Consider the following 115,343-nt stretch of genomic DNA (forward strand, 5'->3'; position numbering starts at 1 on the left):
CGCCGAACTAAATTGCCCCAACCCCCCCTCACACAGGGGAAAAGGGAAATTAGTTCGGCAGAATCGGACTATTTACCATTTTTCAGCAGGAATCCTCGGTTTAATTCGGAGAAATCGGACTAACACAGCCTCACCTCACAATTCACACCACTTGCCAAAAATGACTAGATAAACGAAAAAGGCAGTCCTTACTTCACAGTAGGGCTGCCCTTTTTCATCAATGTTTCCATCTGATGCTCTTCACTCACCCGGTTCATGAACGCATGAAGGTCCCCCTCTGTTTCACATACGGCAGCATGTTCCAACCAAATAAAGAATTTCTTCTTAAGAATGGCTGATGCATGCAGAGGGTATGTGTCCCGTGACTTGATAATATACAATCCTGAGGAAACTTCATTCCACGGTGAACTGAAAATCGTGCGGATCGATAATCGAGTCCGAGTCTCCCAATCCTGCTTTTTTTGCTGGTTTCTTATCGACTCATACATTCTTATAACGATCTGATGATCGGATACTGGGGTCCATTTTGATACTCCGGTTTGGATAACGTTGTGAGTGATCTCGGACTCTTCTTTAGTAAACCAGTACCCAACAATAATAGGGAAACGATTATCTTCTTCTAGCCATAAGACACCGAACCATTCGTAATCTAAATCAATCGGATTCAACAAATGTGGTAGTATCCCTAAATAATATCGGGGGGAGGAAGTCATGGCAGTTCTCCTTTTTGACGTAATCTCAGAAGTCAGTAGTGAATGAATATATGACATAATTGTATGTTTGAGCCATATAAAAAGGGGATAAAGAATGAATAACAAACGTATAAAAATACAATAAAAATGAAATTCCTTTCGTTTTCTCAATGTCGTTGGGGCATTGGGGTATGCCTGAAAAGTAGCAAAAACGGGAGTAAGTCGAAGTATTTCTATTGAAAATGCATGCAATTTATCATTGGGCGCGCTTTCATAAACGATAGATGCCACAGATTGCGAAATAAGAATCTCCAGAACATTTTACATTCATGATCAATCGGCGTAACATTCGGTTCAACAACAGATCATGTTAAGCAAAACGCTGAGTTCCCGTAAGGGAAACGGGGGAACCAACCGGAACCGAAGGGATGTAGAATCGGTTTCTCGGGGTGAATCTAAAGCAAGCATAGCTTGCAAAGGTAGGGCACTTCCAAGTCCGAATCCGACAGCTAACCTCGTAAGCGCATTGGGAGAGAACCGCCTTCTTTTCGTGCCTTCCACAGTTCGTGTATTCACGCTGTTCCGAAGCTCGAGAGTAGAGATTCTCTGCTCTTTGGCTTCTTTTTGTTGTTCACAAATTGAGGAGAGTGAATCTATTATGTATCCCGAACCCCTGACTCTAGTAAGAGAGTCTGATGTATGTACGAAGGAATGCAAGATTACCCGCATTGAATGTTTTCAATTCGATTGCGAGCTATCAGATAAGCTGCTGCCTGGGCATGGTACGGACTGTCATTGCGGTTTACTGACGATTTCTACGAATCTCGGAACATGTGGTTTAGGGCAATTCGTGATTCCATGCGGCAACCTGAAAGGGGATTTTGTTCAATGGGCGTCAGTTTTCCAGAAGCTCAAAGGTCTAACCCTTAAGGATGGTTTGCAGTACGTTCATCAGAAACAAGAGGCATGGGGAGAAATACGATCTCATTTAATTGCATCTGCACTAACGAATTTATCTGAAAAGTTAGAGAACTTATCAACTGCAAGTGAGCAAGAACTAATTTTCTTATCTAATCGCACTTATTTATTTGAGCATTCTGGGGCGTATATCTCTTTCTAGTGTCCCGAATATTGTAAAAAAGCACCTTCAACCACTGTCTTTTGAGTGGGGAGGTGCTTTTTTTTTGGCTTCCGTATATCCAATTTTTATACTTTTTTTATACGGACCACACAGATTCTTTACCCCCTTTTTATACAGATCGGCGTTACAATGTTTCAGGAAAGGGGGCAGTGATCATCATGTTTAACGATGTAACTATTATTTTATTATTTGCAGTAACCTTTCTAGGATTTTGGGGATTTGCGAAATATTGTGAGAAGGCGTAAGCGTATGCTTTCAAAAGTCGTTTTTCAAGCAAAACGTTAGGAGGCAATCATATGATTGTTATTGGATTAATTGGATGTGCCATCATGGTATATCTTGGTTTTGTTTTAGTTAAACCAGAGAAATTTTAATTGTAGATTATGAGCTTACGTAAGCAGGGGGAGAGCCTACTATGGGTATGGGATTGTTACAAGTCGTCGTTACACTAGGGATTATCATGCTTTTGGTAAAGCCCGTGGGCAGCTACTTGGTTAAAGTATTTGGCTACGAAAAGAGTGGCCTTGATCGTGTTTTTGGTCCGTTCGAGCGTGTATCTTATCGCATCATGGGCGTTAAAGAAGACGAAGCCATGGGGTGGAAAAAGTATGTAGGAGCTGTCCTGTTAGTTAACTTTGTCATGATGCTTCTTATGTATGCTGTGTTTCGGCTTCAAAAATACTTACCACTTAATCCTGATGGCATAGGTAATATGCCTCCGGCACTCGCTTTCAATACAGCTGTTTCTTTCATTACGAATACGAACTGGCAAGCTTACAGTGGTGAAAATGCCATGTCCTATTTGTCACAAATGGTGGGACTTACGTTCCCGATGTTTACTTCGGCAGCAACTGGATTTGCTATTGCCGTTGCCTTCACACGAGGTTTAGTTGGCCGTCAAGATAATCTCGGGAATTTCTATGTGGATATAACGAGGGCGATTACACGCGTATTCCTGCCACTTAGCTTCATTGTTGCTTTGATCCTAGTTTTTCAAGGTGTTCCACAAACCCTACTAGGTGCCGTACAAGCTACAACCATTGAAGGTGCTGGGCAAACCATTACTCGTGGTTTAGTTGCTTCTTTTGAATCTATTAAACACATAGGCACCAACGGTGGTGGGTGGTTCGGTACGAATGCCGCGCATCCATTTGAAAATCCAACGCCTGTTGCGAATTTAATTCACATTATTTGTATGATGCTCCTGCCTACATCGCTGGTGTACGCATTCGGACTCATGATCAAGAACAAAAAGCAAGGTTGGACGATCTTTGCTGCTATGGGGATCATCTTCATCGTGATGTTATCCACGGTTTTTTACGCCGAATATAAAGGAATTACGGCAATTGATGCGATGGGTGTCCATAGCAATATGGAAGGCAAAGAAGTCCGATTCGGACCTTCCCAATCTGCTTTATTTACAGCCGTTACCACAGCTGCAACAACAGGCAGTGTAAACAATATGCATGAGTCACTTACACCGCTTGGAAGCATTGTACCTTTTGCAGAAATGATGTTGAACAATGTGTTCGGTGGTAAAGGTGTAGGCTTGTTAAATGGCTTGCTTTACTTGATTTTATCCGTGTTTATCTGCGGGTTAATGGTAGGGCGTACGCCAGAGTTTTTAGGGAAAAAGATTGAAGGCAAAGAGATTAAGCTTGCGGCCATCGCGATTCTTACCCATCCGCTCATCATTCTTGCACCGACAGCCTGGGCGCTTATTCGACCTGAATCGATTACTTCCATAGCCAACCAGGGCACGCATGGTCTCTCAGAAGTACTGTATGCCTTCACATCGGGTGCAGCCAATAATGGATCGGCCTTTGGTGGCCTGACCGCGAACACGAACTTCTACAACTTGGGCATTGGGTTGGTGATGCTGTTCGGCCGTTACATTTCGATCGTCGCGATGCTAGCCATTGCGGGTTCACTTGCGACGAAGCGAGTCGTTCCTGTTACGACGGGGACACTGCGAACGAATACGCCTTTATTTATGGGAATTATGATTATGATTATTTTAGTTATTGGTGCTCTAACGTTCTTCCCGGCGCTGGCATTGGGGCCGATTGCTGAACATTTGGCGGCGCGTTAAAAGGTAGACGTAATAGAGATGGAGGATTGATTGGACTGTGGAACGTAAAAAAACATTAACGAAAGACATTATGAATCAAGCAATTGTTGATTCGTTCAAAAAATTAAATCCTTGGATTATGATCAAGAATCCGGTTATGTTCGTTGTTGAAATCGGTACGCTGATTACACTACTGCTTTCCTTAGCACCAGAGTTATTCGGCAGCTCAGAAGTAGGGCGTGGTTATAATATCGCGGTATTCCTGATCTTGCTGTTCACCTTGCTATTCGCTAACTTCGCTGAGGCGTTGGCGGAAGGTCGAGGTAAGGCTCAGGCTGATTCCTTGCGGAAGACGAAATCCGATACGATGGCTCGCTTGGTTCAAAAGGATGGCTCTTATAAGCAAGTATCGTCGACTTTACTCCGTAAGGGAGATGTGGTCCGCATTGAAATTGGCGAGCTGATCCCTTCAGATGGCGAAATCATTGAAGGCTTAGCCTCTATTGATGAGTCTGCGATTACAGGTGAATCCGCTCCGGTCATTAAGGAAGCAGGCGGCGATTTCTCATCTGTGACAGGCGGTACACGGGTAGCTTCGGACTATATCGTTGTCAAAGTATTGACGGATCCCGGCGAATCATTCTTGGATCGCATGATCGCACTCGTCGAAGGTGCCAAACGGCAGAAAACGCCGAACGAAATTGCGTTAACGACGCTGCTTGCTGTATTGACGCTGATCTTTTTAATCGTCATTATGACCATGGTTCCGATGGCATCGTATTTAAACGTGAAATTAGAAATTTCCACGTTGATTGCACTGCTGGTATGTCTCATTCCGACGACAATTGGGGGACTCTTGTCAGCGATCGGTATCGCCGGCATGGACAGAGTGACGCAGTTTAACGTGCTGGCGATGTCTGGTAAGGCGGTTGAAGCAGCTGGCGATATCGATACCATGATTCTGGATAAAACGGGGACGATTACCTTCGGTAATCGGATGGCTTCCGAGTTTGTGCCCGTGGGTGGTAAATCCGCGAAAGACATTACCTTTGCAGCTCTGCAAGCGTCTGTGAAGGATGAAACACCAGAAGGACGCTCCATTGTGGAACTTGCGAATAAACTTGGCGAGTCTTGGCAAGCTGATCACTACTCGGATGCTGAAGTGGTGGAGTTCACCGCAGAAACGCGGATGTCCGGGCTGGATTTAGCAGACGGTATCAAATTCCGTAAAGGTGCGGTAGATGCGATCAAAAAATATGTAACTACGCTTGGCGGGAAAATTCCAGATGACCTAGAAATGATTACGAACAGAATCGCGAAAGCCGGAGGTACACCGTTGGCTGTCACGATTAACGAGCGGATCTATGGTGTTATTTACCTCAAAGATACGGTAAAACCGGGCTTGAAGGAACGATTTGCGGAGCTTCGCGCCATGGGTATCAAAACCGTCATGTGTACAGGGGATAACCCACTTACGGCTGCAACGATTGCACTCGAGGCCGGTGTGGATGAGTTTATTGCTGAAGCGAAGCCAGAAGATAAAATTGCGGCGATCAAGAAAGAGCAGCAAGAAGGTAAGCTTGTTGCGATGACAGGCGACGGCACAAATGACGCGCCTGCGCTTGCGCAAGCGGATGTAGGACTCGCGATGAATTCAGGGACGATGGCGGCCAAAGAGGCGGCTAACATGATCGATCTGGATTCTGATCCGACCAAGCTGCTATCTGTCATCTCCATTGGTAAACAGCTGTTGATCACTCGTGGAGCTTTGACGACGTTCTCAATCGCCAACGACATTGCTAAATACTTCGCGATCATTCCTGCGATGTTCATTCTAGCTATGCCGCAGCTGCAGTCCTTGAATATTATGAATCTGGCGTCGCCAGAATCGGCTATTTTATCCGCTTTAATTTTCAATGCCATCATCATTCCGCTGCTGATTCCCATTGCGATGAAGGGTGTGAAATACCGCGCAATGTCAGCAGATCGATTGTTGTCTCGCAATATTTTGATCTATGGTATCGGTGGTGTGGTTGTGCCATTTATCGGTATTAAAATCATTGATATGGTGCTTCACGGCTTAAATATTGTATAGAGAGAAAGAGAAACGAGGAGATCACGTTATGAAATCGGTTATGATAGCTGTTCGTGTGTCGTTATTGTTCATGATCGTCTGTGGACTCATTTATCCACTTGCTACGACAGGAGTGGCTCAAGTTTTATTTTCCAAACAAGCAAACGGGAGTCTCATAGAATCAGAAGGTGTCGTGATTGGATCTGAATTACTAGCGCAATCGTTCGAGTCCCCGAAGCTATTTCATCCAAGAGCTTCTGCAGCCAAGTATGATCCTACAGCATCATCTGGCTCTAATACAGTGGTAGCTTCCAGCGATTATGCAGCGGCGATGGCAGAAAAAATTGCGGCCTGGAAGTTAGAAAATCCGAAACTAACGGATATCCCAGCGGATATCGTCACTGTTTCCGGATCTGGATTCGATCCAGATTTGTCTCCAGAAGGAGCGAAAGCCCAGGTCCCAAGAATTAGTAAGGAAACGGGGATCACCGCAAACGTGCTCAATGATTTAATTGACCACATGTCAAAAAAGAGACAGCTAGGCATTTTCGGTGAACCTAGAGTCAATGTAACTGAATTGAATATGGAACTGCTCAAACAAGTGAAATTGTGAGAAATTCTTTATCGAGCAGGCAACCACTCTCGTTTTTTTGAGAGTGGTTTCTGCACTTTTTAGAGACAGGGGAAGAGGTTGCAAGTATGGATGGTTTCAAAAGAAAAACACCAGAAGAGATCCTATTATCCATCTCCAAACTGCACCGCGGCAGCTTGAAAATTTATATCGGGGCGGTCAGCGGATCTGGTAAAACCTATCATATGCTACGAGAGGGACATAATCTCAAAGGGCAAGGGATCGATGTGGTGATATGTGCGGTTTCGACTCTCCAACGACCGGAAACTGTGGAACAATTAGGGGATTTGGAGCGGGTACCCAGCATTCATTGGATGAAAGACGGCGTGGAACAAAAGGATCTGAATTTGGATGCCTTACTCGAAAGAAATCCTGAAGTTGTTCTCGTTGATGGTCTTGCTCATCACAACCGGGATGGCGCGCAATTTCCAACTAGGCTCGAAGATATTAAATATTTACTCTCGCATGATATTAGCGTGATCAGCACGGTGAATGTCTATGAGTTGGAAGGGGCGATGGAGGTTGCTCATAAACTGACTGGCATAGAAGTTGGCCACTGCGTCCCCTCTGATACATTAGAGCTAGCTGATGAGGTGAGACTCATTGATGCAACGCCGGAAACGATTTTAACTCGGCTAGGAGAGGGGCATTTAAAGGGGAACAGAGATGCGGCCTTATTTAAACGCGGTAATTTAGGTGTGCTCCGAGAATTGGCCCTGCGACTTGTTGCCGAAGATGTGAACGATTCTTTGGAGGCACATCGTGAACAAATGGGGTTCCAGGGGCCGTCAGGAGCGACGGAACGTATTCTGGTTACAACCCAATATCACTGGAATGGATCCATTTATGTACGCCGAGGTCAACAAATCGCGAAGCGATTGAATGGTGATCTGCATGTCGTCACGCTGCGTAAAAAGGGCAAAACGCTTACCAAAGAAGCGGCTGCATTTCGAAGGTCAATTATGAAGCTTGTAGAGAAAGTAGACGGGAAATTTGAAGAGCTCCCGATTTCTTTTCGCCGCTGCATCCCTCAGATTTTAGTTGACTATGCGAATGCCAATCATGTTACACGTATTATATTAGGGCATTCCAAACAAACGAAATGGCAAACTTTTCTGCAAGGCTCGGTTATCAATGGGGTGTTAAGAAGAACAAAACATATCGATGTATTTCTGGTGGCCGATCGAGCTTCTCAGGAGGGAGAGCGCATTCTGCCTGCTCATATTCACACGCCCAAGGAGCCTTACAAATTTAGACGTCTGAGCAAGCAGGAAGTGGAAGCGAAAATTGAAAAAATAAAACGCGGCAGATTCAAGGTTTATATTGGCGCTGCGCCTGGTGTCGGTAAAACGTACACGATGCTGCGGGAAGGTAATGATCTGCTCAAAAAGGGGATCGATGTGAAGATAGGTTTGCTTGAAACCCATGGAAGAATAGAGACGACCCAGCAAGTGGGTGATCTTGACATTGTGCCGCGAGCTGTAAACCAATATCAAGGTATTAACTTGATGGAGATGGATACAGAAGCGATCATTCGTCTGCGACCTGAGGTGGTTCTGGTTGATGAACTTGCGCATTCCAATGTACCAGGAAGTAAGAATAAGAAACGCTATGAAGATGTGCTGGAGATTCTAGAAGCAGGCATTTCGGTTATCTCGACTGTCAACGTTCAGCATTTGGAAAGCCTGAATGATGCAGTTGAGCATATAACGGGTATTCGCGTGCGGGAAACGGTTCCAGATAGTATTTTACGTGCTGCAGATGAAGTACAGTTAATTGATGTTGCTCCAGAAGCGCTGCAGCTTCGAATGAGAGACGGCAAGATTTATGCGATGGTCAAGGTGGATCAGGCGCTGAACAACTTTTTTAAAACAGGGAATCTGATCGCCTTACGTGAATTAGCGCTGCGTGAAATCGCGGATGATGTTGATGAACGATTGGAATCCATGGAGCGTAAGAGCTCTCTGCGTGGTCCGTGGCGGCGGAAAGAAGTCATTTACGTCTGTGTGACGGAAATTTCGCAGGCCGATCGCTTAATTCGGAGAGGGTTTCGCATTGCGCATCGGCTTAAAGCAGTATGGCATGTAAGCTTTATTGTGGCTCGGCATACGCATGATGAGTGGAAGACAAAGCTAGAGACGCTAGAGAAGCTAACCATTCGCTTGGGAGGCGAATTTTCGTACCAAGAGGTAGTGAATCGCAACCAAATTCCACGTGATTTTGCAGCAAAAGCAAAGAATGCCGGAGCTACGCAAATCATCGTTTGGAAAGACGCTATCGTCAAAAAGCTTATACCGCATGCAAGCACAATGGATGTGCTTATTGTTGCGGGTTATGACTCGTGGCAAACTTCCCGAAATAGGGTAAAATAAGCCTATGGAAACTCAAAAAAATGAACATGCAAACTGGCAATCGTATGGTGTGACTGCACTTTTTATCGTCTTGTTGACGATATTTTTACAAGGATTTGAACTATTCTTTGATCTTGTCAATATCGCGCTTCTCTATTTATTTCCGGTTTTGTTTAGTGCTGTTCGATGGGGAAGGGGGCCCTCTTTCTTTGCTGCGGGACTAGGGGTGTTAGCTTTTGATTTCTTATTTGTTCCACCCACTCTCAGTCTAACCGTTGCTGATTTACGTTATGTCCTAACCTTTGTTGTGTTCTTGTGTGTGGCTGGCCTAACGTCAAGCCTTGCTTCAAAGCTTAGAAAGCAATTCCAACAAGCGCAGCAGAAAGAGGCGAATACCGCTGCCTTGTATGCGTTAAGTCGCAAGATTACAGCCATTTCGGATTTAGACATTTTGCTGGAGCAGATTGTTCAACATGTTTCCGATACGCTTAATGCGAAGGCTGCGATCATTTTGCCAAACCCAGAAGGTGAACAGCAGGTAGAAGCTTTTTCGAAGGATAGTGGAGAATGGGCGGGCGAGGAAGCCCACCTATCTATCGCCAAATGGGTGAGCAGCAACAATACGATTGCGGGTCGAGGGACTCGCACATTGAGTGAATCATCGGATCTGCATGTCCCCTTAGCGACAGACCAGCAGGTACATGGTGTGCTTGCTGTCCAAGTTAGCGAACGATTAATGTCCGATATGCCAGAGCTTATTCGGATCATTGAAGCGCTCTCGGATCTTGTGGCCGTTGCAATTTCCCGGGTTAAGCTTGCGGATGAGGCCAAAGTGGCACAATTGACTGCCGAGTCGGAGAAGCTACGTACGGCCTTGCTGGATTCGCTCTCCCATGAATTGCGCACGCCGCTGGCTACAATTATTGGCTCTGTTACGGGATTACTCGAGGGGGAGGACGTCTTTGGCCCAGAAGATCGGCGAGAATTATTGTTAACGACGCGCGAGGGAGCTACTCGCATGAATCGACTTGTGGGGAATTTGCTCGGTATGGTTCGGATTGAAAGCGGAATGTTACGCTTAAATAAAATGTGGTGCGGGATCGAGGATGTTGTCGGTGTTGCCTTAACACAGTTGAAGGATGCCCTGCAGTATAGATTCGTTCAGATCGTGCTGGATCCGGATCTGCCATCCGTTCCGCTAGATGAAGTTCTTATGGAACAAGTGCTGATTAATGTGATCAGCAATGCCATTAAGTATTCGCCTGAAGGCAGCGAAATCCGTCTTGAAGCTGAGAAGGATGGCGATTGGTTGCGCCTGACCATTACAGATGAAGGAGCGGGCATTCTCCCATCTGATAGGGAACGGATATTCGAGAAATTTTATCGGGGAAGTCGTACTAAGCATATTCCTGGTACAGGGCTTGGACTTGCGATCTGTAAGAGCATCGTGGAAGCGCATGGTGGTTTGATAAGCGCTGGTGCGAGGGGCGACGGCAGTCAAGGCACTGTTATCCAACTACAATTACCTTTATCTCCGTAATCGCTTGTATCACAATTCGCTAAGAGGGACGGAATGAAATATGACAGCCACAGGGGCGAAAATTTTAGTCATTGATGATGAGGCACAAATACGAAAGTTATTGCGGGTCACCTTGACCGCGCACGGTTTCGAAACGGCAGAAGCTGCAACAGGTCAGGATGGTTTGCTGCAGGCGGCGATGTTCCGTCCGGATCTCATCGTACTAGATTTGGGCCTGCCGGATCTGACTGGCATGGAGGTGCTGGACGGCATTCGTGAGTGGTCGAATGTGCCCATCATTATTTTAACGGCGCAGGATCAAGAGCCAGACAAGGTTGCTGCCTTGGATCGCGGCGCAGACGATTATGTGACGAAGCCATTCGGCATGGGCGAATTCATGGCCCGCATGCGCGTGGCTCTTAGGCATATCGCCAAAGCGCCGGATGAGCCTGTGCTGAAGCTCGGCCAGCTTGTTATTGATTTGGCCAAGCGCAGCGTAGAGCTGCATGGTGAGAAGCTGAAGCTAACGCCAACCGAGTATGATTTGCTCAAGGTGCTTGGCGTAAACGCTGGACGTGTCATGACACATAAGCAGCTGCTTAAGCAAGTGTGGGGTGGTCAGCAATATGAATCTGACAGCCAATACCTACGCGTATATGTAGGACATTTGAGAAAGAAGATCGAAACAGATCCTGCGAGACCTCAATATATATTGACGGAGCCAGGGATTGGGTATCGGTTTGCTTGGCAAGAGAATTAACGAAGTGGAGCTCAACGATAAGAGCTTCTAACAGGCAAGGACAAAGCTTCTACTCCCACGATGGCGCGGGGGAGGAAGCTTTTTTAGCTCTTTGAGGCTGTGGGTTAAGCGAAGTTTCCCACAGATTAATAGGTCGCAATAATGCTGGTTGTGAGTAGAGTGGGGTTGGTCGAGAGGAAGTAGTGTGCTGCGTGTTCATTTGAGTAGCTAGTTTTCAAATAAATGTAAAAAATACAGCTAAAATCGCCGTATCTCCTGAGATTTATCGAATAGATGGAAAAAGTACAGCTAATATGAGCGAGATCGGCTGAATGGTGGATTATTGTGAAAATTAACTGTAGGAAATCCATCTAATGCTCCCAAAAGGTGAGAATCAGTAAAATTAGCTTCATAAAATCCATTTAATTTGTTTAGTGGGCGTTGGAGACAGGCTGGATGGTCGGAGCGGCATATGGAGTAGAAGTAGGAGTAGTGTGCTGCGTGTTCATTTGAGTAGCTAGTTTTCAAATAAATGTAAAAAACACAGCTAAAATCGCCGTATCTCCTGAGATTTAGCGAATAGATGTAAAAAGTACAGCTAATATGAGCGAGATCGGCTGAATGGTGGATTATTGTGAAAATTAACTGTAGGAAATCCATCTAATGCTCCCAATAGGTGAGAATCAGTAAAATTAGCTTCATAAAATCCATTTAATTTGTTTAGTGGGCGTTGGAGACAGGCTGGATGGTCGGAGCGGCATATGGAGTAGAAGTAGAAGTAGCAAAAAAACCAGTTAACATCGCTAAACTCGATGTTAACTGGTTTAATTTGTCTTGAAGAATTAACAAGTAAAGGAGTCAATAAAGCGCAAATCAATCCCAAAGAACATCCAAGAGAATCCGGTCCAGCGGAAGCCAGAAATGGATGTCCTTCCAACGAACACTGGGAAATACCAGTATTGTTGTCCGTTGCTTTGCCAGATATATGTGAATCTGAACAAGCAGCGGGAGATACCGCCTGGATCTACGGCGTAAACACCAGGTGCTTTAAGCGGCTTAGTGGGAATCTGGGATGGGGGCGCAGAGGTTGGTGGTTGATATCCACCTTGACCTGTTCCAGGTCCTGGAGGTGGAAATCCTGGTCCGGGTCCACCTGGGAAACCGCCAGGTCCGCCAGGGAATCCTCCTGGTCCACCGGGGAAACCGCCAGGTCCACCCGGGAACCCTGGTCCACCTGGGAATCCACCTGGTCCACCGAAGCCGCCTTGCCCACCTGGGAAGCCTGGCATCATGCCGCCAGTCCCTGGGAAGCCCGGTCCACCGAAGCCACCTAGTCCGCGCGGATCATAGGCAGGTACCCAGCCGTAGTATTGAGGTACGGGATAGCCGTAAGGGTATGGCGTATCTTGTGGATAATAAGCAGTTGGATAGTTTGATTCCGGTGCTGCGCTTTGTGAAATCTCCGTATCAAGCTCTACGTCACGCAGTTCTTGTTTTTTGTTCGAAGCCATTCGTGAAGTCCTCCTTAGGTAAAAGCGGATTGTCGATACTTACTATATGCAGGGGGATAGACGGATGTCACGGATAGCAAATAACAAAAGTAAAGGATCGCTAGTCCTATATGGAATGGTATAATAGAAGTAACTGGGAAAATTAACCTAGATAATTTTGTCGAAATATAGGTTATTTCTCCCATATATGCGAAGGCACATGTCGTATATAATAGAAATTGGTATGATTTTGAAATTAATGGAGCGGGATTTCTTGAGAGACCTATTGGGTGAAAGATTAAGATATGATGTGACAACAAGCTATGGGCTAGTCTTAGTTCCTATCCATACCGTTCTCAATCAAGAGCATTTGGACTTATTTAAGCAGCATCGCATTGATACGATGGATATCGTAACCACGACTATGCCTGATGGCCAGACGCAAGCTACACCTGCTCATGACGCAAACCGTCTTGTTCAAAAAGCGACGGAATATGCCAAAGACTTATTCGAACGTATTCAGACGCAAAAGAAAATACCACTGCTTGAGATTAAGTCAGAATTAATTCCTATCGTCCAGCAAGCGGCAGATAATCCGGATCTCTTTCAATTATTTCAAGCTGTCAAAGCGAAGGATGAATACACCCATCAACACAATATTGGTGTGGGCATTCTTTCGACACTCATTGGCAAATGGATGGAGCTCGCAGATACAGAAGTGGCGCTTTTATCTTTAGCAGCGACCATGCATGATGTGGGTAAAATCAAAATTTCACAAGAAATTCTAATGAAGCCAGGCAAATTAACGACAGAAGAATATGAAGAAATTAAAAAGCACACCATTCTAGGCTATAATATGCTGCGTGAAACGGTAGGCATTAACTATCGTGTAGCTCTGGTTGCCCTGCAGCATCATGAGCGAGCAGATGGGACGGGATATCCCCTGCAGCTGCAAGATAGTCAATTGGATAAAATGAGCCGTATTGTAGCTGTTGCAGATGTGTTCCATGCGATGTCATCGAAGAGGCCCTATCATGAAATGATGCCCTTTCATGAGGTTGTCAGTCGCTTAAGGAAAGGTTTCTTTGGCGAATTAGATCCGCATATTGTTTCCGTATTTTTGCAAAATATCATCTGCAATCTTGTCGGCAGGCAAGTGCTTCTCACAGATGGCCGTTGGGGCGAAGTCGTCTATATTAATCCAACGGATGATACGAAACCGCTCGTGAAAATCGAAAATACCTTTCTTGATCTCAGTCGAGAAAGACACATTCATATAAAGGAAGTTGTCATATGAAGCCAATGATCTCAGAAAAGTCAGACGTTTTACTTCAATTTTATTCCAACTATGGTCTAACTCAACGTGAAACCGAAATCCTTTCTTTACTTGCTACATATGGGTATACCAACAAAGAAATTGCCGAAAATTGCTGTATTAGTGAGAAAACAGTGAAAATTCACCTTGCCAATATTATGGGTAAAATCGGTATTGGCTCCATGCGGAAGCTGCTAGCATTATTGTTGCAGCAAGCTCTGCTAGTTTCAAGATTAGGCGCGGGTGAATCCGTCCGCGTAGCATCGATGGGAATGAGATAATCAGGGAGTTTTACCTAGTAAAAGCAGCCTATCCTCTAGGGGGAAAGTGCTGCTTTTTGCATTCTACAGCTTGCTTAAATTTGATACGATTTGGAACTATAAATTGATAATATTGTGTTGACATGATACGAAAAGTATCTTAAAGTAAGAGTAACAATTAAGATACAAATAGTATCATAGCAAACCGAAATAGACTTCTATTGGAGGGGAATTATGGAAATTAATTTCAAGGAATATCTGATGGTTATAAAGAAGCGATGGTGGCTTATCGTTATTGTCGTTTTTATTTGTACCTTCCTCACAAGTATGTATACAACTTCGAATTATGTTCCGATCTATCAGGCATCAACGAAATTAATCGTGAATAAAACATTTGAGCAAGATCAACTGGGAACGGAGCAGATCGATTATGGTGCGATCGGTGTGAATATGGCACTGATCAATACCTACAAAGAAATCATTAAAACACCAGCTATTATGGACAAAGTCGTCCAACGTTACCCTGATTTACGAGTATCGACAGATCAATTAATTTCCATCGTCAACGTGACCAATTTAAATGATACGCAAGTTATGTCGATTGTCGTCAGACATTTCTCACATGAAAGAGCTGTTGGTATCGCTAACGCTGTCTCCGATGTGTTCCAAACAGAAATCCCTCATATCATGAAGGTTGATAATATTACGATTCTGAATCGAGCCAAAGTTCAGGACAATCCTACCCCAGTGAATCAAAAATCGAATCAATACATGATCTTAAGCTTTTTTGCTTCCTTGGCTGCTACAATTGGTATCATTCTGCTATTGGATGCGTTAGATGATACGTTGAAAACAGACGCGGATATCCGAGAAGTATTCGAACTTTCAACCTTGGCCCACATACCGAAAGCTAAGTACGGAAAGTTGAAAGTGAAACGGAAAAATAAATTAAGTAAAAAAGCAGAGGATATTCCATATGCGAAAACTATCTACTAATTCGACAACAGTCGCCTTGAAGCAAATTATACATAACTCCACGACCTCAGAAGCATATCGTTCATTGAGATTTAACATTGAATGCTCCGTATTCGGTCGAGAGGCCAAGACCATTACGATCACTTCGGCAAGTCGGGGTGAAGGCAAGACAACAACTGCGGTTCAATTAGCTGTCGCCTATGCTCAGATTGGAAGTAAGGTCATGCTGCTTGATGCGGATCTACGAAATCCATCGATTCACTCGGTATTTGGTGTTGAACCTAGTCATGGGTTAACGAACTATCTGGAAGGGCAAATTTCCATTAATGAAATCGTACGAGAAACGATCGTAGAGAATCTCGAATTAATCCCGTCGGGATCGAGGACGCAGAATCCTTCGGGATTGTTAGCCTCTAAGTTAATGGATACCCTACTCGCATCGCTGAAAGAGAACTACGATATTGTCATTATTGACTCCTCCTCGTTACTGACAATTACGGATGCGAAAATTATGGGATCCAAGAGTGATGGTGTCCTGCTTATTGTTGAACATGGCAAACTCAAACGTGACATTGCGAAGAAAGTGAAAGAAGAGCTCATGTTAACGAATATGAAGTTGATTGGCGTTGTACTTAATGAAGTGAAAGACCATCAGGCAGATGCTTATCTCTAATCAATTCTTTTGAAAAAATAAAGTAAGGGGAGAGAGTTTATAGCGAATGAGACAAAAAAGAAGAAAGCCACAGTCGCGAACTGTAAGAATTGCTTCTATTTTAACGCTCAGTATTGGAATTTTGGCGGGATGTTCGGATACCGCGATTGTGAATACAGACGCAAATTCAGTCTACACGGATCAATCGCAACAACCGGTTAGAGTGTTCAAAGTGATTAAACAAAAAATTGGAGACTCGCCAGAGCGCGTCGCAGAAGTACAATTTTCTGCTCAATTTAAAATAATGTCTAAAGCTACCGGTGAAATTGAGCAAGTTATGAAGAAGCGCGGCGATATGGTTCAAGAGGGCGATGTCATTCTGAAGTTGAAATCCAGTGAAATTCTTGCAGGGCGGGAAGCAGCTGCTGCAACCGTTCAATCGCTGCAGGACGCGATTGGAAAAGCGAGAGTAAGAGGACAGAAGGAAACGGAGAATCAGAAATCTGAATTAAGTAATAGCATTCAAAAAATGGAACTGGGGATGACCTCGCTCGTCCGCAGCTACAATAAAATGAAGAATGACTTTGATATTGGACTCGCAACCAAGGCTCAGCTATACCAAATGGAAACGCAGATGATGAATGCTCGGATGGATCTAGATCAAATGAAGGTTAAATTACAAACATTTGACCCCATTGATATGACATCGGAAATGGATTCGCAACTAAAAGCTGCTAAGCTTACCTTGCAGCAGGTTGAGCAATCGATCCAGAATCTTGAAGTAAAGGCTACTGTCAGCGGTCTTATGACGGAGATGCCATTTGAAGCCGGAATGGGCATTCAGGCAGGAGCACAGATTGCGATGATTCAAAGGTTGGATCCTATCAAAATTAAGTCTCAGCTATCAGATGAAGAGATGAAGCTAGCCAGTGGGAAGACAGAGATGTCGTACTTACTTCCTAACAACAAAACCAAGTATCAAGGGGCTATTAGCTATCTCTCGAAAGTCATCGATCCTGAAACGAAAGCCTATGAAATTAATCTTGAAGTACCTAACAAGGATCTTAGCTTAAAGCCAGGTACGAAGTTGAAGCTGCAACTGTCGGAGGAAAAGGATCTTATTGTGTTGACGGTACCGACCTATAGCATTGTTAGAGAAGGCGATAATGCTTATGTATATGTTGTTTCGGGAGATACCGTCGAGAAACGAAATATTCAACTTGGCAGATTAAACGAACCTAAGCAAGAGGTGCTTTCTGGTCTTAAGGAAGGCGAGATGGTTGTGAAATCTAATCCTAGCGCTTTAACGGATAAAGCGAAAGTTCAAGTAGCGGCAGTTGAAGAGCAATAAATAAAAATGGAGTGACTTTATTTGAAAATACATTGGAAAAAAACAACGATAATGTTCATCCTAGCCGTTTCTCTGGTCATTCCATCGGCATCCTTCCATGTTGCTGCTGATGAGAAGTATTCACAATCCTACACGCTTAGTCGTTACCAACTGACGGAATCTCTACAAGTTGATGTTAAAAGCGTATTAAATGAACCTACTTCAGAGGGAACCAGAATCGGCGCTGTTGTTCGTTACTATAACGCTGGTGAGCGCTTAGTCGGTGTCCCTGAGTATGAAGTTCGTGTCAAAACGAACGAGGGTTTGGAATACATTATGCGTCCTAGTCAAGCAAATGCGAGGAATATTCAACCGAAGGAAACCATCGAGCTCAGCTATTTCAATGTCGTAGATCGATATGACGTATTTGCCTTAGATGAGCTATCATGGTCGGATGTGGATGAATTCGTCTATCCGAAGGTGGAAAAGCGAATTATCTCACTGCCTATCGCGGATCTGGAGTGGAAAGGGGATAAAGCGAACCTTTCAGACCCAGCTCAAATCAAGCAGTGGCAGGATACATTCACCATCCCTATGCTTACGGACAAAATCCAATATCAACCTGTGAGTTTGAATGAACAGAATACGGCCAATGGGATCAAAACAGTCGTCGGATTCCTTGCAACCAACATTGGAGACAAGCCCATCACCGTACCTGATTTTCGAATAAATGGGAAGTCAGGGAATAAAGTATTTATTGGTGAAAGACTAGAGCACGATGAACTTATACTTGATCCTGGTGAGAAGAATTATGTGCACTACGCCATACCGGTCAAGAGCCGAGCGGAGTTGAAAAACCTAACGGTGCTAACGCCGGAGGATTTTGTAGCAGATGATAAAACGCATATCTCTTACACGATTGGTAGATTGATGATCAATCTAGTAGGTGCAACCAATTCAACTACATTACTAAATCCATTAGGGTCCTATGAGTTGAATAAGCCGATTCAGTTCGATCCCATCAGTCAATTGATTCGATCGGATATTGAGGTATCCATGGTTGACCTGAATATGAGCGAGAGCGCAGGCGGCGGTTTCAAAGCCGTGGTTGCCAAGTTTAAATTACTGAATAAAAGTGGCGATTCCGTCCCAGTTCCTTCCTTCCAAACGGTGCTGACAATTGCTAACGGTAAAAAGTTCTCAGGTACTAGGCAGGATACGAAGGTAGATTTGCTGATCCCCAATATTAGCTACGTTATCTACTATACGTACATTGTGCCAAACTCAGAGACGGGTGAGCGTCTAACGATGGAGATTCTTGATGGCAAAAAGGTTGAGCCCTATAACTTCACCATCGCTGCGTTCAAGACGAAAGTTATGGATACAACAGACAGCACCCTAGCTTTCTATCCATTTCAGGTTAAAATAAATGACACGTCATTGCAAAGAAGCTTCAATCTAGGAAACGGACCTAATTATTCCTATAAGTTAGGTGTGGCCTTTGATATTAAACTGCAGGATGAGATTGTCGTGGATCAGAGCTTTTCCAAGCTGAGATTAGAGGTAGCGGATGCCTCAAACCGAATTATGACATCGAAAGTATATTCGTTCGTGGGCGAGAAAAAGCTGGTGACCGGTACAGAAATCCTGACCTTCGATGCTGATACTTTAGAAGCTACGTTAACCCTTCGTTTCTATGAAGTGATAGATACCCCATTCGGAGAAGTAAGAAAACTAGTTCAAACGTTGAAAGAATAGGAGAGAAGAAAAGATGGAAAATGAGGATATGAAACAAAAAGTGTATTCTCCACCCATGGTGTTAAGCCAGCAACCAGTCAGGTTTGAAACAGCCCAGAGTTGGAATAAGGGTCATGGTAATATAAAGCATCCCGGAAACGGTAATGGTGGTATTAACTATCCGAATCCTCCCTACACAGGGCCGCATAATGGAAAGGGTAATGGAAAGCACTAGAAAAAGCTATTCTGTGGAGGTCAATGAGATGCTATATGGAGCAAGTTGGCCTCCTCTATTAATGAAGTTTCGAGGGGTAGAAGCATGGAACACATATATACGATAATTGGTGAGCATTGTATTCAAGTGCAGAGTCAGTCGAAGAAGATCATAGATTGGATCCGGAGAAATTTCGCAATTATACCCGCGTCACCGTCTTCCCCTCATCTAAGGGTTAGGCTTCATGAAGGATATGGTGTTCCGTTTGTAAATTATGAGGTATCCATCAAACAGGAAGAGAACAATCAAATTGTCTATCGAAGGTCTGATTACCTCATCGTGGTTGATAGTGATTATCGTGAAGCATCGATCTCTGTGCACAATGAATTAGCATTAAAGCATGCGTTCATGAATCTTTACAGCTCATTTCTCGTGCATACGCAGTGGGGACTACTCATTCATTCGTCTTGCGTGATCGAGAATGATAAGGCTTATTTGTTCGCTGGTCACTCTGGCGCTGGCAAATCAACCGCAGCGAAATTGTCTGATCCTCGTGAGCTCCTCTCCGATGAAGCTACGATTGTCAAAATTACACCAGGGACCATAACGGTGTTTGATTCACCTTTTCGAAGCGAATTATCTAGATCAGGTTGTATGGAAAAGAGTTCACTAGCAGGTATCTATTTATTGAATCAAGCGACCTCTAATCACAAGGTAGCACTTAGCAAGTCAGATGGTTTTCTACAACTCGTTGATAAAGTGTTTTACTGGGCACATAGCCTAGAAGAAACGGTTAATATTTTACATATGTTACTGGTATTGGCCAAAGCAGTCACGATTAGTGAATTGCATTTTCAGAAAAATGATACTTTTTGGGAGTTGATCTCGTAATGACGCAATATGTACGAATGAATAATTATGAGTCTATTGAGCTGGATATGGAATGGATTATTCTCAATACGGATGAGTATACGTTAACGAAGCTGAATGGTGTGGGTGGATTTTGCTGGTCTCTTCTCGGCACGGCACAGTCTATAGACACAATTGCTGATGCGGTACGTAATGAATTTCAGTCGGTTCATAGCGATGTTGAAACAGATGTCGAAGTGTTTTTGCATGATATGATGAATCGGGGTCTTGTTCAGCTTGCTGGATCATAAGGACATCGATCAGGTCATTGCACAAACCATGGAGAAACGAGGTTGGATTGATCTGCCTGCGCAGGGTATGAGCATGTATCCTTTTATTAAGAAGGGGGATATTTGTAGATTTGTGCGCGTAGAAGCATCACATATGAAAAAAGGGGATATTCTCTTATTTCGCGCCCGAGACGGTCATTTGATCGCCCATCGGTTGTCCCGTATCGTGATGAACAATCAACAACCACAATATCTGTGCAAAGGTGATACGAATGTAACGTATGACGAATGGATTGGACAGGATCAGATCATCGGAAGAATGATTTGGAAAAACCGCAATGGCCGGCGTATTCAAATTACGAATCTAGCTTCAAGTACATGGGGCTGGGCTATACTTACACTCCCTCAGTTATCGCGATTAGTTCAATTCTATTTGGTTCGAAGCAAACTGGCGAAATCGTAGAATGAGTAATGGAGTGTCGATGACATGAACAGTTTATTGAAAATGAAAGAAACTCGCAGAACGTATAACGTTTTGAAGCCCTACATCAAGAAACATCGCAGACCTTACATAGGTCTCCTCCTCTTACTCTTCGTTGAAATTATGCTAACTATTGGATTCTCATGGTTTTTTGGTTCGATTACAGATGCAGCAATTCATAGTAACATCTCACGGATGAAATGGTTAGTACCTCTTGGTATCGCACTTGTTCTACTTAGTATTACCTCCACTTATCTGAATACCCTTTGGGAGACGATTGCCACCAATGCTGTTAAAAGGGACTTCTCCGAGCACCTATTCAAACACATTTTACAATTACCAGGCAAACAAGTAGATCGTATTCATTCTGGCGATTTATTAGCTCATTTCACGAATGATATTCATAACTTAGATGGCATTATTGGCAGCAGCCTAATAAATTTGATTAAGTTACCTTTTACTTATGGTGCTGTTCTCATTTATTTACTGCACATCAATTGGAAACTAGCGCTTATATGTGCATGTGTAGCACCAGTGGCCATGGTTTCTGGGGTTATCTTTGGCATATTACTGCGAAATAATAATCGGCGAATTCAGAATTTGGTTGTTCAATTTAATGTGCTGTTAAATGAAACATTTCAAGGCTTTTTCGTTATTCGCTCCTTTCTTATGGAGAAAGCCGTATTTACGAAATATGCGATTAAAAATAAGAAGCTCTATGCGTTGGAACTGAACAATGCCAGGCTGCGTGGATGGTTTTATGTAGGGAGTCAAGCTGCCGCTTCACTAACATTTCTAGTCAGCTTATGTTTGGGTTCCTATTATATCTCCATGGGTCTGTTATCTGTAGGAGCTTTACTAACTTTTATCAACCTCGTCAATCATTTGGTGTATCCATTAACCGAGTTCGCCGGACAATGGGCTGGCTTGCAGAAATCGATGACTGCAATGGAGCGAATATTTAAAGTATTGGAGATCCAAGCGGAATCAGATGATTTCCCAGCAGCGATGAAAGTAGAACCCTTTGTGTCCTCCATTGCCTTCCACGATATTACGTTCCAGTATGAGGGGCAAGCCACTTTATTTGAACATCTGAATTTACACATTCCAGCTGGGAAAATCGTTGCCATCGTAGGATTAAGCGGAGCTGGGAAGACCACTTTGTTCAATTTGCTCCAGGGTTTCTATAAACCGCAGGCGGGTGAGATTTCAATTAATGGACGCCAAATTTCATGCCTGTCGCTTTCTGAGCGAAGAAGTCTGTTCGCTCATGTTTCTCAGGAAACGATGCTGTTCAGCGGTACAATAAGAGATAATTTGCTAGTTGCGCGGCCTGATATTACCGATAGGCAAATGATCGAAGCGACTAAAATGGCGGGAATTCATGCCTATATTTCATCGCTTCCTCAGGGCTATGATACAGAAATTGGCGAAAACGGGATGAAGTTTTCGGGTGGACAACGACAACGGTTGGCGATCGCAAGAGCGATTTTGAAAGATGCACCTATACTTTTATTAGATGAGGGCACGTCAGCCCTAGATAGTGAGACGGAATACCATGTGAAAGCGGCATTGGATCGCCTCATGCATAATCGGACCACGCTCATTATTACACATCGCCTAGCTTCCATTCACAAAGCAGATTACATTATCGTGATGGACAAAGGGGAAATTGTGCAAATGGGACGACATGAGGAGATGATGCAAAAGGAAGGGATATATCGTCGTTTACATGGTATGGAATCAAAGAGGGGGGAGTGGGACTATGCTGATGCCTTTCATCAAAGCGTTGTATGATCCCCAAGCTTCTCTTCCGCAGGAGTCGATGTTGTATGAGAAGGCACTCGAGGAAATCAAACGATATTCCATTGGCTCACAAATGCATGCTTTAATCCATCAGCAGGGAAAATGGGCCCAGGTTCCTACTTTTTTTCAGGAACGTTTAAAGCAGTTTTCTGATGAGACGCGTTGTCTTAATTTTTTTATCAAAAATCAACTTGACCAAATCCTTCGACAGTTTGAGACATCGCATATTTCCATTATTCCGTTAAAAGGTGTTCGATTTGCTGAAAAGTATTTCGGTCATTTTGGCGCTAGAGCGACTTCGGATATTGATGTATTAATCCAGAAGTCCGATTTGGATATCGCGATTCGATGTCTAAAATCTCTCGGGTTCGACATTGAGGAGCTGAGGTCTCCAGCTCATTTCCATTGGAGTTTCTCCAAACGATTGCCGTCTAGTCCGATTCCATTGACCGTTGAGCTGCATTGGAATGTACTTGTGGAACAAACATCCAATATCAATATGAGTGAATTCTGGGAGCATGCGACGCCATTCGCATCGTATCAAAATGTGAAGGAACTATCCGTCTATCATACGTTCTATATGATTTGCTTGCACGGTTGGAGTCATTACATGGACTCGCCTAAATATTATATGGACATTATGCAAATGCTCCATCGGCATCCTGATGACATTAACTTTGAAGTGCTCTTTAAAGATGCTGCTTCTCATCAAACATTAAGAAGAATACACCGAACCTTAGTGAACGTGTACGGCCATTTCCCTCATCTAGGGGATATTAAAGAGCTGCCTGTCTCTTATAAGAAGGCAAGTAGTACGTCTGGCAGCCGTTATTGGGTGGCTTTAGCGAATAAGATTCATAACAAATTCTTTAACTTTGATTCGGCTTCGCATACCTGCGCTGCGCTGATCCATGCCTTCTATAACTTGGGAAATTCAAGGTTTTCTAGCAGAATAAAAAAGTTTTAATAAGCAGTTGACAGTGAAGATAGAAGATGATATTCTGAGATTGTTCTTGATAAAGAACGATATGAGAGCAGATAGAGAACGCACAGAGAACGACAAGAGATTGCTCAAGCGAGCTCCATTCTTAAAAAACTCACCAGTAAATGTTCTCTAATAAGAATATTTACCAAGAATATGAACTTTGAGATTTGGCTATGTGGAGGGAAAGTATGAGTGCAATAACGGGGATCTATCACTTCAGTCAAGAGCATATAAGTACTGAGCATGGCCAAAGATTAATGCAAGGATTACAGAAGTATCCATCTGATGATGTTCGGACATGGTATGAACAGAACGTTTTCCTTGGCTGCCATTCGCAATGGATTACACCAGAATCAGTGGGAGAACGCAATCCATATTATGATTCAGCAAGACGATTAGTGGTAGCCGCTGATGCGATTATTGATAATCGTGATGAATTGTTCCAGCTATTACATGTAGAAGCAAGTAGGCAGAAATCGATGACTGATAGCGAGTTGATTTTACTAACTTATAGCAAATGGGGCGAGGATGCGCCTAAGTATTTGATTGGTGACTTCGCTTTTATGATATGGGATGAGAGAAATCAGCTGTTGTTTGGTGCAAGAGATTTCTCGGGTAGTCGCACGCTCTACTATCATTGTAACAAGGAACGTTTCGCATTCTGTACGGTTATTCAGCCTTTGCTAAGTTTATCCCAAGTGGATAGAAGTATAAATGAACATTGGATCGCAGAATACTTGGCAAATCCAGGTGTGATCGAATGCGTTGACGACACGTCAACTGTGTTTAGAGACATTCAACAGTTGCCTCCATCTCATTCCATATCGATCACTAGTGAGAGAGTGACTGTATCGAGATATTGCAAAATCACGCAGCAGGAAGAACGATTGAAACTGAAGTCAGATAAAGAGTATGAAGAGGCGTTCCTGGATGTGTTTCAACAATCTATCCAATCTAGGCTACGAACGCATCGTCAAGTTGGAGCCTTCTTAAGCGGTGGACTTGACTCGGGCACAATCGTCAGCTTAGCGGCCAAAGAATTAAATAGGAAAAATAGTAAATTACATACGTATAGTTATATTCCAGTTGAAGATTACATCGATTGGACACCTAAAAGTGAAGTAGCGGACGAAAGACCGTATATCCATTCGACGGTTAATCATGTTGGGAACATTACCGATAACTATTTAGATTTTAAAGGGAAAAGTGCATTAACCGAGGTAGATGATTGGCTCGAGATGTTGGAAATGCCCTATAAAATTTTCGAAAATTCCTACTGGATCAATGGCATATATGAAAAAGCGCAAAAGCAAGGTGTAGGGGTACTCCTAAGTGGGGCCAGAGGAAACAATACAATCTCATGGGGACCTGCCTTGTCCCATTATGCTTCTCTATTGAAAGAAATGAAATGGATTCGCCTCTTTAGAGAAATGGAAATGTATAGCGCCAATAATGGCGTGAAAAAAACCAGGTTCATGAAGGCTGTCGCTCAAAAGGCATATCCCTTCATGAGTCGTAGGAATGGTCAGCAAGATGCGTATCACTTCCCTACGCTGATCCATCCTGATCTTGCGGAACGAACAGATGTTTACAGGAAGCTACAAGCATACGATATATACTCAAATGGGTTTACTAGTCCATCCAATATCTTCGAGACTAGAAAAAAACATTTTGAACAAACGTTTGTATGGAATCTAAATGGTACTTGTGGTACGAAATCATCGCTACGCTATTCCGTTTGGAACCGAGATCCAACGAATGATTTGCGAGTGATTAAGTTCTGTCTCTCTGTTCCAGAGAACCAAACAGTGAAGGATGGTATGGATCGTGCTTTGATCAGGAGATCAATGAAAGGATTACTACCTGATCAAGTGAGATTAAACCAACGAATTCGAGGTATTCAAGGGGCCGATGGTATTCAGCGCATGGTACCAGCCTGGGATTCATTCATTCAGGAATTGCAGCAGCTTGTTGAAGATCCTCAGATCTCGTCGTACATTAACATTCCGATTGTCAAGGAAGCGATAGCCAAATTCCAGGGTACCTCGCGGCCGAGTAATCCATTCGACGCAGATTATAGCATTCTAATGCGAAGTTTAATTATGTACCGATTCTTACAAAAAAATGCTTGAAGGGAGGTGAGTATATGAACAAAACATGGGAAAAACCAGAATTAGAAGTACTTGATGTGAAAATGACAATGACAGGATTTCCGGATCAAAAACGGGATTTCTTAGACACAAATCAAACAGAACACCTTATGGGGCCTAGCTAGGTTCAGGTTATCTAATACTTATAATTCCTGTGTTAAAAGCCCTTATACTGGAAAGTATGAGGGCTCGTTTTTTACTACGTCCTACAAGAAAAAGCTTGGAGTGAGTAATAATGCTAAGTACTTTAAAAGACATGTATTATCAAGCGTTTGGATTTACCGTGGTAAGTGCGATTCACTTGCCAGAGCTAGTACAATTACATGACATTCAGGGATCCCCTGATATTACCATTGAGATTGCTGATCTATCAAAATTATGGGTTAGTATGGAAGCGGAGCTTGGGAAATATACAGTGCGTGAGGAAAGAGTAATCTTCCAAATCCCTCATTTAGGTATATTTTGCATTGAATATGGAAACAAAATTCTCATTTCACCCGCCATTGGCTCAGACAAGGATGAAATCAGGCTTTATATATTAGGATCTTGTATGGGGGCTTTATTGCTCCAAAGAAGGATTCTTCCTTTACACGGCAGTGCAGTGGTTATTGAGGGAAATGCCTATGCTATTGTTGGAGATTCAGGAGCTGGCAAATCGACGCTTGCATCCGCCATTATGAAGGAAGGATATCCATTATTAAGCGATGATGTCATTGCAATTTCCTTCTCATCAGATCAACAAACGGCTTATGTGACACCTTCTTATCCGCAGCAGAAATTGTGGCAAGAAAGCATGGCACACTTTGGGATGGAAACAGCTGGCTATCAACCGTTATTTAAAAGGGAAACCAAATTTTCAATTCCTGTTGCTTCCAATTATGAGTCAAAGCCTGTACCGATTGCTGGAATTTTTGAATTAGTCAAATCAGATGGGGAGCAAGTTGCGATTCAGCGGATTCCTAATTTAGAGAGTTTATCGATGTTATACCATCACACATTTCGTAATTTCCTAGTTCATCGATTGAACCTGTCATCCTGGCATTTTAACATGACGGCTAAGCTCGTTAATAAGCTGAGTCTATATCGATTAGAGCGTCCTGTATCTAAATTTACTGCACCTGAACTCGTATCTACGATAATTACAACGATTAATAGGAGGAATATATCATGATATCCAATCAAACCATTGAGATGACACAAAAAGTTGTTCAGAAGGACGGTCATATCGTAAGCGATATGGGTGGAGAAAAGGTCATGTTAAGCATTGAGAATGGTAAATATTACAACTTAGGGTCTATGGGTGGGATCATTTGGGACATGATTCAAGAACCTATGCATGTAGAGCACCTCATTAATAAATTAATGGAAGAATATGATGTTGAGCGATCCGTATGCGAGGGGCATGTAGTATCCTTTTTAGAGCATATGGCTAAAGAAGGCCTAATTCTTCGTATAGAAACAGGGGATGTACGTTGAAAGCCATTATTTATTGGACAAAAAGGTTGTATGTCAATACAGGGAAAAAGTTGTATGTAAGTCTTCTTGGTATGATCCTCATTAGTCTATTAGAAGGAATTGGTATCATTATGCTGATTCCAATGCTGAATATGAGTGGAATCTTTGACTTAAATGTTACGCATATTCCGATATCCGCTACCTTTGATTTTTTACGAGAATTGCCACGTATCTGGGGATTAACCATTATTTTGGGGATTTATATTCTACTTGTACTCGGTCAAGGCGTGATGAAATGGATGATTACCGAAGGAAATACGAAGATTCATCAGGGTTTCATGCATCATGTTCGACTGGATACCTTCAGCTCATTGTTGCAGGCGAAATGGGACTTTCATTTGAAACGAAGAAAATCAGATTATGTAAATTCATTGACTGCCGAAATAGCTGGTGTCAGTGGTGGGATAAATGCCCTATTACAGCTGGTTACTTCACTCATTTTTACCTTGCTTCAAATTGGTCTAGCCTTCTGGTTATCTGCAAAGTTAGCCATTTTTGTCTTGATTTGCGGGTTGGCTGTAGCCATTCTCTTCAGAAAATTCGTCCATAAATCGCAAGTAATCGGTCAGCATACCATGGAACTGGGGAAATCTTATCTCGCAGGTATAACTGATCAATTGAACGGGATAAAGGACATTAAGAGTAATATGCTAGAGCATTCCCGGATGAACTGGATGAAAAAGCTCGATAGCCAAATACAGCAAGAGCAGCTCGCGCACGTTAGATTGAAGAACACATCTCAATTCGTGTATCAGACGGCAGCGGCAGTTTTTATTGCACTGTTTATATTCCTTTCAGTGGGTATCTTTCAATCACAGTTAGAGCAGCTATTATTAATTATTCTCATCTTTTCTAGGTTGTGGCCTCGTTTGAATGGGATTCAATCGAATATGGAGGGCATAGCCGCATCGGTTCCTGCTTTCACAGCACTGAAATTGCTTCATGATGAGTGTAAAGAATCGCAAGAATTCACCATGCAAGAGGCTGGTACTGCGATCCAATCTATTCTTTTAAAAGAAAGTATAGAATGTCGGCAAGTTTATTTCCGTTATAACCGAAAACAATCCGCATACGCACTCAATGACATCAACTTGCAAATCCCAGTTAATCGAATGACTGCTATAGTAGGGCGCTCGGGAGCAGGGAAAAGTACATTGATTGACATTCTAATGGGTCTTATGCTACCAGAAGAAGGGCAAGTTTTGGTGGATGGCGTACCCTTAACGCAAGAACTCTTATTATCTTTTCGTGCATCCATTAGCTATGTATCTCAGGATCCCTTCCTTTTCAATGCAAGTATAAGGGAGAATTTGTTGTTGGTTAAACCAGACGCTACCGAAGACGAAATCCATGAGGCGCTTGTGTTCTCTGCATCAGCCGAATTTGTTGCGAAACTCCCTCAAGGCCTGGATACAACAATCGGTGATCGTGGGGTTCGATTGTCCGGAGGCGAGCGTCAACGACTTGTATTAGCTAGAGCTATACTTCGCAAACCATCCATTCTTGTATTAGATGAAGCGACGAGTGCATTAGATACGGACAATGAGACGAAAATTCAAGAAGCGTTAGATTTATTAAAGGGTAAAATGACAATTATCGTGATTGCCCATCGCTTATCAACGATTCGGAATGCAGATCAAGTTCTTGTCATTGATCAAGGGGCCATTGTTCAGAGGGGGATTTTCAGTCAACTTGCCAATGAAAAGAGGAGTTTGCTGAATCATCTAGTTGATGGACAGAATGTGACAAGAAAGAATGGCTAGTTGGAATCCTAATGATTATTCGGATGGAGTCAATGATAGGAATGATAACCATAATGCGAAAGTTCTTCTCCTTAAATAGCAAGACGATGTTTCTATTTATAGAGGCATTTGTTTATTTGGCTTGGGCTAGAATGCTCATATCGGTTCCCTTTGCCAAGATAGCACCTTCGTTAGGTAAAGCTATGGAGGAATCTGCGCAAGATCAGCCTAATATCCGGAAAATAGAACTCATTCAGATCCATGATGCGATTCTGATCATAAGTCGACATACATTATGGGATAGTAAGTGTTTAGTCAGGGCGATAGCAGCTATGAAAATGTTAAAGAGGCGCGAAATTTCCAGTACGCTTTATATGGGAACGCGTAAAGATGAAACGGGTAAAATGATTGCGCATGCCTGGCTTCGAAGTGGTCCGTTCTTTATTACCGGCGCGGAGGGGAAGGATGGGTATATTGTTGTTGGGAAATTTGCAAATCATTGTAACAAGTAGAATGAGGTTGGGAGGATCGAAATGAGTATCAGTTCGCAAGCGGCATCAACATTATTTTCAAAAGAATTGAAATTGCTGCTATCACTTATGAATATGCCATCAGGTGAAAAGCGGATCAATATTTGTAATGAAAACCTCAAAGACATCGATTGGGACGAGTTGCTTGTGCTGACTAGACATCACCGTGTATATCCGAATGTATATGAAAAGCTTAGGCAAACAGATGATGAGCGCATTCCGTCGTATGTAATCAGGCAGATGCAGAAGGACTATCAACGTAATACGTTCTCCATGTTGCATTTAAGCTCGGAGATGGGGAGCATTGCCAAACAATTCGATGAAACAGGCATTCGTGTCTTAGTTCTAAAGGGGCCTGTGCTGGCAGATGATTTGTATGGTGATGTGTCACTTCGAACATGCAGTGATTTAGATATCCTTATTCCTATTGATAACCTGATGCAGGTAGAAGAAATGCTTATTGAACTAGGTTATGTGAAAGAGGAAGTCTACAAAACGATTCTTGGTGATTGGAAATGGCGGCATCATCACATCACGTATAAGCACCCTCAGAAGGGAATTAAACTTGAAATTCATTGGAGATTAGGACCAGGCCCAGGGAAAGAACCTACTTTCAATGAACTTTGGGAAAGTAAGCGAATGTGTTCCATTACCAAACATCCTGTCTATTATTTAGGAAGAGAGGATTTATTTATCTTTCTTGCTACTCATGGCGCTCGCCACGGCTGGTCACGATTACGCTGGTTAGTGGATATCGACCGGATCCTTAGACAGGATTTGGCGCACGATAGGCTTACGTATCAACTGAAGAAATATAATCAGACGCATATTGCTGCACAAGCAATCATACTAGCTGTTAAGCTGCTTCAAACACCGCTTACCAGTGAACTTGAGTCTTTAACAATGGCTAAACGAGGGGAACATCTCGCTGAAGATGCTTATTTCTATATTTATCAAAAAGTAAATCTCCACACGGATCCTGTGCCAGATCATATTTCGAAATATCATAAGCGTCATCTTTTTTCCCTAATGACGTACCGGCAAAAAGTATTGTTTATTTTAAGCTTTCTATATCCGTATCCTGAGGATGCAGAGACATTAAAATTACCTCAGCCACTACATATACTCTACTTTCCATTACGTCCCCTCCTGTGGACATGGAGGAAAACGAAAAAACATGTGTTGTCATAGGCAAACTATGGCAATGGAAAGTCATATGTAAACGTTCTCTATGAAGTACAATTGTATTGACATGTTCTTTATAAAGAACTATACTTGAGATAAGTAAAGGTTCTTTATTAAGAACTTTTTATTGTTTCTCGAATTAGGAGAGAGGTTAACCATGACAATTCCTAAGATTATTCACTATTGTTGGTTTGGACATAATGAGAAGCCAGATATCGTGAAACGATGTATTCAAAGCTGGCATCTTCAACTACGTGGATATCAATTCATAGAGTGGAACGATAGTAATTTTGACCTGAACAGCAATCCCTATGTAAAAGAAGCTTACGAAGCAGGCAAATACGCGTTTGTTAGTGATTATGTGAGAGTGTACGCGCTTTATCATCATGGTGGCATATATGTAGATACCGATGTAGAAGTATTCAAAGCATTTGATGATTTATTGCATCATGACTCCTTTTGGGGATTTGAACAAGAAAATTTTATTGCCACTTCCACGATCGGAGCGGCCCCGCAAAACAAGTTAATCCAAGTCTTCTTGGATTCTTATACGAACAAAAATTTCAAGCGTGCAGATGGTACCTATGATTCACTAACCAATGTGGCCTTGATTACAGAAATACTTAGCGACTGGGGAGTTATTCCCAATGGTCAATATCAAGAGTTAGAAGGTATTGCGACTTTTTATCCCCAGACCTATTTCTCTCCCTATGACTACATCAATTGCAGGAATTATATCACGAGTGATACCTATGCCATGCACCATTTCTACAAGAGTTGGCTGCCGTTGAAGGCAAGATGGAAGGGTCAAATCAAGATGCAGCTGGCGAAAGTGATTGGTGGAGATAATATAGCTAGGTTGCGCAAGCTGCTTAGTTAAACTGATTATTGAGGAGAATAGGCATGCTGAACGTAGCTAAAAAAGTACTGATTACACTCATTAATGATGGTCGCGGCAGGGGTTTCTACTACATGTTTATCATGAATTTATCGCATGCCATGGGAATTCTGAGAGCCTACTTCAATAAGCTTCTCTACTATAGGAACATTAAGTCATCCATCTTCTCTTTGCAGACGAACAGTAGAATTGATGTATTTAGCAAACATGCCAGGATCTATATTGGCAAATTCGTATTTATTAGAAAGAACGCAAGTATAAGAGTGGATCATTACGGAGAATTGATTATTGCGGAGAAGGTTTTTATCAATGATCATTGCAACATCAATTGTGTCTACAGAATAACAATTGGCAAAAACACTAAAATTGCACCTCATGTAAGTATCAATGATCATGATCATAACTTTCGTGGAAGTACGGGCGAACACCTAATAAAGGGAGAGATTATTATTGGTGAAAATGTGTGGGTAGGTTCGAATGTTGTAATCCTTCGAGATACGGTTATTGGTGATAATGCTGTTATTGCCGCTGGAAGTGTTGTAAAAGGGAACGTGCCTGCGAATACCATATTCTTAAATAAAAGGGAAAAGAGCTACATTCAATATGCGTAAAATTCTTATTACTGTGTATGACATGGAAATTGGTGGCATCGAGAGAAGTTTGATCAACATGCTGGAGAGTTTCGATTACAGTAAATATGAAGTAGATCTATTCATTTGTAAACATTCAGGAGATTTCTTGAGTTTGATTCCTGATCAAGTAAATCTTTTGCCCCAGATAGGTAACTATACGGTATTTCGAGAATCGATGATGGATTGCTTAAAGAAAGGGCATCTCCTAGCTTTGAGCATTAGAGTGTTGAGTAAAATGATTTCGAATTGGAAGGCAAGGGTTAGGAAGTTAAGAGAAGGCTCTGGGTACATCCAGATGCAGCTTGTTCTAAAATATACAACGTATTTCTTACCGAAGATAGGGAAGCAATATGATTTAGCCATTAGCTATGCATGGCCACATGATATTGTTGCGAGCAAAGTGAGCGCGGTGAAGAAGATTGCATGGATTCATACGGATTACAGTGAATTAGAAATTGATAATAAAATAGACTTGGCCGTTTGGCGTAAGTACGATGCAATAGCTTCCATATCCGAGGCGTGTACAGAAGCATTCATCAAGACATACCCCTCCTTAGAAGAGAAGATTCGATTAATAGAGAACATTACATCTCCAGAGTTTATAAGAAAAATGGCAGATGATCACATTCACCTAGAAGCTGAGCATCAGGATAGTTTTAACATCGTATCCGTCGGCAGATTGTCTTACGTTAAAGGATTTGATATGGCAGTTAAAGCTTTGAGGTTACTTCATGATAAAGGATTAACTTCCATCAAGTGGTACGTTGTAGGGTATGGGGGATATGAGGAACAGCTTAAGCAGTTAATTGTGGAGAATAGCTTAACGGATAGCTTCGTTTTAGTTGGTAAGCAAATGAACCCATATCCGTATATAAAACTTTGTGACTTATATGTACAACCATCTCGCTATGAGGGAAAAGCAGTGACAGTAACTGAGGCCAAAATCTTAGGTAAACCCATTATAATTACCAACTATCCAACTGCGAGCAGTCAGATTGAAGATGGTGTGGATGGTATGATCTGTGAACTAAGTGTAGAGGGTATTGCGGAAGGAATTGAACGGATGTATACACGAAGTGAACTCAGAACAGACTTCATGAACAATAATGTAGGGCGAGATTATAGTAACACTTGGGAATTAAATAAGTTATACGGAGTGATATAGACATGAGTACGAAAGTAAGTGTAATTATCCCTGTCTATAATGCAGAGAAATACTTAGTACCATGCATAGAATCACTTAGTAGTCAGACGTTAGACGAATGTGAATTCATTTTCATTAACGATGGATCGCAAGATGGGAGCGCAGGCATAATAGAGCAGTTTGCGAAACTGGATGCGAGAATCCGACTCGTACATCAAGAGAATCAAGGTGTAAGCATGGCGCGGAATCATGGAATAAGGTTAGCGATTGGTGAGTATGTAGGTTTTGTTGATGCGGATGATTATGTGGAGAAGGATATGTTTGAAACGCTTTATCTTACGGCTAAAGAAGAAGATTATGATGCAGTTATTTCTATTTTTGAAACAGAGCTTGCAGGTCGTAAGGTTACCACTACATATCCGTTTCCGATGGATACCAAATTAGCAAGAGGTTTCATTGAACAAGAGATTATTACTTATTTATTAAAATCAGACCAAATGAATACAGTATGGAACAAACTGTATAAACGAAGTTCAATTATTGATCATGAAGTTGAATTTCCTAAGAATATGCCATTAGGTGAAGATGGGTATTTTAATATGAGCTTTTTCAGCCATGCGCAGCTTGTTATTTCGAAGAATTATATGGGATACCATTATCGAGAAGTAGCCGGCAGTGCAACTAGAAATATTTTGGAGAAGGATTACTTCAAACGTGCCTTAGAAGTATATCTCCAGGATACTCCCCAAATAGATACCCTGATTAAGGACCATTATAAGGTTAAACAATTAAAATCAACGAAATTAATGAGAAGTGTCATGGCTAATATTCATGTATATCTGAATCCTACCCATAAGATTAGTTTCCATCAAAGGTTTCGTTATGTCACAAAGATGGTAAATCACCCAATCGTATCTGAAGCTTTACCGCTCTTTTACGAGCAAGAATACGATAACTTAGGCAGATACGAGAAGTTTATTACCTATTTAATTCAGAAAAAATCAATAGCCGGTCTATACTTTTGCACGAGATACAGCAAGTTAAGAAGTAAATCTATTTGAAGGGGATTATACAAATGAAAATTATGATGTTTGCTCATGATGGTAGCTTAAATAGAGGATGTGAGGCAATCGTAAGATCCTCAACACATATTATTAAGGAACGCATTCGTGGATCCAAAGTGTATCTTGCCTCAGGTAAACCAGAGACTGATCGTTTGATCACTAAACTAGATGGTATTTATGATGGATCGACTCGGGAGTTAAAAAAGTATTCTTACGACTGGTTACTTTCGTCTCTGCAATACAAAGTATTTAGAGACGACTCGTACGCGCTAGGGAAGATACATGATAACATTGTCAAACTTATTCCTAAAATGGATGTGTATCTCTCCATTGGTGGTGATAACTATTGTTATGGTGAACAACCTGGCTGGTATGAAATTAATAAAAGAGTGAAAGCTGGCGGAAAAAAGTTAGTCCTATGGGGCTGCTCAATTGGACAAGAAGATATGTCTGAGCGGAAATTGGAAGATCTAAAATTATTCGATCTGATTCTGGCTCGAGAAACGCTAACGTATAACATGCTCAAGAGTAAAGGATTAACGAATGTTGAATTGTGTGCGGATGCAGCATTCACGATGGAGAAGGAAGAATTAGAGCTTCCAGACGGTTGGCAAGAAGGAAATACGCTTGGATTAAATTTCAGTCCTTTAGTAATGAAGCGAAATGTGAATTCTCAAATAGCAGTTAGGGAGTTAATTTCACATATTCTTGAAAAGACAGATATGACTATTGCACTAACCCCCCATGTTATCCAGGCAGGCAATAATGACTATGTAATTCTTGAGAATTATTTCGAGGAATTTAAACATACGGGTAGAGTGATCTTGTTACCAAATAACTTAAACGCGATTCAATATAAAGGGTATATTTCAAGAATGAGGTTCTTTATTGGAGCTAGGACTCATGCAACCATTGCGGCATATTCCAATTATGTTCCAACCATGGTACTAGGATATAGTGTGAAGTCCAAAGGGATTGCTCAAGATATTTTTGGGGAAGAGAAACTTGTGCTGGGAATTGAAGAAATTTCTGATGGCAGCAAGCTAAAGTCTAAATTTGATGAAATGTTTGCAGAGGAAGATGAAATAAAGCAAACACTGCAAGCAGCTATTCCACGAATTAAAAAAATGTCCTACAGGGCTGTTGAGTTACTTCATCAATTAGTTTAATGAATGAGGTGGATTTTGGTGAAAAAACTTATCTTTATCATGCCTAGTTTAACTTCTGGTGGAGGAGAAAAGAGTCTAGTTACCTTACTTAATAAACTTGATTTTAACAAGTACAGTGTGGATTTATTTTTATTATCACATGAAGGATTATTTATGGAGTTTGTACCCAAGGAAGTACGAATATTACCTTTACCTAAGAACTTTACGATATTTAGTTTACCTTTATTGAAATCTATTTGTAAATTCTTACTAAAAGGTAGTGTGATTTTAGCATACAACCGGGCTATGTTTACATTTAGAAATAGAAACCTAAAAAATGTAGCTTTAAGAGAACAATATAATTGGAAATATATTTCCAAATCATTGGGACTGATTGAGGGGCCATATGATGCTGCTATTGGATTTTTAGAAAAAACATCCACATATATTTGTATAGATAAAGTCGATTCAGCTACTAGAAAAATAGGTTGGGTACATATTGATTATGATCAATTAGGAATGGATCCTTCGTTTGATCAATCCTATTTTAGTAAATTAGATCAAATTGTCACGGTATCAGAAGAGTGTGCGAATATTTTGGAAAGCAGATTTCCAGAGCAAAGAGATAAGGTAAAGGTCATTTATAATATCGTGTCACCTTCGATCATTAATAAAATGGCTGAACAAGGTCAAGAAGAATTGTTTGGTAAAAAAGAGAATCAGATTGTTATTGTCTCAATTGGACGATTACATTATCAAAAGAATTTCGTTATGGCTATTGAGTCTTGTAGAATACTGATCGATCGAGGATATAACATTTTGTGGAATATTATTGGAGATGGTGAAGAAAAACAAAAGCTCATGGAATTAATAAAAGAATATGGGTTAGAAGAAAATTTTAAGTTGTTGGGACTTAAGTCAAATCCGTATCCCTATGTCAAACAAGCCGACATTTATTCACAGACATCAAGGTTTGAAGGTAAATCAATCGCAATTGATGAAGCTAAGATTTTGAATAAACCCATTATCGTGACTAATTTCACTACTGCGAAAGATCAGATTAATCAAGGAGTAGATGGCATTATCTCAGAAATGAATGCGGATGATCTTGCAAATGAAATTGAAATACTAATTAATGATGTAGATTTAAGGAAACGCTTATCGGATACACTAGCCAAACAAAAATTGGGAACTGAAGATGAAATAGAGAAATTTTATGAGTTGATTGGATAGGAGGAAGCAATGAAAAAAAAGGTGCTTTTTATTATGAATAGTTTAACCTGTGGCGGAGCAGAGAAAGCTCTGATCTCCCTTTTGGAGACGTTGGATTATTCAAAATACGACGTTGATTTATTTTTACTCAAACATGAGGGGATATTTTTCAATAAAATACCAAGTGAAGTCAACTTGTTAAGAGAACCTCAGAATTATAAATATTTTGAAATGCCAATGGGAGCAGCCGTACTGGACTGTCTTCGTAAAGGGAGGCTTGGAGTAGCTGTTGCAAGAGTGATAGCTGGGTTCATTTATAAAAGTGAGAAAAACTCGGCTAGATCTGAGCAGAGAGCTTGGAAGTATTTATACAAAGCATTGCCTGATATCAATACGAAATATGACGCGGCTGTCGGATATCTCGAGAAGAATCCGATTTATTTTTGTATTGATAAAGTGAGGGCAACTAAAAAATTAGGATTTATCCATAGTGATTATAACAAAATGGGCATGGACGCAAAGTTGGACAATGGATATTTTAGGAAGTTAGATCACATTGTGACCGTCTCGGAAGAATGTCAGCACATATTAAAAAAGATATTCCCAAAGTATATACAAAGAATTGAAGTCATGCATAATATCGTATCCCCAGCAGCTATACGTAAGCTTTCACTAGAGGAAATTCATTTAGGTGGTCAAGAGCTGAAAATTGTTTCCGTAGGTAGACTAAATTATCATAAAGGATTTGAGCTAGCCATTGAGTCTTGTAAGGAACTTGTAAACACTGGATATCAGGTGAAATGGTACATTATCGGAGAAGGCGAAGAACGCAAAAACCTAGAGAGAATAATCGATCACAACAAATTGAACGATACGATTAAGCTTGTTGGTATAAAGGAGAATCCTTATCCTTACATCAAAGCTGCTGATATTTACGTTCAGCCTTCTAGATTTGAAGGGAAATCAATCGCTATCGACGAGGCCAAAATACTATATAAGCCGATTGTCGTAACTGACTTTGATACAGCAAAAGATCAAATCACAGATCAAGTGAATGGATTAATTGTTGGAATGAATCCGAAATCGTTATCCGCAGGCATTGCTAGTTTAATAGATAATCCGTCCCTTAGGAAGCAATTCTCGCAGAATCTCTCGACTGAAAACTTAGGAACGGAAGATGAAATACATAAACTATATGCGATGTTCAATTAAATGAGAGAGGTTAACTAGTATGATAATTCAGCTCATAGGTTATACATTATTAATTCTCATTGCCATCATTATTCTTATTGATCTTCTTCCGATATTCAAGGATTGGCTAAGCAGGATTCATATCGGAAGATACGACAATCAACAAATATGGAACAAATCAATTACAAAGCTGGGGCTCAAGTGGCTGCATGCCACGCCGAAAATAAAAGTGACTGATCATACCAGGTTAGTATTTATTGATATGTTGAAGGGTAACTATACAAAAGCGGCCATTCAACATTGGCAAGAAGCAGCGTTGCTTTTAGGAATGTCAGAATATTTAAAACAGAATGATGACAGCGATGTAAAGCAACAACTGGGTAAATTCATGGCTCAGAAATTTAATGAACAAGGTCAATGGAAACATACACCTAAATATGTTGATGCGGCTATTCTTGCGTACGCAGTTATGAAGTTAGATTTTATTGAAACAGACAAGTATAAACCAGCCCTGGATGCTGTATGGGAAATGATTAGAGGACATATTGGTCAGGATGGTACGGTGCAATATCGTAGTTTTATGAAGGAGTACCGTTATGTGGACACGATCGGTTTCATTTGTCCTTTTTTAGTGGCATATGGCCTACGATACCACAAAGAAGAGTGCGTGGAGTTGGCTGTGAAACAGATTACAACGTATGAAGACAAAGGTATGCTAGAGGGACACCATATCCCAAGTCACGCTTATGCGATTACGGAGAAATTACCACTAGGATTGTATGGTTGGGGAAGAGGACTTGGATGGTATGCTATAGGACTTATTGATGCATGGGGTGAATTACCTAACGATCATCCCAATAAATCGATGCTGACAGATAGTGTTAGACGATTTGCTGAAGCAGCCGTATTATTCCAGCAGGATCAAGGAAATTGGAATTGGACCGTGACTAGAGGAGAAAGTCGGCCAGACTCATCTACGACAGCTACACTAGGATGGTTCATGTTAAATGCCTCGCAAATTGAGGGAATCTCAGAATCGTGTCTAAACAGCGCGAACCGAGCAGCAGCCTATCTCATGAAGGTTACTAGAAGAAACGGCGCTGTTGATTTCTCGCAAGGAGATACCAAAGATATAGGTGTATATTCAACATTGTTTAATATTTTGCCATTTACACAGGGCTTCTGTATTCGAATGATGAATTTCAATCACGGTTATAAGGTTGTGAAGAGATGATTTACACCGTATGGATTATGTATCAAGAACTCTCAAATGAAATTGGTTTTGTTCTATGAGAACAAAAAGTTCAATCATTAATATTTCAGTCGGATTAGGTAATCAGTTAATTATTACTTTCTTAAGTTTCTTCTCAAGAACCGTCTTCATTCAAACACTAGGCATCGATTATTTAGGTGTAAATGGATTATTTACGAATATACTTGCCATGCTCTCCCTTGCGGAGGCAGGTATAGGATCCAGTATTATCTATAATCTCTATAAACCAGTTGCTGAAAATGACAAAGAAAAAATGATCATGCTTATGAAATTGTATAAGAAGGCATACTTAGTCATTGCGCTAGTCGTCTTGGTGTTAGGACTTTCTATTATGCCTTTTCTAAATTATTTTGTGAAAGATACGAATGTAGCACATATCCATCTTATTTATTTTGTATTTCTAGTGAATACTGTTACACCGTATTTGTTTCAATACAAGAGTTCTTTTCTGAATGTAAGTCAGAAGGGATATATTGTTACGGGGATGTTCTCAATTTCTTCGATTGTTTCAACTTCTTTAAAAATAGTTATTCTGTATACGACTCAAAACTATGTGGTGTATTTAATTATTGACAGCTTGATCACGTTAATTAATAGTTTCATTCTGTCGTTGATTGTCGATCGATTATATCCGTTTCTAAAAGAGAAAATAACGAAACAAATTGATCATTTAACAAAGAGTAACTTAGTTAAGAATATAAAAGCAATCATCTTGCAGAATGTAGGAACTTACTTAATATTTGGAACTGACAATATTATTATTTCCTACTATGTAAGTGTGGCAGCTGTTGGGCTATATTCAAATTATTTCATGCTAATCGACATATGTCGAACCTTTGTAAATCAAATCTTTAATAATATTTACCACAGTATCGGTAATCTAGTAGCCAAGGAAAGTAAAGAAAAAATATATCGTGTGTATAGAGTGACTATGTTTCTTAATTTCTGGTTGTACTCGCTGCTTGCGATTGGTTTATTTATCATGATCGAACCATTTATTAGACTCTGGATAGGGCCAACATTCCTAATGGACAAACTAGTACTGATTGTATTAGTCGTTACGTTCTATGAAAGAGGTATGAGGAACTCGATTAGTACGGTTAAAACAACCGCAGGTATCTTTCATGAGGATAGATTTGTACCACTATGCCAGGCCGCGGTGAATCTGGTATTATCGATTATTTTAGTACAATATATAGGAATTGCTGGTGTATTTATTGGAACATTGATAAGCGCAATTGTTGTTCCATTTTGGACAACACCTTATTTTGTGTATAAGAAAGTGTTTCATAAGTCGATCTTCCGCTATTTTTTACGCTATTTTTACTATGCGGCTGTAGGATTAGGAACTTGCTTAATAACTTCATATATAACCAATTTAGTTGTTGTCGAGAATATTGTTTCATTAGGGCTGAAAGCACTTCTTTGTTTGTTTATTCCTAATCTTATTTATATACTCTTGTTTCGTAAGACTGATGAGTATAAGTATTTATTGGGGATTGCGAAAGGGATGTTGACTAGAGTCCAGAGGAAAGTTACACCGAAAGGAAGTTCAGAATCTTTTTGATTCACAGGTGTTCTTAATTGGGAACAATAAAGGAGTTTGAATTGTGATGGATATGATCCCATGTAACCCAGAAACCATAGCGTTTCTATTGCAAAAACGTGCGAGAACGTGTGCCAAAGATGTTGCATACAGCTTTCCGGAAATAGAGCAGCACTATACATGGGGAAAGCTATGGAATGAAGTTCAACTTATAGCCAAGGGCTATTTAGAACTTGGCATACAGAAGGGTGATTCCATTGCATTTCTTATGACAGGAAGAATGGAATTGATCATTTCCATGTTTGCGGCCGCCTGTATTGGCGCAGTTAGCGTACCATTGAATACGTATTCGAAGAAAGCGGAAATTCGCGAGTTTCTGAAGGGCGCGAGTCCAAAAGCTATGATTATTGGAAAAGAAGGACATCAGCAACAATATCCTTCCATGCTGATCGATATATTCCGTGATTATGAGTATAGTGATAGCCGCCCTGCTTGGTTACCAGCCCATATCTTCATCGTTGAAGGGGATGACTTAGAAGTTCAATCTCCTATGCGACCATATTCAGACCTATACACGATTGGAGCACAATCGAATGATGATGCTCTTCTTCGTGCATGTTTATTGACATCCATCAACGATCCGTTAATTTTGTTGTATACTTCCGGTACGACTGGTTCACCTAAAGGTGTGGTTCGATCAACGGCTTCATTCCTTGCAACTGCTCCTAAGTATACGAGTAAGAAGGAAGCTAATCCTATATTGCAAAAAATGACAGATGTGATCGCTAGGCGTTTTTCTGTAATTAGCTTGTTACCGTTGTACCATCTTGGGGGATTTGGCGTTATTTTTACAAATTTGAGGGTTTGTAATGTAAGAATGGTATTGCTTAGTCATTATCATCCATTAACTGCAATAGCGGTTGTTAAGAAGGAATCATGTCGTGTATTAATTGGCACACCTTACATGGTCCAGCGTATGATGTCTGTTTCGCAAGGTAATTATGCAGCACTCTCCTCTCTCATTGGTATTTCGTTTACTTCTGCTGCAGTTAGTAGTTCATTACTTCACAGGGTAAAAAGTGAGCTTAAGCTCCTATTTTTTATGGTTACCTACGGTTCTACGGAGGCTGGATCCATAGCGAATGGCACCTGTTTCACAGGAGGGGAGAGGAATTTGATACTTTCCATACTTTTTAGACTAATGAGAAGAGCTAACTTATTGAGCGGGGCTGTTGAGTACAAACATTTCGAGCAGAATAGTTACAGTCTTGCTGGGAAAGTTGACAGAGGCGTAGAGATAAGAATTCGCGATGTGGTTACGGGAAATGATCAATCAGTTCTTGAACAAGGTGAAATTGTAGTTCGCAGCCATCGTGTCATGAGTATGCTCAATAATCAGTCTACTTATTTGGAAGAGGATGGTTGGTTTAGAACGGGAGATCTTGGTTTTATAGATAGTCATCACAATTTAACAATATCGGGAAGGGTTCATCGATTAATATCACGTGGCGGAGAGAAAATATCACCACTTGAGATTGAGGGAGTATTATTGATGAACGAAGATATAGAAGACGCCTTCGTATTAGGTGTACCGGATGCCCTCTATGGTGAAAAGCTTTGTGCTTGCGTTGTAGCAAGGAAAGGCTCGAATCTTTCAGCTGAAGTATTAATAAGTAGCCTTGCTAATCAAATATCGGCTTTTAAGGTACCTGAACATATTGTATTTCTCCCAGAATTGCCTTTATCACCTACTGGAAAAATTTCAGTTGTTGAAATTCGCGCCATTGTTATGAATGGGTTAAGTCGGGAGATACGCTATGCGTAGATATTATCCTGGCATTACAATCTTTAAACTTGTCGGTTGCCTATTGGTTTTATTTGCCCATTTAGTTATTAATCGTTATATGGTCTCATTACCGAATCATCAACTGCGGTTTATCTCGCTGCCACTTGGTGTGATCGTTACTTGCTTTTATGTTGTTGCAGGGTTCCTAGCCTATAAGGGATGGACAAATGCGAGCGATTCACATCACTATATCAAAAGGTATGTAAACCGGATATTGATGATGTATGTGCCATTTTGTTTGCTTTTTATGTTCGAATTTATCGCACCTGAATTGTTTCGCGGCGGGTTTTCATTTGCCAATCTCGGGCTTCAAGCTAAGATTCTTACTGCAGCTGTCATCTTGAATGGACCATCGGTCCAGTTATGGTTTATTCCTCCATTAATTTTCAGTCTTTGTGTTTGTTATTGGCTTGTTGAGAAAAGAGGCGTACGCTTCGCTCTTCTAGCAGGGATGATCGGTTTTCTAATGAGTTTACTGATATCGGGCAGCTTGCGCTCTTTAATGGTTGATCATTTAGAAAGCTATCTATCAGGAGGCTCGATTCTAGTCTATATAAAATTGTTCGTGTATAGGTACTTGGGACTTGGTTTCACATTCGTACTAATTGGAGTTTTGCTAGCTAGATATGAAGAAGAATTCAATCGTGCAAAGGTTTGGCCAATACTTGGAGCAGCACTCGTGGTTTCGGCATTAGAATTTGTTTATTTATGGCGATACATCGAGTGGAATATGGAATATAAGATCACATTGAGTATTATTCCTAATACCATACTTGTCTTTTATGGGATACTTAGAGTGAAGAGCCAGATCATCCAAAAGTATCATAGCTTCATCAATTTGTTTAGCATTGTGACTTTCTGTGGACACATTTTGTTTATGAGACTTAACCTTTTGTTGCTCAACTGGGAAATAACGGAGCTAAGCAATCTACAAAATATCGTCTATGTAGCGTCCACAGGTATTGAATGTATCCTTGTAAGTATTGTTTTGTATAAATGGAAATCAATTTTTTCGAGTATGACTTTTAATAGGTTTAAGAGAATGAGTAGAAGTACTGAACGATAGTAGGGATGACTTCCCGTAGAAATGAAAGGATTGATATTTGTTCATGTCTAAATTGGTTTTACTTATTTATGTCTTGATTCTCTCCTTGTTGCCAACGTGGTCTAGTAGTACAAGCTCAAGTTCAAGTTCCAGTCCGAGCCTCAGTCCAAGCCCAATTGTTACTGCTAGCCCTAATACTAATCCTCCTTCTACTTCCACTAATCCAACAACAGTCCCAATCGATGTACCCAAAGATAAGATTTATGAACTCAATTTGTCACAGTGGCATATTTACAATGATAATTCACATGCCCAAGAAACAACAGACGGATTGAATAATGCTCTTATTTGGGCACGTGATGCGGGCTTCACCGTGTTTAAGGTACCAGCTGGAACGTATCTCATTGCCAAAGGGACCGATGGAACATGGGATTCACGTGGCCGGATTAATATGGTTAGCGATATGACCTTCTGGCTTGATGATAAAGCGATTATTCAAAAAGAAACGAATGGCTACGAGGGTTATTCAACTTTATTTATTGGAGTAGGCGTCCAGAATGTCCAAATCATTGGAGGTACTTATCGCGGGGACAGAGAGACACATGATTACTCAAGTGGGGGCACCCATGAAAGTGGATACGGCATTTTAGCAAAAGGTGCATTCAATGTCACGATTGACGGAGTTAAAGCATTAAATTTCACTGGAGACGGGCTTTGTGTTGGAGGTGGAAATGGGACTATGCAGGATTTATACGAAAAAAGTTTTGAATCAGGAAGCATTGATGACAATGGAAATCAAGTTACTAGTGCATCTAAAATTAGAACCAAAACGAGTTGGCAACTTACTCATCCATCATATAACTTGACTAATACTCTAATAATCGATAATGGTCAACATCTCCCAGCAGAATATGATATTTATTTCTATAAAGCTGACGGTTCATTCCTTACTAAACTGAAGCAACAAGGACAAGGTAAATACATTTCCATTCCTGAAGGAGGACATTCTATTCGATTAGTGTTTAATAGCACATTGTTAAAAGATCAATATCTTGAAATATGGAACAGAGTTCAGTCTACAAATATTGTCGTTCAGAACTCAGAATCTTCCTTTAATCGCAGGCAAGGATTAACAATCAATGGCGGAAAAAACGTAACCGTACAAAATAGTATTTTTCATGACATAGGTGGCAAAAAAGGCACTGCACCAATGGCAGGAATTGACGTTGAAGGCGGTGCTGGTGAAAATGGATACATTAATGAGAATATCTCAATCAAAAATAATAAATTCTACAATAACAGTAGATATGACGTTATTTTCTACGATGGTCATAATGGTATTTTGGAAAATAACCATTTAGCTTCACGTGGAGTGATTGGTCTAGCTGTGTCAGAACCATTTACAGGAGCAGTAATAAAAAATAATAATTTCGAAGGAACTAGTATATATGCTTATCATGATGTTACATTCCTAGACAATCAGATGAGTGATTCAATCACACACCTCGAGGGTCCCAATATTAATATTAAGGGTATGACATTTACAAACGCTAAATTTCTGATAAGCAGCTCCACCCCCTTTGGGGTGACTGCTTCTGATATAACAATTAATTTAACCAACTCGAATGTAGACGGAGGCCTAGCGATTTGGAATAACCCTGTACATTTGACTAATGTAACAATTAATGGAGCACCTGCTTTGAGGGCTATAACAGGTGGCAATGTGGAAGGAAATATTTTTGATAATCTGACTGTAACTGGTTACAACTCAACTTACGGACTTGATCTGCCATTAGGTACATATAACAATTGTGTATTTAAGGGACCAAGCGATGAAGGCAAAATGGGGCCGGGAGCTGGAAAATCAGGTAAGTATATTTTTAATAAATGTTCATTTACAGGAAATACCGGACTAAGTTCTGGAAATGTTAATTTGGATCTTACAATCACCGATTCTACCTTTAATATTCTAGGTAATATGTCTGCAATTTCTGTGGATTCAGCTAGAATGGTGGACATTAAGAACAACATATTAGTTATGAGTGGTATTACGAAAGGAACTACAGAAATTATCAAATTAAACGACTATTGGCAAAGAAATGATCCTAATGACATTTTAAATGCATCAATAAGTAATAATACCATTACTTCAAACATCGATTCAGTAGGTATTTCTACAATTTATGTAGGACCAGGATCGAGAGCTTTTTCAATTACAAATAATGTATTAAATAAAGCAAAGCTTAGATTAAAGTCAAATGATATAACAAGTAACAATAAAGAGTTATAAGATACTCGGTTTAATTTTGAATAATTTGAAGAGGACTGATTATTATGAGCAAAGTGAGTGTAGTTGTCCCCATATATAATCCCGGTAATAAACTCCGTAAATGTATAAGCTCAATATTAAATCAATCATTTAATGATTTTGAATTAATTTTAGTTAATGATGGTTCTACTGATGATAGTTTAAATGTTTGCATGAAATACCAAAAGGAAGATAATCGAGTAATAGTAATAAATAAGTTAAACGAAGGCAGTGTTAAGTCTAGAAATAGGGGGATAGCACGTTCCAAGTCTGATTACATTATGTTTGTAGATGCTGATGACTGGATTGACAAAAACTATATTGAACTACTTTACAATGAATCAATTAGAAATAGCGTAGATGTTACAGTTTGCAACATATATAAAGTAATAGGCAGTGGTATTATTAAAAAGAGAAATGTATCAAGTTATTTTAACGATGATAGGATCTATAGGGATGAGGAAGTGAAGAATGAAATAGTCACTTCTTACCTTCATGGACATTCATTTCCATCATCTCTGTGTGCAAAGATGTACAAAAGAGAAGTGCTAGTAAACTCAGGAAAGTATTTGGAGAGAATTCACTACTTAGGTGATGACTTGTTTTATAACATGGAGATATTTTTAAATGCCAATAGTGTAAAAATGCTGAATAAACCACTCTATTATTATAGAGTGGGTGGTTTCACTAGTAAATATATGCCTTTTCTATTCGATGATATGGTTAATGGATATGAAATACAAAAAGAAGTAATCGAACAGTTCTTCAGTGACAACCGTGAAAGACAATATTATGGTATTAGTTTGATGCTCCTAAACACATTTAAAACTTGTTTAAAGAATTTGTTTTTTAGCGAGTTAAACCAGATTGAGATAAAAAAAAATATTGAAATTTACCTTTCGAATCGATATGTAATTGAATGTTTAGATAATGAAGGTAGCAAGAAATATTTCTCAAATGATTATTTAAATGCAATTAGATTTAAAGATGTAGAATATCTGTTTCAATTAGGTCAATCATTATATAAAAGAAGCCTACCGCGTAGGTATTTGACAAATTTTTTGTCCCTAGTATAGATTTAATATTATTCCGAAAAAAGAATAAAAAACAAAACCTGTAATTACCTCGATTACAGGTTTTGCTTTTGTAAATTCTTATTATTGTTTTGCTATAAGCTGAGGTTTTCAATCATTCTTGTATTTGTGTTTATATCTGCAGTTACATTGTTGAATGTACATCTTGATATGGTCATTGATTTTTCACGGGTTAACCAACGTAAATTAATTTTTGTATTTTCTAAATAGCTATTGTTGATTAAAGAAATATTAGCATTGTCAGTTTTTCCGATTAAAGAATTAATGAATGTACTCCTATTATTAATAACGTTTCCATTGAAATTAATCCCCACATTTTGAAATATACAATTATCGACTATTGCTTTTCTTGTATAACGTATGTCATTTGAACCAAATGAAATATCACCGCCAAGTATTCCAGTTTTTATTCTAATAAAGGAACTATTGCTTAAATTACAAGATTCAAAAGCAGCTCCACCTTCAATTATTGCTATCCCATCAATAGTTGTCGGTCTTCCTGCATAATTGGCTGGTGTTCGGATTTCCAGTTCATAGTTCTTAACGATAATATTCTTAATAACACCACCTGTGAGAAGTAGTTGGAAATTTGGTGTAAGCGCATTATCAGCCCGCCAATCCCGTTCAACCGTAACATCGGAGATGTAGCATCTACCGTAATTAAACCGACTAAGATTAAATCCAGAAATGCCAGCATCGGTAATCTTTACTGCAGCGCCATTGAGACTCTCAGAAACTTGAAAACTGTTGGGTTTGACATTAATGATATAGTACAGCTTATCAATACTAATCCCCGCAGGTACCCTTCCAATCCATTGCTCGAATGCAACCTTGGCTCCGTTTCCTGCACCATGAGCTGCAGCAAAAGTGAAAGTACCACTTGCAATATCGACAGTAGGCGTTCCCCAGTAACCGTAAACACTTGAGCCATAGAATAGGCCATTGGTAATCTTACAATTGTTAATCACGGCTCCGGTCACATCTGCAATTTTGATGTTTCCATTGTTGCAGATCGCCCCGTTAACGAAATTATCACCTTTCACAATAAGTTCACAATTAATCATCGTGTTATTAAGATAATTGACATACATATTATTGGGATACGAACTAATCGCTCCAACATTGTATCCCTCAAATTTGTTGTTTTCTAATGTGACATGAATCGCATCTGCATTAACAAAATGCCCGCGGCTATTGGTATAAATGTAGTTTTGAGCAATATAAATACGTGTGTTTAATTCCAAGCCAGCTTGATTCAGTTCAGGTCGCCAAGTAGGGATATTTGATTCTGACCACATAGATTCCAAGTCAATACCAAACATGGGAGCCGTTCCGTCTTCTGTTGTTCCGTCATCAGCCCGACCAATATGATGTATTTTATTGTTAATAATACTTACATCATTCGGCCCTGCAATCGAAATTCCCTGTCTCCTACAATGGTGAAGATTACAGTTGTGAATCGTAATATAGGACCCCATCTGTTCTTGTGTATAATCAGCTGCGTTTGCTTTGTACTCAAGCCAAGATGCGAAGACAGCATCTCCTGTACAGTTACTGATGTCCACATTTTCTATACGAAAGTTGTTGACACCTAAGAGATTAATCCCATGCCCCCACTCATGCGTGTAGTTCTGAGCATCTACTTTAGCAGTAATTTGGGCAATCTGAGCATCCGTTAGAGGAGAAGTCGTAATGTCGATGGCGAAAATCATTTTATTGGCGTTGGCGATATCAGCGAACCAGCCACGTCCAGTTGGTGCTGCGGGCGCAAATTGCCCATTCGTTCTTGAACCGGCCAATGTCGAGTTAGAAATCGTGTCTTTGTACTGGAAAAAACTATAATTCGTGTTTGTTATTCCATTAATCGTCCATAATCGGAACAATTGAAGTAACCCTGGATTACTGTACCGATCAATGACTTCACTACGGATCCAATTAGGATTCGTATTTAGCGAACCATCAGGATTAACCCCACCACGTACAAATTTTACACCTAACTGATAAATATGTGTTTTCTTATCACCAATAACGGTTCCACCTGAAATTGCTGCGTCCGAGACACCCTTTAAATAAAAAATGCTGTACCAAGGAGAAGAATTCGCTTCCAATTGTAGGATGCAACCATCGACCATTTCGAAATGCATATTGCTTTGCATGGTAATACAGGAGTAAATGGTGTTGTCGATTTTTAATGCATAGGTGCCTTTGGGCAATATGCAATGTGTAATGCCTTGTGATTTAGCCCAAGCGATTGAATCATTGATGCCCTTCGTTGTTGCCGCGGAATTCGTTCCATCGTTCTTAATCGACCATTTGACTAAGTCAATCACGTAGGAAGCTGAGGAGTTAGAGTTCGAACTAACGGGAGCTTTAGGAACCCAACGTGCTTGTGTACTGTCATAAGTCAGAACATCATTTGTAGCTGGGAGCTTGGTTGTTACATTAATATCATCTAAATCACCCAGATTTGCATGAATCATACAATCTCACCTTCTTTCTATTTATTTTGTCGCATATATTAGTTTATGAATTACTAGTTAAATACGATAAGGATGAAAGACTAGGAGCCAATAGTTTATTTTGTTATTGACACGTTCTTTATAAAGAACTACAATGAAAGTAATTTAAAAAAACATTTTCGAAGTCTATTTTTTTTAATCTAAATGTTCTTTATAAAGAATATTTATCAATAAAACGTTCTCTATACAAATTAGTAAGCAGAGACGTCACTTGTCGTTCTTTATAAAGAACTTCAATGGTCATATATCTCTCTCGGTAATGCCTCCTTACCGTTATCAACGGAGGTACTCGATCATGCTGTGGGTTTGTTTGTAGGACCTTAGACGCAAGTCGTCAAGAGTGTGGTGCGAGGAGGGGTTAGATGCCCTATTGATTAAAGGGTTTAATTATAAGGTCTTTTCCAAAGGCCCTATACTTAAGAACTTTAAAGAAAGGGTGGATTTATTTGTCATATAGCCAACGGTTATCACTTTTAATTATAGCGGACTCCTTTATTGTATTAACCTCTATTTTCTTTAGTCGATTGTTATTGAGCGCAGATCTACGGGTTATCACTTTGCCATTAGTTGTAAGTGCGATCGCTTTGTTAGTGAGTCATCATGTGTTTTCACTCCGGTATAAACTTTATAAGAAGGCATGGGAATACGCGAGTGTAGGCGAGTTGCTTATTGTTTTTAAGTCTGTTTCGTTCTCTATTATTGCTGCTGCGTGTGTTCAACAGATTGTTGTTCATGATATTTACTTTCGGTTACTCGCTGTTACATGGATGCTGCATATTCTGTTAATCGGCGGCTCGCGCTTCTGTTGGAGATTACTACGCGGTACTTTGATAAAGAAGACGGACAACAAGAAGCGGACATTGATAATTGGTGCCGGATCCGCCGGTACGATGGTAGCTAGACAGCTAATAAAAAATAGCGATACCGAGTTGCTGCCAGTCGCATTTATTGATGATAACGTGCGTATCCACAATCTAGATATTATGGGGATTCCGGTTGTTGGAGGGATAAGTCGGATTGAGAAGACCGTTTCTGAACTGGGTATTGATAGCATCATCATTGCAATTCCTTCCTTAGGACGGAAAGAGCTGAATACGATTTTCCAAGAATGCGCCAAAACAACAGCCAAAACACAAACCCTGCCCATGTTAGAGGATCTTGTTACAGGGAAGCTTTCGGTCAATCAATTCATGGATGTTCACGTTGAAGATCTACTGGGTAGGGAACCAATCGAGCTTGATATCGCAAGTATATCGGAGTTTGTTACCCACAAAGTGGTATTAGTAACCGGTGCGGGAGGGTCGATTGGCTCTGAAATCTGCCGTCAGGTTTCTAAATTCCAGCCTAGCAAGCTCATCTTGCTTGGGCACGGCGAGAACAGTATTTATTCCATCGAAATGGAATTGAAGGACATTTGTGAGTACGACCAAACGGAATTCATTACCGAAATTGCTGATATTCAGGACTCACGCAAAATGATGGCCGTAATGAATCGACATCGCCCTGATGTCGTGTACCATGCGGCAGCCCATAAGCATGTACCGTTGATGGAACGCAATCCGGAAGAAGCGGTTAAGAACAACGTGATTGGTACGATGAATGTGGCGATTGCAGCAAGCAAGTATGAAGTGAATACCTTCGTCATGATCTCCACGGATAAAGCGGTGAATCCAACGAGTGTCATGGGGGCCACGAAACGAATGGCCGAAATGATTATTCAAGACATGGATAGAAGCAGTAGTACGAAGTTCGTAGCCGTCCGATTCGGCAATGTCTTGGGAAGCAGAGGCAGTGTCATTCCAAGGTTCAAGCATCAAATTGAAAAAGGCGGTCCTGTATCGGTCACCCATCCGGATATGATCCGCTACTTTATGACGATCCCAGAAGCCTCTCGGCTCGTTATGCAAGCTGGCGCATTAGCCAAGGGTGGAGAAATTTTTGTCCTCGATATGGGGGAACCTGTAAAAATTGTTGATCTAGCTAGAAATCTAATTAAGCTTTCAGGCAACTCTGTGGAAGATATCGGTATTGAATTTACCGGAATGCGGCCGGGAGAGAAGCTGTATGAAGAGCTTCTGAAAGCTGATGAAATCGAAGAACAGCAAGTATATCCGAAGATTTATATCGGAAAGACTGCGGATTTATTCATGGATGAAATCAAAGAAACTATTTCCATGTACAACACATTAGATAAGGATAGCTTGAGAGAGCATTTGCTTAATATTGGGAACAGCAATGTTCTTCTTTTATCCAAGAAACTATCATCTGTAGGCTAAAAAGGAGCAATCATTTATGAAAGTTAGAAAAGCCATTATTCCAGCTGCAGGTCTCGGGACAAGATTCCTACCAGCAACGAAAGCGATGCCGAAGGAAATGCTGCCCATTGTTGATAAACCGACCATTCAATATATTGTTGAGGAAGCTATCGAATCGGGCATCGAGGATATTATTATTGTCACGGGTAAAGGGAAAAGAGCCATCGAAGATCACTTTGATAACTCCTTCGAGCTTGAGCAGAACTTATTAGAAAAGCAGAAGTTCGAGCTGCTATCGGAAGTGAAAAAGTCTTCAAATGTAGATATTCATTACATTCGCCAGAAGGAGCCTAAGGGCTTAGGGCATGCGATCTGGTGTGCACGTAAATTTATTGGCAATGAGCCATTCGCCGTATTGCTTGGGGATGACATTGTTCGAGCGGATAAGCCATGCTTGCAGCAATTGATGGAACAATATGAGTACCACGACGCATCCATCATAGGCGTGAAGCACGTACCAGACGAAGAGGTGTCCAGATACGGGATTGTGGATGGTTTTGAGCTGGAGAACCGACTGCATAGCGTCAATCATCTTGTTGAGAAACCGCTTAAAGAATTAGCGCCCTCCAATTTAGCAATCATGGGGCGATATATTTTAACGCCCAAAATTTTTGAGATTCTCAACAATCAGCAACCAGGCGCTGGAGGCGAAATCCAGTTAACGGATGCGATCGCACAACTCAATCGGATTGAATCGGTGTATGCATACGAATTCGAAGGTACCCGTTATGATGTTGGGGAGAAAATGGGATTCATTCAAACGACGATCGAATATGCGTTGCAGCGTAAAGAGTTAAGATACGGTCTATTGAAATATCTTTCCGAACTTATGGAGAAAGAATTAATTAAATAGGTGATGCCACGATGTCTAGAAAAGTATTGTTTTGCGCAACGGTTGATTATCACTTTAGTGCTTTTCACCTGCCTTACTTGAAATGGTTCAAGGAGCAGGGCTTCGAGGTCCATGTTGCTGCGAGTGGGAATATTGAGCTTCCCTATGTCGATATGAAGTTTGAAATCCCGATTCAGAGATCACCTCTCCACCGTAAGAATCTGGATGCTTATGCCGCACTGAAGTCCATCCTTGCTGCGAACAAGTATGATATTATCCATTGCCATACCCCAATGGGAGGTGTGCTGGCTCGTTTAGCTGCACGGTCTGCCCGCAAGCAGGGGACGAAGGTAATTTATACCGCGCATGGCTTTCATTTTTGCCAAGGTGCCCCATTGTTCCATTGGCTAGCCTATTATCCATTAGAGAAATTCTTATCATATTTTACGGATTGTTTAATCACAATTAATGAAGAAGATTACCTGCTTGCTAGGAAACGTGGATTCCCGGCGAATCAGATCGAACATGTGCATGGCGTTGGCGTTAATACAACACGGTTTCAACAGATCGACGAACTGCATAGAGCTGAAAGAAAAGTATCCATGGGTTATCAACCAGCGGATATTCTTTTATTTTATGCGGCAGAATTTAATCAGAATAAGAATCAGCAGCAGCTCATACGAGCATTAGCTCATATTCGAAACGAAGCGCCTCATGTCAAACTGTTGCTTGCTGGAGAAGGAGCACTACAAGTGCAATGTCAAGAGCTTGCTAAGGAGCTGCAGGTTGCTCAGCAAGTGGATTTCCTTGGTTATCGCAAGGATATAGATCACGTGCTTCCTATGTGTGATATTGCTGTTGCATCCAGTCTGCGTGAAGGATTGCCCGTGAATATGATGGAAGCGATGGCCTGCGGACTCCCTATCGTTGCAAGTGATAACAGGGGTCACAGAGAACTTGTGCATGACGGCAACAACGGTTGGCTGACTTCTCCTCATGATCATATAGGAATGGCAGAGAAGCTTCTGCTCTTAGCTGGTGATAAAGAATTGCGAACCCAGTTAGGCTCGAATGGGAGACAAATCGTTGAAGCCAAATACGCCATTGAGCAAGTATTACATCAGAAAAGTGCAATCTATTCTCGATTTATGGACGAAAAGGTGGAGGTCATGTGGGCGATGCAATAAGAATTCTGCATGTCGTTGTCAATATGAATAGGGGGGGAGCCGAGACCCTTCTTATGAATTTATACCGAAATGTGGATCGTACGAAAATTCAATTCGACTTTCTAACTTGCAAACCAGGAGCCTATGATTCGGAGATTACCGAGATGGGAGGGATTATTCATAGAATCCCCTACGTGTCGGATAGTGGACACGCGAAATATATCCAAGCCTTAGATCAATTCTTCGTTCATCATGCAAATTACAGGATTGTTCATGCTCATATGGATAAAATGAGTGGTTTTGTATTACGTTCAGCCAAGAAGGCTGATATCCCCATTCGCATTGCACATAGTCACAATACAAGCAGTGAAGGCGGCGTAGCGGCTAAAGCTTATAAATGGTTTGCAGGTACATTCATCGCTTCCTGTGCCACTCATTTTCTGGCTTGCTCGAATATGGCAGCACAGTGGCTATTCGCTAGACAGCGGAGCAAAGTGATGTTGATGAAGAATGGGATCGAGAGTGAGCAATTTGCATATTCACCAGTGGTAAGAGAGCAAATAAGAGGTGAGCTGCAGCTTCCTCCGGAGTCGTTCGTACTCGGGCATGTTGGCAGATTCAACCATCAGAAGAATCACACCTTTCTCATCGACGTATTTGCCCAATTGAATCAAGAGAAACCCAATACAATGCTTGTACTTGCAGGGGATGGACCACTCCGAGAAGAGATGGAGAGAAAAGTGAAGTCTCTTGATTTGCAGCATAAAGTCAAATTCCTTGGTGTACGAAGTGATATTGCACATTTACTTCAAGGATTAGATATGTTTGTATTTCCCTCTTTACATGAAGGCTTGCCGGTGACGCTTATTGAGGCACAAGGTGCAGGATTGCCCTGCATGATCTCGGATGAGATTACGCAGGAAGTGGATATGGGTATTCGGTTGGTAGAGCGATTGCCGCTGGCTGATAAAGAGATATGGGTTCATCAAATGAAGGTTGGGATGGCCAGAAATAAATCTAGGCGCATACCTGCTTCATCCTTATCCAACCAGGGGTATGATATCCGCAACACGGCGGCTTGGACCGAAGGTTTTTATCTAGGTATTTCGAGGTGATGAGATGACCAAGCTTACTGTTTTTACACCAACATATAATCGTGCGTATTGTCTTCCGATTTGTTATGAGAATTTGAAAAAGCAAACCTCTAAAAATTTCGTATGGCTCATCATTGACGATGGCTCTACAGATGATACAGAGCAGGTAGTAGCTGGCTGGATCGCAGAAAATGCAATTCAGATCCGATACCACCGGCAGAATAATCAAGGAATGCATGGTGCGCACAATACAGCCTATCAATTGATCGATACAGAACTGAATGTATGTATTGATTCGGATGACTATATGCCACCGAGTGCGGTAGAACACATTCTCACTTTCTGGAAGGAACACGGCAGCGAGCAGGTTAGCGGTATGATCGGGCTGGATTCCTTTACAGATGGTCGAATTATTGGCACGAAACTGCCAGAGTCACTCAAGCGATCAACGCTTTTTGAACTGTATAGTAAGCACGGCGTGACAGGTGATAAGAAGCTGGTGTATCGAAGCGAGTTAACGCGAGCTTATCCGTATCCCATTTTCGAAAATGAGAAATATGTGGGTCTAGCTTACAAGTATTATAAATTGGATCAACAGTATGAAATGCTCCTCTTGAACGAAGTTCTCTGCTGTGTGGAATATTTACCTGATGGCTCTTCATTAAACATGTTGAAGCAGTATTCCAAGAATCCCAAAGGCTTTGCCTTCTATCGGAAAGAGCTCATGAAGCTGCCATTTGCCTCTTTGTCCTTTAAGTTCAAGCAGTGTATTCATTATGTGTCTAGCAGTATCATTTGCGGCAATCGTAGATTTATGAAAGAAACACCTGCTAAACTCCTTACATTCCTTGCGATCCCACTGGGCTGCATGCTCTATTGGTATGTAAGTAGAAAATCAAGAATCTCTTAAGCTATCTGGAAGGGACTTAATATGGCTATATTATGGCTTAACTTGGTCGTTGTTTATATTGCCTCCTATTTCTCTAGGCAAATAGCAAAACCTGTGACTGTGAGCTCAGGTCAGTTATGGATGAAGCCTAATCAGTGGCTGACGGCTATTGTGATGGTGACATTCGTAATCATTGCTGGATTGCGCAACAACATAGGAGATACTTTCTTCTATATGTATTCCTATAAGTTAAGTGACTTTACTTGGGAAGAAGTGAAGGCAGAGAAAGATATTGGCTTCGGTATCCTACAAATGATATTGAAATCATTCACGAATGATCCTCAGTTATTAATTTTTATAACAGCCTTAGTGACCAATGTGCTCATCGTCTATGTGCTGTACAAATATTCCAAATTATTTGAACTAAGTATCTTCATATATATCACTTCAGGTCTGTACATTGTATCCATGAATGGAGTTAGGCAATTTCTTGCTTCGGCCATTGTTTTCGCAGCTACGAAATTTTTATTTGAGGGGAATTGGAAGAAGTATTTTCTTGTAGTTGCCTTTGGTTCCTTATTTCATGGTAGTGCTCTAATTCTTATCCCCATCTATTTCATAGTGAGAAGAAAAGCTTGGACATCCTCTACAATTGTCCTTTTAACGCTTGCAGTCATTTTGATACTTGGTTATAGCGTCATATCAGACGCCATTTTCACAGCTATTGCAGATACCCATTATAGTGAGTACCAGAATTTTCAAGAGGGTGGAGCAAGTGTAATTCGAGTGATAATTGGGGCAGTTCCTTTAGTATTTGCCTTTATAGGAAGAGATAAGCTCCGGGAAATATTCCCCTATGGTGACTATGTCGTTAACATGTCGTTGTTGAATTTTGTTGTCATGGCTGTAGCTACACAGAATTGGATTTTCGCGAGGTTTACCATCTATTTTGGTTTATACAACGTTATCCTCATGTCGTGGGTGATTAGCTTATTTGCTAAGAGACAACAGAAATTTATGTATTATATCATTTTGGGATTTTACCTCGTTTATTTTTACTTTGAAAATGTGGTTACGTTAAACATTATTTATAAAAGCGATTATTTAAAATTTTGAATGAATGATAGGGGGATATCACGATGGCAATTCTCGTGACTGGCGGAGCGGGCTACATTGGAAGTCACACATGTGTGGAGTTATTGAATGCGGGGTATGACATCGTCGTCGTTGATAATCTAAGTAACAGTAGTGCAGAATCCTTGCTGCGAGTAACGGAACTCACGGGCAAAGAATTCGAGTTCTATCCCATCAGTTTAAACAATCGACCGGATATGGAGGGCATTTTTCGAAACCATAAGATTGAAGCCGTGATTCATCTAGCAGGGCTTAAGGCAGTTGGCGAATCTGTTTCTGTCCCTCTACGCTACTATCATAATAATATCTCTGGCTCCATTGTCTTATTCGAAATTATGCAAGAATTTGCAGTGAAAAAGATTGTGTTTAGTTCTTCTGCAACAGTTTACGGAACAACGGAACAAGTGCCAATTACTGAGAATACGCCGCTTGGGGCAACCAATGCTTATGGTCGAACGAAGCTCATGATTGAAGAAATAATGAGAGATCTGCATGTATCTGACCCGACATGGAGTATTGCCCTATTGCGCTATTTTAACCCAATAGGGGCTCATGAGAGTGGTAGATTAGGAGAAGATCCGAATGGGATTCCTAACAATCTAATGCCGTATATTACACAAGTAGCCGTTGGTGGGCTGAAGGAACTGCAGGTATATGGCAATGATTATGCTACGACAGATGGTACAGGTGTAAGAGATTATATCCATGTGGTAGATCTAGCACAAGGACACTTGAAGGCGCTTGAGAAGGTTATGGAAACAACTGGCGTTGAAGCTTACAATCTGGGAACGGGCCAAGGTTACAGTGTGTTGGAAATGGTTCGGACTTTCGAACGTGTAACGGGCAGGAGTGTCCCCTATAAGATAACTTCACGCAGGGCTGGTGATATCGGGGTATGCTACTCAGATCCAACTAAAGCTGAACGAGAATTGGGATGGATCGCGCTGAAGGGTATTGATGAAATGTGCCTCGATTCGTGGCGTTGGCAAACCGGCAACCCGCGTGGCTATTTAGTAGAAAACGAAATGCTTGCAAATATATGAGGAGGAATTAATCTGTCAATCATTCGTGCAATGGACTTTAGAAGATTTCGGAATTGGTATGCGCTGTTGCGGAATGGAATGATTGTATCGTTGTGGTCGATTACAGTATTCGTTTCAGAAGGTTTTATTGCTACTGAACCTCATAAACAGAAGTTGGAAATACCAAGCCTTCAAGCATCCGATATTACGGATGTACCTGCTGAGTTTGTTGCTGATCCCTTCATCATGCAGCATAACGGAGAATTTCTCCTCTTCTTTGAGATTCTTAATAAAGCATCGGGCAAAGGGGAAATTGGTGTAGCAACCAGTTCCAATGGGATCCAATGGCATTATCGGCAGGTCGTGCTGCGTGAGAAGTTTCACTTGTCTTATCCGCAAGTGTTTGTCCATAATAATGAGATTTACATGTTGCCGGAAACGGCGGAATCGAACCGTATTCTTCTATACAAAGCCACGAATTTCCCCTATGACTGGCAAGTAACGGCGGAACTCATGGAAGGTAATTATCTGGATCCTTCCATTGTGAACATGCATGATAAATGGTGGATGTTTACAGGGACGAGTGTGGGGAATCTTCATATCTTCTATGCAGATCAGCTGGAGGGGCCTTGGTTGGAGCATTCACAAAGTCCCATCATCTCAAACAATCATACAATAAGTCGTCCTGGCGGGAGACTTATTGTTTCTGAAGGTGTGCTGTACAGATACACACAAGCTGATTATCCACATTACGGAGACTCCGTCAGAATGTTTAAAGTAAATACGCTCTCAGCAGATACGTATGAAGAAGAGGAAGTTTCTCTTGTCTTAAGTGGTTCTAAGGAAGAGTTGGATTGGAGAAAAGATGGGATGCATCATATAGACCAGCTAAAGTTGGATGAGAATCAGTGGCTGGTAGCTGTTGATGGACATGAGTTTAAAAAAGTGAATTATGTTACATGGAAGTTTGACCGATTGAAGTCAAGTTTCCTAGCAAAGCTGAGTGGGAGTAGATCAATTATGAAAAGAGTATTTGATTTCAGTGTTGCCATATTATTACTACTGCTATTTCTACCGATAATCGGTATCGTTGCCCTTCTAATTAAGTTGAAGCTTGGATCGCCGGTCATCTTTAAGCAACAGAGACCAGGTTTACATGAAAAGCCAATCAACATATTAAAGCTGCGATCCATGACGGATGCCAGGGACAGTGAGGGTAATCTATTACCGGATTCAATGAGATTAACTCCTTTTGGCAGTTTTCTTAGGAAATTCAGTCTGGATGAATTGTTACAATTGATCAATGTGATCAAAGGCGATTTGAGCCTAGTCGGGCCAAGGCCGCTATTAATGGATTATTTATCCCTGTATTCCGAAGAACAATCGAAACGTCACCTTGTCCGACCTGGGATTACGGGGTGGGCGCAAGTCCACGGTAGAAATGCGATTTCGTGGGAAGAGAAATTCAAACTCGATATTTGGTATGTCGAGAATAGAAGCTTTATGTTGGATCTCAAAATATTGGTATTAACGGTTGGCAAAGTCTTGAAATCAGAAGGTGTTAGTCATGGGAATCATGTAACGATGGAGAAATTCTCGGGGTCAAATTTGTCATGAAGCGATGTGGACTCCTGTGAATATTGTTGTGATTGGCGAGGGTGGTCATAGCAAGGTTATCAAGGAAATTATTCGATCCAAGCAAGCAAATCAAATCGTAGCTATGCTAGATGATAAGTACACGGCACTCATGTACAAAGATGGCTTGTATAAGGGGCCAATCTCCTCAGCTCATCACTTGATTGAACTCGGTCATGAATTGAAATGGGTGATAGCCATTGGCAATAACGAACGAAGAAAATCTATTTTTACGAAAATAGGCTTACCTCATGAGGACTACGCCACCCTGATCCATGAGACAGCCGTCATTAGTCCGAGTGCATCGCTAGGTCATGGTTCCGTCATTATGGCTAATACAGTTATTAATGCAGATGCCCAGATTGGTCACCATACCATTATTAATACAGGATCAATCGTTGAGCATGACTGTCAGATTGCAGACTATGTTCATCTTGCACCTAAGGCGACGTTGACAGGTGCTGTTGTGATTAGAGAAGGAAGCATGATAGGGGCAGGAGCGACAATAATCCCAGGGAAACAGGTTGGCGAATGGGCCACAGTAGGAGCGGGAGCTACGGTTATCCATGATATTCCCTCATGTCGAACAGCAATTGGGACCCCAGCAATACTTATTCAAAAAAAGAGTGAATGAAAGGTGTGGATGAATGTATGTTTACCAACAAAAAAAGAATCTATCTTTCTCCCCCACATATGAGTGGTAATGAAATGGCGTTTATCCAGGAGGCTTTTGATACAAATTGGATCGCTCCGTTAGGTCCTCATGTCGATGCCTTTGAAAAAGAGATAGCAAGTCATGTCGGCCTTGTTGATGCGGCAGCAGTTAGTTCGGGTACAGCGGCCATACACTTAGCATTGCGACTATTGAATGTTGCTGAAGGGGATACCGTCTTTTGTTCAAGTCTAACGTTTGTAGCTAGCGCTAATCCAATTGTTTACTTGGGAGCAACACCTGTATTCATTGATTCAGAGCCAGAAACATGGAACATGTCTCCACAAGCACTAGAACGTGCATTCTATGAAGCCGCGCTTAATGGTAAATTGCCCAAAGCGATCATTGTCGTTAATCTATATGGTCAAAGTGCTAAAATGGACGAAATCGTGGCCTTGTGTAAATTATTTCATGTCCCCATTATTGAAGACGCGGCAGAATCTTTAGGATCAACCTATAAAGGAAGAGCAAGCGGTTCGTTTGGAAAGTTTGGCGTCTATTCCTTCAATGGGAATAAGATCATTTCTACATCAGGCGGAGGCATGTTGGTGTCGAACGATGTGGATGGGCTGAATAAAGCACGCTTTCTAGCTACGCAAGCACGAGATTATGCCCTGCATTATCAGCATAGTCAGATGGGTTACAACTATCGAATGAGTAATATATTGGCGGGAGTTGGCCGTGCTCAGCTTGCGGTTTTGGAAGAAAGAGTGGTCGCTAGACGCGTTGTATTTGAACGCTATTATCACAAATTATCCCATTTGCCAGGCATTCAATTTATGCCGGAGCTACCGAATACGCGATCGAATCGATGGTTAACAGCATTGACAGTCGATGCCAAAGAAGCCGGCGTCTCCGTGGAGACGTTAATAGAACTCTTGGCGGAAGAGAACATCGAGGCTCGTCTCGTTTGGAAGCCGCTGCATATGCAGCCGCTATTCGAAGGGATTGCCTATTATCCGCATAGTGATAATGACAATGTGTCAGAGCGGTTATTCCAATCAGGTTTATGCCTGCCTTCGGGCTCTAGTATGACAGAAGAAGAGCAAGATCGGGTCATTACCTGTATTCAGAAATCCATCCTTAAAGCCAAGAGTATCAGTGCGTAACAAGAGTAGGCCTAGGAATTTTCGTCCATTTTCGTACGATGATGGATCATTTTCTGGAATAAAGTTATTTTCATAGAGATATCGAGACAGTCGTGATAGAGGATATAGGTGTAGTCATGCATGAATTTATGGTACCTACGTATCACTTTTCTCCATACGTTTATCCAAAATGAAGTCATGGCATGAATTCCTCCCTTCTGTACAAACGTATGAATAAATAGACAAATCTATTCAATTATTCCTAAATATTGCCTTGTTGTTCTTTATTGAGAATTGAGATTGGGGAGGTATGCGAATGTGCGGAATTGTGGGATATATCGGCAGTCAGGACGCGAAGGAAATATTGGTTAAAGGTTTAGAAAAGCTAGAATATCGAGGGTATGATTCTTCAGGTATCGCTATTTTAAACGACAGTGGCCTACATTTGTATAAAGAAAAAGGTAGAATTGCTGCGCTCCGAGAAGTGATTGATCCGGAGCAAGGGGCGCGGATGGGAATCGGTCACACGAGGTGGGCGACGCATGGCAAACCAAGTAAACGCAATGCACATCCGCATCAAAGTCACAAAGGTAGATTCACGGTCGTACATAATGGTGTGATTGAGAACTATCAAGAGCTGAAAGAGAAGTCCCTTGCTCATATTCCATTCTCCAGTGATACGGACACTGAGGTCATTGTACAAAAGATGGAGCAGCTCGTAGAAAGCGGATTATCTGTCGAGGAGGCTTTCCGGCAGTTACTACTAGCCATTAAAGGTTCATACGCTGTTGCTGTATTAGATAGTCAGGATACGGAAACCATTTATGTTGGCAAAAATAAAAGTCCTTTGCTCATCGGGCTTGGAGCCGATTTCCATGTGATTGCGAGCGATGCGATGGCGATGCTGCAACTTACGAATCAATTCGTCGAATTGATGGATGAAGAGATGGTGATCCTTCGCCAGCATACCAAAATAATTAAAAACTTAGATGGTGAAACGATTCAAAGAAGACCTTTTCAAGTAAAACTGGATGCCGGCGATATCGAGAAAGGGTTATACCCGCACTATATGCTCAAGGAGATTGACGAGCAGCCAGTGGTTATTCGCAAAGTAATCTCCAAATATCAGGATGGCCAAGGAGGGATCTTGATTGACCCGCAGTTGCGTGAACGCGTGACAATGGCGGATCGCATCTATGTCATTGCCTGTGGAACCAGTTATCACGCTGGATTAGTTGGCAAACAACTGATCGAGAAGATTGCGAATATCCCAGTTGAAGCACATATTGCCAGTGAGTTTCTGTATAACAGGCCTATTCTGTCCGCAAAACCGCTGTTTATCTTTATTTCGCAGAGTGGTGAGACGGCAGATAGCCGAGGCGTATTGGTTGCGATTAAACAGATGGGTTACCCTACCGTCACGATAACGAACGTACCAGGCTCGACGTTATCTCGAGAAGCCGATTATACGTTATTGACGCATGCAGGACCAGAGATCGCTGTAGCTTCAACGAAAGCGTACACGGCACAAATTGCTGTATTAGCGTTGCTAGCCTTCGATAGTGTGAGAGAGAAAAGCATGGAGCAGTTACATGGTATAAATCCTTTCCATGAACTGAGTATCGCCGCGAACGCGATGGAAATTATGATTAATAAGAAGGAGATGATGGAAGAGGTCGTTTGGCAATATCTCACTTCCTCACGAAATTGCTTTTTCATCGGCCGAGGGGTAGATTATTACGTTGCATTAGAGGGCGCGCTAAAGCTGAAGGAGATTTCCTACATCCAAGCCGAAGGGTTCGCAGGCGGGGAACTCAAGCATGGCACCATTGCCTTAGTTGAGGAGGGGACACCTGCCATTGCTCTCATTACACAGGCACATATTCGTGCGAATGTTCGAAGCAATGTGCAAGAAATCATGGCACGAGGTGCCCATGTGTGCATGATTACCATGGAAGGATCCGAGGAGAGAGGCGATCAGATTGTGCTGCCTGCCGTTCATGAGCTGCTAACCCCACTGGTGTCAGTGATTCCATTGCAATTAATTTCTTATTATGCAGCTAAATATCGGGGCTGTGATATTGATAAGCCCAGAAATCTTGCCAAAAGTGTCACTGTGGAGTGATGATAACGATGATTGGTCACAATATATCGAGCATTCGTAAGCAAAGGGGGTATACATTGTCCGAGCTTTCGGAACGGACAGGTATTTCCAAGTCGTATTTAAGCAACATTGAGCGAAATTTGAAACAGAATCCTTCCATTCATGTCATCGAGAAAATTGCTTTGGTTCTCAAGGTTGATCTGAAAATACTTCTGAAAATTGCTGTAGAAGTAGAAACCAATCAGCAACTTGATCAGGAATGGATGGATTTTATTGCGGACTTAAAAAAGTCAGGAATTAAAAAGGAACGGATCCATGAGCTGAAAATATTGATCGAATTTATGAAATGGCATAATGACAAAATAACGAGTGTGTGATGAGATTGTAGGAACTTATTCATGATAGATAAGCCAACACTAGCCCCTAAGGGGGTTAGTGTTGTTCTTTATTGGGAACAATATTTGTTCTTTAATAGGAATTCTGTTATACTAATAGGAGCAACTATTCCATTTTAAAGGGAAGATCTAATATGATTGGTAAACGCGTACAACAATTAAGGAAAGAAAAGGGCCTGTCCCTCACAGAATTAGCTGAGCGGGCAGGTGTGGCCAAATCGTATATTAGCAGCCTAGAGCGTGACATCCAAAAGAATCCTTCTATCCAGTTTTTAGAGAAGATTGCAGCTGTATTAAAAGTGCCTGTCGACCGGCTTATTGATGATCAAGAAGAGACTGTTGTAGGTGAGCGAGAGTTAGATGAGGAATGGTATGAAATCATTAAAGAAGCAATGACCTCTGGTGTAGATAAGCAGCAATTTCGGGAGTTTTTGGATTTCAATAAATGGAGAATGAAACGGCCTAACGATGAATAGCTAGCTTTGCTATGTGAACTTATGGGGACATACAAGGATCATTTTCATTTGTGTTTTGTGTTAGTTTCTTGGGTTGGAAGGGGCTTCTTAAGAATGCGCGGATATCTTCCATAGTAAGTCCCATCTTACGAGCGCTCATAATAAGATTGATCCACTCTGCATCATACTCTTCTATATCCATTTGCTTTAGCATATTCACAACCGACCCCTCCAAAACTTTCTGCGTAAGATACGCTTTGTATCGTTATATGTATTATCGCATGTTTTTTCTCCGAAATCAATCCCGTTAACATTAAAATTATACAAACTGTATCATTAATTGAGAAGAAGATTATGTATTAATTTGTATGTGATACAAGTCTTTAGACCTAGTTAGGAGGCGGACGCAGCATGGACGATACCCCCTTAAGTCGCAGGTCATTCCTCAAGCATAGTCTATTGGCGGTTGGTTCTCTAGGGATATTAGCGGGAATGAGCGGTGCATATGGTATTTTCGGTGAGCCGAATTGGATCCAGACAACGACGGTCAAACTATCATACAAGCGTTATCCAGCTTCGTTCGCGGGTATGCGAATTGTACAATTCAGCGATACCCATATTAGCAAGTATTATGGTTTAGCTCATTTAACTAGATTGGTCCAGCTGCTGCAGCGTCAAGAGCCTGACATCCTTGTTTTTACTGGCGATTTATTTGATTCCAGACAAGGCGAAATATCGGATGACGTGATTCCAGTTCTATCTCAGCTTCATGCGGCGTATGGGAAATTTGCGGTACTAGGGAATCATGATCTGCGTATGGATGCGGCGCGAATAACGGAGGTATTGGAGCAATCTGGTTTTAAAGTACTCGTCAATGAAAGCCAAAGAATAAGCCGTGGAGATGAAAGTATTCATATCGTCGGTGTGGATGAGATGTTCCATGGTAACCCTAATCTACCACTCGCCCTAAAAGGGATAGACCAAGATGAATTCGTCCTCTTGCTCGCACATGAGCCCGATTTTGCCGACTTGGCTTCGAGTTATCCAGTTGATTTACAACTTTCCGGCCACAGTCACGGTGGGCAGATTCGTATTCCTTTCTATGGAAGTGTATTCACACCAGACCTGGGCCAGAAGTACTCGATAGGTTTGTATAACTTCGACGGAACGGAGTTCCATGTGTACACCAATCGCGGTATTGGTACGACTTTACTACCGATTCGATTTAATTGCCGACCTGAGATCACTGTATTCGTCCTCGAGACGAATTCCATATAAACGCAAAAACTCCGCGGCACAATGGATGCAGCGGAGTTTTCTATCAATAGCAGAACCACTTTTTCCAGATATTATAGGAGTCTTCGCATTCAATATCTTCGAAATCGAAATCATCCCAACAATCATCCCAATTATAATCGTCCCAGTCGTTATTGTTGTTGTTGTTGTTGTTGTTGTTGTTGTTGTTGTTGTTGTTGTTGTTGTTGCCCTTATCTTTATCCTTATCTTTATCCTTATCTTTATCTTTATCCTTATCTTTATTCTTGTCTTTGTCGTTGTTGTTTTGATTGTTGTTATTATTGTTGTTATTATTGTTGCTATTGCTGTTGTTATTGCTGTTGTTATTGCTGTTCGTGTTGCCATATGTATTTGAATTGAATATTTTACTTAAATTATTCATGAATTGAGATAGTAGAGTATTCTTCTGTGAATTTCCGTTATCATAGCCTGAAGCAAAGGCTGATGCAGGGAATAGAATGGTAGTCAAGAGTATGACAATAAGAGGTATTCTTAGCATTTTTTTGAACATAGATGGCGCGACCTCCTTTCTTAATAGTATACTAGTGTAGTAATATAGTATTGTTCTTTATTAAGAATTATACATTAAATTTTCGGGTTTGAGAACAGCGAAAGGCATAGATCATTTCTTAAATTTATGATACAATATGTAACATAATAGATGAAAAGGGAGTGGTATGCCAATAAAATGATAGCTTCACATATCAATAGATACATATCGTAACATATCCTATGAAACTAATTAAGGTCATGTGAGGTGCTACTCATGCAAGTTGTTCAACCAATTAGAGAACAAGAGAAGATTGAGCAAATCCAGGAAGTGTTGAAAGAACAATCGGTTCGTGACTGGCTGCTTTTCACAATTGGAATTAATTCAGGGCTCCATCTTAGTGATATTCTCTATTTAAAAGTAAAAGATGTAACCGATCGAAATATTGTGAGTGTAAGAGAGGAGAAAACGGGGAAAGTAAAGACATTCCAGCTTTCTTCGCAGCTGAAGGCTTATATTAAGGAATATGTCCAATATATGGATGAAGACAATTACTTATTTCCTTCTCAGCGTACGGGTCACCCTATTAAGCGAATTCGTGTTTATCGGATTCTTAATCAGGCTGCAAAGCAGGTAGGCTTAACAGATATAGGTACGCATACCCTTCGTAAGACCTATGGCTATCATTACTACCTCAAAACGAGAAATGTCTCTGTACTTAGAGATTTGTTTAATCAGTCAGCACCATCCGTGACTTTAAAGTATATAGGTGTCAATAACTAATGGAAGGCTGAGCGTTGAGAGCAGCTACTAATTACTCTAATGAACGCTCAGCCCTAACAAAAGCAATAAATCTTCTTGCTTCTTCGGCAGATAATCGTTTTCCATCCACTGTTAATGAAAACTTCTGTAATATACCCTCGTCTGTTAAATCGAGATTTTCGACAAAGTCTCGCACTTCTTCGTCCAAGACCGTTTGTTGATGGTTCGTGCGGCCTAGTAAATAATCAATAGAAACATTGAAAAAATTTGCAATCTTATTAATAGTTTCATAATCAGGTTCCCGGCGATTGGTCTCATAGTGAGACAGGGATGCTCGGGAAATACCTATTTTGACGGATAAATCCTCTTGGGTTAGTCCTCTTTTTTCACGTAAAAGTGCAATTCGATCTCCGTATTTCAGCTTGATCAGTCCTCACTGTTCATAATCATTCACTTATTATATCCACTATCATTAACGAAATATACCAGAAGATAATTATAACAAAGCAGAGATTCATTTGACTAGATACAAAATGTATTTGAAATAATTAATAACCTCTTGATAAGTTACGAAATGTATCATATAATGAATATTATATACATATTGTAACAGGTTACGACATTTAGTCATACATTAAGGGGTGGGAATAGATGATAAATTATGAAAAAGTATTTTGTGTCGAATGCAATGCCATGATGGATAAGTGCTATGCCAAAAAGATTTTTAAGACGGGCTACTACCATACAACAATTCCATTGGCTCATTGTATGAAGTGCGAGACTATGCAACCTATTTACTTTCCGAGCTATGTTGATGGAATGGCTGTTGCGAGTTGGATTTGATTGGATAAGGCGGGAGCAACATGAGAGACATGAAATGGACTTGTGATCACCAATAAGCCACGTTCTCTTAGTTGCATAAGAGACGTGGCTTATTATTTGTTTTCTATCTTGTATTTCTATGATCTCGATGATACAATACGTATCTAATAAATAGATAAGTTAAAGGAGTGACTACATGCGTCGTTGGGTAGTGTACACTGCAGGCTGTCTTTTTGTTGGAATCATCGGGGGGGGATTAGGTGTTTATTGGAAATATGAGCCCGTTCATCACTTTGAGCAACTAGACGTGCCAGTTTTAAGTCGGCCATCGATTCCTGTTGAGGAAGGAGTGACGGCCATTAAGTCTAAAGCTGCTGTAGAGCCAACGCCTCAAGTCACACAGCAAGTACCTGCTAAACCGATAAAATCATTCAATGTGCTTCTTCTTGGGACGGACGCAAGAGGTGATGAGAATTCTAGATCGGATGTTGTTATCGTTATGCACATTATTCCCAGCACACGTAAAATCAATATGATTTCCATCCCCAGAGACAGTCGCGTCTACATAGATGGTGTGGGGTACACCAAAATAAACCATGCTCATATCCTTGGTGAGATGCGGGGAGGTAACGAGGAGGGGACGAAAGAAGCTCTTCAAACCGTATCCAATTTTCTAGATGTACCGATCAATTATTACATGAAGACTAATTTTAAAGGGTTTGAGGATTTCATCGATACTATTGGCGGGGTGAATGTAGAGGTTAATAACGATATTTATTTACTTCATTCTGGGGTGACACTACCTCAAGGCAAGCAGCATATTGATGGCAAATTGGCGCTGAGTCTGGCAAGGGAACGATATGCTTTTGCGAATGGAGATTTCGACAGGCAGAGCGAGCAAACACAGCTACTAAAAACGATTGCTACAGAAATTTTGAGACCAGAGCATATTGGAGAAATCGCAGGTTTGCTCACAAAGGTCAAGAAAGATATCGTGGATACGAATTTCCAAGATAGCGATATCATTAGCTTAGCCTGGCTATTCAAAGGAATGACTGCGGAAGATTTTACAACCAAGCAAGTACCTGGCCAAAGTGGCTATGAGATGGATCCGTTAGTACAATCACGGCTATATTATTGGATTCCGGACATGGTGAAGGTGAAGGAAATCAGCGCTACGTTATTTAAAGATTAAGCTTTGCAGTCAAAAAAGAACCAACTTTCGCACTTTGGATACGTTTCGTATCTGAATAATTGGAATTATTTTTTTTCGAAATGACATCGTACGAGAGCCGCTGATTCTATCAGACTTGGGTGCGCTTACAAGATTTCTTGCCCAAATCAATACAGGATTCTAATCATATCCGAGGTTTTACGGGCATAACTTTGAAAACAGATGATGTAATTTTCACACGTGCTATACAAGTCTTTGAGGATCTATCGATCTTTCTTATTTTGTGAAATCCTCTTGACAAGATACGAGATGTATCATAAATTGGAAGCAGATTTAAAGCGAAATGTCATAAAACATAACATGATCAGGAGTGGTGCTCTTTTATGGAAAAAGATAAGCCAGTTACACTTGAGATTAAAGATGTTTTAAGACATTTAGGACTGGATTTGCAGCAGTTTCTGTTGTGGAAAGAAGACCAGTCGAAGAAAACCCTCCAAGTTCATCCAAACAATGCTCCCCTCACTCCCGAGCGATAACACACATCGCATCGCGTCCAAACAATCCCCTATATACTCATTAACGTATGCCACACTAATCGCACATGAAAGTCAGCACCTGTTGTAGTCAGGCTCGAGATGATACATATCGTAACATTAAGGAGGGGAATAGATGACTACATCTTTTGCTGAAGGATCAGAAATGGTTTTGAAATATCCTTGTTATGGTTTGATGAATATTAAACAGATTGACGGGCGAATGCTGGATTCCAAGTATACGCCGTTCAAAGTGATCGACATTAGTCCTTCGCAAATGGGCTTCACTTCTTATTTAAGTCTACCCATCAATGAAAATGTGATTTGGTGTTTCCAATTTAAGTTTCATAACGAAGACATAGCGATATGCGGCGTGCTTCGTGAAAGAAGCCAGTTTGAGAATGGCTATGTCTATGCCGTGGAGTGGTTGGAGGAAGAAACCTCGATAGGCGCCATCGTGCTGCAAACTCTCCGTTACTGGGAGCATCAATTTAAGAATGAATTTGAGAAGGCTGTGCGTGGCTATGTCAATGCCATGGAAATAGCCAATAAGACAACAATGGATGTTTCATGCTGATTGATTAGCTTGAGACGCGTCGTATTCCCGTCCGTATCCTTCCAGGCCAAGAAGTTAGAGTCTCTAAGGGACTCCTTCTTGACTTGGATGTATGTTTGCAAATTTTTTCGTACTTGGAAAAGATTCAGGGTCGTAAAGCTCTGGAGCAGTATTCCATTAACGCGGCATGTGTCATACGAAATGAAACGATCATAACGGAGACCTCTCCGTATAAACGGAGATTGTGGTCTCTACCATTACATTAACTATTGGAGGTCACAATGGAAATTGAACTCAGGCAATATTTGACCATTGTTCAAAAAAAGATAGGGTTGATTGCAAGTATTGTGCTCCTGTCAAGTATAGTTACCGGGCTTGTGAGCTACTATTTGATTGCTCCGCTGTATGAAGCGAGTTCTAAGATCATCGTCAATAAAGCGACGGACATTCAAGGCAGGGATAATCTCGATTACGATTCCATACGGACGAATGCATTGTTGATTAAGACCTATAAGGAAATTATTTTAACCCCTGCCATCCTCGATAATGTGGTTGCGAAGTATCCTGAGCTTGGTTTGACAAGCGCTGACCTCATGGACATGATTCTTGTGAGCTCAACGGTAGATACGCAAGTGATGACTATATCGATTAGAAGTTCCTCGGCAGAGAACGCAGCTAAGACAGTGAATGCCGTCTCAGAAGTATTCAAGAATACAATACCTTCGATTATGAAGGTGGATAATGTTGTAATTTTGAATGAAGCGAAGCCTGAGGATAATCAAGGACCTGTTTCACCTAATCTGATCATGAATGTAGCGATCGCATTCGTTCTGTCCCTCATGTTTGCTGTTGGCCTCGTGTTTTTCTTGGATTATTTGGATGATTCTATCCAGTCTGAAGTCGACATTGAACAGTATCTTGGCTTACCTACACTTGCCACCATTTCTAGAGTAAAACCAGAAGACATGCTAAGCAAAGCTCCTTGTAAATCACATAGAAAGGTAGGTGATACGTTCTATGCGAACGCTAATCAATAAACATCAGCTCATTACGGAATTGCATCCTAAATCACAAGTGTCTGAATCCTATCGAACCTTAAGAACGAACATTCAGTTTTCATCGATTGATCGCATCATGAAGACGATTTTAGTTACATCAGCGCAGCCCGGTGAAGGAAAATCAACAACAGCAGCTAACTTATCCGTTGCCTACGCACAAGAGGGGAAGAAGGTACTTCTAGTTGATGCCGATTTGCGCAAGCCGACCATTCATCATTATTTTGGGGTGTCGAATCGGTATGGGTTGACCAGCGCAATTGTGAATCGAACGCAGTTTGATGAGTTTATTAGCGAGACGTCGATCGAGAATTTATCTCTGATTACCTCGGGTCCGATTCCTCCTAACCCATCTGAATTGCTCATGTCGCAGAAAATGACCGCTTTCCTGGAGGAAATGGGAGCCAGATTTGATGTTATTATTATGGATTCACCGCCAACCTTAGCTGTGGCCGACGCACAAATTTTGGCAACCAAATGTGATGGTGTTGTCATGGTCATTAGTGATGGGAAAGTCAAACGAGATATGGCGAGAAAGGCGATTCATAACTTGGAAAGAGTTCAGGCCAAGATTCTAGGTGTCGTCCTCAACAACAAACGCCATAGGAAAAGTGACGCTGATTACTACGACTATTATGGACATAAGGAATAACTAGCCTTAATAGAAGCTAAATAGAGAAGAGAGATATTAGGAGGAGTATGGGATGGAGAGAACCGTAAGGAAAGCAATTATTCCTGCAGCTGGTTTAGGGACCCGATTTTTACCCGCAACAAAAGCGATGCCGAAAGAAATGCTGCCCATTGTCGATAAGCCGACCATTCAATACATCGTTGAAGAAGCTGTTGAATCAGGAATTGAAGACATCATCATTGTGACGGGGAAAGGAAAGCGCGCCATCGAGGACCACTTCGACAATGCCTTTGAATTAGAATACAGCTTAGCGGAGAAAGGGAAGTTGGAGCTTCTTGAGGAAATTTTGAGGCCCGCCAAAGTAGACATACATTATATTCGTCAAAAAGAAGCCAAGGGACTTGGCCACGCTGTTTGGTGTGCACGTCGCTTTATTGGTAACGAGCCCTTCGCTGTGTTATTGGGCGATGATATCGTAACGGCGGACGTACCTTGTTTAAAACAATTGATGAACCAATATGAACGGACGCAATGTTCCGTCATCGGCGTGCAGCCTGTTTCTGAGGAAGAAACCAGACGATATGGCATTATAGATCCAGTGAATCGGAATGGGAAATTGTATCAAGTTCGCAATCTTGTGGAAAAGCCACAGCCGGGGACAGCACCTTCCAAGCTTGCTATTATGGGACGTTACATTCTTACACCAGAAATATTTGAATTTCTTGACCTTCAAGAGCGTGGTGCCGGCGGAGAAATTCAATTGACGGATGCCATTTCCAAGCTAAATGAAATACAGAATGTCTATGCTTACCATTTTAATGGGATTAGGTATGATGTGGGTGAAAAGCTTGGCTTTATCCTTACTTCGTTAGACTTCGCTCTGCGGAACAATGAGCTTAGGGTGCCACTCTTACAGGCGCTCAATGAAGTGCTGAAACGTGAAAAGTCACCTCGCGCGATTGGTTAGGAGGGAAACGAATGTCTAAATTATCCAACGATTCATCGGTGATCGAAGCAAACCAATACTATCCTAGAACGAGATGGAAAAACACAGATAACTCAATGGTTTACTATTTAATTGCTAAACGATTATTGGATATTCTAGGTGCATGTTTTGGACTTCTTTGCTGCTTGCCCTTGTTCATTGTGCTAGCGATACGCATGAAGGTAGAAGATCCGAAGGGACACATCTTCTTTTATCAGCAACGAGTAGGTAAAGACGAGAAAATATTCAACATGTACAAGTTTAGATCTATGGTTTCGAATGCGGAGGAACTTCTGGAGGATTTACTCGATAGAAATGAAGTGGAAGGTCATATGTTTAAAATGAAAGATGACCCCCGTATTACAAAAGTAGGTAAATTTATGCGGAAAACAAGTATGGATGAACTTCCCCAATTATGGAATGTGTTGAAAGGGGATATGAGCTTAGTAGGGCCAAGACCACCACTCATTCGTGAGGTTGAGCAGTACAGCGTCTATCATAAGCAACGTTTGCAAGTTACTCCTGGGTGTACAGGGTTATGGCAGGTTAGTGGTAGGAACGATGTTGGGTTTGAGGAAATGGTGGAATTGGATTTAACGTATATTCGTGAGCGGAGAATGTCATTTGAGTTGAAAATCATTCTGAAAACATTTGGCGCTTTGCTCGGTTCGAAAAATGCTTATTGATTGAAGTCTGATTTCGCCCATTTGAATGAGGATAACTGGTGTGAGCTGTGTATTCCCCAGTTATCCTCAAAAAGGAGAGAGCTTAGATGAAGATTTGTTTAGCTAGTTCTACTGGCGGACACTTGGGTGAATTGAAGAAGATCATACCAGCAGTTGCTGAACATAATTACTTCATTATTACAGAGCAAAGTGAGATGAGTCGGAATCTGAAAAACCAAGAACGGGTTTATTTCTTAGCACAGCAGGAAAGAAAAAATCTACTTCTTATCATCCATTTATTCCTTAATTTGTTGATGTCTATGTATATCTTAGTGAAGGAGAGGCCAAAGGTCATTATAACTACCGGAGCGGGCGCTGTACTTGGACTCTGCTTGCTAGGGAAAATGTTCGGGTCGAAAATTGTGTATATTGAAAGCTTTGCTAAGGTGTATACGTCGAGTGTAACTGGTAGGTTCATTTATAAAATTGCCGATCAATTTTACATTCAATGGGAGCAATTAAGAGACGTTTATCCGGAAGGGACGTACAGGGGGAGCTTATATTGATTCTGATAACGGTAGGTACGCAACGATTTCAATTCAATCGCTTATTGCGATCCGTAGATCAATTAGTAGAAGAAGGCGTACTGACAGATTCCGTCATCGCTCAGATTGGATATTCCGACTATAAGCCCAGACATTATACGTATTCCGACTTTTACAAACTAGATGACATCAATAAATTAACGAAAGAGTGCGACGTATGCATTACGCATGGTGGAATCGGATCGATTCTAAACGCGCTCAATTGTGGTAAAAAAGTTATTGTTATGCCTAGAAAAAAGATATTAGGTGAACATGTTGATGATCATCAGTCCGAAATTTCAGCTGCCTTTCAAGAAAAAGGATACATTCAGGTTGCAGAAAATATGGATCAATTACGGTTTCTAATTTCAGAGATCGATGATCTGCCATTCAACACATACATACAAGAGGAATCCAACCTCCTTGACGCAATTAAGGCCTATATTGAAACCTTAGGTTAGGAGGGGAACTAGATGAAATCTAAGATACTTGTCGTAGGTTCATCGTTAAAGGATATGGGTGGAATTGTTACGGTCATTAGAAATATTGAACAATCGAATCTCACCGAACAGTATGAGTTAACCAGGGTGGAAACGTACATTACGGGGAGCGTACTAGCTCGTTTACACATTTTCATAGTAGGTCTGATTCGCTATCTCTATCAGTTGCTATGGCATCGGCCAGATATCGTTCATATTCATATGTCCAATGGAGGCAGTTTTTACAGGAAATCGATCATGGTGATGATTGGGAAAATAGTCAGAGTACCCATTATCCTGCATATCCATGCAGCAAGCTTTGATGATTTTTACAATCACAATAGGTTTCAAAATAGGTATTGTCAGTTCATCCTCAATAGTGTTGATTTATTAGTAGTTTTATCGCAAGAATGGAAAACATATTTCTCTACCATTGTTCCACATCGGAAAATAGAGATTCTTTATAACGGGGTTTTTAAAATGGAGGAGCAATTTAGCCGGACGAATGCTACACCGACTTGTCTTTTCCTAGGAAGATTGGGAGAGCGAAAGGGCGTTTATGATCTGCTTTTAGCCATTAAAAATTTGAAAGAAAAAGGGGTTGCAAGTAAGTTCCTATTAGCTGGTGATGGGGAAATTACGGAAGTGAAACAACGAATCAAAGACTATCATATCGAGGATATGGTTGACGTGCTGGGTTGGATTCATGTACATGAGAAGGAAGAATTGCTAAGAAAAGCAGATATGCTTGTGCTGCCCTCCTACAATGAAGGGTTGCCAATGGCCATCTTAGAAGCTATGAATTTTTCATTGCCGGTTATTTCAACTTACGTAGGGGGAATACCTGAGCTTATTCAACATGGGGAAAATGGTTATCTGATTGAACCCGGTGACATCAAGGGACTGACGAAATCATTGGAAATGCTAATAAATGATCAGCACACGATTGCTAAAATGGGAGAGAAGAACAGGAGATTGATTCATAATCAATTCGATATCAATATGCTGATGAAACAATTATCTCACATGTATCAACGACTCATTTTAAAATGACAAATAGCATCTAAAAGGAATGATTCATAATGAGCTTAACGATGAGATGTATCTTATGCTTTTTTTTATTCATGTTTGCTCAGGATCTGATAACCATCCAAATGAACAGCACTTTAGGCAGCTATTTATCTTACATAGACGAATTCTTCATTTTAGGAAGCATTGGTATCATTGTTGTTAAATCTAATTTTAGAATTAGGAAAAGTACATTGATCTTGTTGCTAGTCACGATAGGGGTGCTGTTTTTTGGGCTATTATCAAGTGCGATTAATCAAGTGCCCATAAGTACGACATTAGCAGGTGGATTATTAACGATTAAAGGTTTTTTATTATTTTTCATTTTTAAAAATCTAACGATGAACGAAAATAATATTCGGCATTTGATACGTTTTTTTAAGGTGCTTGGTGGGTTGGCAGCTGTTTTTGCGCTTGTTGATCTCTTGTTCCATGAGCAGTTTCGAAATCACTTGCATACGAACAATTTAGTAGATGCGAGATCTAATTTAGTCAGTGTGCAATCCTTTTTTATTCATCCAGGTACCTATGGCTGGTTTATGGTGTTTGTAGGTTTGTATTATTTATCGCATTATCTCGTTCACAAACAAAAGAAATCACTCATCTATATGATTGTTTTCTTTATCCTTGCTTTTCTTTCGCTGCGATTTAAGGTGTTGCTGGCGATAGCTGTTATCTTGGCTTTAGTTGCCATGAAGAAACGCATCTATACGGCAGCACTTGCGTGCGTGGGCATTATTATCTACTTGTTTTTTGGAGATATGATAAACAATCTGACTATGTTAACCATAGACAGATACATCTCTGTAGACTATATGGACTCAGCGCGTAAGGCCTTGTATCACACGGGATTTACTATTGGGCTTCATGATTTTCCGCTAGGTGAAGGATTCGGGAGATTCGGAAGTTGGATCGCTAGAGTGGACTACAGTCCTGTTTATTATGAATATGGTTTACAAAGCGTATACGGTTTGAGCCCAGATGATCCGAAGTGGGCAACAGACACGTACTGGCCATCCATTATTGGCGAGGTTGGCATTCTGGGAACTATCCTATTTATCTCCTTCTTTATCTACGTCATGAGAGGGATATATGTGAAATTGCATGATGCAGGAGTTAGCAAGAATGGGAAGGTCTTTCTCCTCTTTTCTTTATTTATCATGATTCAGAGCTTGGTAGAATCGTTAGGGGAGCAAATATTTAATGGCTCTCCACAGTATATTTTTATTTTTGCGGTCATGGGAATGGCAGCCTCTCAAGTTGAACAAGGAGTTCACATACGAAGTAGCCAGGCAAGCGTACAACTCTATGCTAAAAGGAAGTATTCCTATGACTCGAGTACTGTTTAAAACGGGGCTAGTCTTATTTTTGATCACAATAGCAAGTAAGTTACTCGGATTTACAAGGGAAATATTGATAGCCAAAAACTATGGGACTTCTTCATTGGCAGATGCTTATTACGTTGCGTTAACGCCAACTATGCTAGCTATCACATTCTCCTTCACACTTAGCAGCGTGTTTCTTCCCTTATTTGTTAATTTTGCTTCGGATAAAAGAAAATCGAATTTATTTACGAACAATGTGTTATTCCTGTTTTTTGCTATTTTTATTGTGGCCTATACGTTGGTAATCGTATTTACACAACATTTTATTCATCTTCTTGCGCCTGGTTTAACAGAGGAAGCGGAAGCCATGGCTATAACGCTGGTGAGAATATTATTCCCTCTCGTATTTATTGTCATCGCCATTCAGATCTATACCTTAATGTTGAACACATTTCATGATTATATGGCTTCAGCTGCTAGCATCCTTCCCAATAACCTCATTATTATTGCCTACCTTTGGTTATTCGCAGATAAGTATGGGATTGTTGGTGTCGCCGTTACAACGCTGGTCTCCTATGTCCTACAACTTGTCATACTTTACTTCCTGATTAAGGGTCATCACTATAAAGTCGTCAGAAATGTGGAGCTTTGGAGTTCAAACTCTAAGACATTCTTGCTATTGCTCTATCCGATCCTGATTAGCTCTGGCTTCACACAATTTAATTCCGTCGTCGACCGGATATTGGCTTCAGGCATTTCAGAGGGGGCCATTGCTGCACTGTCCTATGCCTTTAATTTAAGAGGGATTGCGACTGGCATATGTATCACTCCTGTCATTACACTTACATTCCCTGAACTATCGCGGCTTTCCCATAACCAAGATTACGAGAAAGTTAGCACACTTACGCACAATAGTTTGTTCTCACTGTTTATCCTCCTTATGCCTCTTACCGTCATCTTCATGTCCTTTAGTCATGTCATCGTCCAAACACTTTTAGAAAGAGGGAGTTTCGATGCGCAAGCCACGGCGATGACTTCTGCTATTTTCTGGGCCTACTCCATAGGGATCATTGCTATTGGGTTTAGAGAGGTCACCTTGAGAGCCTTCTATAGTTACGGAGATACGAAAACACCCACCTATATTATGATTTCTGGCACATTGGTGAACATTGTACTCAGTTTCATTTTAGTGAAAACCATGGGGATTATAGGGCTCGGGTTATCAGCAAGTATGGCATTTATTATCACAGCTGTTATTACGGCTATTTTACTACGAAAGAAACAAGCTTCCGTATGGTCGAAAGACTTTATCCGAAAAATGATGAAACTATCCGTGGCCATGGGAGGATGTGGATTAGTCATCTATTTATTAAAGCTAGTTCATGTGTTCGGAAGCTTATTCGTAATGAATGCTTTTTACACGGTCATTGGATTAAGCTTATACACGCTGTTCGCTTACTTCATTTTTATAGTTCTATTACTCGTAATGAAAGAAAACGACATTATCATCTTAATGAAGAAGCTACTCTTTCAAAGGAAAAAGGAGATGAAGCTAGGATGAATATCTTAATTATTAATGCTCATTCCTCCAAGAATAAAGGAGATGCAGGTATTGTGCTTTCGATGATTGATGCGATAAAAAAACACAATATCGATTGCAGTATTCGCATTCATAGTAGATTCCCGGAGATTGACAATGAATTTTATGAAGAACAGGTTACTTCTTGTGTGGATAATGTTTCGATTGACCCGGATACTTCGAAAATAGAAAAGATTGGATCGGTATTGAGGCTGCTGCCTTATTTGAAGAATCTAAGAAAAATAAAATCAGATGATTATGAATGGGCGGATGTGGTGGTCAGTTGCGGAGGGGGATTTTTACTTTCCCATCGATTTAGTGTAGCGCTCATGCAGCATTTGGTTCAAATTAAAACCGCTTTTAACTATGGCAAGCCCGTTGTTATTTATTCGCAATCCATTGGGCCTTTTTATAATACCTATATGCAAAAGTTGGCTAAGGAGATTCTCGATCAGGTAGATCGCATCTTTCTGAGAGAAGCTGTTTCCAAACGGTGGCTTGAGAAAATCGGGTGCAGCAATGAGAATGTGGTATTAGTTCCTGATTCCGCATTTTCTATGCAGGAGGTTAGTTCTCCACGGGTAGATCGCATTATGGAGGGGATTAAGGAGTCACACGATGGCCCTATTATTGGGTTCACGGTTAGAGATTGGAATTTTCCGGAGATGAAGGATACACAATTATATAGGTCCAAGTATGTAGCAAGTATCAGAGAGGCGATTCAGTATATTCATGAGGCTTATCAGGGGAAGGTATTGTTAATGCCTCAGGTGCTTGGGCCTAATGCCTTTAATGATGATAGAATCATCAGCAGAGAAGTGCTAGAAGGAATAGACGCTGGGCATGCTGAGTTATTGGCGTTTGATTTTCACCCCAGGGAATTGAAATATTTGTATTCTAAAATGGATATGTTTGTGGGGACTAGAATGCATTCCAATATTTTTGCCCTCTCCAATCATATTCCCACTGTGGCCATCAATTATGAACATAAAACGAGAGGCATTATGGAAATGCTTGGTTTACATGACTATGTGGTAGATATCTCGGATATTGAACCTGAGTCCTTCATACAGATGATCCATCATTGTTGGCTGAATAGGCAGGAATTAAGAGCTAAACTTGCCAAAGAAATTCCTCTTGTAGTGGAAGAAGCCGAGTTGCCAGCCCAAATTCTTAAAGTGCTATAAATGAGCTTAACCAAATGGATAGATAAAGGGGTGAGATGCCTTGATTACTTATTTAAGAGCTGACATTCATCGTTATGTAAAAGTAGGAAACCATATTAGTTTATTATCGAAAATGAAAATGCTAATTCTTCATGAGCCGATGTGGTATCTCATCATCTATCGGGCAGGGAGTTATGTGAAAGATCATGTTAAGATTCCTGTTATTAAACAATTATTATATATCATCTTATATATCCTTCATAAATTCTTTTCAGTCGTGATGGGCATTCAAATTCCGCTAGGAACCAAAATTGGCAAAGGGGTCTATTTACCTCATTATGGTACGATCGTGGTTCATCAGGATACCATTATCGGTGAGAATTGCAACATTGGACAAGGCGTTACGATCGGGATTGCCGGCAGGGGGGAAAAGAAGGGAGTGCCACAAATCGGAAATAAGGTGTATATCGCACCTGGAGCCAAAATTATTGGGAAAATCGTGATTGGGAATAATGTGATGATTGGTGCTAATTCGGTCGTAACGAAAGATGTACCAGATAACGCCGTTGTTGCTGGTGTTCCGGCCAAAATTATTAGTTACAAGGGATGGGAATAGACTCACTCTCGTTCATAAAAACGAGGCTGTCCCAAAAGTCCGTTCAGACTTTTCGAAACAGCCTCTTTTTGTTAATAACGGATGAGTTAATAAACCTGCCTCCCGCAATCTAACTGGATTTTCTCCATCTATTTGAAACGGATTTCTTGAATTTGAAAGATTAACTGTATTTCCTGTAGTTATATTCCTTGCATTTGCTCGATTCTTCAAATGATATACAAATTAAATGTATTTTCTCCATCTAATCGCGAAAATACGTGAGATTCGAGCAAATTAGCTGTAGTTTATACATCTAAACACGAGTCGGCAGTCACCTTACGTTCGCAAGCCACAAACCAACCTCAAACCACCTACAATTTTACGCCGTATCCTCGTTTCCTTTTCTCAGGTTTGTCTTTTGGGACAGCCCCGTTTTCTTCATTTTCTAGTTCAATAAATGCTTGTACGCGCTGTAATCAATCTTTTGCTTTTCGAGAAAGCTCGTTAAGCTCCGATAATCTCGTTTCGGCGTTGCAAGTATGTAACCTTCGATACAGTGATCTCTTGTGACCTCATTTGCATTGGCCTCTAGAGCTACTTGTCCGATACGCGCGGCGATGGAATGCTTGGCAATGTCACGGAACGCTGTCGGTACCGGTGATACCAATTGGTCTAGAAATGCTTTGGAATCCGTGGTCCATAGATGCCGTGAGCTGTCCACATAATGATTTTGCCAATCGAGTTTGGACTTGCCGTCCTCTTTGGGGAGTACCTTAATAAACTTGCGAAACATGAAGAACCCGCCGATGGACATGAATGCCAGCAACACGCATACCCAGAAAATGATGAAATACATAAAGAAATCATTCGCCATTTATTTGTCACCTCACTAATTGTCTTCAATAAAGATAGTAAGAATTATACCTTATTTCTAGATTTCTTGCGACAATACGAGTAAAATAGGAGGGTAGCAGCTACTAATAAAGGAGTTATGGACCATGCCAAAAATTGGATCACACGTTTCGTTCTCAGATAAAGGCTTGTTAAATGCAGCAGAAGAAGCCGTTTCCTACGGATCATCCACCTTTATGATATACACGGGCGCACCGCAAAATACGCGCCGTAAACCGATTGAAGAGCAGTATATTGAAGAAGGCAAAGCCGTGATGGACAAGCATGCGATGAATGAAATCGTCGTTCATGCACCTTACATTATCAACTTGGGCTCTTATAAGGAAGATACGTTCGAGCTTGCCGTACGTTTCCTTCAGGAAGAAATCCGCCGGACGGATTACATTGGCGTTCGCAATATCGTGCTTCATCCAGGTGCTTATACGGACAAGGATGCCGACTATGGGATTGCCAGAATTGCTGATGGCTTGAATGAAGTGCTCGCTGGGGTTAAAGATACGAACGTTAACATTGCGCTGGAAACGATGGCTGGCAAAGGGACCGAAATCGGCCGCAGCTTTGAAGAGATTGCGGAAATCATGGAGCGCGTAGAGTTCAACAATAAGTTGACTGTCTGCATGGATACGTGCCATATTCACGATGCTGGGTATGATATCGTAAATGATTTGGACGGCGTGCTGCATCATTTCGATCGTACGATCGGTCTTGAGAAGCTCGGTGTCATACATTTGAATGACAGTAAGAATCCACGCGGAGCGAGCAAGGATCGCCACGCACCACTCGGTTCAGGCTGGATTGGCTTTGAAGCGATGAATAATATTGCTAACCATGAGAAGTTGCAGCATTTGCCGATGATTCTAGAGACGCCTTGGATTGGAAAAGAAGACAAAACACAGCGTCCGATGTATGAAGCGGAAATTGCGTTGCTTTCCGGCAACTTAAGCGGTCGTTTTGGCGGCGAATTCCTGGACCAAGTGGAGCGAATTGACTTTTTGATGAACAAAAAAGATATTCACTACCGTGACTTCGTTCTTAAAACATGGGAATTGCTCAAGAATGATGCCAAAGCGAAGAAAGCGGATGGACGCGAGCCGCTGGAACGTTTATATGATATGCTTCATGAGGAACGCCTTTTCGCTGATCTGAGCGAAGAACAAATCAATCAACGATTGATTGTCTGGCTTGCTGGAAATGACATCTTGAAGAAGGCTTAAGTTTCACATAGACAGAAATTGCTAGGGGGATACAGATGGAAGCGGGAACCACGAACAGCTCAATTCGCCGGGAGAGCGAATTGATGAATAGAGCAAGAATGCTAATTTCTTGCCCGGATCAGCCGGGTATTGTAGCAGCCGTATCGCAATTTCTCTTTGAATATGGTGCGAATATTGTGCAATCGGATCAGTACACGATGGATCCAGAGGGCGGCATGTTTTTCATCCGAATTGAATTCGATTTAATGGAATTGGCGAGTCGCGTAGAGACATTAAGAGTGGATTTCTCCACTCTTGCTGAGAAGTTCTCGATGGACTGGAGCCTATCCCTGGCAAGTCAGAAGAAGCGGATTGCGATCTTCGTTTCGAAGGAAGACCATGCCTTGCTCGAACTATTATGGCATTGGCGTGCGGGAGATCTCAAAGCAGATATTGCGATGGTAATCTCTAACCACAATGATATGCGTTCTCTGGTGGAGCCTTTCGGGATTCCATTTCATCACATTCCCGTTACCGCGGCAACCAAAGCAGAGGCGGAACAGCGCCAGCTTGAGGTTATTGGCGATAGCGTAGATGCGATTGTTCTTGCTCGCTACATGCAGATCGTTTCCCCTTCTTTTATCCAAAATTACGCAAATCGCATCATCAATATTCACCACTCCTTCTTACCTGCTTTTGTAGGTGGTAAGCCTTATGCGCAAGCGCATAACCGCGGAGTCAAGATTATTGGTGCGACAGCGCATTATGTGACGGACGAGCTAGACGCTGGACCCATTATTGAGCAGGACGTTCAGCGTGTGAGCCACCGCGATAATGTCGATGATTTGAAAAGAATCGGTCGTCACATCGAACGAATCGTTCTTGCACGCGCAGTAGCGTGGCATGTTGAGGATCGGATTATCGTTCACAATAATAAAACGGTTGTTTTTAACTAGTGTAAAGCAGGTTGTACCCAGTTGTGGGTACAGCCTATTTATGTACCACATAAGAATTTAATAAATTCCTGTTTACAGGGAATTAAAAATTCTTATTGGCGATAAAAACCACCACTAAACGCGGTCGCTCATCATCGAACTACTTCGATAGAAGTTTTTCTCATAGGTGAGAATTTAAAGGGTTATTGTGGCAAAGCCTTAAAGCAAATGGTACAATAATGCAAGCGAGTAAAGTCACTTGTATGTACAAGTTAATTGGCTGATGAAAATACAGAAATGATGGAGGTAATATCGAATGACAGCATCAAACAAAACAATTGAACAATTAGCCGTCGACACGATCCGTACTCTCGGTATCGACGCGGTTGAGAAAGCCAAATCAGGCCACCCAGGTATGGTAATGGGAGCTGCGCCAATGGCATACGTGCTGTGGAAACAGCATATGAAACACAATCCTTCGAATCCTAAATGGGTAAACCGTGACCGTTTCGTTCTATCTGCAGGACACGGATCCATGCTTCTATACAGCTTGCTTCACCTATGTGGCTATGATCTGCCAATGGAAGAGATCAAGAACTTCCGCCAATGGGGAAGCAAAACCCCTGGTCACCCAGAGTACGGTCACACAGCAGGTGTTGATGCAACGACGGGTCCACTTGGACAAGGCGTTGGTATGGCTGTCGGTATGGCGATGGCTGAAGCTCACTTGAGAGAAACGTACAACAAAGAAAACTTCCCAGTTATCGATCACTACACGTACGCAATTTGCGGCGATGGCGATATGATGGAGGGTGTTTCCTCTGAAGCGGTTTCCCTTGCAGCTCATTTGAAATTGGGCAAATTGATCATGATGTATGATTCCAACGATATTTCGCTTGATGGCGAATTGAATATGGCGTTCTCTGAAAACGTGCAAGCACGTTTCGAAGCTTACGGCTGGCAAGTTATTCGCGTTGAAGAGCAGAATGACCTTGCTGCGATCTCCAAGGCGATTGCTGAAGCGAAAGCTGATACAACGCGTCCTACATTGATTGAAGTGAAAACGACAATCGGTTTCGGTTCCCCGAACAAAGGTGGTAAAGGTGGTCACGTTGGACCTCACGGATCCCCACTTGGCGGCGACGAAGTGAAATTGACGAAACAAGCATACGGCTGGCCGGAAGAGCCGGATTTCCTTGTTCCGGATGAAGTTCGTGCACACTATGCTGAAATTGGACAAGAAGGTGCTGCAGCTGAAGAAGCTTGGAGCAACCTGTTGAATGATTACATCAAAGCGTACCCAGAGCTTGGCAACCAATTCAGTGCTGCTGTGAATGGTGAGCTTCCAGCTGGTTGGGATGCTAATCTTCCTACATACACAACAGAAGACAAGCCTATGGCTACGCGTGTTGCTTCTGGTAATGCGATCAATGCAGTTGCAGGCAAATTGCCGCAATTAATCGGGGGGTCCGCGGATCTAGCGAGCTCGAACAACACGATGATCAAAGGCGAATCCAACTACAGCGCTAGCAACTATGCTGGACGCAACGTATGGTTCGGTGTTCGTGAGTTCGGTATGGGTACAGCAATGAACGGTATGGCGCTTCATGGTGGTGTTAAAGTCTACGGAGCAACATTCTTCGTGTTCTCCGACTACCTGCGTGCTTCCATTCGTCTTGCAGCACTTATGCAGCTTCCTGTTATTTATGTTCTAACACATGATAGTATCGCTGTTGGTGAAGATGGACCGACGCATGAGCCGATCGAACAACTTCCGGCACTTCGTGTGATTCCAGGCATCACAGTCATTCGTCCTGCTGATGGTAACGAAACGTCCGAAGCTTGGCGTTATGCAATCTCCGAAGCGAAAGGTCCAGTTGCGCTTGTCTTGACTCGTCAAAACTTGCCGATCCTTCCAGGTACGGTTGAAGGCGCTAAAGCGAACCTAAGCAAAGGCGGATACGTGGTATCCGATGCTGCAAACGGTCAACCAGATGCACAAATCCTAGCAACAGGTTCCGAAGTGCAACTCGCTGTCGCGGCGCAAAAATTGCTGCAAGCCGAAGGCATCAACGTTCGCGTTGTCAGCCTACCGAGCTTGGAGTTGTTTGAGAAGCAATCCAAAGAATACAAAGATTCCGTTATTCTACCAGGCGTGAAGAAACGTCTTGCTGTTGAGATGGCGTACCCACTTGGCTGGGAGCGTTATACAGGCGACGAGGGTTCAATCCTTGGCATCTCCACTTTCGGAGCATCCGCGCCAGGGGACACGGTTCTTAGAGAATACGGCTTCTCACCTGAGAACGTAGCAGCACGCGTGAAAGCATTGTTAGGTTAATCTAATGGCAGGGGCTCAGCTCGTCTGAGCCTCGGCTTGTACTTATTCATTGCCATTTTAGAGGGGGAACTATTAACCATGTCTAGCTTTGAAAATGTAACCGTACTTACGAAAGCCAATGTTTATTTCGATGGAAAAGTAACAAGCCGCACTGTGCAATTCGCAGACGGCACGAAGAAAACACTAGGCATCCTGCTTCCAGGTGAATATGAATTCGGAACAGATGTGAAAGAAATCATGGAAATCCAAGCTGGTGAGCTAAACGTATTGCTTCCAGGCAGCACAGAGTGGATTACAATCAGTGGTCAAGGTGAGTTCACCGTGCCAGCTAACGCAAAATTCAAGCTCGAAGTGAAAACAGTGAGCGACTATATCTGTTCGTATATCGCTGAGTAATATCTCGGGGAATCGAACGCTTTAAAGCCAAAAACCATACATCGTAATTGAACAATATGTTCAATGGATGTATGGTTTTTTTTCATTTGGAAGACCAGCTATACAAAGAGCGGATCTCCATCTGCAGCACCTCTTCGATGTCGGTCATGCGAATCCATAATTGCTGGATCGAAGGGTGCTCATCGAGTAGGAGAGTATGTCGTTGTTTTATTCGAGAGAGGCTAATCCCAAAAGACGCAGGACGTGCAGGATTGACGATGAGATCCTCAAGCAGCACGGTGATGCCGGCTTCTAAATCGAGGACTTCTTCGAAATGAAGCTGCTGAAATGGAGCGCTTATCGGAATATAAAGAGTGCTTTTACTAAAATCAAGCTCGTTAGGACGGAAATGCAGCGCCATGATCGATGGCTGTATACGCTCTTCATGAAAGTCATAAAAGACGGCTAGCTTGACGATCGGTCATTCCTCCTTTGCGCTTTAACTGCTCGAGTTTGTTCATGATCGCGCGGGTTGCATCAGACCAGTTGTCTGGGCTATATGTGCTCAATTGACTTTGTGTAAATTGCTGATATTCATGATCCAGTATCCCTTGCAGGACGCGCCGCTGGATTTGTTCAATCCGTTCATTGGCAAGTCGATAGGTCACCTGAAATTCATCAGAAAGAAAGGCGACCATTTCATTCTTTTGTTCAGGCAGCGATAGTTTCTTCAGCATGGACATAGGAATAGCCGCGTAGAGCTGAAACGCAGATGCATCCTGCTCTTGCCAATCGACGTAGCGATCAGGCATCACCATCTGGTTGCCGGAATGACGAAGCACATGACAAAGCTCATGGAGGAAGTCTTCCCATTGTTCTTTGACGGATAATCGACGGTCAACATTGATGCTGAAGAGTCCATCTTTTTCAATGGCCATGCTGTTCATATCCATCGTATAAACCCAAATATGCAGCTTAGCAGCCAAGTTCGTCACGCTGAGCTGAGCTGGTGATACGATGCCAAGTTGACTATATAAAGCCTCTACCCACTGTTCAAGGGAGGTCGTTTGGTAATGAGTGAACAGGTGAAAACACCTCGCTTTAAGAATATATGTTCGTATATTTGTGGTAAAGAAAAGCCCGTCAGGGCTTAGCTTTACATTATTAGAAGAATACCTAGATTACTGCTGGCTGTCAGGAGTTCGGTTCTGCTGCTGCTCCTTGATGAAGTTCCAGAAACGGAGCATCTCATCGCGGCGCTCTTTGGGAGCGTTTTTGAAGTCTTTAAAAAATAAGCTGACATCAGGGTCATCGACTTCATCAGGAGCAGCCGCAGAAAGTCCGTCGAGTGACTCTTCTTCCGTCGGAGCAAAGCCTGCGAGCAGAAGCAGCTCGTCCTTCTCAGCTATACGAAGCGCATCAGCTAAGGAGATAACCGTTTCCCGCGAGGGATTGAAGCGGTTATTTTCTATGGAGTTAATGAACGAATAACTAACACCGGACCGTTCGCCAAGTTCTCTGAGGGAAAAATTGTTCATCTTCCGCAGATCTCGGATTCGGATGCCGAATTGCACCATATCTTTCATCGTTTGATCACCTGATTCTATTGTAAATGGTGAGCGGTGCAAAAAACAAGGGGAGATCTCCAGAAAGTTTTGCATATCAAAACTTTTTGTGTTGAAATTTTAAACAAGACAACGTATGATGTGTTTAGAATTTCAAAACAACAAATTTTAGGAGATGGTCGAGTGATGGTAGAACGTATTTTGAATATAGAGCAAGAACAGATTGATCGCCGAGCAACACGCAAAAGGGTGGAAAGTGTACTTGAAGCCGTGCGCAAATATCGAGCAATGGGCTGCTTGCGGAGAGAAAATGGAGCAATTTCGAATAGGAATGAGTTGTTCAAAGTGGCGGAGCGGGAGGCTATCTACCCTATGAGTTCAGAGGAAAACCTGCTAGGTGAGTGCGGTGAAGTTGAGCAAGCGATCTCTCTGCTGGATGAGCAGGAGCAGGGAATTATCCGGGAACGGTATCTAAAAAAGGACAAGACGTTTGACTTTCTGCTGTTTCATGAGCTTAATTTGAGCGAGCGTACCTATCATCGGATAAAAGCCAGAGCCATTGAACAATTGGCGTACATGTTGCGTCTGGAAGTGAAGGTGCAATAAGGTCCGCCAGAATTGGCAGTTTTTTGGCAATTCATTCTGAATATGGCATGGTAAGATCGTTGTGTAGCCAAGCAAGGGAGGCGATGGTGCTAAGCAGATGCATAAGAAACCGTTCCGGCGGAGGCGTAAGGAGTGAAGCTTTGTTTTGAAAAGAAAAAAATGTTTTGAATTTCAAAACAAAAGGAAAGCCAGAAAGGAGGTGAGAAAAGTGAATGATGAATTTGGCACAGGAATTAGCTCTATACCTCCAGTCGAACGCAGTAGGGACGCTTGGAGCTGACCTCTTCATTGACGGCGTGCCGACAACACCAGATGAAGCGATATGGCTAAGCCATTTAGGCGGGAGTGCAGAGTTCAAATGGGATGCGCCGGATAGTTGGCGTAAGCTCAGCTTGCAAGCGAGAAGTTCCACTTCTGCTGGTGCACATGAGCGAATATGGAGTGCCATTACGAAGCTGCTTGAACCAGATGATGGTGTTATCGAGGTTGATAGCAAGTTGTATACGGTGCAAATTACGGCTCTGCCTGCGCTGCAAGACAAGGATGTGGCTGGCAGATATCTGATGAGATCTGTTTTGATTCTTCGACAAGTTCAACCTGTTATAGAGTCGTGGTTAGGTGCAATTTCCCAATTCACGGAAACGGCACTCGGACCGTCATGGCGGGTATATCGAGGATTCAACGGCACATGTCGACCGGCTGTTTCATGGCAGTGTACGGGTTGGCAGCGTGCATCAGCTTCCCAAAATACTACTCAGCTTACCAAACAATACGTTGGGCAAATTGCTGCAAAGTCGGCAAGTGAGTATCAGTTAGCTGCTCAGACTTTATTGGTAAAGCTGGCCGAACAGGTTAAATTGCCAGTTGAAGATGCGGATGGCAGATGGTTAACCGTAGTTAATTCGAATATTGCGATGCGTTTAGGAGATTTATCTACAGGTCATCTGACGGTTGCTTTAACGGGCGTAGTTACGGCTCCACAAGGTGTATTCCCGCTAATGGCAGCGGTGCAAACAGAAACACAAATTCATAACTGAGGTGATTGATATGAAACAGAGTACAAGTCTTACGAAGGGTCAAACAGAAGTAAAAGCAGCAGCTGAAGATGTTAGTTATATAAGGGAAGAGTTGATAAACCATTCACAGGAACTATTCGGTTGTCCTCCGGAAGTGCTCATTGGGGCACTGCATGGTATGACAGAATCAGCATTCACGATTACTGAAACGAAGCAATTCATTCAAAACTTTTTACAAAGGAAGGTGCAGGAATAATGGCAGGTGGAACATGGAGTGGGACGGATCGTCCGGTATTGCCGGGCTTTTATATGAATTTTGAGGCGGCTGCATTAAGCGCGATTGAGCTGGGCAGTCAAGGTACAGTGATCATCCCAGTGAAGGCGAATTGGGGAACTGTGCGGAAATTTGTGGAAATTACGAGTGAACAAGGCATTTATGATGCTTTCAGTACGGACCAATCTGGTGCGGCGACAGCTCCGGCTGTGTTGAAACTGGCTTTGCAGGGCAAGCCGAAGAAAGTATTAGCTTATCGAATCGCTGATGCAACAGCGGCTAAAGCAAGTGTTACGTTAAAAGATTCAGCAGCAGCGAATGTATTGAAGCTCGATGCGAAGTATGAAGGAACACGAGGGAACAATTTCTCGGTTATTGTACAAACGAATGCTGTGGACAGCGCGAAGAAGGATCTCAAGCTGCTTGAAGGCACATCTGTGTTGAGAATATTTACGTTCTCAGGAACCACGATTCAAGCTGCTGCCGATGCGATCAATCAAGATGTCAGTAACATTTGGTTGACGGCAAGTGTACTTGCTCCAGGTAACGGCACGCTGGCCCCCGTTGCAGGGAGCGGACTTACGGGAGGTAACTCCGGTGTAAGCGGCATTGTCTCAACCGATTATGTGAATGCCTTAAGCGCAATGGAAACGCAGGATTTCCATGTGTTGGCACTAGACGGCATTTCAGATACAAGCATCCAAGCTTCGGTCTCCGCTTGGACATCACGATTACGGAGCGAAGGCAAGGGAATCGTGACTGTTCTTGGAGGTTCTTCCGCCGATGATACGGCGGCAGATGCCATCAGCAGAGCTACGGCAAGGAGTGCAGTCTATAATCACGAAGCTATCGTGAATGTCGGAACGGGTGCTATTTTAGCGGGTACGAGCTATAGCTCGGCGTATATTTCCGCGTATGTGGCAGGCCTCATCGCTGGTCAGAAACTAAGCGAATCGACAACTTACGCGGTATCGCCATTCAGTGATGTGACCCGCCGCTCGACACGCAGTGAACAGGAAAGTGCCGTCAAGAATGGCGTGTTCCTATTGGTTCACGACGGGCAGAAGGTGAAGGCACTTCGCGGTATGAATGCTCTGGTCTCTTTGCGCCAAGGCCAGAATGCGGCTTGGAAGAAGATTCGTACGATTCGTGTCATGGACACGATCAATAACGATTTATTGCGCACAGCGGAAGACAGCTATATCGGGAAAGTAAACAATACGGAAGAGGGACGTTTGGCGCTCGTTGAAGCTGCCAAGCAATATATGCAGGCACTTGCACAGGCTGGCGTAATTGATGCTCAGGGATTCGATGTGTATCTGAACCCTGTCTATTATGGTCAAGGAGCCGTACTCACGCCTGCCGCTGATCAAGTTTACATCAAGTGGGAAGCACAATTGACGGATGTCATGGAACAAATTTTCGGAACATTTATCGTAAATTAAGGGAGGCATAATGATGAGTTTAGATGCGAGTAGAGTTATTTTGGGAACATATGGAAGTGTATTTATTGGTGGTGAATGGCAAACGAATTTCAATCATCTGGAAGCCAATGTTGAGGTTCAAAAGAAGGAGCTTAACCTGGCAGGTGATCCATGGGTTCGCCATAAAAAAGGGGCTATGAAGGGGACGGGCACGCTGAGCGGTTTCAAAGTCACAAGCGATATGATTGCCCGCGGATTCAATAAATTTAGTCTCGTTTCCAAACTTGGTGATCCAGATTCCTATGGTTTCGAGCGTATTACCCTGAATAATGTGATGCTGGACAAGCTTCAGTTAGCGAACTGGACGGCTGGCGAAGAAGTGAAAGAAGAAGTTTCGTTTACGTTCGAAGGATACACATTGAATGACCCAATTAAGGCGAATTAATCTCATCTTAACCATTTTGAAGGAGGACATACCTAATGTTGACTGATGAACAAATTTTGCAAAAGCTGCTTGAAGCGGATCAATTGCCAGAAAAGACGTTAACCCTTTCCCGGGTTGGCGTCCCCATTATTCTGCGTGGATTAACGGGGAAACAGGTGTTTGCGCTGCGTGAACGCTGCACGGAACGCTCGGATCGTCGAGGTGTCCAAACCGATCGACTCGACGAAGAGCAATTCAACGTCGCGTTGATTGCTGCCGCCACGGTGTCTCCCAACTGGGGGGACTCCCGATTGCTCACGAAGTACCAGGCCAGTTCTGGCGAGGAAGTGATCAAGCGAATTTTGCTTGCTGGCGAGCTCTCGGCGCTTGGGGACGAAGTGCTCGATTTGAGCGGTTTTAACACGACGCTGGATGAAGTAAAAAACTAATTGCCTCCGGGGGGCTACCGGCGATGCTCCATGCCATGTGGACGCGTCATCATTTGCGCCCCGGAGCATTCTGGAAGCTGCCTCGCGGGGAGCAGCTATTCATGCTGGCCAGCTTGGAATTAGAGATGGAGCAGGAACAAGCGCTGCAGCGAGAGCGTGAACGTGCAAGGAGGTGAGAGCCATGAGTGACATGGCGATGGCAGGCAATTTAGCAAGAGTGACAGCGGCGCAAGATGGATTGCGAAGAGCTGTGGATCGGACAGGATCCGCTGTACAGCGGCTGTCAGGTTTATTCGACAAGGCGGGGGAAGCTAGTGCGAGGCTGAGTCAAGTGACAGCCAGACCGACGATTGCCGTGCGGGATTATTTTTCCTTTGTGATTGACCGGCTTCTGCTGCAACTGGCGGATTTGGGTAATACGAAAGTCGATGTGAAGCTGGTTATCAACGATCAAGTGATTGGCGCAGCGAAACAGCTGCGGCAATTGCTGCAAGGGCTTGGCGGGACGTTATCCGTCGGCATACAGGGCGGCGGGGGATCGGCAGGAGCGAAAGCATCTGCCTCAGCATCCGTGTCCATGGTTACTGTGAAGGCAGCGCCTGAGAAGAAAAGTCCGATCGATGTTTGGATTGACCGCTTAGCTAGAATAGGTGAGGCGCTGAAGCTATTTGGCGAAGCTTTTAAAGGTTTAGGTGATGGATTCAAAGGTATAAGTGAAGGCCTTCAAGGGATAGGCGAGGCATTCAAAGGCATTGGTGCAGGCATAGGCGATGGAATTAAAAGCATCGGCGCAGGCATAGGTGATGGACTCAAAAGTATCGGCGATGGAATTGGTAGCATAGGCGACGGAATCAAAGGTATAGGTGCGGGAATTGGTAGCATCGGCGACGGGTTTAAAGGAATAGGCGCTGGAATTGGCAGCATCGGAGATGGGTTTAAAGGAATAGGCGCTGGAATTGGCAGCATCGGTGACGGAATTAAAGGAATAGGCGCTGGAATTGGCAGCATCGGAGATGGGTTTAAAGGAATAGGCGCTGGAATTGGCAGCATCGGCGACGGATTCAAAGGAGTAGGCGCGGGAATAGGCAGCATCGGCGACGGACTCAAAGGAATAGGCGCGGGAATAGGCAGTATTGGTGATGGAATCAAAAGCATCGGCACAGGCATAGGTGATGGACTCAAAAATATCGGCGATGGAATTGGTAGCATAGGTGCCGGAATTACAAACATAGGTGACGGAATCAAAGGAATAGGTGCGGGATTAAGTAGCATTGGCGACGGAATCAAGGGGATAGGCGATGGGATTAGAAACTTCGGCGACGGAATCAAAGCAGTAGGCGAGGGATGTAAAAGCTTCGTTGAGAGTTTCAAATCGATCCCGCAAAGTTTGAATTCAATTTTCAAGTCTATTTCAGAGAGCTTCAAATCAGTTGCAACTAGCGTTAAATCTATGGTCGAAAGCATTAAATCTTTAAAGGGGTTATCCTCGGGAAAAGGCAAGCTCGAAGGGAACGGTACGAAATGCTGCCCGAATGCGAGATCTAATGCAGGCACGAAAACGGAGTCCAACACGGGTGCGACAACCAATTTGCAAACCAATCGTACAACACAACCAGTAGGTAACAGGAGGACGAGACCCATTGCTGCTGAGGTTGCGTTAGATGATAGTAGTCCAGGGAGAGTCGCTGCACAGGGACAACCTGACGGACATCCGCCAGTTTCTCCGAAAGGACGATTAACCAAACTGCTCAAAGGCGGCTCCAAGCTGCTGAAAGGAGCGGGCAGAGTGGCAGCACCGCTTGGCATTGGAATGGCAGCTGTGGATGTACTTACTTCCGAGAACAAAGCGGGAGCGGCCATTCAAGCTGGAGCAGGTGCGGGTGGCGCTGCGCTCGGTGCTGCTCTTGGATCAGCCATTTTACCGGGATTAGGAACGGTTGCTGGAGGGATGTTAGGCGGCTGGCTCGGGGATAAAGCAGGATCATTTATTGCGAATAAATGGTTTTCAGGGAAAAAGAAGCCTGTGGAGGAAACAGAGTCCAAAATGTCGCTTGTACCTCAGGGGCGCGAATCCTTGGCAGCTGATCCTGCTCAAGCTGTTTCTGCGATGAAGTCTTCGGCAACGCAAACTGCCCCTTCGAACCAGTATGAAGTCAAAGTGGATGGCGTAGCGGTTCATTTTCCGAAAGAGGAAGTTGATAAGGAGAAGCTAGCTTTCACGATCGGGCATCAAATTGTGTCGCAAATGAATGCTGCCATGCAAAACCGCTCAGAGAATGGGGGTAGCGCGTATGCTTAATGAAGCTATGGATTTTACACTGGAAGATCCAAGCGGTTTGAAATTGCATTTTCCGGTAAATCCGACAGAAGTAAACATTCGCCGGGATAAAAGCTTTGAAACAATCACGATTATTCAAGGTGGGGAACTGGATGTGCCACAAGGTGTGAAGGTGAAGGAAATTGCCTTCTCTTCCTTTTTCCCATCGCAATATGACGCTAGTTACTGTAAGTACCAGCCATTGCCCAATCCGCAAACCGCGATGAATCAGCTGAATACATGGATGGAGAAGCGCGAGCCGCTCCGCTTGATCATTACGGGTACGGATGTGAATGTGCTTGTCATGCTGTCGGCCCATAATAGCAGCTTCAAGGGGGGCGAGCCGGGAGATGTATACTTCGATGTGACCTTTCGTACTTGGCGGGATTACAAAGTGAGGACGCTGGCGGAACGCAGTGGTGCTTCTGATGGAGAGGCACGACCTGACATTAAGCCTGTCTCGGCTACTTACACGGTCAAGTCAGGAGATTCTTTGTGGGCGATTGCGAAAATGAATCTAGGTTCCGGCAGCCGTTGGCGGGATATCTATGAAATGAATCGTGCGTTAATCGGCGATAACCCCGATGTTATCCAAGTCGGACAAGAGTTGGTGATGCCCTGATGGATTGGAGCGGCGGATCTTACGATATTTGGCTGGATGAGCAATATGCTTTGCGGGATTTGATTTATGAAATGACTTTGGAAGAAGCGCTCGATGAAATTTCTTATCGGGCGCAGGCGACACTCGTGGTGACGCCGGATTTCCCTGGGATGAAGCCTGGGCAAGCGGTTCGTGTGATAGGTATGCCCTATGGCGGGGGAGAGCAGGTGGATTTGCTGCATCCAGCCGTTGTGTGGCAGTGCGAAAACAGCTATGAGCGAATGGATCGGCTAACGGTGACGATGTATGATCGCACGATTTATTTGGCCAAGTCCGAAGATGAGTATGTGTTTCCTGGCGGAATGACGGCGAATGAGCGCATACGCAGGTATGCAGAAGATTGGAACATCCCGCTTGGGAATTTGCCGGACACAGGTATCAAGCTTGCCAAAGCGATGTACCGCTCCGACACCATGTACGCGATGATCATGAAGGATCTCAAGGAAACGGCCAAGAAGGGCGGTCCAATGTATCGTCCAAGGATGACAATCAACGGGCTGGAGCTTGTGGAAATTGGCAGTAACGCAACGGTATGGTCCTTGGAGCCGAGTGAGAATGTGATGAACATTATGCAGAAAAGGACGCTCGAAGGGGCTGTTACCAAAGTGAAAGTGCTCGGCACGAAATCAGCAGGAGATGATGCTGCGGCACAGGTGTTGGTGGTAGAAGAAGGGGATATTGCTGAGCTAGGCACGTTGCAAAAAATCGTCCAAGACAGCAGTTTTCAATCCGTAACCGAGGCCAAAGAGGCAGCGCATGCGTTGCTCATGGGTGTACAAGAGACGATTAGCGTTACTTCGCTGGATATTAACACCATTCGTGCTGGAGATAAGGTGGATTTGGCAGGAAGCGGGATGGAGCTTATTGCGATGTCGGTCAGACATGAGTTAGGAGATCCTGGCAAAATGGTGCTGGAGCTAGGCAGCTCCGAGCTCGTCAGAAGGAGGTATTACATGAATGAATCCGTATAACAAGCTGGCTTCCCTATTGGATAATCGGATGTCTGGGCATGCCGCTTCAGCGGTTTCTGGTTTACACGCGGAACTGGGTACGATGACGGCCGGCGGGCTGAAGCTGGATCGTTTTAAACATGAAATTGCTGATTATTATGTAGCCGATTGGATGGCCAAGCTTCATTTGCCTAGCTTCTCGCTGACGGGCACGGTTTCAGGGTTGAATAGCGGTGGTGTTCCCGTAGCGGGGCAAGCAACGTTTGCTTTTGCTGAGGCAGGTGTCGAGGATGTGCGAATGGAGTTTCAGCATGGCTTGAAGCCCGGTGACCGTGTGCTGGCGATTCCGATTGATGACGGCAACGATGCCGTGATTTTGTGTAAGGTGGTGAAATAGATGCCGAGTTTATTTCCGTTGGTGGGAGCGAGTTCTGGGTCGGGATTAGGAGCAAGAACAGGAACAGGAGCCATTTTGGCTTCGGGCAAAAAGGGGCCGATCTCCTTCGGACGCAGTCCGAAGTTTGACCATTCCGTGGGCGAGTTCGTAACGACTCCGACGGGTAAAATCGCGGAATGCGAGGGCACCGACGCATGGCTGGAATGGTGCCAAAAAGCGCTGCGTTCGCGGCGCTACACACATTTGGTATATTCCCGTGCCTATGGCCAGGAGTACGACGATTTAATTGCGCGGCATTTGTCCCGTCAGGCGAACGAAATGGAGATTTTACGTATGACGACGGAGACCTTGAAGGTCGACCCGCGTACGGCGGATGTGCGTCATTTTACATTTGAGTGGGAAAAAGATCAGTGCTCGTTTCAATGCGAAATTGTGAATGTGCGAGGCGAGCAAAAGAACCTAAAAGGAAGTGTGGTGATCAGTTAATATGGCAAATTTACCCGATTATTTGGTAGAACAGACCGAGGAAGAGATCCGGAGCCGGATGTTAAACAGCTTGCCTTCCGATTTGGACAAGTCAGAAGGTTCCTATATCTGGGATGCATTGGCCCCTGCTTCGATAGAGTTAGCGCTTGCGGCTCTGCAGTCGCAGGAGGTTCTGCGGAGAGGATTTGCGGGTACTACATTTGGACCATATCTAGACTTGCGTTGTGCGGAGCGGGGAGTTACTCGCAAAGAAGCGATGAAGGCTGTCGGTCAAATGAAGTTCACAGGTGTTGTCGGGACGGTCGTCCCTCAAGGAACGCGTATTGGTACATTGGCGGATACCGTTCAAGGGACGTCGTCGGTGATGTTTGAGACACTGGATGCGGCAGTTGTAGATAGCTCAGGATTTGTGATGGTGTCGGTATCGGCAGTGGATGGTGGTTCTAAAGGCAATGTGCCGAGCGGGGCGGTTACTCTTTTGGTAACGCCAATCGTAGGCATAACGAGTGTGACGAATACTGTGCCAATGACAAATGGAGCGGACGTAGAGAAAGATGACTCACTGCTCAATCGTTATTACGCCAAAGTTCGTTCCCCTGGAACAAGTGGGAATAAGGCCGACTATCTGAACTGGGCGCTCGATGTGGCGGGGGTGGGTGCTGCGCAGGTGCTGCCGTTGTGGCAGGGTCCTGGTACTGTCAAGGTCGTCATCATCGGCACGGATAAAAGAAGTGTTTCTGCTTCTGTCGTCACAGCCGTGCAACAGTACATCTACACTACTCCACCATTGGTGGGAAAGGCTCCTATTGGAGCAGTTGTAACTGTCGTGGCGGCTACCGAAGTCGCAATCGGCATTCAGGCTGTGCTTACATTAAACGGATCAAGAACGTTGACACAGGTGAAAAATGATTTCACCGTGGCCGTTCGCGCCTATTTATCCGAACTGGCGTTCTCGAGTGATCCAGCAGTCCGCTATGTGCGCATTGGCTCATTATTGTTGGACACGCCGGGCGTGCAGGATTACGCGAACTTGCAGATCAATGGCGGCAGCTCTAACATCACGATCAACGTGGGGCAAGTTGCCGTTACTGGGGTGGTGTCGCTCGTATGACGCAAGTAACTTCACTAAGTGGCAACCGCATGCTGGGTTACTTGCCCGATTACTACGAGACATCGCGTGTTATGGGCTCTATCCTGCAAGCCCAGGGGGCTGAGGTCGATCAACTGCGTGTCTCCTTGGAGGAGACATTGGGGCAGTTTTTCGTCAGCTCCGCGACGTGGGGGCTGGACGCGTGGGAAGCCGAGCTCGGCATCGCGTCAGTGCAGGGCAAGCCCGACGATCAGCGACGGTCGGTGATCAACGCCAAGCTGCGCGGTGTCGGCACCGTCACCGTGGATTTGATTAAGAGCGTGGCCGAGGCCTATGACCGCGGCGCAGTGGAGGTTACGCAGCAGCCGGCATCGTATCAGTTTACAGTGCGGTTCGTGGATACGTTGGGGACGCCGCCGAACATTAATGATCTGAAGGCTGCAATTGAAGATATCAAACCTGCCCATTTAAACGTTGTTTATTCCTTCCGTTACCTAATGCTTTCAGATATTGAGACACTGACAATTTCACAAATTGAATCAACAATGCTCGACAAAATCGCATGGGGGTGATTCGATGCCGAATCCAAAGACAAGTAACTTACAGCTAAATAAGATTGATCGCAGTTCGCCTTCAACAACTGCGTTTAACACTAAGCCGATCATTGATGACAATATGGACATTCTGGATGTGGCGGTAGCTGCGAAAGCTCCATTAAACAATCCTACTTTTACAGGCTTGGTTACATTACCAGCAGACCCGACTGCAGCGTTGCATGCAGTGACGAAGCAGTATGTGGATGCGCAGGTGGCTTTAGCTAAGACATACGCGCCATAGAAACGAGGTGATTAGATAAAATGGGTGTTTATAATAAGGCTTCTATAGCGGTTAATAACGCGAACACTTATCATACGGCAGTTGTCATGACTGATAACGGTTATATGTGGTCAGCACTTTGGAACAACAGTAATCCAAGAATTATGAGGTCAACGGATAACGGGCTCACATGGACGATGTATTACCAACTTGCCGCTGAATATTCATGGTATTACAGGATAGCATTAGGAGCCAAAGGAAATAAATTATTTTGGTTCTTCTCAGAAGGTGGGCTTATTAACTTCCTTAGTTTTGATACAACGGTAGTGCCGCAGGGATTATACGGGTATAACGTTTACAAGTTTAATAGTCAAGCGGGAATGCGATATTTTCAGATAGGTGATGATAACCCAGCGCCCCTTTCTATTTATATAACGAGTACAGACCAAATTGCAGTAAGTTACCAACGGAAAAACGGAACCGATCAATACATGATTAAGTTTTTTGATGGCGCACTAACTAAAGAACATGCTGGTACAGGTAGCGGAACTAATTACCCTGTAGTGGGTTGGGCTGAATACGGTGGATATTTAATAGCACATGGGGCTTCAAATGGATTATATAAATATTTATATTCTTCGACAGCAGTTACAACCACAAGTTTTACGTCATGGGCAGGAAGTGTAAATCTTAATATAAATGCCGTAGCATTAGCGCATCCGAACGGATATTTGTACATAGTTGGTTGTGCGGGATTAAATCAACCGTTATACATTGCAAGGACGACAAACTTGACGAATATAGAGCAGTACGACACCGCTACAGGTACTTGGAGGTTTTCAAGTACAGTATTGACAGCAGTATCGGCTATAACTGGTGCTCAAATTCAATCCAGATTGATGCCAAGCGGTAAATTGGGCGTATATTCTTATAATTCCAGTTCAAAAATATTAATTTTGTCTGAGTTTGATTTAACAAATCCAAACGCATCTCCTGTTATTACGAATGTGCTAACAGGTGTAACGGCAACCACTACTTATCCTGTCTTAGCTAACGGTACAACTGCAACACAACCTTCAGCTTCAGCGGGTACGATTTCAAAATTTGCGGGCATAACTTATGCTGAAGATGGTTCGCCATATAACATTTATGCTATTACGTCTATGCTTAATACCGCACCTAATGCACCAACAATAACAAGCGGATCAATATACAATACTTCAACCCCAACGTTTACATGGACGTTTAGCGACCCAGACTCAGGAGATACACAAACGGCATACTGGATTGATATTTACAACGCGGCAGGGGACACAATTGTAAGACAATCAGCGGGGTTCATATCAACAACGGTAGGTTCTGGAACACATTCAGGTACGGCGCTTCCAGATGGTACGTATCAAGTGGCGATATATGTACGAGATAGTTCTAGTGTTCAGTCAGCACCATCTACTAAAGCTTTCACTATCGACACTATAGCACCTACAATGACAAGCGTTTCGGTGCAGCAATACACAACAGGCACGGCAGCACGAATATGGGCATATGGTGTAACGGATTCGAGAATAGGCATAGGGACGGTATATACCAATATTAAAAAGCCAGACGGCTCAGTGTACCTCAATAGCGTTGTAATGACCAAGAACGGTGCTACGAATGACTATTACTATGATTTCGCAGCATTAACTATCGAAGGAAATTGGTTGTTTGATTGTTATTGCGTAGATGGCGCAGGAAATTTTCAGGTCGGCGGATTAACGGCGAAGGTTCATAAAGACACAATCGCCCCAACAACCCCCACACAAACAAACGGCATACTTTACGCAACGTCAAACGGCGTATCCTGGTCCGCCTTTAGCGACGGCGCTGCAAGCTCCGGAAGAAACACAACAACGCTTCATTTGCAAAGCTTCAACGGAAGCACTTGGAATAACGTAGCGGGGTTCCCTTTATCCGTAGGTGCAGTTTCCAGCTACAACTTCACGGGACTTATACCTGCTACGCAATACCGCTGGGGTGTCGTCTTTACAGATAACGCTAGCAATGCGAATGTGTTAAACTACACGACGTTTACTACGAATTCCTATGCTATATCGACAATCCTAAACCTAGCATCCACTGGTTATCTATTGAATCAGAAGCCTAAGATTAAATTCTCAGTAACCGATGCGAACAACGCGACGTTAACAAATTTTCAAATACAAGTAAGCACGGTTAATACGTTTGCTTCAACAGTAGTAGATACAACTTCAGGAGCGAACGCATTAGGCTGGGGAGCAACTTCTCTCTCTACTGGTACTACGAACAGTTACACACCACAGAGTAATTTTGGAACGGGGACTTTTTATGTAAGAACTCGGGCGTACGATGGGATTGAGTGGGGAACTTGGAGCACGACTGTCAGCTTTACCATTAATGCAACCACATGGCCAACAACAATAGCAGATACCCACACGGCCATAAGCAAAAGAACAATCGATAGCATTCGAATTGCTGTCAATAATGTTCGACAGGCTCGAGGGTTGGCCACAATCAACTGGACAGATGTAACAATTAATGATTGGAATAGTCCAAGTAGGACGGCTATTCGGGCTGTTCATCTTACGGAATTACGGCAAGCCATAGGGGATATTTATATCTCCCAAGGACTTAGTGTTCCTACCTGGACAGATACGACGATAGTATCCTCTTCAACACAGCGTAAGGGGAAACATTGGAGTGAACTAAGATCTAATATAATTGGTATTTAGGTGGGTCCAGGGACCCAACCAATCCCTCAAGAAAGGAGCAAAAACGCATGAACCAAATCTGTTTTAACCTGATTACAGCTGTTCTCGGAGCAATAGCGACTTACACCTTCGGTGGGTGGAGTGAACTTATTAGTCTCTTCCTCATGGCGATACTCGTCGATTATGTGACTGGCATTGCGGCTTCGATCAAAGAGCAGCAGGGCCTCAACAGTCAAGTTGGTTATTGGGGTCTGGCACGCAAAGGACTGATGCTGCTTGTCATTATGCTGGCACATCGCATGGATATTCTCTTGGATACGGACCTGATGATGACAGGCGCGATCTATTTTTACTTAGCGAATGAGTTTATTTCTATTACTGAAAATTATGGGCGTTTAGGTCTGCCTCTTCCTGTCTTTTTGAAGCAAATGATTCAAGTATTGCGAAGCAAAGGGGAAGGGCTATGAGCAATGAAACTTTTATTAAGCAAATTGCGCCTGCCGCACAAGCAAATATGCTGGCATTTGGTATTTTAGCTAGTGTGACTATCGCACAGGCCATTCTGGAAAGTGGTTGGGGGCGGTATGCCCCGGGCAATAATTTATTTGGGATCAAAGGAAGCGGGCAACAGCAGACTACGCAGGAATTCATTAATGGCAAGTGGCTGCAAATTGTAGATGGGTTCCGTGTATACGATAGCTGGAGCGAAAGTATTCGCGATCACTCTATCCTACTCGCAAGTAATTCAAGGTATGCCATGGTACGAAATGAGCAGGACTATCGGAGAGCTAGTCGGGGACTGCAGCTAGCAGGGTATGCAACAGATCCACTTTATGCTGACAAGTTAATTCGAATTATTGAGGGAAGTGATCTGACACGTTTTGATCAAGTTGAAGAAGAAAGGGAGTATATGATGAGTTCGGATGATGCTAATAAAATTATTAACTTTTTATCTGCGGCTTGGACGTGCACAGATAATGTCGAAGCTAGAGAAGAGTTCCACCGGCTAGCCAATGAGCTCCGTAAAGTGTCAGGCCAGATGTGAACCAAACCACCTTACCGTACAATTTAAAAAGAACACCACCACTTCCATTTACGGAAAGAACGGTGTTCTATTTTCTATTTTAGTAAGTTCTACACCGCACTCGCAATATGATCCTCAATATACTGCTCCAGCTTAATCCGCACATACGGCGGCAAGCCGGACAGCATACAACCATAGCGGAAGCTGCGTCCTTCGGTCACGATGCGAATGACACGACCCGTAATCGGTGGTAATCCAGCTTCCTGAGGGAAGTGGATGACGACGAACATATCCGGCGCAAGCAGCACATCGGTTGTGATCTGCAGTCCGCTTTCGGATAAATCGAAGAGAGTTCCGTCAATATTTTGCCCGGAAAAAGAGCCTTCTTGCTCCCATTGGTAAATGGACAATTTCAAGTTAATATCCAGCTGAACCCGTGTATTCTTGCGACGTTCGCGACCCGAGAGCGGGGAAGCGGCTTTCACCGGTTCCGTAACAACAGGTGCACTAGGATTAACAACATCTTGTCCCATCCATTCCTCGTAGCACTTAATGACAGCGCTAAGATCTTCTTCACCTAAGCCTTTACTTAGGCCGATCTGGAACAGATTGGTAGCAGACTGCAGCATGGGCGTCGGTAATTGGAACTTACTCGTTATTTCTTGCGCGAGCAGCAAATCTTTCAGCATCAGCTTCAAGGAGAATTGATTGCTGAAATCGCGATCGAGAATTTTATCGCCTTTGAGCTCAACTTGCTTGCTATTGGCTCCGCCTGAGCGGACGATTTCTAAGAATTGGCTAGGGTGAATCCCAGCTTTCGTGGCAATTGACAGGCCTTCGGCAAGTCCCGCAAGATTAATCCCGACCATCGTATTATGAGCGAGCTTGGCATAAGAGCCAGAACCGCTCGGTCCTAGGTAAAGGGCTTTGCTGCCAAGTACGTGGAACAATTCTTGCTGCTCCTCGAATACTTCCTGGCTGCCGCCAACCATGAACGTAAGCGTACCTGCTTCAGCAGCGGGCTTCGTACCTGTAACAGGCGCGTCGAGGAAGTCGACGAAATGCGCTGCGAGCTCTTCCGCGAGCTTTTGACTTGTTTGGGGAGATACGGTGCTGGTGTCAATAATCGTGAGTGCCGGGTGAATACCGCTCAGAATACCTTGCTCACTGTAAAATGTTTCGAGAAGCGCAGCATCATTGCTGAGCATTGTAAATAAGACATCTGAGCTGCGAGCGACTTCAGCAGGTGTGAGGCCAACCTCAGCCCCCATTTGCTCAAGCTCGTCCGCTTTGCCAGCTGTACGATTATACACAGTTACCATAAAACCTTTTTGAATAAGGTTAGCAGCCATGGGCCTACCCATTGTGCCAAGTCCAATAAAGCCGATACGTTTCATGTCCTCACCTCTGACTTCATTTTAGCATGGGAATTAATACCTGTGAATTCCTTTCTCGCTTGCTTTTAGACAAGCAAATAAGTATGCTAGGAAAAGGTGAAAAATAGAGATGGAGGCGAACCTATTGAGTAAAAAATTACAATTTGATTACAGCAAGGCATTATCCTTTCTATCCCAGCATGAGGTCGATTATTTGTCGGCTCAAGTGGAGCTAGCCCATGATCAGCTTCATAACAAAACAGGCGCAGGCTCTGATTATTTGGGGTGGGTAGATCTTCCAGAGAACTACAACCGTGAGGAGTTTGCCCGCATTCAAGCGTCCGCGAAGCAAATTCAATCGGATTCCGACGTGCTTGTCGTGATCGGTATTGGTGGTTCCTACCTAGGTGCGCGTGCTGCGCTAGAAATGTTGTCTCATTCTTTTTATAATATTTTGCCAAAAGATAAACGTAAAACACCTGAGATTTATTTCGTAGGAAATAACATCTCTTCTACATATGTCACGCACTTGCTTCAATTGCTTGAAGGCAAAGATTTCTCCGTGAACGTGATCTCCAAATCCGGTACAACGACTGAGCCAGCGATTGCTTTCCGTATTTTCCGCGAATTATTGGAGAAGAAATACGGTAAGGAAGCCGCTCGCAAACGTATCTACGCAACAACGGATCAAGAGAAGGGCGCGCTCAAAACTTTAGCAACAGCAGAAGGCTACGAAACGTTCGTTATTCCAGATGATGTTGGTGGACGCTACTCCGTGCTAACCGCAGTTGGATTGCTTCCTATTGCGACAGCTGGCATTGACGTTGAAGCAATCATGAAAGGTGCGGCAGATGCGCAGCAAGAATTCTCCAATCCGAAGTTGAGCGAAAACCAAGCCTACCAATATGCAGCTGTTCGTAACTCCTTGTATCGTAAAGGTAAAACGATTGAGATCCTCGTGAACTATGAGCCATCCCTACATTTCGTTTCGGAGTGGTGGAAGCAATTGTTCGGTGAAAGCGAAGGGAAGGACTACAAAGGGATTTATCCTGCTTCCGTAGACTTTTCAACGGATCTTCACTCCATGGGACAGTTCGTTCAAGATGGTAATCGGATTTTGTTCGAAACGGTTATCCAAGTTGACCAAGTGGCTGATCATATCACGATCGGTACAGATAGCGATGATCTGGATGGTCTGAATTTCCTTAGCGGCAAAACGATGGATTTCGTGAACAAGAAGGCATTCCAAGGCACGATGCTTGCGCACACGGACGGTCAAGTACCGAACCTGATCGTAACATTGCCGGATATGACGCCTTACTCTTTCGGATACATGGTCTATTTCTTTGAAAAAGCATGCGGCATCAGCGGCTATTTGATGGGTGTGAATCCGTTCGATCAACCGGGTGTTGAAGCGTACAAAAAGAACATGTTTGCCCTCTTAGGCAAGCCTGGTTATGAGAAAGAAAAAGCCGAGCTTGAGGCTCGTTTGCAGCAATAATGTTCAACTTAAACAAAAAGCGATCAATCCTATCGGATAGGTCGTTTTTTTGCACCTATTTTTCCATTATTTGTGTGGTAAATTTTCTTTCTATATTGTCGAAGTCCAAGCATGTGTGTAGAATATAATGAAACAGTTGTTTCCTTCTATCGAGAAAGGTTGGCTATGCTAGCACATTATCGCACAATCCATTCGTATGGTTCGTCTGAGATTATCATCAAGAAGTCACGTTTCATCGGTCATGCTAAACCCGTAGAGTCAGAAGAAGAAGCAATCCAGTTTATTGAAGCGATCAAGAAGGAACACAGAGCGGCGACGCATAATTGCAGTGCGTATATCATTGGTGAGCGGGATCAAATCCAGAAGCAATCCGATGATGGAGAACCCAGCGGTACCGCAGGGAAGCCGATTCTGGAAGTGATGAAGCATCAAGGGCTCAAGAATACCGTTGTCGTAGTTACTCGTTATTTTGGTGGCATCATGTTAGGTGCTGGCGGACTTATTCGCGCTTATACGGATGGGGCTGTGGCAGGCATAGAAGCAGGAAAGCCGATTTATAAAGTAAATCATCAGCTCGTGCTGATTGAAGTCGATTATACATGGTATGGCAAACTGGAAAATGAACTGAGAAATCAAGGGATGCTGTTAGGGGATATTGGGTTCACAGACAAAGTAACCGTTCCTTGTTATCCTTTAGCGGCTGAAGCGGAAGCATTCATGAATTGGGCAACTGATGTTACACAAGGTCAAAGCTTGATCGTCGCGGGTGAGAACGAATATATCGTTCACGAGAGCTTGCCTGAATAGGCAGGCTCCCAGGAGACCCAACAAATTTCATATGAGCTGAGGATGCGGAGGGATAGGAATGGCTAGGAAAGCAGTCGCGCAAGAGCTTAGCAGAGAACGAATTCTTACAGAGGCGCGGGAATTATTCGCTACTTTCGGCTATCGCGCTTTAACGATGCGAAGCATTGCTAAAGCAATGGGGTACAGTCATGGTGCGTTATATTACCATTTTAATGAAAAAGCTGAGTTATTTTATGCACTAATTAAAGACGATTTCGCCTTACTGCTGCAGAGTCAGCGGGAAATGATTGTTCGTGAGCATGGGTTTAGCGTGAATTTGCTTCAAAAGTTAATGATGGAATTCGTCTGGTTTGGTTTAAGTAATCCGAATCACTACGAAATGATGTTTATGATTAACGAGCCAGAACTACAGCAGTACTCGCGTACCGAACAGGCTCAGTGCTTGGACATGTTTGCCATTGTGATTCGTGAAGTGATGGTAGATCAGCCAGGAGCTGAGAGTCGGAAGTTTACACTTCCGTGGAATTTGTTTATGTCTTTACATGGCTTTATTTCCTATTGTATTCAGTTTAAGCTATCATACGAGGATGCACGTAGATTGGCTGACGAGCATATTCGCCTTATCTGTGTTAGTCTGGATGTCGATTCAGCTGAATTGCAACGTCCGCTAGTCAAAATGGTTGGGCCGAATGTACTTAAATCAATCGTGATATAGAAGAAATAAGGAAGCGAGACGTTCTGTCTTTGCTTCTTTTTTGCATAATGAGACAAACTGTATTTTACATTACCCTGTATGTGCTTTAAAATGATGAAAAGACAGCGATGGAAGGATGATTACATTGGATTTGAATACATGGTCGGAAGCGAACGTTGAATTTATGTTTGAAGGTATTACGAGAAAGCTGCGCATGGCAACAGGAGGATCCATTAAAGCCTCCAACGTGAAAGAAGAAATGTATGAGGATTTGAAGGATCTTTATGATATGGTCACAAGCAAGGATCGTTTCAGCATTAGCGAGATTGATGCGATTACAACCGAGCTTGGGAAAATTCGCAAAGCCTAGTAGATAAAACTCACCCGATAAGTCTGCCGCTTTTCTGACCTTGTGTTGGAGGAGCGGTTTTTTGTTGGGGTATCACAATTTCCTACTACCTCACACTACTCCACTTTTCCAACATTCTGCTCTTTATCCTCACTACTCTCCTATTCCCCTTCAATTACTCTCCTTACCCTCCTGTCCCGTTCCCCCTTGGCGGCCCGAAGGCATCCTGATCGAGTGAATAACTGGATTTTCTGCATCTAATTTAAGCCAAATCTCTGAAATTTGGAAAATAACTGGATTTTCTCACGTTAATTTCGGCAGATTTGATCAAACTGGTCATTCTGAGCACAATTAGCTGTAGGAAATCCAGTTAAACGCCAACAATGCTAGATTTCCCCGAATTTAGATGTAGAAAATCCAGTTAATCAATCAGCGCAACCCAAGCAACCCAAGCAACCCCAGCAACCCAAGCAACCCCAGCAACCCCAGCAACCCCAGCAACCCAAGCAACCCCAGCAACCCCAGCAACCCCAGCATGAACCCCACACTAGCAGCTACTAACCTGATTTCTACGTTTCGCGATACTAGTGACCGCCAAATGCTAGATACTGCAGTTAAATCCCATCAATCGGCATTCGGGAGTTATCAATCGCCAATCGCCAATCGTTACATTGCATGAAATGTCCAGGTGGATACTCGAATTCACACTCGCTCATCAGCGTAAAGTTAAGCTTGCGACACACAGCATTCGATGCTGGATTGTGAATGGAAGGGAAAGCATGCATCCACTGAAATTTGGCCTCTGATCTCGCATGGGAAATAGCTGCCCGTAAGGCGCTGCTTGCTAGCCCTCGCCCTTGAAAGCCGGGAAGCACACTCCAACCGACTTCGTAAACATGCTCCCCTTGCCAATGGCTGTCCCAGTAGCCAATACTACCCACGGCTTCAAGATTAGGCAGCAGTACGATGCTAAACATGTGCCCCTTGCCTTTCTCGCTGATTTCCAGATACCGTTTGTGACGTATTCGAAGCTGCTCATCTGTTTCCGGACCACCAAGATCCTCCATCATCTCAGGAGCATTAATCAGCCGCAGAAGTTCAAGATCCGATTCGGACCAAGGCTCGATGGTAACCTGTGAAGCGCTCACGTTCTCTGACATTTTCTCACTCCTCATATAATTAGTACTCTCGCAATGAGCATTAGCTGTTTCTATTATCTTATCGGAACATATGTTCCGTGACAAGTCATCATCCATTTCCGATACATACAATTCCCCCACCAAGGACAAAATAGGTAGAAATTGGCACATAAGGAGAATGTGAAATTGACGCAACATGGAGAGGTTTCCGCTGTTACTTTACCGCAATTCCCCAAGTCATTTTGGCTTGATTCTGTCGACAAGCTCCCTCAGTTTCCCCTACTATCAACCGATCTGAAGACCGATGTAGTCGTCATCGGCGCAGGTATTACTGGCATCACAACGGCCTATTTACTCGCCAAACGAGGCGTTAAGGTTGTTGTTCTGAATGCCGGTCCAATCCTAGAAGGCACGACGGGACACACGACCGCTAAGATTACAACGCAACATGGACTGATATATCATGAGTTTCTTTCCCATTTTGGAGAGGAGAAGACTCGTCTTTATTATGAGGCCAATCAAGAAGCGCTGACGCTCATTAAACAAACGATTACTAAGCTAGACATCGACTGTCAACTTACCGAAGAAGATGCTTATCTCTACACGAGTGATGATGATTATTTAAACCAACTACAGGACGAATACATGGCATATGGGCAGATGAATATCGGTGGTGATTATCTGGAATCCACGCCTTTGCCTTTCGCGACGAAAGCAGCCATCCGCCTAAAAGGGCAGGCTAGGTTCAATCCTGTGCCTTACCTGATCAGACTCCTTCAGGAAATTACGAAGCTGGGTGGTCAAATATATGAGGGAACAACCGTCGTAGGTGCGACCCATGAGCAGCCATCTATTGTCAAAACAAAGCAAGGGCATCGAGTTACATGCAATTATGTGGTCACAGCCTCCCATTATCCGTTCAACGACATCAAGGGTGCTTATTTTACCCGTCTGCATGCAGAGAAGTCGTATGTTATTGCAGCGCGCACAGAGAAAGCATACCCAGGGGGGATGTACATCAACGTGGAGCAGCCAAGTCGCTCTCTTCGTGCTGTCACCATCAATGGGGAATCTGCGGTTCTTATCGGCGGTGAGGGTCATAAGACAGGGCAAGGTCTATGTACGCATCAGTATTATGAAAATCTTCAGAAGTTCGGCGAGGAGATGTTCGGTCTACAGGAGATTTTGTATCGTTGGTCGGCTCAAGATGTGTTCACTCTGGATAAAATGCCCTATATCGGACAGCAGTTTTCCGATGCTCCTAACCTCCTCATGGCGACTGGCTTTCGCAAATGGGGAATGACGACCAGCATGGTAGCGGCGCTGCTGAATACGAAGATCATTCTAGGGGAGAAGAGCCCCTACGAAGAAGTATTTACACCGCATCGTTTCCATGCTGATCCTAGTATCAAAACATTTGTCATGCAGAATGCCAACGTGGCCAAAGAGTTTGTTGCTGGCAAGTTTGATTTACTGCGTAAGCACCCCGAAGAACTGTCGCCTGATGAAGGGGCTGTCGTTAGTGTGAGGGGGAAGAGAGCAGGTGCTTACAGAGAGCCGAATGGCGAACTGCACATTGTTGATACGACTTGTACCCATTTGGGGTGTGAAGTCGATTGGAATGACGCGGAGCGCACATGGGATTGTCCATGTCACGGTTCCAGATATTCGTTCCAAGGTGATGTCATTGAAGGACCTGCGAAAAAAGCATTGACCAAGCTTACAGTAGAGACATGAGCGTATTTTTGCTCGAAAATGGACAGCTATCCATGCGATGTTACCCCATAAGCCATACACTGTAGAGCAATGTATCTCTGTTGGGTGAAGGAGTTGGACGTTCGTGGCATCCAGAATTCGTAAAGAAGAAGTTCGCAAATTGATCGGGAAAGAAATTGTGGCTCTTAAGAAAGATGGTACACAAGTAACGGGTAAATTGGTGCGGATCAGCGGTAACACGTTGATGGTTGCTCCACAAAACGGAAAAAAAGTGCAAGTAAAAGCGATTATTCCGTTGGTTTTATTTGACCTGTTAGCGATTGGCACTACACCTTTTGGCTTTGGTGGGTTTGGCGGTGGGTTTGGTGGAGGCTTTGGCCCTGGCTTTGGTGGGTTTGGCGGTGGCTTTGGCCCTGGCTTTGGCGGCTTCGGTGGTCCAGGACTCTGGTTCTGATCATCGCGCTCGAAGAAGACTCTTTCCTTCTGGGAAGAGTCTTTTCTCATTTGGAGAAGCATCTGCGAAAGGCCGCACCATTTCCCTGCTCACTGAATAGGCTAAGATACAGGTTTACGGCGGGGTCCCGAGCATGAGGGAGCAGCCCTAGAACCAATCGCGGACAGGGAGTGAGCAGCATGCCGAGTTCCATCGTGTTTAACATGATCAATATTAATAATCAGAATACGAATGCAACGATCGGGATTGGTGAGAATGCACAATCCAGCTGGGATTCCCATAGCAAAAACAATTACGGCACCGGTGAATTCATCGGTAATTCGATCGCCTGCAACTTCGTCAATACCATCTTTGATAATGACTTTATTGATGCACCAATTAATGATCAGGACTTTAAACCAGCCATAACGAATCAAGTCTAAATGAAGGGTGGGTGTAAGCTGTGCTGAATCTACCCGGACCGTTAGACCCGCCATTGATTCAATTTGATTCGATTCATGTCAATTCGATCACCGATGCTTCTGGCATATTCATTGGTACGAACGCACAAGTAAATTGGTCAACGAGCGGTAAAATCAATAGTGGCCTTGGTGAAGTAAGTGGCGAACATAATGTGGTGTGGAACAATATAAACACCGTGTACGATAACGATATCATTGATGCACCATATACCAAGGGTGATTTGATCATTGGCCGTGTTTGAAAAATAAAGCTCCGCGGGCAGCCTTACTCGGCCGTTTGCGGAGCTTTCGGCGTTGCATCTGTTGGAGGTGGAGAGGCAGCCGCTGTGGTGAAGCCCGATGCTTGTGCTTGCACGGTTATCATCTCTTGCAGCCACTCAGGCGTATCATTATCACCGACATTGAGCATGTCGAGGAAGTCGGAATCGTTCAGCATCGAACGGGTACCGACCAACTGATTATGGTCGCCTTCGACGGCGCCAAAGCCTTGAACTGTTTTTTGATTACTTTGAAAATCAGTGGGCCAATTATTTCCCATATTGATGCAGGATGCGCTTTCCACGGACCCAATCCGGATCGAACCGATGATAAAGGTTGGAGACATGAATGATGACACAGGCAATCACCTCATCTTTACCACATTAGAAAGGATAAGTTTTCGGTTCCCGAAAACGTCTTGATATTTGGCGATAAAAACTACCTTTCTCGGGGTCCCCACAAAGTAATCGGAATTTGCTTCGAAGCTTATCGTCACTTTGTGGGGTGGAATAGTGGTCGCCCTTCCTCGAAGTACTTCAATAGAAGTTTTTCTCATACTTTTGACGACTGGGGAGGGGTATAGCGGTAGCCGGTTGAGGTTCGCTCAGGACCTGGACCCTCTTGTTCGGGTGACGATTTCGAGAGATCGTCTGACCCGCGCTCCTGTCGCGGTTCTTTGGTGACCTGAGAACGCTGGAATGCCTTATCCACGGCCTCATCCTGCGCTTTCCCATTCGGTTTAGCACCGAAATTGTTGCCCAAATTCAACGAACCGCTAAGCTCCTTAATGTCGAGATGATCGAGTCGAAACGTTAAGTTTTCGAGAACAGGCTGATGGACGTGCAGATTATCGATATGAATGCGCGGGTGTTTAGCAGAGAGGTCGGCTAACTGTTCTTCCAATTTTCGAAGCCGCTGTTCCAATAAGTGAACGGTTTGTGTATGTACGGAAGGCGGCAAAGCTTCTGTTCGCATAACTGATGGCGGTTTGGGAGTGGCGTTAGAGGGTCCGGTTGGAGGCGGCGACGTTTTCTTTTTTTGAAACCACATAGGTTAGGTCAGCTCTTTCGTGTATTCGGTTTAACATCAAACGTATCATTATCCAGGACCGTATGCTTCCCGCCCAACACAACATTACGTTCACCATTTATGGCCCCAAGCCCTTGATTCGTCTTGACAGAATGTCTTCTGCCGCTGATCCGATTACTGCCCTTGTTAACGCTAGAGTTTTCCGTTATGTCATCGATATGAATGGATTGAAATTGGATCCGAACCATGGTTATTCCCTCCAAATCATCGATTTTAGCGTCTCCTTACCATGTATATGGGGACAAACGCAGAATCATTTCTTTTTTTGCAAAACAAAAAGATCACCGTAGCTCCTCCTTCATAAAAGGGAGTCGGCAATCTTTCTTCAACCGTTGTCTCATGTAAACTGTATGGGAATAACCTTCTCGCCATCAGGCGGAGCTAGCGGAATACGAATGATAAGCAAACCGTTATGATACTGTGCTCGCATCTGATCGGTCAAAGCTCTGCCAGGCAAGCGGATCGCTCGCTCAAATGTGCCAAAATAGCGCTCAGACAGTCTCATTTGCTCATCACTGACCTGATAAGGACGAACGAGCATCCCTCTGATTAAGAGGGACTGGTCGCGGAAGGATAGCTGAATGTTCTCAGGGGATGATAATCCTGGAACCTCAGCCACCACAACGAGTTCCTGCGGCGTTTCATACATATCAACTCGGGGTCCGGTTAGCGGAATAATACTGGCAATGTCCTGCCAGAACTCGGGGCCTAGCACATCGCCGGCTTGCGCCGATAGTCCCTTCCAATCGGGTTTTGACGAACGATTGCCTGGAGGATTCATCTGCCATCATCACCTGACTTCACCATTAAAAGTAGAGCTGCAAGCAGCTTGCTACTAGTTTATGTGGGGATGCGTCGGATTATGGCTGGCATCTACATGCGGGACATGCTTATTGCCCAGGAGGCCGCTGATTCGCCATCTGCTGCTGTGCCATGCGTACGAGCTCTCGTACCATCGCGCCGCCGATTGGACCGCCGACTCGGCCGGCGTCTTCTGAGCTGAGGTGCCCATTATAGCCTTGCTGCAAAGGGACACCAAGTGTGCGGGCAACCTCGTATTTGACAAGATCAGGTCGTTCTGGATTAACGGCATAGCCTTGATTTTGCATAACATGGGCCTTGAGAAGCCCTAAGCCATGTTCGGATCCAGGCACCATAGCCCGGTTTCTTCTTCTTCGTGACATCGTCTATCACCTCTTAGGTGTTAGGATGCCCTGCCTCATTTCGGATCATGAGTACGAAAGGTGAAATATTTATGCCCAACATAATTGCCAATCGTGTACAAGCCATTCCCTACCAGGATGGCACCGTTATGGAGCCAGTTCGTGCTGGCATTTGGGAGATAAGAACTGAGCGCTTCGGCCAGCAGCCAGCTGATCCCATAAGAAAATCCATAACAGACGAGTATGACCAGTCCGAACTTCCACCAACTGCTGCCGATGCTGGCTTTGGAGCGAAAGGTAAACGTACGGTTCAGTACATAACTCACTACCGCACCAATCGTATTGCCGCCAAAGGTCGATAACCAGTAATTCAGATCTAGTAGGTTATAAAGTGCAAAACTGGCGGATAGACCCACCAGCGTATTCAACACACCAACGAGTAAGAAACGCGCGAAGCTGCCTGTTAGCAAGGATTTGAGTGTAGTGGAGGTCATCCAATTACCGCCTTGCAGAGGCAGGTTGGGTCGCCTGCGAAGTGAGGGTTGCCTGCTCCTGAGCTTGCTCGGTTAATTCCTTTTCGATAACGAAAAGCGGGCGCTGCTTCACTTCTTTATAAATTTTACCTATGTATTCGCCGATCAAACCAATTGCAAGGAGCTGCACACCACCGATGAACCAGACAGAGAGAATAAGGGAAGTCCAACCCGTAACGTTCTCGCCAAGTAATTTGCCTACAATCGCATAAATAGCCGCAACTACACTAAGTGCGAAGAGCAGAAAGCCCATCACCGTAACCAAACGTATGGGAGTTACACTGAAAGATGTGATGCCATCGAAGGCAAAAGCGAGCATTTTGCGCAGTGGATATTTGGATTCACCAGCAAATCGTTCCTTCCGGTCATAATAGACCTGTGTAGAGGGAAATCCTAGCAGAGGGACTAAGCCACGGAGGAATAAATTGACCTCTTGAAACTTCTCCAAATTATCGAGCGTACGCTTGCTCATTAAGCGGAAATCCGCATGATTATATTGAATTTTTACACCTAGTGAGGTCATGAGTTTATAAAAGCCTTGTGCCGTAGCTCGCTTGAAAAAGGTATCAGCTGAACGATCCTGGCGGATACCGTAGACAATATCGTAGCCTTCATGGAATTTAACAAGAAATTCGCGAATGACAGAAGTATCGTCCTGCAGGTCCGCATCGATGGAAACGACACAGTCGGAATACGCTTTCGCTTTCAGAAGTCCAGCGAGTAGGGCGCTTTGATGACCGGCATTTTTGGCCAGCTTAAGCCCAGTAATGAATGGATTGGAAAGGTGGAATCGCTCGATTAGCGACCATGTTGCATCTTTACTGCCATCATCTACAAATAATACCGTACTGCCCTGGGCAACCAATTGATCTGTTATGAGGGAATCTAATACTTCACTGAGTTGAAAAACAGTTTCGGGGAGGACTTCTTCTTCGTTATAACAAGGGACCACAATGGTCAAAATCGGTTTAGACACAGTACCTCGTCTCCGTCCTAAATAGGGAATAGATGAAATTCATGCTTAAGCTTTTATTATAGCTAAAAGGACTAGAAAAAGTAAGCGGCCGGAACGGAATCACCGTCCCAGCCGCTGTCATGCAATTTATATTACCAACCAAACCCGAACGTAGCAAGAACGATAACCAAGAGGACGTATAGAACGAGGACTACTGCAGTGCTTGAGTAACCTACGCCGCCAGTTTCGCAACCACAACTCATGTCAATCCCTCCCTTCACAAAATTACTATATGTCATCTGACTAGAAGGTGTATGGATGAATGACCCGCATGCGGAATAAATAATTGGGCAACGTGTCCATTTTGTGGGACTGGTAGGGGGTGAATACCTAAAGTAGGGGGGAAGAGATAAAAGAGGACAGCTGAGGAGACAAAGGGAAGGGAATATCGAATGGGGAAAGTCAACGAACAGGAAAGTGATGAGGGTACATGAACGAGAAAGGAGGTAATGAGGCGCATGCGTTACGAGGAACGTCAACCGGATGAGACATTGCAGCGTTATATTAAGTGTTATTGGTATTTGGAGCGGGATTACAGCGCGGCGGAAGAGGAGGAA

Annotated in this window: 120 protein-coding genes, 1 pseudogene and 1 riboswitch (1 of these 122 running past the window's edge); of the genes and pseudogenes, 101 read left to right on the top strand and 20 right to left on the bottom strand. The window is 42.9% G+C overall.

The window, feature by feature from the left end:
* Positions 1 to 188: 188 nt before the first annotated feature.
* On the bottom strand, positions 189 to 713 hold the full coding sequence (locus GC096_RS14050; protein ID WP_171631010.1) for a hypothetical protein: 525 nt from the start codon (positions 711 to 713) through the stop codon (positions 189 to 191).
* A 349-nt stretch (positions 714 to 1,062) separates the two neighbouring features.
* Positions 1,063 to 1,232: riboswitch (cyclic di-AMP (ydaO/yuaA leader) on the top strand.
* Between the two features lie 118 nt (positions 1,233 to 1,350).
* Between GC096_RS14050 and GC096_RS14055 the strand changes: the two genes are divergently transcribed.
* The 8 genes from GC096_RS14055 (at position 1,351) to GC096_RS14090 (ending at position 11,239) form a co-directional block, all read left to right on the top strand.
* Positions 1,351 to 1,812: a hypothetical protein gene (locus GC096_RS14055; RefSeq protein WP_171631011.1), complete on the top strand. Its 462-nt coding sequence runs from the start codon at positions 1,351 to 1,353 to the stop codon at positions 1,810 to 1,812.
* Between the two features lie 317 nt (positions 1,813 to 2,129).
* Positions 2,130 to 2,207 (top strand): potassium-transporting ATPase subunit F, encoded by a 78-nt coding sequence (locus GC096_RS39550; protein WP_171631218.1) that lies wholly within the window; start codon positions 2,130 to 2,132, stop codon positions 2,205 to 2,207.
* A 47-nt stretch (positions 2,208 to 2,254) separates the two neighbouring features.
* Positions 2,255 to 3,925 carry a potassium-transporting ATPase subunit KdpA gene (gene kdpA / locus GC096_RS14065; RefSeq protein ID WP_171631220.1) on the top strand — a complete coding sequence of 557 codons (1,671 nt, stop codon included), beginning with the start codon at positions 2,255 to 2,257 and terminating at the stop codon, positions 3,923 to 3,925.
* Positions 3,926 to 3,962: 37 nt separating this feature from the next.
* Positions 3,963 to 5,999: a potassium-transporting ATPase subunit KdpB gene (gene kdpB / locus GC096_RS14070; protein ID WP_171631013.1), complete on the top strand. Its 2,037-nt coding sequence runs from the start codon at positions 3,963 to 3,965 to the stop codon at positions 5,997 to 5,999.
* Between the two features lie 28 nt (positions 6,000 to 6,027).
* A complete protein-coding gene (gene kdpC / locus GC096_RS14075) occupies positions 6,028 to 6,591 on the top strand; it encodes a potassium-transporting ATPase subunit KdpC (protein ID WP_171631014.1) in 564 nt (187 codons plus the stop codon).
* Between the two features lie 86 nt (positions 6,592 to 6,677).
* Positions 6,678 to 8,981 carry a histidine kinase gene (locus tag GC096_RS14080; RefSeq protein ID WP_171631016.1) on the top strand — a complete coding sequence of 768 codons (2,304 nt, stop codon included), beginning with the start codon at positions 6,678 to 6,680 and terminating at the stop codon, positions 8,979 to 8,981.
* 4 nt (positions 8,982 to 8,985) lie between these two features.
* A complete protein-coding gene (locus tag GC096_RS14085; RefSeq protein ID WP_171631017.1) occupies positions 8,986 to 10,500 on the top strand; it encodes a DUF4118 domain-containing protein in 1,515 nt (504 codons plus the stop codon).
* Between the two features lie 40 nt (positions 10,501 to 10,540).
* The gene (locus GC096_RS14090; protein ID WP_171631019.1) at positions 10,541 to 11,239 is read left to right on the top strand and encodes a response regulator; all 699 of its coding nucleotides are present in this window, start codon (positions 10,541 to 10,543) and stop codon (positions 11,237 to 11,239) included.
* An 821-nt stretch (positions 11,240 to 12,060) separates the two neighbouring features.
* Here the strand turns inward: GC096_RS14090 and GC096_RS14095 are convergent.
* Entirely contained in the window at positions 12,061 to 12,729 is a 669-nt protein-coding gene (locus GC096_RS14095; RefSeq protein WP_312886268.1) for a hypothetical protein, read from the bottom strand.
* Positions 12,730 to 12,982: 253 nt separating this feature from the next.
* Here GC096_RS14095 and GC096_RS14100 point away from each other — a divergent pair, with 253 nt between their 5' ends.
* From GC096_RS14100 to GC096_RS14255, 32 genes are all read left to right on the top strand, one after another.
* Positions 12,983 to 14,005 (top strand): HD-GYP domain-containing protein, encoded by a 1,023-nt coding sequence (locus GC096_RS14100; protein ID WP_171631021.1) that lies wholly within the window; start codon positions 12,983 to 12,985, stop codon positions 14,003 to 14,005.
* Entirely contained in the window at positions 14,002 to 14,304 is a 303-nt protein-coding gene (locus GC096_RS14105; protein WP_171631022.1) for a helix-turn-helix domain-containing protein, read from the top strand. Before GC096_RS14100 ends, GC096_RS14105 begins: the two co-directional genes overlap by 4 nt.
* Positions 14,305 to 14,517: 213 nt before the next feature.
* Positions 14,518 to 15,279: a YveK family protein gene (locus GC096_RS14110; RefSeq protein WP_171631024.1), complete on the top strand. Its 762-nt coding sequence runs from the start codon at positions 14,518 to 14,520 to the stop codon at positions 15,277 to 15,279.
* Positions 15,260 to 15,931, top strand: a complete 672-nt coding sequence (locus GC096_RS14115) for a CpsD/CapB family tyrosine-protein kinase (protein WP_171631026.1) — start codon at positions 15,260 to 15,262, stop codon at positions 15,929 to 15,931. The genes GC096_RS14110 and GC096_RS14115 overlap by 20 nt, the downstream gene beginning before the upstream one ends.
* Positions 15,932 to 15,977: 46 nt before the next feature.
* A complete protein-coding gene (locus GC096_RS14120; protein WP_171631028.1) occupies positions 15,978 to 17,261 on the top strand; it encodes an efflux RND transporter periplasmic adaptor subunit in 1,284 nt (427 codons plus the stop codon).
* Positions 17,262 to 17,282: 21 nt separating this feature from the next.
* Positions 17,283 to 18,998 (top strand): hypothetical protein, encoded by a 1,716-nt coding sequence (locus tag GC096_RS14125; protein ID WP_171631029.1) that lies wholly within the window; start codon positions 17,283 to 17,285, stop codon positions 18,996 to 18,998.
* A 13-nt stretch (positions 18,999 to 19,011) separates the two neighbouring features.
* Positions 19,012 to 19,212 (top strand): hypothetical protein, encoded by a 201-nt coding sequence (locus GC096_RS14130; protein WP_171631031.1) that lies wholly within the window; start codon positions 19,012 to 19,014, stop codon positions 19,210 to 19,212.
* An 84-nt stretch (positions 19,213 to 19,296) separates the two neighbouring features.
* On the top strand, positions 19,297 to 20,082 hold the full coding sequence (locus GC096_RS14135; RefSeq protein ID WP_171631032.1) for a hypothetical protein: 786 nt from the start codon (positions 19,297 to 19,299) through the stop codon (positions 20,080 to 20,082).
* Complete coding sequence (locus GC096_RS14140) at positions 20,082 to 20,351, top strand: PqqD family protein (protein WP_171631034.1); 270 nt, start codon at positions 20,082 to 20,084, stop codon at positions 20,349 to 20,351. Before GC096_RS14135 ends, GC096_RS14140 begins: the two co-directional genes overlap by 1 nt.
* Positions 20,338 to 20,793, top strand: a complete 456-nt coding sequence (locus tag GC096_RS14145) for a signal peptidase I (protein WP_171631036.1) — start codon at positions 20,338 to 20,340, stop codon at positions 20,791 to 20,793. Before GC096_RS14140 ends, GC096_RS14145 begins: the two co-directional genes overlap by 14 nt.
* 24 nt (positions 20,794 to 20,817) lie before the next feature.
* Positions 20,818 to 22,608, top strand: coding sequence for an ABC transporter ATP-binding protein (locus tag GC096_RS14150; protein WP_171631038.1), 1,791 nt, complete (start codon positions 20,818 to 20,820; stop codon positions 22,606 to 22,608).
* A complete protein-coding gene (locus GC096_RS14155; protein ID WP_171631040.1) occupies positions 22,577 to 23,584 on the top strand; it encodes a nucleotidyltransferase family protein in 1,008 nt (335 codons plus the stop codon). Before GC096_RS14150 ends, GC096_RS14155 begins: the two co-directional genes overlap by 32 nt.
* A 206-nt stretch (positions 23,585 to 23,790) precedes the next feature.
* Complete coding sequence (locus GC096_RS14160) at positions 23,791 to 25,734, top strand: asparagine synthase-related protein (protein WP_171631042.1); 1,944 nt, start codon at positions 23,791 to 23,793, stop codon at positions 25,732 to 25,734.
* Positions 25,735 to 25,748: 14 nt separating this feature from the next.
* On the top strand, positions 25,749 to 25,877 hold the full coding sequence (locus tag GC096_RS14165) for a paeninodin family lasso peptide (RefSeq protein WP_157264903.1): 129 nt from the start codon (positions 25,749 to 25,751) through the stop codon (positions 25,875 to 25,877).
* 110 nt (positions 25,878 to 25,987) lie between these two features.
* Positions 25,988 to 26,923, top strand: a complete 936-nt coding sequence (locus GC096_RS14170; protein ID WP_171631044.1) for a phosphoenolpyruvate carboxykinase (ATP) — start codon at positions 25,988 to 25,990, stop codon at positions 26,921 to 26,923.
* A complete protein-coding gene (locus tag GC096_RS14175) occupies positions 26,920 to 27,228 on the top strand; it encodes a lasso peptide biosynthesis PqqD family chaperone (protein WP_171631045.1) in 309 nt (102 codons plus the stop codon). Before GC096_RS14170 ends, GC096_RS14175 begins: the two co-directional genes overlap by 4 nt.
* Complete coding sequence (locus GC096_RS14180) at positions 27,225 to 29,030, top strand: ABC transporter ATP-binding protein (RefSeq protein ID WP_171631046.1); 1,806 nt, start codon at positions 27,225 to 27,227, stop codon at positions 29,028 to 29,030. Before GC096_RS14175 ends, GC096_RS14180 begins: the two co-directional genes overlap by 4 nt.
* A 35-nt stretch (positions 29,031 to 29,065) precedes the next feature.
* Positions 29,066 to 29,521 carry a lasso peptide biosynthesis B2 protein gene (locus GC096_RS14185; RefSeq protein ID WP_312886271.1) on the top strand — a complete coding sequence of 152 codons (456 nt, stop codon included), beginning with the start codon at positions 29,066 to 29,068 and terminating at the stop codon, positions 29,519 to 29,521.
* A 21-nt stretch (positions 29,522 to 29,542) separates the two neighbouring features.
* Positions 29,543 to 30,730, top strand: coding sequence for a nucleotidyltransferase domain-containing protein (locus tag GC096_RS14190; RefSeq protein WP_171631048.1), 1,188 nt, complete (start codon positions 29,543 to 29,545; stop codon positions 30,728 to 30,730).
* Positions 30,731 to 30,851: 121 nt separating this feature from the next.
* Positions 30,852 to 31,604 carry a glycosyltransferase family 32 protein gene (locus GC096_RS14195; RefSeq protein ID WP_281366794.1) on the top strand — a complete coding sequence of 251 codons (753 nt, stop codon included), beginning with the start codon at positions 30,852 to 30,854 and terminating at the stop codon, positions 31,602 to 31,604.
* Between the two features lie 23 nt (positions 31,605 to 31,627).
* Positions 31,628 to 32,233, top strand: a complete 606-nt coding sequence (locus tag GC096_RS14200) for an acyltransferase (protein ID WP_246302754.1) — start codon at positions 31,628 to 31,630, stop codon at positions 32,231 to 32,233.
* Positions 32,226 to 33,419 carry a glycosyltransferase gene (locus GC096_RS14205; protein WP_171631052.1) on the top strand — a complete coding sequence of 398 codons (1,194 nt, stop codon included), beginning with the start codon at positions 32,226 to 32,228 and terminating at the stop codon, positions 33,417 to 33,419. The genes GC096_RS14200 and GC096_RS14205 overlap by 8 nt, the downstream gene beginning before the upstream one ends.
* A 2-nt stretch (positions 33,420 to 33,421) precedes the next feature.
* The gene (locus tag GC096_RS14210) at positions 33,422 to 34,459 is read left to right on the top strand and encodes a glycosyltransferase family 2 protein (RefSeq protein WP_171631054.1); all 1,038 of its coding nucleotides are present in this window, start codon (positions 33,422 to 33,424) and stop codon (positions 34,457 to 34,459) included.
* A gap of 14 nt (positions 34,460 to 34,473) precedes the next feature.
* On the top strand, positions 34,474 to 35,631 hold the full coding sequence (locus GC096_RS14215) for a polysaccharide pyruvyl transferase family protein (RefSeq protein ID WP_171631056.1): 1,158 nt from the start codon (positions 34,474 to 34,476) through the stop codon (positions 35,629 to 35,631).
* A 15-nt stretch (positions 35,632 to 35,646) separates the two neighbouring features.
* A complete protein-coding gene (locus tag GC096_RS14220; protein WP_171631057.1) occupies positions 35,647 to 36,843 on the top strand; it encodes a glycosyltransferase in 1,197 nt (398 codons plus the stop codon).
* A 9-nt stretch (positions 36,844 to 36,852) separates the two neighbouring features.
* Positions 36,853 to 38,034, top strand: a complete 1,182-nt coding sequence (locus tag GC096_RS14225) for a glycosyltransferase (RefSeq protein WP_171631059.1) — start codon at positions 36,853 to 36,855, stop codon at positions 38,032 to 38,034.
* Between the two features lie 19 nt (positions 38,035 to 38,053).
* Entirely contained in the window at positions 38,054 to 39,247 is a 1,194-nt protein-coding gene (locus GC096_RS14230) for a glycoside hydrolase family 88 protein (RefSeq protein ID WP_171631061.1), read from the top strand.
* A 55-nt stretch (positions 39,248 to 39,302) separates the two neighbouring features.
* Positions 39,303 to 40,853 carry a lipopolysaccharide biosynthesis protein gene (locus tag GC096_RS14235; protein ID WP_171631063.1) on the top strand — a complete coding sequence of 517 codons (1,551 nt, stop codon included), beginning with the start codon at positions 39,303 to 39,305 and terminating at the stop codon, positions 40,851 to 40,853.
* Between the two features lie 46 nt (positions 40,854 to 40,899).
* On the top strand, positions 40,900 to 42,657 hold the full coding sequence (locus GC096_RS14240; RefSeq protein WP_246302759.1) for a class I adenylate-forming enzyme family protein: 1,758 nt from the start codon (positions 40,900 to 40,902) through the stop codon (positions 42,655 to 42,657).
* Positions 42,650 to 43,744 (top strand): acyltransferase family protein, encoded by a 1,095-nt coding sequence (locus tag GC096_RS14245; protein WP_171631067.1) that lies wholly within the window; start codon positions 42,650 to 42,652, stop codon positions 43,742 to 43,744. The genes GC096_RS14240 and GC096_RS14245 overlap by 8 nt, the downstream gene beginning before the upstream one ends.
* Before the next feature lie 43 nt (positions 43,745 to 43,787).
* Positions 43,788 to 46,013, top strand: coding sequence for a right-handed parallel beta-helix repeat-containing protein (locus GC096_RS14250; RefSeq protein ID WP_171631069.1), 2,226 nt, complete (start codon positions 43,788 to 43,790; stop codon positions 46,011 to 46,013).
* A gap of 44 nt (positions 46,014 to 46,057) precedes the next feature.
* Complete coding sequence (locus tag GC096_RS14255) at positions 46,058 to 47,107, top strand: glycosyltransferase family 2 protein (protein ID WP_171631070.1); 1,050 nt, start codon at positions 46,058 to 46,060, stop codon at positions 47,105 to 47,107.
* Between the two features lie 92 nt (positions 47,108 to 47,199).
* Here GC096_RS14255 and GC096_RS14260 read toward each other — a convergent pair whose 3' ends face one another.
* Positions 47,200 to 49,605, bottom strand: a complete 2,406-nt coding sequence (locus GC096_RS14260; protein ID WP_171631072.1) for a right-handed parallel beta-helix repeat-containing protein — start codon at positions 49,603 to 49,605, stop codon at positions 47,200 to 47,202.
* 485 nt (positions 49,606 to 50,090) lie between these two features.
* Here GC096_RS14260 and GC096_RS14265 point away from each other — a divergent pair, with 485 nt between their 5' ends.
* From GC096_RS14265 to GC096_RS14325, 14 genes and pseudogenes are all read left to right on the top strand, one after another.
* Positions 50,091 to 51,920, top strand: a complete 1,830-nt coding sequence (locus GC096_RS14265) for a nucleoside-diphosphate sugar epimerase/dehydratase (protein WP_171631074.1) — start codon at positions 50,091 to 50,093, stop codon at positions 51,918 to 51,920.
* Positions 51,921 to 51,936: 16 nt separating this feature from the next.
* A complete protein-coding gene (gene galU, locus GC096_RS14270) occupies positions 51,937 to 52,812 on the top strand; it encodes a UTP--glucose-1-phosphate uridylyltransferase GalU (RefSeq protein ID WP_056608942.1) in 876 nt (291 codons plus the stop codon).
* 11 nt (positions 52,813 to 52,823) lie between these two features.
* Complete coding sequence (locus GC096_RS14275) at positions 52,824 to 53,978, top strand: glycosyltransferase family 4 protein (RefSeq protein ID WP_171631076.1); 1,155 nt, start codon at positions 52,824 to 52,826, stop codon at positions 53,976 to 53,978.
* Positions 53,963 to 55,072, top strand: a complete 1,110-nt coding sequence (locus GC096_RS14280) for a glycosyltransferase family 1 protein (protein WP_171631077.1) — start codon at positions 53,963 to 53,965, stop codon at positions 55,070 to 55,072. Before GC096_RS14275 ends, GC096_RS14280 begins: the two co-directional genes overlap by 16 nt.
* A gap of 4 nt (positions 55,073 to 55,076) precedes the next feature.
* The gene (locus GC096_RS14285; protein ID WP_171631079.1) at positions 55,077 to 55,961 is read left to right on the top strand and encodes a glycosyltransferase family 2 protein; all 885 of its coding nucleotides are present in this window, start codon (positions 55,077 to 55,079) and stop codon (positions 55,959 to 55,961) included.
* A 21-nt stretch (positions 55,962 to 55,982) separates the two neighbouring features.
* Positions 55,983 to 57,056: an EpsG family protein gene (locus GC096_RS14290; protein WP_171631081.1), complete on the top strand. Its 1,074-nt coding sequence runs from the start codon at positions 55,983 to 55,985 to the stop codon at positions 57,054 to 57,056.
* 23 nt (positions 57,057 to 57,079) lie between these two features.
* Positions 57,080 to 58,117 carry a UDP-glucose 4-epimerase GalE gene (gene galE / locus GC096_RS14295; RefSeq protein WP_171631082.1) on the top strand — a complete coding sequence of 346 codons (1,038 nt, stop codon included), beginning with the start codon at positions 57,080 to 57,082 and terminating at the stop codon, positions 58,115 to 58,117.
* 78 nt (positions 58,118 to 58,195) lie between these two features.
* Positions 58,196 to 59,014 (top strand): annotated as a pseudogene (locus tag GC096_RS39660) (glucosamine inositolphosphorylceramide transferase family protein); the annotation flags it as partial.
* Between the two features lie 102 nt (positions 59,015 to 59,116).
* Positions 59,117 to 59,713: a sugar transferase gene (locus tag GC096_RS14300; RefSeq protein ID WP_171631226.1), complete on the top strand. Its 597-nt coding sequence runs from the start codon at positions 59,117 to 59,119 to the stop codon at positions 59,711 to 59,713.
* Positions 59,714 to 59,729: 16 nt separating this feature from the next.
* Positions 59,730 to 60,365, top strand: coding sequence for an acetyltransferase (locus GC096_RS14305; RefSeq protein ID WP_171631084.1), 636 nt, complete (start codon positions 59,730 to 59,732; stop codon positions 60,363 to 60,365).
* A gap of 17 nt (positions 60,366 to 60,382) precedes the next feature.
* A complete protein-coding gene (locus tag GC096_RS14310) occupies positions 60,383 to 61,552 on the top strand; it encodes a DegT/DnrJ/EryC1/StrS family aminotransferase (RefSeq protein WP_171631086.1) in 1,170 nt (389 codons plus the stop codon).
* A 295-nt stretch (positions 61,553 to 61,847) separates the two neighbouring features.
* A complete protein-coding gene (glmS, locus tag GC096_RS14315; protein WP_171631088.1) occupies positions 61,848 to 63,656 on the top strand; it encodes a glutamine--fructose-6-phosphate transaminase (isomerizing) in 1,809 nt (602 codons plus the stop codon).
* Between the two features lie 8 nt (positions 63,657 to 63,664).
* A complete protein-coding gene (locus GC096_RS14320; RefSeq protein WP_056608965.1) occupies positions 63,665 to 64,012 on the top strand; it encodes a helix-turn-helix domain-containing protein in 348 nt (115 codons plus the stop codon).
* Positions 64,013 to 64,164: 152 nt separating this feature from the next.
* Positions 64,165 to 64,506, top strand: a complete 342-nt coding sequence (locus GC096_RS14325; RefSeq protein WP_171631090.1) for a helix-turn-helix domain-containing protein — start codon at positions 64,165 to 64,167, stop codon at positions 64,504 to 64,506.
* Between the two features lie 19 nt (positions 64,507 to 64,525).
* Here the strand turns inward: GC096_RS14325 and GC096_RS14330 are convergent, their stop codons facing one another.
* Positions 64,526 to 64,699: an anti-repressor SinI family protein gene (locus GC096_RS14330; RefSeq protein ID WP_246302760.1), complete on the bottom strand. Its 174-nt coding sequence runs from the start codon at positions 64,697 to 64,699 to the stop codon at positions 64,526 to 64,528.
* Positions 64,700 to 64,896: 197 nt separating this feature from the next.
* Here GC096_RS14330 and GC096_RS14335 point away from each other — a divergent pair, with 197 nt between their 5' ends.
* On the top strand, positions 64,897 to 65,763 hold the full coding sequence (locus GC096_RS14335; protein ID WP_171631094.1) for a metallophosphoesterase: 867 nt from the start codon (positions 64,897 to 64,899) through the stop codon (positions 65,761 to 65,763).
* A 43-nt stretch (positions 65,764 to 65,806) separates the two neighbouring features.
* Here the strand turns inward: GC096_RS14335 and GC096_RS14340 are convergent, their stop codons facing one another.
* Positions 65,807 to 66,292, bottom strand: coding sequence for a hypothetical protein (locus GC096_RS14340; protein WP_171631095.1), 486 nt, complete (start codon positions 66,290 to 66,292; stop codon positions 65,807 to 65,809).
* Between the two features lie 255 nt (positions 66,293 to 66,547).
* On the opposite strand from GC096_RS14340, the gene GC096_RS14345 reads away from it, so the two are divergent.
* Positions 66,548 to 67,054 carry a tyrosine-type recombinase/integrase gene (locus GC096_RS14345; RefSeq protein ID WP_056608974.1) on the top strand — a complete coding sequence of 169 codons (507 nt, stop codon included), beginning with the start codon at positions 66,548 to 66,550 and terminating at the stop codon, positions 67,052 to 67,054.
* A 31-nt stretch (positions 67,055 to 67,085) separates the two neighbouring features.
* Here the strand turns inward: GC096_RS14345 and GC096_RS14350 are convergent, their stop codons facing one another.
* A complete protein-coding gene (locus tag GC096_RS14350; RefSeq protein WP_171631228.1) occupies positions 67,086 to 67,454 on the bottom strand; it encodes a helix-turn-helix domain-containing protein in 369 nt (122 codons plus the stop codon).
* A gap of 597 nt (positions 67,455 to 68,051) precedes the next feature.
* On the opposite strand from GC096_RS14350, the gene GC096_RS14355 reads away from it, so the two are divergent.
* From GC096_RS14355 to GC096_RS14420, 14 genes are all read left to right on the top strand, one after another.
* A complete protein-coding gene (locus GC096_RS14355; protein ID WP_171631097.1) occupies positions 68,052 to 69,050 on the top strand; it encodes an LCP family protein in 999 nt (332 codons plus the stop codon).
* A gap of 362 nt (positions 69,051 to 69,412) precedes the next feature.
* A complete protein-coding gene (locus GC096_RS14360; RefSeq protein ID WP_171631099.1) occupies positions 69,413 to 69,565 on the top strand; it encodes a hypothetical protein in 153 nt (50 codons plus the stop codon).
* A 133-nt stretch (positions 69,566 to 69,698) separates the two neighbouring features.
* On the top strand, positions 69,699 to 70,139 hold the full coding sequence (locus GC096_RS14365) for a hypothetical protein (protein WP_171631100.1): 441 nt from the start codon (positions 69,699 to 69,701) through the stop codon (positions 70,137 to 70,139).
* Between the two features lie 260 nt (positions 70,140 to 70,399).
* Positions 70,400 to 71,155 (top strand): YveK family protein, encoded by a 756-nt coding sequence (locus GC096_RS14370; protein WP_171631102.1) that lies wholly within the window; start codon positions 70,400 to 70,402, stop codon positions 71,153 to 71,155.
* On the top strand, positions 71,136 to 71,825 hold the full coding sequence (locus GC096_RS14375; RefSeq protein WP_171631104.1) for a CpsD/CapB family tyrosine-protein kinase: 690 nt from the start codon (positions 71,136 to 71,138) through the stop codon (positions 71,823 to 71,825). Before GC096_RS14370 ends, GC096_RS14375 begins: the two co-directional genes overlap by 20 nt.
* A gap of 52 nt (positions 71,826 to 71,877) precedes the next feature.
* Positions 71,878 to 72,771 carry a UTP--glucose-1-phosphate uridylyltransferase GalU gene (galU, locus tag GC096_RS14380; protein WP_171631106.1) on the top strand — a complete coding sequence of 298 codons (894 nt, stop codon included), beginning with the start codon at positions 71,878 to 71,880 and terminating at the stop codon, positions 72,769 to 72,771.
* A gap of 11 nt (positions 72,772 to 72,782) precedes the next feature.
* Positions 72,783 to 73,475, top strand: coding sequence for a sugar transferase (locus GC096_RS14385; protein WP_171631108.1), 693 nt, complete (start codon positions 72,783 to 72,785; stop codon positions 73,473 to 73,475).
* Between the two features lie 86 nt (positions 73,476 to 73,561).
* Positions 73,562 to 74,020 (top strand): PssD/Cps14F family polysaccharide biosynthesis glycosyltransferase, encoded by a 459-nt coding sequence (pssD, locus tag GC096_RS14390; RefSeq protein WP_171631109.1) that lies wholly within the window; start codon positions 73,562 to 73,564, stop codon positions 74,018 to 74,020.
* Positions 74,017 to 74,499, top strand: a complete 483-nt coding sequence (gene pssE / locus GC096_RS14395; RefSeq protein WP_171631111.1) for a PssE/Cps14G family polysaccharide biosynthesis glycosyltransferase — start codon at positions 74,017 to 74,019, stop codon at positions 74,497 to 74,499. The genes pssD and pssE overlap by 4 nt, the downstream gene beginning before the upstream one ends.
* A 12-nt stretch (positions 74,500 to 74,511) precedes the next feature.
* A complete protein-coding gene (locus GC096_RS14400) occupies positions 74,512 to 75,570 on the top strand; it encodes a glycosyltransferase family 4 protein (protein ID WP_171631113.1) in 1,059 nt (352 codons plus the stop codon).
* Between the two features lie 29 nt (positions 75,571 to 75,599).
* A complete protein-coding gene (locus GC096_RS14405; RefSeq protein WP_171631114.1) occupies positions 75,600 to 76,934 on the top strand; it encodes an O-antigen ligase family protein in 1,335 nt (444 codons plus the stop codon).
* A complete protein-coding gene (gene murJ / locus GC096_RS14410; protein ID WP_171631116.1) occupies positions 76,915 to 78,471 on the top strand; it encodes a murein biosynthesis integral membrane protein MurJ in 1,557 nt (518 codons plus the stop codon). Before GC096_RS14405 ends, murJ begins: the two co-directional genes overlap by 20 nt.
* Positions 78,468 to 79,676: a polysaccharide pyruvyl transferase family protein gene (locus GC096_RS14415; protein WP_171631118.1), complete on the top strand. Its 1,209-nt coding sequence runs from the start codon at positions 78,468 to 78,470 to the stop codon at positions 79,674 to 79,676. Before murJ ends, GC096_RS14415 begins: the two co-directional genes overlap by 4 nt.
* A gap of 40 nt (positions 79,677 to 79,716) precedes the next feature.
* Positions 79,717 to 80,271: a serine O-acetyltransferase gene (locus GC096_RS14420; RefSeq protein WP_246302755.1), complete on the top strand. Its 555-nt coding sequence runs from the start codon at positions 79,717 to 79,719 to the stop codon at positions 80,269 to 80,271.
* A 424-nt stretch (positions 80,272 to 80,695) separates the two neighbouring features.
* Here the strand turns inward: GC096_RS14420 and GC096_RS14425 are convergent, their stop codons facing one another.
* On the bottom strand, positions 80,696 to 81,124 hold the full coding sequence (locus GC096_RS14425; RefSeq protein ID WP_171631119.1) for a DUF2621 domain-containing protein: 429 nt from the start codon (positions 81,122 to 81,124) through the stop codon (positions 80,696 to 80,698).
* Between the two features lie 124 nt (positions 81,125 to 81,248).
* Between GC096_RS14425 and GC096_RS14430 the strand changes: the two genes are divergently transcribed.
* From GC096_RS14430 to ppnP, 4 genes are all read left to right on the top strand, one after another.
* Complete coding sequence (locus GC096_RS14430; RefSeq protein ID WP_171631121.1) at positions 81,249 to 82,376, top strand: deoxyribonuclease IV; 1,128 nt, start codon at positions 81,249 to 81,251, stop codon at positions 82,374 to 82,376.
* 35 nt (positions 82,377 to 82,411) lie between these two features.
* Positions 82,412 to 83,311 (top strand): formyltetrahydrofolate deformylase, encoded by a 900-nt coding sequence (gene purU / locus GC096_RS14435; protein ID WP_171631122.1) that lies wholly within the window; start codon positions 82,412 to 82,414, stop codon positions 83,309 to 83,311.
* Positions 83,312 to 83,606: 295 nt separating this feature from the next.
* Entirely contained in the window at positions 83,607 to 85,628 is a 2,022-nt protein-coding gene (gene tkt / locus GC096_RS14440) for a transketolase (RefSeq protein ID WP_171631124.1), read from the top strand.
* Positions 85,629 to 85,706: 78 nt separating this feature from the next.
* Positions 85,707 to 86,024 carry a pyrimidine/purine nucleoside phosphorylase gene (gene ppnP / locus GC096_RS14445; protein WP_056609015.1) on the top strand — a complete coding sequence of 106 codons (318 nt, stop codon included), beginning with the start codon at positions 85,707 to 85,709 and terminating at the stop codon, positions 86,022 to 86,024.
* Positions 86,025 to 86,106: 82 nt separating this feature from the next.
* Here the strand turns inward: ppnP and GC096_RS14450 are convergent, their stop codons facing one another.
* From GC096_RS14450 to GC096_RS14460, 3 genes are all read right to left on the bottom strand, one after another.
* Complete coding sequence (locus tag GC096_RS14450) at positions 86,107 to 86,424, bottom strand: hypothetical protein (protein WP_171631126.1); 318 nt, start codon at positions 86,422 to 86,424, stop codon at positions 86,107 to 86,109.
* Positions 86,425 to 86,455: 31 nt separating this feature from the next.
* Complete coding sequence (locus GC096_RS14455) at positions 86,456 to 86,998, bottom strand: ImmA/IrrE family metallo-endopeptidase (RefSeq protein ID WP_171631127.1); 543 nt, start codon at positions 86,996 to 86,998, stop codon at positions 86,456 to 86,458.
* A 186-nt stretch (positions 86,999 to 87,184) separates the two neighbouring features.
* The gene (locus GC096_RS14460) at positions 87,185 to 87,589 is read right to left on the bottom strand and encodes a helix-turn-helix domain-containing protein (RefSeq protein WP_171631129.1); all 405 of its coding nucleotides are present in this window, start codon (positions 87,587 to 87,589) and stop codon (positions 87,185 to 87,187) included.
* Positions 87,590 to 87,754: 165 nt separating this feature from the next.
* On the opposite strand from GC096_RS14460, the gene GC096_RS14465 reads away from it, so the two are divergent.
* From GC096_RS14465 to GC096_RS14550, 18 genes are all read left to right on the top strand, one after another.
* Positions 87,755 to 88,174, top strand: coding sequence for an ArpU family phage packaging/lysis transcriptional regulator (locus GC096_RS14465; RefSeq protein ID WP_171631131.1), 420 nt, complete (start codon positions 87,755 to 87,757; stop codon positions 88,172 to 88,174).
* Between the two features lie 212 nt (positions 88,175 to 88,386).
* The gene (locus tag GC096_RS14470; protein WP_171631132.1) at positions 88,387 to 89,211 is read left to right on the top strand and encodes a minor capsid protein; all 825 of its coding nucleotides are present in this window, start codon (positions 88,387 to 88,389) and stop codon (positions 89,209 to 89,211) included.
* Between the two features lie 10 nt (positions 89,212 to 89,221).
* Positions 89,222 to 89,446 (top strand): YqzN/YkzM domain-containing protein, encoded by a 225-nt coding sequence (locus GC096_RS14475; RefSeq protein ID WP_171631007.1) that lies wholly within the window; start codon positions 89,222 to 89,224, stop codon positions 89,444 to 89,446.
* The gene (locus GC096_RS14480) at positions 89,446 to 90,909 is read left to right on the top strand and encodes a phage tail sheath subtilisin-like domain-containing protein (protein ID WP_171631134.1); all 1,464 of its coding nucleotides are present in this window, start codon (positions 89,446 to 89,448) and stop codon (positions 90,907 to 90,909) included. The genes GC096_RS14475 and GC096_RS14480 overlap by 1 nt, the downstream gene beginning before the upstream one ends.
* Before the next feature lie 10 nt (positions 90,910 to 90,919).
* A complete protein-coding gene (locus tag GC096_RS14485; RefSeq protein ID WP_216626129.1) occupies positions 90,920 to 91,333 on the top strand; it encodes a phage tail tube protein in 414 nt (137 codons plus the stop codon).
* A gap of 35 nt (positions 91,334 to 91,368) precedes the next feature.
* A complete protein-coding gene (locus GC096_RS14490; protein WP_065857630.1) occupies positions 91,369 to 91,761 on the top strand; it encodes a phage tail assembly chaperone in 393 nt (130 codons plus the stop codon).
* A 23-nt stretch (positions 91,762 to 91,784) separates the two neighbouring features.
* A complete protein-coding gene (locus GC096_RS14495; protein WP_171631135.1) occupies positions 91,785 to 91,937 on the top strand; it encodes a hypothetical protein in 153 nt (50 codons plus the stop codon).
* Positions 91,938 to 91,942: 5 nt separating this feature from the next.
* Complete coding sequence (locus GC096_RS14500) at positions 91,943 to 94,060, top strand: hypothetical protein (protein ID WP_171631136.1); 2,118 nt, start codon at positions 91,943 to 91,945, stop codon at positions 94,058 to 94,060.
* Positions 94,061 to 94,067: 7 nt separating this feature from the next.
* A complete protein-coding gene (locus GC096_RS14505) occupies positions 94,068 to 94,700 on the top strand; it encodes a LysM peptidoglycan-binding domain-containing protein (protein WP_171631233.1) in 633 nt (210 codons plus the stop codon).
* Complete coding sequence (locus tag GC096_RS14510) at positions 94,700 to 95,710, top strand: XkdQ/YqbQ family protein (RefSeq protein ID WP_171631138.1); 1,011 nt, start codon at positions 94,700 to 94,702, stop codon at positions 95,708 to 95,710. Before GC096_RS14505 ends, GC096_RS14510 begins: the two co-directional genes overlap by 1 nt.
* Complete coding sequence (locus GC096_RS14515; protein ID WP_171631139.1) at positions 95,697 to 96,086, top strand: hypothetical protein; 390 nt, start codon at positions 95,697 to 95,699, stop codon at positions 96,084 to 96,086. The genes GC096_RS14510 and GC096_RS14515 overlap by 14 nt, the downstream gene beginning before the upstream one ends.
* Positions 96,087 to 96,572 carry a DUF2634 domain-containing protein gene (locus tag GC096_RS14520; protein WP_171631141.1) on the top strand — a complete coding sequence of 162 codons (486 nt, stop codon included), beginning with the start codon at positions 96,087 to 96,089 and terminating at the stop codon, positions 96,570 to 96,572.
* Between the two features lies 1 nt (position 96,573).
* Positions 96,574 to 97,683 carry a baseplate J/gp47 family protein gene (locus tag GC096_RS14525; RefSeq protein ID WP_171631142.1) on the top strand — a complete coding sequence of 370 codons (1,110 nt, stop codon included), beginning with the start codon at positions 96,574 to 96,576 and terminating at the stop codon, positions 97,681 to 97,683.
* Complete coding sequence (locus GC096_RS14530; RefSeq protein ID WP_171631144.1) at positions 97,680 to 98,234, top strand: putative phage tail protein; 555 nt, start codon at positions 97,680 to 97,682, stop codon at positions 98,232 to 98,234. Before GC096_RS14525 ends, GC096_RS14530 begins: the two co-directional genes overlap by 4 nt.
* A gap of 4 nt (positions 98,235 to 98,238) precedes the next feature.
* Positions 98,239 to 98,499 (top strand): hypothetical protein, encoded by a 261-nt coding sequence (locus GC096_RS14535; protein WP_171631145.1) that lies wholly within the window; start codon positions 98,239 to 98,241, stop codon positions 98,497 to 98,499.
* A gap of 20 nt (positions 98,500 to 98,519) precedes the next feature.
* A complete protein-coding gene (locus tag GC096_RS14540) occupies positions 98,520 to 101,228 on the top strand; it encodes a hypothetical protein (RefSeq protein ID WP_171631146.1) in 2,709 nt (902 codons plus the stop codon).
* Positions 101,229 to 101,275: 47 nt separating this feature from the next.
* Complete coding sequence (locus GC096_RS14545) at positions 101,276 to 101,674, top strand: phage holin family protein (protein WP_171631148.1); 399 nt, start codon at positions 101,276 to 101,278, stop codon at positions 101,672 to 101,674.
* Positions 101,671 to 102,252, top strand: a complete 582-nt coding sequence (locus tag GC096_RS14550) for a glycoside hydrolase family 73 protein (protein ID WP_171631149.1) — start codon at positions 101,671 to 101,673, stop codon at positions 102,250 to 102,252. Before GC096_RS14545 ends, GC096_RS14550 begins: the two co-directional genes overlap by 4 nt.
* An 89-nt stretch (positions 102,253 to 102,341) precedes the next feature.
* Here GC096_RS14550 and GC096_RS14555 read toward each other — a convergent pair whose 3' ends face one another.
* Entirely contained in the window at positions 102,342 to 103,628 is a 1,287-nt protein-coding gene (locus tag GC096_RS14555; protein ID WP_171631151.1) for an NAD(P)-binding domain-containing protein, read from the bottom strand.
* Positions 103,629 to 103,752: 124 nt separating this feature from the next.
* On the opposite strand from GC096_RS14555, the gene GC096_RS14560 reads away from it, so the two are divergent.
* The 4 genes from GC096_RS14560 to GC096_RS14575 all read left to right on the top strand — a co-directional run bounded on the left by GC096_RS14560 (position 103,753) and on the right by GC096_RS14575 (position 106,979).
* Positions 103,753 to 105,108: a glucose-6-phosphate isomerase gene (locus GC096_RS14560; RefSeq protein WP_056609606.1), complete on the top strand. Its 1,356-nt coding sequence runs from the start codon at positions 103,753 to 103,755 to the stop codon at positions 105,106 to 105,108.
* A gap of 165 nt (positions 105,109 to 105,273) precedes the next feature.
* Complete coding sequence (locus GC096_RS14565) at positions 105,274 to 105,915, top strand: YigZ family protein (RefSeq protein WP_056609032.1); 642 nt, start codon at positions 105,274 to 105,276, stop codon at positions 105,913 to 105,915.
* 58 nt (positions 105,916 to 105,973) lie between these two features.
* Positions 105,974 to 106,630, top strand: a complete 657-nt coding sequence (locus GC096_RS14570) for a TetR/AcrR family transcriptional regulator (RefSeq protein ID WP_171631152.1) — start codon at positions 105,974 to 105,976, stop codon at positions 106,628 to 106,630.
* 115 nt (positions 106,631 to 106,745) lie between these two features.
* On the top strand, positions 106,746 to 106,979 hold the full coding sequence (locus GC096_RS14575; protein WP_376769501.1) for a DUF1128 domain-containing protein: 234 nt from the start codon (positions 106,746 to 106,748) through the stop codon (positions 106,977 to 106,979).
* A 593-nt stretch (positions 106,980 to 107,572) separates the two neighbouring features.
* Here GC096_RS14575 and GC096_RS14580 read toward each other — a convergent pair.
* The gene (locus tag GC096_RS14580) at positions 107,573 to 108,118 is read right to left on the bottom strand and encodes a GNAT family N-acetyltransferase (protein WP_171631154.1); all 546 of its coding nucleotides are present in this window, start codon (positions 108,116 to 108,118) and stop codon (positions 107,573 to 107,575) included.
* Positions 108,119 to 108,283: 165 nt separating this feature from the next.
* On the opposite strand from GC096_RS14580, the gene GC096_RS14585 reads away from it, so the two are divergent.
* From GC096_RS14585 to GC096_RS14600, 4 genes are all read left to right on the top strand, one after another.
* The gene (locus GC096_RS14585) at positions 108,284 to 109,834 is read left to right on the top strand and encodes an FAD-dependent oxidoreductase (RefSeq protein ID WP_171631155.1); all 1,551 of its coding nucleotides are present in this window, start codon (positions 108,284 to 108,286) and stop codon (positions 109,832 to 109,834) included.
* Positions 109,835 to 109,937: 103 nt separating this feature from the next.
* Complete coding sequence (locus GC096_RS14590; RefSeq protein ID WP_171631158.1) at positions 109,938 to 110,267, top strand: 50S ribosomal protein L33; 330 nt, start codon at positions 109,938 to 109,940, stop codon at positions 110,265 to 110,267.
* 179 nt (positions 110,268 to 110,446) lie between these two features.
* Positions 110,447 to 110,689 carry a spore germination protein gene (locus tag GC096_RS14595; protein ID WP_056609042.1) on the top strand — a complete coding sequence of 81 codons (243 nt, stop codon included), beginning with the start codon at positions 110,447 to 110,449 and terminating at the stop codon, positions 110,687 to 110,689.
* Between the two features lie 20 nt (positions 110,690 to 110,709).
* On the top strand, positions 110,710 to 110,970 hold the full coding sequence (locus GC096_RS14600; protein WP_171631159.1) for a hypothetical protein: 261 nt from the start codon (positions 110,710 to 110,712) through the stop codon (positions 110,968 to 110,970).
* Between the two features lie 23 nt (positions 110,971 to 110,993).
* Here the strand turns inward: GC096_RS14600 and GC096_RS14605 are convergent, their stop codons facing one another.
* The 8 genes from GC096_RS14605 to GC096_RS14640 all read right to left on the bottom strand — a co-directional run bounded on the left by GC096_RS14605 (position 110,994) and on the right by GC096_RS14640 (position 114,989).
* A complete protein-coding gene (locus GC096_RS14605; protein ID WP_312886270.1) occupies positions 110,994 to 111,344 on the bottom strand; it encodes a hypothetical protein in 351 nt (116 codons plus the stop codon).
* Positions 111,345 to 111,538: 194 nt separating this feature from the next.
* Positions 111,539 to 112,036, bottom strand: a complete 498-nt coding sequence (locus tag GC096_RS14610) for a hypothetical protein (RefSeq protein ID WP_171631161.1) — start codon at positions 112,034 to 112,036, stop codon at positions 111,539 to 111,541.
* 8 nt (positions 112,037 to 112,044) lie between these two features.
* Positions 112,045 to 112,263 (bottom strand): hypothetical protein, encoded by a 219-nt coding sequence (locus tag GC096_RS14615; protein WP_171631163.1) that lies wholly within the window; start codon positions 112,261 to 112,263, stop codon positions 112,045 to 112,047.
* A gap of 149 nt (positions 112,264 to 112,412) precedes the next feature.
* Positions 112,413 to 112,856: an Hsp20/alpha crystallin family protein gene (locus tag GC096_RS14620; RefSeq protein WP_171631165.1), complete on the bottom strand. Its 444-nt coding sequence runs from the start codon at positions 112,854 to 112,856 to the stop codon at positions 112,413 to 112,415.
* A gap of 109 nt (positions 112,857 to 112,965) precedes the next feature.
* Positions 112,966 to 113,259: an alpha/beta-type small acid-soluble spore protein gene (locus GC096_RS14625; protein WP_171631167.1), complete on the bottom strand. Its 294-nt coding sequence runs from the start codon at positions 113,257 to 113,259 to the stop codon at positions 112,966 to 112,968.
* Between the two features lie 35 nt (positions 113,260 to 113,294).
* Positions 113,295 to 113,732: a GtrA family protein gene (locus GC096_RS14630; protein WP_171631169.1), complete on the bottom strand. Its 438-nt coding sequence runs from the start codon at positions 113,730 to 113,732 to the stop codon at positions 113,295 to 113,297.
* A 4-nt stretch (positions 113,733 to 113,736) separates the two neighbouring features.
* Complete coding sequence (locus GC096_RS14635) at positions 113,737 to 114,747, bottom strand: glycosyltransferase family 2 protein (protein WP_171631170.1); 1,011 nt, start codon at positions 114,745 to 114,747, stop codon at positions 113,737 to 113,739.
* A 131-nt stretch (positions 114,748 to 114,878) separates the two neighbouring features.
* Complete coding sequence (locus tag GC096_RS14640) at positions 114,879 to 114,989, bottom strand: sporulation protein YjcZ (RefSeq protein WP_171631008.1); 111 nt, start codon at positions 114,987 to 114,989, stop codon at positions 114,879 to 114,881.
* 255 nt (positions 114,990 to 115,244) lie between these two features.
* Between GC096_RS14640 and GC096_RS14645 the strand changes: the two genes are divergently transcribed.
* Positions 115,245 to 115,343 carry the beginning of an AraC family transcriptional regulator gene (locus GC096_RS14645; RefSeq protein ID WP_171631172.1) on the top strand. 687 nt of this gene lie beyond the right edge of the window, so 99 of the gene's 786 nt are visible here — the first part of the coding sequence; its start codon is at positions 115,245 to 115,247; its stop codon lies off the right edge, out of view.

The organism is Paenibacillus plantarum (assembly GCF_013141695.1).
GTDB lineage: Bacteria > Bacillota > Bacilli > Paenibacillales > NBRC-103111 > Paenibacillus_E > Paenibacillus_E plantarum.

Bases quoted from the DNA above. Each gene is read 5' to 3' on its own strand.
- GC096_RS14050 (WP_171631010.1), bottom strand. From the start codon at position 713: ATGACTTCCTCCCCCCGATATTATTTAGGGATACTACCACATTTGTTG.
- GC096_RS14055 (WP_171631011.1), top strand. From the start codon at position 1,351: ATGTATCCCGAACCCCTGACTCTAGTAAGAGAGTCTGATGTATGTACG.
- GC096_RS39550 (WP_171631218.1), top strand. From the start codon at position 2,130: ATGATTGTTATTGGATTAATTGGATGTGCCATCATGGTATATCTTGGT.
- kdpA (WP_171631220.1), top strand. From the start codon at position 2,255: ATGGGATTGTTACAAGTCGTCGTTACACTAGGGATTATCATGCTTTTG.
- kdpC (WP_171631014.1), top strand. From the start codon at position 6,028: ATGAAATCGGTTATGATAGCTGTTCGTGTGTCGTTATTGTTCATGATC.
- GC096_RS14080 (WP_171631016.1), top strand. From the start codon at position 6,678: ATGGATGGTTTCAAAAGAAAAACACCAGAAGAGATCCTATTATCCATC.
- GC096_RS14085 (WP_171631017.1), top strand. From the start codon at position 8,986: ATGGAAACTCAAAAAAATGAACATGCAAACTGGCAATCGTATGGTGTG.
- GC096_RS14090 (WP_171631019.1), top strand. From the start codon at position 10,541: ATGACAGCCACAGGGGCGAAAATTTTAGTCATTGATGATGAGGCACAA.
- GC096_RS14095 (WP_312886268.1), bottom strand. From the start codon at position 12,729: ATGGCTTCGAACAAAAAACAAGAACTGCGTGACGTAGAGCTTGATACG.
- GC096_RS14105 (WP_171631022.1), top strand. From the start codon at position 14,002: ATGAAGCCAATGATCTCAGAAAAGTCAGACGTTTTACTTCAATTTTAT.
- GC096_RS14110 (WP_171631024.1), top strand. From the start codon at position 14,518: ATGGAAATTAATTTCAAGGAATATCTGATGGTTATAAAGAAGCGATGG.
- GC096_RS14115 (WP_171631026.1), top strand. From the start codon at position 15,260: ATGCGAAAACTATCTACTAATTCGACAACAGTCGCCTTGAAGCAAATT.
- GC096_RS14120 (WP_171631028.1), top strand. From the start codon at position 15,978: ATGAGACAAAAAAGAAGAAAGCCACAGTCGCGAACTGTAAGAATTGCT.
- GC096_RS14130 (WP_171631031.1), top strand. From the start codon at position 19,012: ATGGAAAATGAGGATATGAAACAAAAAGTGTATTCTCCACCCATGGTG.
- GC096_RS14135 (WP_171631032.1), top strand. From the start codon at position 19,297: ATGGAACACATATATACGATAATTGGTGAGCATTGTATTCAAGTGCAG.
- GC096_RS14140 (WP_171631034.1), top strand. From the start codon at position 20,082: ATGACGCAATATGTACGAATGAATAATTATGAGTCTATTGAGCTGGAT.
- GC096_RS14150 (WP_171631038.1), top strand. From the start codon at position 20,818: ATGAACAGTTTATTGAAAATGAAAGAAACTCGCAGAACGTATAACGTT.
- GC096_RS14155 (WP_171631040.1), top strand. From the start codon at position 22,577: ATGCTGATGCCTTTCATCAAAGCGTTGTATGATCCCCAAGCTTCTCTT.
- GC096_RS14160 (WP_171631042.1), top strand. From the start codon at position 23,791: ATGAGTGCAATAACGGGGATCTATCACTTCAGTCAAGAGCATATAAGT.
- GC096_RS14165 (WP_157264903.1), top strand. From the start codon at position 25,749: ATGAACAAAACATGGGAAAAACCAGAATTAGAAGTACTTGATGTGAAA.
- GC096_RS14170 (WP_171631044.1), top strand. From the start codon at position 25,988: ATGCTAAGTACTTTAAAAGACATGTATTATCAAGCGTTTGGATTTACC.
- GC096_RS14175 (WP_171631045.1), top strand. From the start codon at position 26,920: ATGATATCCAATCAAACCATTGAGATGACACAAAAAGTTGTTCAGAAG.
- GC096_RS14190 (WP_171631048.1), top strand. From the start codon at position 29,543: ATGAGTATCAGTTCGCAAGCGGCATCAACATTATTTTCAAAAGAATTG.
- GC096_RS14200 (WP_246302754.1), top strand. From the start codon at position 31,628: ATGCTGAACGTAGCTAAAAAAGTACTGATTACACTCATTAATGATGGT.
- GC096_RS14205 (WP_171631052.1), top strand. From the start codon at position 32,226: ATGCGTAAAATTCTTATTACTGTGTATGACATGGAAATTGGTGGCATC.
- GC096_RS14210 (WP_171631054.1), top strand. From the start codon at position 33,422: ATGAGTACGAAAGTAAGTGTAATTATCCCTGTCTATAATGCAGAGAAA.
- GC096_RS14215 (WP_171631056.1), top strand. From the start codon at position 34,474: ATGAAAATTATGATGTTTGCTCATGATGGTAGCTTAAATAGAGGATGT.
- GC096_RS14225 (WP_171631059.1), top strand. From the start codon at position 36,853: ATGAAAAAAAAGGTGCTTTTTATTATGAATAGTTTAACCTGTGGCGGA.
- GC096_RS14230 (WP_171631061.1), top strand. From the start codon at position 38,054: ATGATAATTCAGCTCATAGGTTATACATTATTAATTCTCATTGCCATC.
- GC096_RS14235 (WP_171631063.1), top strand. From the start codon at position 39,303: ATGAGAACAAAAAGTTCAATCATTAATATTTCAGTCGGATTAGGTAAT.
- GC096_RS14240 (WP_246302759.1), top strand. From the start codon at position 40,900: ATGGATATGATCCCATGTAACCCAGAAACCATAGCGTTTCTATTGCAA.
- GC096_RS14245 (WP_171631067.1), top strand. From the start codon at position 42,650: ATGCGTAGATATTATCCTGGCATTACAATCTTTAAACTTGTCGGTTGC.
- GC096_RS14250 (WP_171631069.1), top strand. From the start codon at position 43,788: ATGTCTAAATTGGTTTTACTTATTTATGTCTTGATTCTCTCCTTGTTG.
- GC096_RS14255 (WP_171631070.1), top strand. From the start codon at position 46,058: ATGAGCAAAGTGAGTGTAGTTGTCCCCATATATAATCCCGGTAATAAA.
- GC096_RS14260 (WP_171631072.1), bottom strand. From the start codon at position 49,605: ATGATTCATGCAAATCTGGGTGATTTAGATGATATTAATGTAACAACC.
- galU (WP_056608942.1), top strand. From the start codon at position 51,937: ATGAAAGTTAGAAAAGCCATTATTCCAGCTGCAGGTCTCGGGACAAGA.
- GC096_RS14275 (WP_171631076.1), top strand. From the start codon at position 52,824: ATGTCTAGAAAAGTATTGTTTTGCGCAACGGTTGATTATCACTTTAGT.
- GC096_RS14285 (WP_171631079.1), top strand. From the start codon at position 55,077: ATGACCAAGCTTACTGTTTTTACACCAACATATAATCGTGCGTATTGT.
- GC096_RS14290 (WP_171631081.1), top strand. From the start codon at position 55,983: ATGGCTATATTATGGCTTAACTTGGTCGTTGTTTATATTGCCTCCTAT.
- galE (WP_171631082.1), top strand. From the start codon at position 57,080: ATGGCAATTCTCGTGACTGGCGGAGCGGGCTACATTGGAAGTCACACA.
- GC096_RS14300 (WP_171631226.1), top strand. From the start codon at position 59,117: ATGAAAAGAGTATTTGATTTCAGTGTTGCCATATTATTACTACTGCTA.
- GC096_RS14310 (WP_171631086.1), top strand. From the start codon at position 60,383: ATGTTTACCAACAAAAAAAGAATCTATCTTTCTCCCCCACATATGAGT.
- glmS (WP_171631088.1), top strand. From the start codon at position 61,848: ATGTGCGGAATTGTGGGATATATCGGCAGTCAGGACGCGAAGGAAATA.
- GC096_RS14320 (WP_056608965.1), top strand. From the start codon at position 63,665: ATGATTGGTCACAATATATCGAGCATTCGTAAGCAAAGGGGGTATACA.
- GC096_RS14325 (WP_171631090.1), top strand. From the start codon at position 64,165: ATGATTGGTAAACGCGTACAACAATTAAGGAAAGAAAAGGGCCTGTCC.
- GC096_RS14330 (WP_246302760.1), bottom strand. From the start codon at position 64,699: ATGCTAAAGCAAATGGATATAGAAGAGTATGATGCAGAGTGGATCAAT.
- GC096_RS14335 (WP_171631094.1), top strand. From the start codon at position 64,897: ATGGACGATACCCCCTTAAGTCGCAGGTCATTCCTCAAGCATAGTCTA.
- GC096_RS14340 (WP_171631095.1), bottom strand. From the start codon at position 66,292: ATGTTCAAAAAAATGCTAAGAATACCTCTTATTGTCATACTCTTGACT.
- GC096_RS14345 (WP_056608974.1), top strand. From the start codon at position 66,548: ATGCAAGTTGTTCAACCAATTAGAGAACAAGAGAAGATTGAGCAAATC.
- GC096_RS14355 (WP_171631097.1), top strand. From the start codon at position 68,052: ATGCGTCGTTGGGTAGTGTACACTGCAGGCTGTCTTTTTGTTGGAATC.
- GC096_RS14360 (WP_171631099.1), top strand. From the start codon at position 69,413: ATGGAAAAAGATAAGCCAGTTACACTTGAGATTAAAGATGTTTTAAGA.
- GC096_RS14365 (WP_171631100.1), top strand. From the start codon at position 69,699: ATGACTACATCTTTTGCTGAAGGATCAGAAATGGTTTTGAAATATCCT.
- GC096_RS14370 (WP_171631102.1), top strand. From the start codon at position 70,400: ATGGAAATTGAACTCAGGCAATATTTGACCATTGTTCAAAAAAAGATA.
- GC096_RS14375 (WP_171631104.1), top strand. From the start codon at position 71,136: ATGCGAACGCTAATCAATAAACATCAGCTCATTACGGAATTGCATCCT.
- galU (WP_171631106.1), top strand. From the start codon at position 71,878: ATGGAGAGAACCGTAAGGAAAGCAATTATTCCTGCAGCTGGTTTAGGG.
- GC096_RS14385 (WP_171631108.1), top strand. From the start codon at position 72,783: ATGTCTAAATTATCCAACGATTCATCGGTGATCGAAGCAAACCAATAC.
- pssD (WP_171631109.1), top strand. From the start codon at position 73,562: ATGAAGATTTGTTTAGCTAGTTCTACTGGCGGACACTTGGGTGAATTG.
- GC096_RS14400 (WP_171631113.1), top strand. From the start codon at position 74,512: ATGAAATCTAAGATACTTGTCGTAGGTTCATCGTTAAAGGATATGGGT.
- GC096_RS14405 (WP_171631114.1), top strand. From the start codon at position 75,600: ATGAGCTTAACGATGAGATGTATCTTATGCTTTTTTTTATTCATGTTT.
- murJ (WP_171631116.1), top strand. From the start codon at position 76,915: ATGACTCGAGTACTGTTTAAAACGGGGCTAGTCTTATTTTTGATCACA.
- GC096_RS14415 (WP_171631118.1), top strand. From the start codon at position 78,468: ATGAATATCTTAATTATTAATGCTCATTCCTCCAAGAATAAAGGAGAT.
- GC096_RS14425 (WP_171631119.1), bottom strand. From the start codon at position 81,124: ATGGCGAATGATTTCTTTATGTATTTCATCATTTTCTGGGTATGCGTG.
- GC096_RS14430 (WP_171631121.1), top strand. From the start codon at position 81,249: ATGCCAAAAATTGGATCACACGTTTCGTTCTCAGATAAAGGCTTGTTA.
- purU (WP_171631122.1), top strand. From the start codon at position 82,412: ATGGAAGCGGGAACCACGAACAGCTCAATTCGCCGGGAGAGCGAATTG.
- tkt (WP_171631124.1), top strand. From the start codon at position 83,607: ATGACAGCATCAAACAAAACAATTGAACAATTAGCCGTCGACACGATC.
- ppnP (WP_056609015.1), top strand. From the start codon at position 85,707: ATGTCTAGCTTTGAAAATGTAACCGTACTTACGAAAGCCAATGTTTAT.
- GC096_RS14450 (WP_171631126.1), bottom strand. From the start codon at position 86,424: ATGGCGCTGCATTTCCGTCCTAACGAGCTTGATTTTAGTAAAAGCACT.
- GC096_RS14460 (WP_171631129.1), bottom strand. From the start codon at position 87,589: ATGAAAGATATGGTGCAATTCGGCATCCGAATCCGAGATCTGCGGAAG.
- GC096_RS14465 (WP_171631131.1), top strand. From the start codon at position 87,755: ATGGTAGAACGTATTTTGAATATAGAGCAAGAACAGATTGATCGCCGA.
- GC096_RS14470 (WP_171631132.1), top strand. From the start codon at position 88,387: ATGATGAATTTGGCACAGGAATTAGCTCTATACCTCCAGTCGAACGCA.
- GC096_RS14475 (WP_171631007.1), top strand. From the start codon at position 89,222: ATGAAACAGAGTACAAGTCTTACGAAGGGTCAAACAGAAGTAAAAGCA.
- GC096_RS14480 (WP_171631134.1), top strand. From the start codon at position 89,446: ATGGCAGGTGGAACATGGAGTGGGACGGATCGTCCGGTATTGCCGGGC.
- GC096_RS14485 (WP_216626129.1), top strand. From the start codon at position 90,920: ATGATGAGTTTAGATGCGAGTAGAGTTATTTTGGGAACATATGGAAGT.
- GC096_RS14490 (WP_065857630.1), top strand. From the start codon at position 91,369: ATGTTGACTGATGAACAAATTTTGCAAAAGCTGCTTGAAGCGGATCAA.
- GC096_RS14495 (WP_171631135.1), top strand. From the start codon at position 91,785: ATGCTCCATGCCATGTGGACGCGTCATCATTTGCGCCCCGGAGCATTC.
- GC096_RS14500 (WP_171631136.1), top strand. From the start codon at position 91,943: ATGAGTGACATGGCGATGGCAGGCAATTTAGCAAGAGTGACAGCGGCG.
- GC096_RS14505 (WP_171631233.1), top strand. From the start codon at position 94,068: ATGGATTTTACACTGGAAGATCCAAGCGGTTTGAAATTGCATTTTCCG.
- GC096_RS14510 (WP_171631138.1), top strand. From the start codon at position 94,700: ATGGATTGGAGCGGCGGATCTTACGATATTTGGCTGGATGAGCAATAT.
- GC096_RS14515 (WP_171631139.1), top strand. From the start codon at position 95,697: ATGAATCCGTATAACAAGCTGGCTTCCCTATTGGATAATCGGATGTCT.
- GC096_RS14520 (WP_171631141.1), top strand. From the start codon at position 96,087: ATGCCGAGTTTATTTCCGTTGGTGGGAGCGAGTTCTGGGTCGGGATTA.
- GC096_RS14525 (WP_171631142.1), top strand. From the start codon at position 96,574: ATGGCAAATTTACCCGATTATTTGGTAGAACAGACCGAGGAAGAGATC.
- GC096_RS14530 (WP_171631144.1), top strand. From the start codon at position 97,680: ATGACGCAAGTAACTTCACTAAGTGGCAACCGCATGCTGGGTTACTTG.
- GC096_RS14535 (WP_171631145.1), top strand. From the start codon at position 98,239: ATGCCGAATCCAAAGACAAGTAACTTACAGCTAAATAAGATTGATCGC.
- GC096_RS14540 (WP_171631146.1), top strand. From the start codon at position 98,520: ATGGGTGTTTATAATAAGGCTTCTATAGCGGTTAATAACGCGAACACT.
- GC096_RS14545 (WP_171631148.1), top strand. From the start codon at position 101,276: ATGAACCAAATCTGTTTTAACCTGATTACAGCTGTTCTCGGAGCAATA.
- GC096_RS14550 (WP_171631149.1), top strand. From the start codon at position 101,671: ATGAGCAATGAAACTTTTATTAAGCAAATTGCGCCTGCCGCACAAGCA.
- GC096_RS14555 (WP_171631151.1), bottom strand. From the start codon at position 103,628: ATGAAACGTATCGGCTTTATTGGACTTGGCACAATGGGTAGGCCCATG.
- GC096_RS14565 (WP_056609032.1), top strand. From the start codon at position 105,274: ATGCTAGCACATTATCGCACAATCCATTCGTATGGTTCGTCTGAGATT.
- GC096_RS14570 (WP_171631152.1), top strand. From the start codon at position 105,974: ATGGCTAGGAAAGCAGTCGCGCAAGAGCTTAGCAGAGAACGAATTCTT.
- GC096_RS14575 (WP_376769501.1), top strand. From the start codon at position 106,746: ATGATTACATTGGATTTGAATACATGGTCGGAAGCGAACGTTGAATTT.
- GC096_RS14580 (WP_171631154.1), bottom strand. From the start codon at position 108,118: ATGTCAGAGAACGTGAGCGCTTCACAGGTTACCATCGAGCCTTGGTCC.
- GC096_RS14595 (WP_056609042.1), top strand. From the start codon at position 110,447: ATGCCGAGTTCCATCGTGTTTAACATGATCAATATTAATAATCAGAAT.
- GC096_RS14610 (WP_171631161.1), bottom strand. From the start codon at position 112,036: ATGTGGTTTCAAAAAAAGAAAACGTCGCCGCCTCCAACCGGACCCTCT.
- GC096_RS14615 (WP_171631163.1), bottom strand. From the start codon at position 112,263: ATGGTTCGGATCCAATTTCAATCCATTCATATCGATGACATAACGGAA.
- GC096_RS14620 (WP_171631165.1), bottom strand. From the start codon at position 112,856: ATGAATCCTCCAGGCAATCGTTCGTCAAAACCCGATTGGAAGGGACTA.
- GC096_RS14625 (WP_171631167.1), bottom strand. From the start codon at position 113,259: ATGTCACGAAGAAGAAGAAACCGGGCTATGGTGCCTGGATCCGAACAT.
- GC096_RS14630 (WP_171631169.1), bottom strand. From the start codon at position 113,732: ATGACCTCCACTACACTCAAATCCTTGCTAACAGGCAGCTTCGCGCGT.
- GC096_RS14640 (WP_171631008.1), bottom strand. From the start codon at position 114,989: ATGAGTTGTGGTTGCGAAACTGGCGGCGTAGGTTACTCAAGCACTGCA.